This window comes from Mesorhizobium sp. P2_C7 (assembly GCF_056404515.1).
In genome coordinates, this window is sequence record NZ_JBFUDW010000013.1 from 110,015 (window position 1) to 222,893 (window position 112,879).

The 112,879-nt window shown below is 62.7% G+C and carries 108 protein-coding genes and 1 pseudogene (1 of these 109 only partly in view); 67 read left to right on the forward strand and 42 right to left on the reverse strand.

The features are described from left to right. The 7 genes from AC1D2G_RS24880 to phoB all read left to right on the forward strand — a co-directional run. Positions 1-746: the 3' portion of a PAS domain-containing protein gene (locus AC1D2G_RS24880; RefSeq protein ID WP_477417290.1), read on the forward strand. 3,811 nt of this gene lie to the left of the window's left edge; the window shows 746 of its 4,557 coding nt (coding positions 3,812-4,557); its start codon lies beyond the left edge, outside the window; it ends in the stop codon at positions 744-746. Between the two features lie 506 nt (positions 747-1,252). Continuing rightward, positions 1,253-2,308 carry a phosphate ABC transporter substrate-binding protein PstS gene (gene pstS / locus AC1D2G_RS24885; RefSeq protein ID WP_095089324.1) on the forward strand — a complete coding sequence of 352 codons (1,056 nt, stop codon included), beginning with the start codon at positions 1,253-1,255 and terminating at the stop codon, positions 2,306-2,308. Positions 2,309-2,375: 67 nt separating this feature from the next. Further along, on the forward strand, positions 2,376-3,359 hold the full coding sequence (pstC, locus tag AC1D2G_RS24890; RefSeq protein ID WP_477227749.1) for a phosphate ABC transporter permease subunit PstC: 984 nt from the start codon (positions 2,376-2,378) through the stop codon (positions 3,357-3,359). Positions 3,360-3,362: 3 nt separating this feature from the next. Beyond that, on the forward strand, positions 3,363-4,214 hold the full coding sequence (gene pstA / locus AC1D2G_RS24895) for a phosphate ABC transporter permease PstA (protein ID WP_477227750.1): 852 nt from the start codon (positions 3,363-3,365) through the stop codon (positions 4,212-4,214). After that, the gene (pstB, locus tag AC1D2G_RS24900) at positions 4,211-5,017 is read left to right on the forward strand and encodes a phosphate ABC transporter ATP-binding protein PstB (RefSeq protein WP_095089320.1); all 807 of its coding nucleotides are present in this window, start codon (positions 4,211-4,213) and stop codon (positions 5,015-5,017) included. Before pstA ends, pstB begins: the two co-directional genes overlap by 4 nt. 25 nt (positions 5,018-5,042) lie before the next feature. Then, positions 5,043-5,750: a phosphate signaling complex protein PhoU gene (gene phoU / locus AC1D2G_RS24905; RefSeq protein WP_095089319.1), complete on the forward strand. Its 708-nt coding sequence runs from the start codon at positions 5,043-5,045 to the stop codon at positions 5,748-5,750. 19 nt (positions 5,751-5,769) lie between these two features. Beyond that, positions 5,770-6,459, forward strand: coding sequence for a phosphate regulon transcriptional regulator PhoB (phoB, locus tag AC1D2G_RS24910; protein ID WP_010911896.1), 690 nt, complete (start codon positions 5,770-5,772; stop codon positions 6,457-6,459). Positions 6,460-6,613: 154 nt separating this feature from the next. On the opposite strand, the gene AC1D2G_RS24915 is transcribed toward phoB, so the two are convergent. Further along, positions 6,614-7,861: an ROK family protein gene (locus AC1D2G_RS24915; protein ID WP_477417292.1), complete on the reverse strand. Its 1,248-nt coding sequence runs from the start codon at positions 7,859-7,861 to the stop codon at positions 6,614-6,616. A 354-nt stretch (positions 7,862-8,215) separates the two neighbouring features. Here AC1D2G_RS24915 and xylF point away from each other — a divergent pair, with 354 nt between their 5' ends. The 7 genes from xylF to AC1D2G_RS24950 all read left to right on the forward strand — a co-directional run bounded on the left by xylF (position 8,216) and on the right by AC1D2G_RS24950 (position 15,029). Continuing rightward, positions 8,216-9,256 (forward strand): D-xylose ABC transporter substrate-binding protein, encoded by a 1,041-nt coding sequence (xylF, locus tag AC1D2G_RS24920; RefSeq protein WP_477299922.1) that lies wholly within the window; start codon positions 8,216-8,218, stop codon positions 9,254-9,256. 149 nt (positions 9,257-9,405) lie between these two features. After that, positions 9,406-10,737 carry a sugar ABC transporter permease gene (locus tag AC1D2G_RS24925; RefSeq protein WP_477417294.1) on the forward strand — a complete coding sequence of 444 codons (1,332 nt, stop codon included), beginning with the start codon at positions 9,406-9,408 and terminating at the stop codon, positions 10,735-10,737. Between the two features lie 15 nt (positions 10,738-10,752). Beyond that, complete coding sequence (locus AC1D2G_RS24930) at positions 10,753-11,553, forward strand: ATP-binding cassette domain-containing protein (protein WP_457151628.1); 801 nt, start codon at positions 10,753-10,755, stop codon at positions 11,551-11,553. 96 nt (positions 11,554-11,649) lie between these two features. Continuing rightward, positions 11,650-11,958, forward strand: a complete 309-nt coding sequence (locus AC1D2G_RS24935; RefSeq protein WP_477417296.1) for a putative quinol monooxygenase — start codon at positions 11,650-11,652, stop codon at positions 11,956-11,958. Positions 11,959-11,992: 34 nt separating this feature from the next. Then, entirely contained in the window at positions 11,993-12,307 is a 315-nt protein-coding gene (locus AC1D2G_RS24940; RefSeq protein ID WP_457151626.1) for an EthD family reductase, read from the forward strand. A gap of 69 nt (positions 12,308-12,376) precedes the next feature. Further along, positions 12,377-13,234 carry a sigma-70 family RNA polymerase sigma factor gene (locus AC1D2G_RS24945; protein WP_477417298.1) on the forward strand — a complete coding sequence of 286 codons (858 nt, stop codon included), beginning with the start codon at positions 12,377-12,379 and terminating at the stop codon, positions 13,232-13,234. Positions 13,235-13,388: 154 nt separating this feature from the next. Beyond that, positions 13,389-15,029 (forward strand): CHASE domain-containing protein, encoded by a 1,641-nt coding sequence (locus AC1D2G_RS24950; protein ID WP_477417300.1) that lies wholly within the window; start codon positions 13,389-13,391, stop codon positions 15,027-15,029. A 162-nt stretch (positions 15,030-15,191) separates the two neighbouring features. Here the strand turns inward: AC1D2G_RS24950 and AC1D2G_RS24955 are convergent, their stop codons facing one another. From AC1D2G_RS24955 to AC1D2G_RS24975, 5 genes are all read right to left on the reverse strand, one after another. Continuing rightward, positions 15,192-15,437 (reverse strand): YMGG-like glycine zipper-containing protein, encoded by a 246-nt coding sequence (locus tag AC1D2G_RS24955; RefSeq protein ID WP_457151623.1) that lies wholly within the window; start codon positions 15,435-15,437, stop codon positions 15,192-15,194. An 83-nt stretch (positions 15,438-15,520) separates the two neighbouring features. Next, positions 15,521-15,847: a hypothetical protein gene (locus AC1D2G_RS24960; protein WP_477417302.1), complete on the reverse strand. Its 327-nt coding sequence runs from the start codon at positions 15,845-15,847 to the stop codon at positions 15,521-15,523. Positions 15,848-16,111: 264 nt separating this feature from the next. Beyond that, complete coding sequence (locus tag AC1D2G_RS24965; protein ID WP_477417304.1) at positions 16,112-17,143, reverse strand: sensor histidine kinase; 1,032 nt, start codon at positions 17,141-17,143, stop codon at positions 16,112-16,114. A 186-nt stretch (positions 17,144-17,329) separates the two neighbouring features. After that, positions 17,330-17,494, reverse strand: coding sequence for a DUF1328 domain-containing protein (locus AC1D2G_RS24970; protein WP_027031438.1), 165 nt, complete (start codon positions 17,492-17,494; stop codon positions 17,330-17,332). 204 nt (positions 17,495-17,698) lie between these two features. After that, entirely contained in the window at positions 17,699-18,493 is a 795-nt protein-coding gene (locus tag AC1D2G_RS24975) for a response regulator (RefSeq protein WP_457154515.1), read from the reverse strand. 224 nt (positions 18,494-18,717) lie between these two features. On the opposite strand from AC1D2G_RS24975, the gene AC1D2G_RS24980 reads away from it, so the two are divergent. Continuing rightward, positions 18,718-18,921 carry a NepR family anti-sigma factor gene (locus AC1D2G_RS24980; RefSeq protein ID WP_095089301.1) on the forward strand — a complete coding sequence of 68 codons (204 nt, stop codon included), beginning with the start codon at positions 18,718-18,720 and terminating at the stop codon, positions 18,919-18,921. A gap of 3 nt (positions 18,922-18,924) precedes the next feature. Continuing rightward, positions 18,925-19,476: a sigma-70 family RNA polymerase sigma factor gene (locus tag AC1D2G_RS24985; RefSeq protein WP_095089299.1), complete on the forward strand. Its 552-nt coding sequence runs from the start codon at positions 18,925-18,927 to the stop codon at positions 19,474-19,476. A 42-nt stretch (positions 19,477-19,518) separates the two neighbouring features. Here the strand turns inward: AC1D2G_RS24985 and AC1D2G_RS24990 are convergent, their stop codons facing one another. Next, positions 19,519-20,073, reverse strand: coding sequence for a response regulator (locus AC1D2G_RS24990; RefSeq protein ID WP_477227759.1), 555 nt, complete (start codon positions 20,071-20,073; stop codon positions 19,519-19,521). Here AC1D2G_RS24990 and AC1D2G_RS24995 point away from each other — a divergent pair. The 3 genes from AC1D2G_RS24995 to AC1D2G_RS25005 all read left to right on the forward strand — a co-directional run bounded on the left by AC1D2G_RS24995 (position 20,043) and on the right by AC1D2G_RS25005 (position 21,730). Beyond that, positions 20,043-20,804, forward strand: a complete 762-nt coding sequence (locus AC1D2G_RS24995; RefSeq protein WP_095089297.1) for a Crp/Fnr family transcriptional regulator — start codon at positions 20,043-20,045, stop codon at positions 20,802-20,804. The genes AC1D2G_RS24990 and AC1D2G_RS24995 overlap by 31 nt on opposite strands. Before the next feature lie 129 nt (positions 20,805-20,933). Beyond that, on the forward strand, positions 20,934-21,260 hold the full coding sequence (locus AC1D2G_RS25000) for an ElaB/YgaM/YqjD family protein (RefSeq protein WP_095089295.1): 327 nt from the start codon (positions 20,934-20,936) through the stop codon (positions 21,258-21,260). Positions 21,261-21,271: 11 nt separating this feature from the next. After that, positions 21,272-21,730, forward strand: coding sequence for a hypothetical protein (locus AC1D2G_RS25005; protein WP_477417306.1), 459 nt, complete (start codon positions 21,272-21,274; stop codon positions 21,728-21,730). 51 nt (positions 21,731-21,781) lie between these two features. Here AC1D2G_RS25005 and AC1D2G_RS25010 read toward each other — a convergent pair whose 3' ends face one another. Continuing rightward, entirely contained in the window at positions 21,782-23,323 is a 1,542-nt protein-coding gene (locus AC1D2G_RS25010) for a sensor histidine kinase (protein WP_477417308.1), read from the reverse strand. 155 nt (positions 23,324-23,478) lie between these two features. Between AC1D2G_RS25010 and AC1D2G_RS25015 the strand changes: the two genes are divergently transcribed. Beyond that, positions 23,479-23,652 carry a hypothetical protein gene (locus tag AC1D2G_RS25015; protein WP_477417310.1) on the forward strand — a complete coding sequence of 58 codons (174 nt, stop codon included), beginning with the start codon at positions 23,479-23,481 and terminating at the stop codon, positions 23,650-23,652. A gap of 29 nt (positions 23,653-23,681) precedes the next feature. Here AC1D2G_RS25015 and AC1D2G_RS25020 read toward each other — a convergent pair whose 3' ends face one another. After that, entirely contained in the window at positions 23,682-24,602 is a 921-nt protein-coding gene (locus tag AC1D2G_RS25020) for a diacylglycerol/lipid kinase family protein (protein ID WP_477417312.1), read from the reverse strand. Between the two features lie 255 nt (positions 24,603-24,857). Between AC1D2G_RS25020 and AC1D2G_RS25025 the strand changes: the two genes are divergently transcribed. Next, on the forward strand, positions 24,858-26,195 hold the full coding sequence (locus tag AC1D2G_RS25025) for a PRC-barrel domain-containing protein (protein WP_477417314.1): 1,338 nt from the start codon (positions 24,858-24,860) through the stop codon (positions 26,193-26,195). A gap of 67 nt (positions 26,196-26,262) precedes the next feature. Here AC1D2G_RS25025 and AC1D2G_RS25030 read toward each other — a convergent pair whose 3' ends face one another. Next, positions 26,263-27,831 (reverse strand): alkaline phosphatase family protein, encoded by a 1,569-nt coding sequence (locus tag AC1D2G_RS25030; RefSeq protein WP_477417316.1) that lies wholly within the window; start codon positions 27,829-27,831, stop codon positions 26,263-26,265. A gap of 226 nt (positions 27,832-28,057) precedes the next feature. On the opposite strand from AC1D2G_RS25030, the gene AC1D2G_RS25035 reads away from it, so the two are divergent. The 4 genes from AC1D2G_RS25035 (at position 28,058) to AC1D2G_RS25050 (ending at position 31,129) form a co-directional block, all read left to right on the forward strand. Further along, positions 28,058-28,990, forward strand: a complete 933-nt coding sequence (locus AC1D2G_RS25035; RefSeq protein ID WP_477417318.1) for a VOC family protein — start codon at positions 28,058-28,060, stop codon at positions 28,988-28,990. 4 nt (positions 28,991-28,994) lie between these two features. Then, the gene (locus AC1D2G_RS25040) at positions 28,995-29,615 is read left to right on the forward strand and encodes an alpha/beta hydrolase (RefSeq protein ID WP_477396399.1); all 621 of its coding nucleotides are present in this window, start codon (positions 28,995-28,997) and stop codon (positions 29,613-29,615) included. 2 nt (positions 29,616-29,617) lie between these two features. Further along, on the forward strand, positions 29,618-29,917 hold the full coding sequence (locus AC1D2G_RS25045; RefSeq protein WP_095089283.1) for a GNAT family N-acetyltransferase: 300 nt from the start codon (positions 29,618-29,620) through the stop codon (positions 29,915-29,917). A gap of 153 nt (positions 29,918-30,070) precedes the next feature. Then, on the forward strand, positions 30,071-31,129 hold the full coding sequence (locus tag AC1D2G_RS25050; RefSeq protein ID WP_095089282.1) for a dipeptidase: 1,059 nt from the start codon (positions 30,071-30,073) through the stop codon (positions 31,127-31,129). Positions 31,130-31,135: 6 nt separating this feature from the next. Here AC1D2G_RS25050 and AC1D2G_RS25055 read toward each other — a convergent pair whose 3' ends face one another. Genes AC1D2G_RS25055 through AC1D2G_RS25070 form a run of 4 tightly spaced genes read right to left on the reverse strand, consistent with a single transcriptional unit; the run spans position 31,136 to position 35,818 of the window. Beyond that, entirely contained in the window at positions 31,136-31,381 is a 246-nt protein-coding gene (locus AC1D2G_RS25055; RefSeq protein ID WP_457153546.1) for a hypothetical protein, read from the reverse strand. Positions 31,382-31,383: 2 nt separating this feature from the next. Continuing rightward, positions 31,384-32,643: an aminomethyl transferase family protein gene (locus tag AC1D2G_RS25060; protein WP_477417320.1), complete on the reverse strand. Its 1,260-nt coding sequence runs from the start codon at positions 32,641-32,643 to the stop codon at positions 31,384-31,386. 3 nt (positions 32,644-32,646) lie between these two features. Then, a complete protein-coding gene (locus AC1D2G_RS25065; protein WP_477417322.1) occupies positions 32,647-34,212 on the reverse strand; it encodes a phytoene desaturase family protein in 1,566 nt (521 codons plus the stop codon). After that, entirely contained in the window at positions 34,199-35,818 is a 1,620-nt protein-coding gene (locus AC1D2G_RS25070; RefSeq protein WP_477417324.1) for a phytoene desaturase family protein, read from the reverse strand. Before AC1D2G_RS25070 ends, AC1D2G_RS25065 begins: the two co-directional genes overlap by 14 nt. Before the next feature lie 201 nt (positions 35,819-36,019). Here AC1D2G_RS25070 and AC1D2G_RS25075 point away from each other — a divergent pair, with 201 nt between their 5' ends. From AC1D2G_RS25075 to AC1D2G_RS25095, 5 genes are all read left to right on the forward strand, one after another. Beyond that, positions 36,020-36,814, forward strand: coding sequence for a methyltransferase domain-containing protein (locus tag AC1D2G_RS25075; RefSeq protein WP_477417326.1), 795 nt, complete (start codon positions 36,020-36,022; stop codon positions 36,812-36,814). A 6-nt stretch (positions 36,815-36,820) separates the two neighbouring features. Then, complete coding sequence (gene betI, locus AC1D2G_RS25080) at positions 36,821-37,534, forward strand: transcriptional regulator BetI (protein ID WP_095089276.1); 714 nt, start codon at positions 36,821-36,823, stop codon at positions 37,532-37,534. Positions 37,535-37,559: 25 nt separating this feature from the next. Then, complete coding sequence (locus AC1D2G_RS25085; RefSeq protein ID WP_477299906.1) at positions 37,560-38,642, forward strand: ABC transporter substrate-binding protein; 1,083 nt, start codon at positions 37,560-37,562, stop codon at positions 38,640-38,642. Positions 38,643-38,756: 114 nt separating this feature from the next. Beyond that, positions 38,757-39,833 carry an extracellular solute-binding protein gene (locus AC1D2G_RS25090; RefSeq protein WP_477417328.1) on the forward strand — a complete coding sequence of 359 codons (1,077 nt, stop codon included), beginning with the start codon at positions 38,757-38,759 and terminating at the stop codon, positions 39,831-39,833. Then, entirely contained in the window at positions 39,830-41,140 is a 1,311-nt protein-coding gene (locus AC1D2G_RS25095; RefSeq protein WP_477417330.1) for a flavin monoamine oxidase family protein, read from the forward strand. The genes AC1D2G_RS25090 and AC1D2G_RS25095 overlap by 4 nt, the downstream gene beginning before the upstream one ends. Here the strand turns inward: AC1D2G_RS25095 and AC1D2G_RS25100 are convergent. Genes AC1D2G_RS25100 through AC1D2G_RS25110 form a run of 3 tightly spaced genes read right to left on the reverse strand, consistent with a single transcriptional unit; the run spans position 41,104 to position 43,953 of the window. Further along, positions 41,104-42,177: an ABC transporter ATP-binding protein gene (locus AC1D2G_RS25100; protein ID WP_477417427.1), complete on the reverse strand. Its 1,074-nt coding sequence runs from the start codon at positions 42,175-42,177 to the stop codon at positions 41,104-41,106. The genes AC1D2G_RS25095 and AC1D2G_RS25100 overlap by 37 nt on opposite strands. Positions 42,178-42,214: 37 nt before the next feature. Beyond that, entirely contained in the window at positions 42,215-43,039 is an 825-nt protein-coding gene (locus tag AC1D2G_RS25105) for an ABC transporter permease (protein WP_477299903.1), read from the reverse strand. Next, the gene (locus tag AC1D2G_RS25110) at positions 43,036-43,953 is read right to left on the reverse strand and encodes an ABC transporter permease (RefSeq protein WP_095089267.1); all 918 of its coding nucleotides are present in this window, start codon (positions 43,951-43,953) and stop codon (positions 43,036-43,038) included. The genes AC1D2G_RS25105 and AC1D2G_RS25110 overlap by 4 nt, the downstream gene beginning before the upstream one ends. Positions 43,954-44,223: 270 nt before the next feature. On the opposite strand from AC1D2G_RS25110, the gene AC1D2G_RS25115 reads away from it, so the two are divergent. Continuing rightward, entirely contained in the window at positions 44,224-45,642 is a 1,419-nt protein-coding gene (locus AC1D2G_RS25115; RefSeq protein WP_477417332.1) for an aminotransferase, read from the forward strand. Positions 45,643-45,693: 51 nt separating this feature from the next. On the opposite strand, the gene AC1D2G_RS25120 is transcribed toward AC1D2G_RS25115, so the two are convergent. After that, positions 45,694-46,896 (reverse strand): aromatic ring-hydroxylating oxygenase subunit alpha, encoded by a 1,203-nt coding sequence (locus tag AC1D2G_RS25120; RefSeq protein WP_477417334.1) that lies wholly within the window; start codon positions 46,894-46,896, stop codon positions 45,694-45,696. A gap of 499 nt (positions 46,897-47,395) precedes the next feature. On the opposite strand from AC1D2G_RS25120, the gene AC1D2G_RS25125 reads away from it, so the two are divergent. Next, positions 47,396-47,806 carry a hypothetical protein gene (locus AC1D2G_RS25125; protein ID WP_477299900.1) on the forward strand — a complete coding sequence of 137 codons (411 nt, stop codon included), beginning with the start codon at positions 47,396-47,398 and terminating at the stop codon, positions 47,804-47,806. Between the two features lie 125 nt (positions 47,807-47,931). On the opposite strand, the gene AC1D2G_RS25130 is transcribed toward AC1D2G_RS25125, so the two are convergent. After that, entirely contained in the window at positions 47,932-50,019 is a 2,088-nt protein-coding gene (locus tag AC1D2G_RS25130) for a PAS domain S-box protein (protein WP_477417336.1), read from the reverse strand. 75 nt (positions 50,020-50,094) lie between these two features. Further along, positions 50,095-50,868 carry a response regulator gene (locus AC1D2G_RS25135; RefSeq protein WP_477227782.1) on the reverse strand — a complete coding sequence of 258 codons (774 nt, stop codon included), beginning with the start codon at positions 50,866-50,868 and terminating at the stop codon, positions 50,095-50,097. Between the two features lie 45 nt (positions 50,869-50,913). On the opposite strand from AC1D2G_RS25135, the gene AC1D2G_RS25140 reads away from it, so the two are divergent. After that, entirely contained in the window at positions 50,914-51,600 is a 687-nt protein-coding gene (locus tag AC1D2G_RS25140; RefSeq protein WP_457151571.1) for a winged helix-turn-helix domain-containing protein, read from the forward strand. Positions 51,601-51,670: 70 nt separating this feature from the next. Here AC1D2G_RS25140 and AC1D2G_RS25145 read toward each other — a convergent pair whose 3' ends face one another. After that, positions 51,671-51,838, reverse strand: coding sequence for a hypothetical protein (locus tag AC1D2G_RS25145; protein ID WP_095089262.1), 168 nt, complete (start codon positions 51,836-51,838; stop codon positions 51,671-51,673). A gap of 35 nt (positions 51,839-51,873) precedes the next feature. Beyond that, positions 51,874-52,314, reverse strand: coding sequence for a hypothetical protein (locus AC1D2G_RS25150; RefSeq protein WP_477417338.1), 441 nt, complete (start codon positions 52,312-52,314; stop codon positions 51,874-51,876). Between the two features lie 245 nt (positions 52,315-52,559). Here AC1D2G_RS25150 and AC1D2G_RS25155 point away from each other — a divergent pair, with 245 nt between their 5' ends. Beyond that, positions 52,560-53,021 carry a L,D-transpeptidase gene (locus AC1D2G_RS25155; protein ID WP_095089260.1) on the forward strand — a complete coding sequence of 154 codons (462 nt, stop codon included), beginning with the start codon at positions 52,560-52,562 and terminating at the stop codon, positions 53,019-53,021. Between the two features lie 288 nt (positions 53,022-53,309). Here AC1D2G_RS25155 and AC1D2G_RS25160 read toward each other — a convergent pair whose 3' ends face one another. Next, positions 53,310-56,393, reverse strand: coding sequence for an efflux RND transporter permease subunit (locus AC1D2G_RS25160; RefSeq protein WP_477417340.1), 3,084 nt, complete (start codon positions 56,391-56,393; stop codon positions 53,310-53,312). Beyond that, positions 56,390-57,742 carry an efflux RND transporter periplasmic adaptor subunit gene (locus tag AC1D2G_RS25165; RefSeq protein WP_477417342.1) on the reverse strand — a complete coding sequence of 451 codons (1,353 nt, stop codon included), beginning with the start codon at positions 57,740-57,742 and terminating at the stop codon, positions 56,390-56,392. The genes AC1D2G_RS25160 and AC1D2G_RS25165 overlap by 4 nt, the downstream gene beginning before the upstream one ends. Positions 57,743-57,887: 145 nt before the next feature. Between AC1D2G_RS25165 and AC1D2G_RS25170 the strand changes: the two genes are divergently transcribed. Then, positions 57,888-58,454: a TetR/AcrR family transcriptional regulator gene (locus tag AC1D2G_RS25170; protein WP_095089256.1), complete on the forward strand. Its 567-nt coding sequence runs from the start codon at positions 57,888-57,890 to the stop codon at positions 58,452-58,454. Here AC1D2G_RS25170 and AC1D2G_RS25175 read toward each other — a convergent pair. From AC1D2G_RS25175 to AC1D2G_RS25200, 6 genes are all read right to left on the reverse strand, one after another. Then, complete coding sequence (locus AC1D2G_RS25175) at positions 58,445-59,533, reverse strand: ABC transporter ATP-binding protein (RefSeq protein ID WP_477417344.1); 1,089 nt, start codon at positions 59,531-59,533, stop codon at positions 58,445-58,447. The genes AC1D2G_RS25170 and AC1D2G_RS25175 overlap by 10 nt on opposite strands. Next, positions 59,520-60,458, reverse strand: a complete 939-nt coding sequence (locus AC1D2G_RS25180; RefSeq protein WP_477417346.1) for a PfkB family carbohydrate kinase — start codon at positions 60,456-60,458, stop codon at positions 59,520-59,522. The genes AC1D2G_RS25175 and AC1D2G_RS25180 overlap by 14 nt, the downstream gene beginning before the upstream one ends. After that, entirely contained in the window at positions 60,458-61,480 is a 1,023-nt protein-coding gene (locus AC1D2G_RS25185) for an SIS domain-containing protein (RefSeq protein ID WP_477417348.1), read from the reverse strand. Before AC1D2G_RS25185 ends, AC1D2G_RS25180 begins: the two co-directional genes overlap by 1 nt. Next, complete coding sequence (locus tag AC1D2G_RS25190; RefSeq protein ID WP_095089248.1) at positions 61,477-62,322, reverse strand: carbohydrate ABC transporter permease; 846 nt, start codon at positions 62,320-62,322, stop codon at positions 61,477-61,479. The genes AC1D2G_RS25185 and AC1D2G_RS25190 overlap by 4 nt, the downstream gene beginning before the upstream one ends. Next, complete coding sequence (locus AC1D2G_RS25195; RefSeq protein ID WP_477417350.1) at positions 62,322-63,206, reverse strand: carbohydrate ABC transporter permease; 885 nt, start codon at positions 63,204-63,206, stop codon at positions 62,322-62,324. Before AC1D2G_RS25195 ends, AC1D2G_RS25190 begins: the two co-directional genes overlap by 1 nt. A gap of 82 nt (positions 63,207-63,288) precedes the next feature. Then, positions 63,289-64,527, reverse strand: a complete 1,239-nt coding sequence (locus tag AC1D2G_RS25200) for an extracellular solute-binding protein (protein ID WP_095089244.1) — start codon at positions 64,525-64,527, stop codon at positions 63,289-63,291. A 208-nt stretch (positions 64,528-64,735) separates the two neighbouring features. Here AC1D2G_RS25200 and AC1D2G_RS25205 point away from each other — a divergent pair, with 208 nt between their 5' ends. After that, positions 64,736-65,950, forward strand: coding sequence for an ROK family protein (locus AC1D2G_RS25205; protein WP_477417352.1), 1,215 nt, complete (start codon positions 64,736-64,738; stop codon positions 65,948-65,950). Positions 65,951-66,077: 127 nt separating this feature from the next. Then, positions 66,078-67,679 (forward strand): inorganic phosphate transporter, encoded by a 1,602-nt coding sequence (locus AC1D2G_RS25210; RefSeq protein WP_477417354.1) that lies wholly within the window; start codon positions 66,078-66,080, stop codon positions 67,677-67,679. Between the two features lie 155 nt (positions 67,680-67,834). On the opposite strand, the gene AC1D2G_RS25215 is transcribed toward AC1D2G_RS25210, so the two are convergent. After that, complete coding sequence (locus tag AC1D2G_RS25215) at positions 67,835-68,995, reverse strand: patatin-like phospholipase family protein (RefSeq protein WP_477417356.1); 1,161 nt, start codon at positions 68,993-68,995, stop codon at positions 67,835-67,837. Next, positions 68,988-69,776: an acetoacetate decarboxylase gene (locus AC1D2G_RS25220; RefSeq protein WP_477417358.1), complete on the reverse strand. Its 789-nt coding sequence runs from the start codon at positions 69,774-69,776 to the stop codon at positions 68,988-68,990. Before AC1D2G_RS25220 ends, AC1D2G_RS25215 begins: the two co-directional genes overlap by 8 nt. Positions 69,777-70,023: 247 nt before the next feature. Between AC1D2G_RS25220 and AC1D2G_RS25225 the strand changes: the two genes are divergently transcribed. From AC1D2G_RS25225 to AC1D2G_RS25270, 10 genes are all read left to right on the forward strand, one after another. Beyond that, on the forward strand, positions 70,024-70,812 hold the full coding sequence (locus AC1D2G_RS25225) for a 3-hydroxybutyrate dehydrogenase (protein ID WP_477417360.1): 789 nt from the start codon (positions 70,024-70,026) through the stop codon (positions 70,810-70,812). Between the two features lie 86 nt (positions 70,813-70,898). Then, complete coding sequence (locus tag AC1D2G_RS25230) at positions 70,899-71,663, forward strand: phosphodiesterase (RefSeq protein ID WP_477417362.1); 765 nt, start codon at positions 70,899-70,901, stop codon at positions 71,661-71,663. A gap of 272 nt (positions 71,664-71,935) precedes the next feature. After that, on the forward strand, positions 71,936-73,264 hold the full coding sequence (locus AC1D2G_RS25235; RefSeq protein ID WP_477417363.1) for an NAD(P)H-dependent oxidoreductase: 1,329 nt from the start codon (positions 71,936-71,938) through the stop codon (positions 73,262-73,264). 2 nt (positions 73,265-73,266) lie between these two features. Then, a complete protein-coding gene (locus AC1D2G_RS25240; RefSeq protein ID WP_477417365.1) occupies positions 73,267-74,295 on the forward strand; it encodes a thiamine pyrophosphate-dependent dehydrogenase E1 component subunit alpha in 1,029 nt (342 codons plus the stop codon). Further along, on the forward strand, positions 74,295-75,293 hold the full coding sequence (locus AC1D2G_RS25245; protein WP_477417367.1) for an alpha-ketoacid dehydrogenase subunit beta: 999 nt from the start codon (positions 74,295-74,297) through the stop codon (positions 75,291-75,293). The genes AC1D2G_RS25240 and AC1D2G_RS25245 overlap by 1 nt, the downstream gene beginning before the upstream one ends. A gap of 3 nt (positions 75,294-75,296) precedes the next feature. Next, positions 75,297-76,655, forward strand: coding sequence for a pyruvate dehydrogenase complex dihydrolipoamide acetyltransferase (locus AC1D2G_RS25250; protein WP_477417369.1), 1,359 nt, complete (start codon positions 75,297-75,299; stop codon positions 76,653-76,655). 250 nt (positions 76,656-76,905) lie between these two features. Next, entirely contained in the window at positions 76,906-77,892 is a 987-nt protein-coding gene (locus AC1D2G_RS25255; RefSeq protein ID WP_477417371.1) for an ABC transporter substrate-binding protein, read from the forward strand. A gap of 72 nt (positions 77,893-77,964) precedes the next feature. After that, positions 77,965-79,668, forward strand: a complete 1,704-nt coding sequence (locus tag AC1D2G_RS25260) for an ABC transporter permease (RefSeq protein WP_477417373.1) — start codon at positions 77,965-77,967, stop codon at positions 79,666-79,668. Then, positions 79,656-80,735, forward strand: coding sequence for an ABC transporter ATP-binding protein (locus tag AC1D2G_RS25265; protein WP_477417375.1), 1,080 nt, complete (start codon positions 79,656-79,658; stop codon positions 80,733-80,735). The genes AC1D2G_RS25260 and AC1D2G_RS25265 overlap by 13 nt, the downstream gene beginning before the upstream one ends. Positions 80,736-80,893: 158 nt before the next feature. After that, the gene (locus AC1D2G_RS25270; RefSeq protein WP_477417377.1) at positions 80,894-82,111 is read left to right on the forward strand and encodes a DUF930 domain-containing protein; all 1,218 of its coding nucleotides are present in this window, start codon (positions 80,894-80,896) and stop codon (positions 82,109-82,111) included. On the opposite strand, the pseudogene AC1D2G_RS25275 reads toward AC1D2G_RS25270, so the two are convergent. Then, positions 82,108-82,284: pseudogene (locus AC1D2G_RS25275) on the reverse strand (HAD family hydrolase); the annotation flags it as partial. The gene AC1D2G_RS25270 and the pseudogene AC1D2G_RS25275 overlap by 4 nt on opposite strands. Positions 82,285-82,458: 174 nt before the next feature. Between AC1D2G_RS25275 and AC1D2G_RS25280 the strand changes: the two are divergent. Beyond that, positions 82,459-83,622 carry a DUF930 domain-containing protein gene (locus AC1D2G_RS25280; RefSeq protein WP_477417379.1) on the forward strand — a complete coding sequence of 388 codons (1,164 nt, stop codon included), beginning with the start codon at positions 82,459-82,461 and terminating at the stop codon, positions 83,620-83,622. A 4-nt stretch (positions 83,623-83,626) separates the two neighbouring features. On the opposite strand, the gene AC1D2G_RS25285 is transcribed toward AC1D2G_RS25280, so the two are convergent. After that, entirely contained in the window at positions 83,627-84,301 is a 675-nt protein-coding gene (locus AC1D2G_RS25285) for an HAD family hydrolase (RefSeq protein WP_457151137.1), read from the reverse strand. A 111-nt stretch (positions 84,302-84,412) separates the two neighbouring features. Further along, on the reverse strand, positions 84,413-85,054 hold the full coding sequence (locus AC1D2G_RS25290; protein WP_477299875.1) for a hypothetical protein: 642 nt from the start codon (positions 85,052-85,054) through the stop codon (positions 84,413-84,415). Positions 85,055-85,247: 193 nt separating this feature from the next. Here AC1D2G_RS25290 and AC1D2G_RS25295 point away from each other — a divergent pair, with 193 nt between their 5' ends. From AC1D2G_RS25295 to ptsP, 5 genes are all read left to right on the forward strand, one after another. Next, a complete protein-coding gene (locus AC1D2G_RS25295; RefSeq protein WP_184875950.1) occupies positions 85,248-85,685 on the forward strand; it encodes a transcriptional regulator GutM in 438 nt (145 codons plus the stop codon). Between the two features lie 56 nt (positions 85,686-85,741). Beyond that, on the forward strand, positions 85,742-86,503 hold the full coding sequence (srlA, locus tag AC1D2G_RS25300; protein ID WP_457151134.1) for a PTS glucitol/sorbitol transporter subunit IIC: 762 nt from the start codon (positions 85,742-85,744) through the stop codon (positions 86,501-86,503). A 16-nt stretch (positions 86,504-86,519) separates the two neighbouring features. Then, entirely contained in the window at positions 86,520-87,524 is a 1,005-nt protein-coding gene (gene srlE / locus AC1D2G_RS25305; protein WP_477417382.1) for a PTS glucitol/sorbitol transporter subunit IIB, read from the forward strand. 128 nt (positions 87,525-87,652) lie between these two features. Continuing rightward, positions 87,653-88,033, forward strand: coding sequence for a PTS glucitol/sorbitol transporter subunit IIA (locus AC1D2G_RS25310; protein WP_477417384.1), 381 nt, complete (start codon positions 87,653-87,655; stop codon positions 88,031-88,033). Positions 88,034-88,089: 56 nt separating this feature from the next. Beyond that, positions 88,090-90,069 (forward strand): phosphoenolpyruvate--protein phosphotransferase, encoded by a 1,980-nt coding sequence (gene ptsP, locus AC1D2G_RS25315; protein ID WP_477417385.1) that lies wholly within the window; start codon positions 88,090-88,092, stop codon positions 90,067-90,069. Between the two features lie 15 nt (positions 90,070-90,084). Here the strand turns inward: ptsP and AC1D2G_RS25320 are convergent, their stop codons facing one another. Further along, complete coding sequence (locus AC1D2G_RS25320) at positions 90,085-90,882, reverse strand: hypothetical protein (RefSeq protein WP_477417386.1); 798 nt, start codon at positions 90,880-90,882, stop codon at positions 90,085-90,087. A 156-nt stretch (positions 90,883-91,038) separates the two neighbouring features. On the opposite strand from AC1D2G_RS25320, the gene AC1D2G_RS25325 reads away from it, so the two are divergent. Together AC1D2G_RS25325 and AC1D2G_RS25330 are read left to right on the forward strand one after the other, a co-directional pair. Next, entirely contained in the window at positions 91,039-92,064 is a 1,026-nt protein-coding gene (locus tag AC1D2G_RS25325; RefSeq protein WP_477417388.1) for a sugar-binding transcriptional regulator, read from the forward strand. Between the two features lie 100 nt (positions 92,065-92,164). Further along, the gene (locus AC1D2G_RS25330; protein ID WP_477417390.1) at positions 92,165-92,518 is read left to right on the forward strand and encodes a cupin domain-containing protein; all 354 of its coding nucleotides are present in this window, start codon (positions 92,165-92,167) and stop codon (positions 92,516-92,518) included. A 97-nt stretch (positions 92,519-92,615) separates the two neighbouring features. Here AC1D2G_RS25330 and AC1D2G_RS25335 read toward each other — a convergent pair whose 3' ends face one another. Beyond that, complete coding sequence (locus tag AC1D2G_RS25335) at positions 92,616-95,765, reverse strand: efflux RND transporter permease subunit (protein WP_477417392.1); 3,150 nt, start codon at positions 95,763-95,765, stop codon at positions 92,616-92,618. Further along, entirely contained in the window at positions 95,762-96,925 is a 1,164-nt protein-coding gene (locus AC1D2G_RS25340) for an efflux RND transporter periplasmic adaptor subunit (RefSeq protein ID WP_477417394.1), read from the reverse strand. Before AC1D2G_RS25340 ends, AC1D2G_RS25335 begins: the two co-directional genes overlap by 4 nt. Positions 96,926-96,961: 36 nt before the next feature. On the opposite strand from AC1D2G_RS25340, the gene AC1D2G_RS25345 reads away from it, so the two are divergent. After that, on the forward strand, positions 96,962-97,204 hold the full coding sequence (locus AC1D2G_RS25345; RefSeq protein WP_342586876.1) for a cysteine rich repeat-containing protein: 243 nt from the start codon (positions 96,962-96,964) through the stop codon (positions 97,202-97,204). 188 nt (positions 97,205-97,392) lie between these two features. On the opposite strand, the gene AC1D2G_RS25350 is transcribed toward AC1D2G_RS25345, so the two are convergent. The 3 genes from AC1D2G_RS25350 to AC1D2G_RS25360 all read right to left on the reverse strand — a co-directional run bounded on the left by AC1D2G_RS25350 (position 97,393) and on the right by AC1D2G_RS25360 (position 100,696). Beyond that, the gene (locus AC1D2G_RS25350) at positions 97,393-98,322 is read right to left on the reverse strand and encodes a hypothetical protein (protein ID WP_477417396.1); all 930 of its coding nucleotides are present in this window, start codon (positions 98,320-98,322) and stop codon (positions 97,393-97,395) included. After that, positions 98,322-99,881 carry a polysaccharide biosynthesis/export family protein gene (locus tag AC1D2G_RS25355; RefSeq protein ID WP_477417398.1) on the reverse strand — a complete coding sequence of 520 codons (1,560 nt, stop codon included), beginning with the start codon at positions 99,879-99,881 and terminating at the stop codon, positions 98,322-98,324. Before AC1D2G_RS25355 ends, AC1D2G_RS25350 begins: the two co-directional genes overlap by 1 nt. 611 nt (positions 99,882-100,492) lie before the next feature. Then, positions 100,493-100,696, reverse strand: a complete 204-nt coding sequence (locus tag AC1D2G_RS25360; protein ID WP_095089588.1) for a hypothetical protein — start codon at positions 100,694-100,696, stop codon at positions 100,493-100,495. A gap of 497 nt (positions 100,697-101,193) precedes the next feature. On the opposite strand from AC1D2G_RS25360, the gene AC1D2G_RS25365 reads away from it, so the two are divergent. After that, entirely contained in the window at positions 101,194-101,361 is a 168-nt protein-coding gene (locus AC1D2G_RS25365) for a hypothetical protein (RefSeq protein WP_167392245.1), read from the forward strand. A 760-nt stretch (positions 101,362-102,121) separates the two neighbouring features. Here AC1D2G_RS25365 and AC1D2G_RS25370 read toward each other — a convergent pair. Beyond that, complete coding sequence (locus AC1D2G_RS25370) at positions 102,122-103,837, reverse strand: hypothetical protein (RefSeq protein WP_477417400.1); 1,716 nt, start codon at positions 103,835-103,837, stop codon at positions 102,122-102,124. A 125-nt stretch (positions 103,838-103,962) separates the two neighbouring features. Here AC1D2G_RS25370 and AC1D2G_RS25375 point away from each other — a divergent pair, with 125 nt between their 5' ends. The 10 genes from AC1D2G_RS25375 to AC1D2G_RS25420 all read left to right on the forward strand — a co-directional run bounded on the left by AC1D2G_RS25375 (position 103,963) and on the right by AC1D2G_RS25420 (position 112,622). Next, positions 103,963-104,271: a hypothetical protein gene (locus tag AC1D2G_RS25375; protein WP_095089195.1), complete on the forward strand. Its 309-nt coding sequence runs from the start codon at positions 103,963-103,965 to the stop codon at positions 104,269-104,271. 208 nt (positions 104,272-104,479) lie between these two features. Further along, complete coding sequence (locus AC1D2G_RS25380; protein WP_477417402.1) at positions 104,480-105,184, forward strand: hypothetical protein; 705 nt, start codon at positions 104,480-104,482, stop codon at positions 105,182-105,184. 37 nt (positions 105,185-105,221) lie between these two features. Next, positions 105,222-105,548 (forward strand): hypothetical protein, encoded by a 327-nt coding sequence (locus AC1D2G_RS25385; protein ID WP_477417404.1) that lies wholly within the window; start codon positions 105,222-105,224, stop codon positions 105,546-105,548. 147 nt (positions 105,549-105,695) lie between these two features. Continuing rightward, positions 105,696-106,094 (forward strand): hypothetical protein, encoded by a 399-nt coding sequence (locus tag AC1D2G_RS25390; protein ID WP_477417406.1) that lies wholly within the window; start codon positions 105,696-105,698, stop codon positions 106,092-106,094. A gap of 188 nt (positions 106,095-106,282) precedes the next feature. Continuing rightward, positions 106,283-107,158 carry a peptidyl-prolyl cis-trans isomerase gene (locus AC1D2G_RS25395; protein ID WP_477417408.1) on the forward strand — a complete coding sequence of 292 codons (876 nt, stop codon included), beginning with the start codon at positions 106,283-106,285 and terminating at the stop codon, positions 107,156-107,158. Then, complete coding sequence (locus AC1D2G_RS25400; RefSeq protein ID WP_477417410.1) at positions 107,155-108,198, forward strand: HupE/UreJ family protein; 1,044 nt, start codon at positions 107,155-107,157, stop codon at positions 108,196-108,198. The genes AC1D2G_RS25395 and AC1D2G_RS25400 overlap by 4 nt, the downstream gene beginning before the upstream one ends. Positions 108,199-108,297: 99 nt before the next feature. Beyond that, entirely contained in the window at positions 108,298-108,993 is a 696-nt protein-coding gene (locus tag AC1D2G_RS25405) for a hypothetical protein (protein ID WP_477417412.1), read from the forward strand. Beyond that, positions 108,990-110,924 carry a DUF3604 domain-containing protein gene (locus AC1D2G_RS25410; RefSeq protein WP_477417414.1) on the forward strand — a complete coding sequence of 645 codons (1,935 nt, stop codon included), beginning with the start codon at positions 108,990-108,992 and terminating at the stop codon, positions 110,922-110,924. Before AC1D2G_RS25405 ends, AC1D2G_RS25410 begins: the two co-directional genes overlap by 4 nt. Positions 110,925-111,238: 314 nt before the next feature. Then, positions 111,239-111,760 carry a hypothetical protein gene (locus AC1D2G_RS25415; protein WP_477399616.1) on the forward strand — a complete coding sequence of 174 codons (522 nt, stop codon included), beginning with the start codon at positions 111,239-111,241 and terminating at the stop codon, positions 111,758-111,760. 148 nt (positions 111,761-111,908) lie between these two features. Next, on the forward strand, positions 111,909-112,622 hold the full coding sequence (locus tag AC1D2G_RS25420) for a hypothetical protein (protein WP_477417415.1): 714 nt from the start codon (positions 111,909-111,911) through the stop codon (positions 112,620-112,622). The last annotated feature ends 257 nt before the right edge of the window (positions 112,623-112,879 follow it).

Here is a 112,879-nt window from a genome sequence, read left to right on the forward strand (position 1 = left end):
CGGGCATGAGCGGCGCCGAAATGGCGCGGATCGTGCGCAACACCGCCGGCCTTGCCGGCACGCCGATCATCATGCTGACCTCGGTCGACCAGTCGCTCGCCAACACCAGCTATCGCGATCTCGGCATCGATGCGCAGCTGATCAAGCCGGCGCGGTCATCGGTGCTGCTGGAAACGCTGGTTGCGACGATCCAGCGGCATCGCCACAACACGGCCGACACCCATCCGCCGGCAGCCGACATCCCTCCAGGCAAGGTTGTGCGGCCACCGCCGCCGGCGTCGGAACAACGGGCGCTGCTGCAACCGCCCTTGGTCCGCCCCCGGCCACCCGCGACGGCCGGCGGCGAAAGGCTGGATATACTGGTGGCCGAGGACAATGAGGTGAACCAGATGGTGTTCACCCAGATTCTCGGCGAGACCGGCTATGGTTTCGAGATCGTCGGCAACGGCCGCAAGGCGCTCGACGCCTTCGGCCGGCTCAATCCGTGCATGATCCTGATGGATGTCTCGATGCCGGAGATGAACGGGCTCGAAGCCACCGCCGCCATTCGCCGGTTGGAGGAAGAAACCGGCACGCATGTGCCGATCGTGGGCGTCACCGCGCATGCGCTGAAGGGCGATCGCGAACGCTGCCTGGAGGCCGGCATGGACGACTACCTGCCCAAGCCGATCAGCCCAAGGGCCCTGCTCGAGAAGGTCGAGCGCTGGGTCGGCGCCAGCCGCCAGGCTCAGCGCAACGTCGGGTAAAAGGGCGGCGCCGCACCCGGCTTGCCCGGGGAGGGAGATTCGCGACCCCTCGCTGAGGCAAGACTATGGCGCGATCGCACCATATCCAAGGCGACGCCCAGCCGAGACAATGACCACATTCGAATTCCGCTCTTCCAGTTACGGGCGGGAGCAGCGACCGCCGGCATGAGACAGCGTCAACCTACCCCAACGGACCTGTTTTCGGCGATGGCCCGGTCACGACATGTGGCCGAGAGCAACGCGTTCCCGTCCGGATTTTCTTTGCCGAGGCGTTGATCGCGAAACCGCAGGTCACTCTCGGCATGAAAAGGGGCAAGTGCCTGATTCCGGGCACAAAGCCGGGTTCCGCCGCAAGCGCCTGCCGGCCGGCATTTTCCCCGCCCCGATGACGCGTTACCGGGGTGACATGAAACTGTCATGCGACTGTTATAATCGAAGGCTATTGGCCTCAGCGGGCGCCGAGAGGATGGCGCCGAGAGACCATCTTCCGAACAGGAGCAGGCCACATGAGACATTTCATCCGCTCAGCGGTCGTTGCGATTGCAATGGCCACAGCGTCTACCGTCACCCTTTCTGCAGCCATGGCCGCGGACCTTTCCGGCGCCGGCTCGACCTTCATCTATCCGGTGTTCGCCAAGTGGGCCGACACCTACAAGAAAGACACCGGCGTCGGCCTCAACTACCAGTCGATCGGTTCGGGCGGCGGCATCAAGCAGGTCATCGCCAAGACAGTGACCTTCGGCGCCACCGACAAGCCGATGTCCGATGCCGATCTGGAAAAGAACGGCCTCGTGCAGTTCCCGATGGTGATGGGCGGCATCGTGCCGATCGTCAACCTGACGGGCGTCAAGCCGGGCGAACTCATCCTTGACGGCAAGACGATCGCGCAGATCTACCTTGGCGCCATCACCACCTGGGACGACGCCGCGATCAAGGCGCTGAACCCGACCCTGACCCTGCCGTCGACGGCGATCGCCGTCGTCCACCGTTCGGACGGCTCGGGCACGACCTTCAACTTCACCAACTATCTGGTCAAGCTGTCCCCCGACTGGAAGGACAAGGTTGGTTCGGACACCGCCGTCGAATGGCCGACCGGCGTCGGCGCAAAGGGCAGCGAAGGCGTTGCCAACACCGTCAAGCAGACCGACGGCGGCATCGGCTACGTCGAGTATGCCTACGCCAAGCAGAACAACCTGTCGTACTCCAAGATGTTGAACGCCGCGGGCAAGGTCGTCGAGCCGTCGCTCGAATCCTTCGGCTCGGCTGCTTCGAATGCCGACTTCAAGGGCGCGAAGAACTTCAACGTCATCATCACCAACGAACCCGGCGATACCACCTGGCCGATCGCTGCTTCGACCTGGGTGCTGATCCACAAGACCCCCGACGATGCTGCCGCGACCGGCGAAGCGCTGAAGTTCTTTGCCTGGGCCTACAAGGACGGCAAGGAAACCGCCAAGGGTCTCGACTACGTCTCGATCCCCGACAGCGTCGTCGACCTGATCAAGGCTTCGTGGAAGGCCGACATCCAGGCTGACGGCAAGCCCGTCTACGTCGGCGAATAACGTCCCTTGGAAGGAGCGCCGCGCCGCGGCGCTCCTTTTCCCTCAACTCAAAAAAGCCGAGCTTCACATGAGTGCTGTCCAGGAAGCCTTGCCAGCCATTCGAGGTTCGCGCGACGCGACTGTCAGACGTTTCGCGCTGACCGACGCGATCTTTCACGGAATGACCCGTGCCGCAGCCATACTGGTGCTGGTCTTGCTCGGCGGTGTTGCGATCTCGCTGTTTGCCGGCTCCTGGCAAGCCCTGTCGACCTTCGGCTTCTCCTTCCTGACCAGCGAAAGCTGGAATCCGGTGACCGAGAAATTCGGCGCGCTGGCGCCGATCTATGGCACCATCATCACGTCCGCCATCGCCATCCTGATTGCCGTGCCGCTCGGCATCGGCATCGCCATCTTCCTCACCGAGCTTTGCCCGCGCCCGCTGCGGCGCCCGATCGGCATGGCGGTTGAGCTGCTCGCCGGCATCCCTTCGATCATCTACGGCATCTGGGGCCTGTTCGTGCTGGCGCCCTTCCTGCAGACGACCGTGCAGCCCTTCATCATCAGCGTGTTCCACGGCATTCCCGGCCTCAACAGCCTGTTTGCCGGTCCGCCCTACGGCATCGGCCTTTTGACGTCGTCGCTGATCCTTGCCATCATGGTGCTGCCTTTCATCACCTCGATCACCAAGGACGTCTTCGACACGGTGCCGCCGGTGCTGAAAGAGTCCGCCTACGGCATCGGCTGCACGACCTGGGAAGTGACCCGCCGCGTGGTCATTCCCTACACAAGGATCGGCATCATGGGCGGCGTCATGCTCGGCCTCGGCCGCGCGCTCGGCGAAACCATGGCAGTGACCTTCGTCATCGGCAACGCGCATCGCATCAGCACCTCGCTGTTCGCGCCGGCAACGACGATCTCCGCAACCATCGCCAACGAATTCACCGAAGCCGTCGGCGATCTCTACACCTCTTCGCTGGTGGCGCTCGGCCTGATCCTGTTCGTCATCACCTTCCTGATCCTCGCCATCGCACGCTACATGCTGATGCGCATTGACGCCCGCACGGGAGCCTGACCGATGTCGACAGCCACATCGCTTCATCAGAGCCGCAAGAGGAAGAATTCCGTGATGATGACGCTGTGCGTCGCCGCCGCGGGCATCGGACTTGCCTGGCTGGCGCTCATCCTCGGCGCCCTGCTCTACAAGGGCCTGTCCGGCGTCAATCTTGCGGTGTTCACCGAAATGACGCCGCCGCCCGGCGATGCCGGTGGCCTGCTCAACGCCATCTACGGCAGCATCGTGATGACCATTATCGGCGTCGTCGTCGGTACACCAATCGGCGTGCTGGCCGGCACCTACATGGCCGAGTACGGACGCTTTTCGAAGCTCACCACCGTGGTGCGCTTCATCAACGACATCCTTTTGTCGGCGCCGTCGATCATCATCGGCCTGTTCGTCTACGAACTGATGGTCCGGCCGATGGGGCATTTCTCGGCGATCGCCGGCGCCGTCGCGCTTGCCATCCTGGTCATCCCGGTCGTCGTGCGCACCACCGAGGACATGCTCAACCTGGTGCCGAACGCGTTGCGCGAAGCCGGCACTGCGATCGGCGCGCCGCGCTGGGTGGTCATCAAGTCGGTCGCTTACCGCGCCGCCCTTTCCGGCATCGTCACCGGCATATTGCTGTCGATCGCCCGTATCTCCGGCGAGACGGCGCCACTGCTCTTTACAGCGCTCAACAACCAGTTCTGGTCGAGCAATCTCAACGCGCCGATGGCCAGCCTGCCTGTGACCATCTTCCAGTTTGCTCTCAGCCCTTACGAGGAATGGCAGCAACTGGCCTGGACCGGTGCACTCATCATCACATTGACGGTTCTCGCGCTCAGCATCTTTGCTCGCAGCCTGACCGGACGCAGAGAGGACAAATGAGCCAGATGTTGTCTCCAGACATGACGATCGCCGCCGAGGCAATTGCCGGCAAGGCCAAGATCGAGGTCAAGAACCTCAACTTCTACTACGGCCAGAGCAAGGCGCTGAAGGACATCACGCTGTCGCTGCCCGAGCGCAGCGTCACCGCCTTCATCGGACCTTCGGGCTGCGGGAAGTCGACGCTGCTGCGCGTCTTCAACCGCATCTACGAGCTCTATCCCAAGCAGACCGCCGAGGGCCAGGTGCTGCTCGACGGCCAGAACGTTCTCGACCGCTCGCAGGACCTCAATCTGCTGCGGACCAAGATCGGCATGGTGTTCCAGAAGCCGACGCCGTTCCCGATGTCGATCTATGAAAACATCGCCTTCGGCGTCAGGCTCTACGAGAAGATCAGCAAGTCCGAGATGGACGGCCGTGTCGAGCAGGCGCTGAAGCGCGCCGCACTGTGGACCGAAGTGAAGGACAAGCTCAACGCCAGCGGCCTCAGCCTCTCCGGCGGCCAGCAGCAGCGTCTCTGCATCGCCCGCACCGTGGCGGTGAAGCCGGAAGTCATCCTGCTCGACGAGCCGGCCTCGGCGCTTGACCCGCTGTCGACCGCCAAGATCGAAGAGCTGATCGACGAGTTGCAAGCCGACTACACGATCGTCATCGTCACCCACAACATGCAGCAGGCGGCGCGCGTGTCGAAGCAGACCGCCTTCATGTATCTGGGCGAACTGGTCGAGTTCGACCGCACCGAGAAGATCTTCACGTCGCCCCGCGAGAAGCGCACGCAGGACTACATCACCGGCCGCTTCGGCTGAGCTCAGGCATACGAGGACTAAGATCATGGGCGAACACACAGTCGCTTCTTTCGACGAGGATCTCGGACAGATCAGCAGGCTGATCCGCGACATGGGCGACCTCGCCGGCTCGATGGTCGGCGGCGCCACCAAGGCGCTGCTGAATTCCGACAACGCCCTGGCGCAGCGAGTCGTCTCCGACGATGCGATCATGGACGCGCGCCAGCGCGAGCTCGACGACCGCGCTATCACACTGATCGCTAAGCGTCAGCCGATGGCCGACGATCTGCGCCATGTTGTCGGTTCGATCCGCATGGCCGGCGACCTCGAGCGCATTGGCGACCTTGCCAAGAACATCGCCAAGCGCGTCGGCACCGTCGGCCTCAGCGTAACCCCGCGCGACCTGTCGCACTCCATCGACGCAATGGCGCAGCTGGTGCTGATCCAGGTGCAGGGCGTCATCGAGGAATATACGGCGCGCGACGCGGCGGCGCTGGCGAAGCTGCGCGCCGACGACGAGCGCATCGACGTCAAGTACACCTCCGTGTTCCGCGAACTCCTGACCTACATGATGGAAGACCCGCGCAACATCACCGCCTGCACGCATCTTTTGTTCTGCGCCAAGAACCTCGAACGCATCGGCGATCACGTCACCAACATCGCGGAAAATGCGTACTATGTTTTGACCGGCACGCAGCTGCCCGCCAATCGTCCGAAGCAGGACGAGACGGCAATGTCCGCGCCGGCGGCATGACGGCAGGGGTGACCAGTCGATGATCGCGCCACGCATCATGGTGGTGGAGGACGAGGAGCCGCTAGGTGTGCTGCTCCGTTACAATCTGGAGTCCGAGGGTTACCAGGTCGAGGTGGTGACGCGCGGCGACGAGGCCGAGATCCGCCTGCAGGAGAACGTCCCCGACCTTCTGGTGCTGGACTGGATGGTGCCGGCGGTTTCCGGAATCGAACTCTGCCGCCGGCTAAGGATGCGTCCCGAGACCGAGCGGCTGCCGATCATCATGCTGACCGCGCGTGGCGAGGAAAGCGATCGTGTGCGGGGCCTCTCGACAGGCGCCGACGATTATCTGGTCAAGCCGTTCTCGACGCCGGAGTTCATGGCCAGGGTCAAGGCGCTGCTGCGCCGCGCCAAGCCGGAAGTGCTGTCCAGCGTGCTCAAGGTCGGCGACATCGTGCTCGATCGTGAATCGCACAGGGTCTATCGCAAGAAGAGCGAGATCCGGCTCGGACCGACCGAATTCCGCCTGCTCGAATTCATGATGCGCCATCCCGGCCGTGTGTTCTCGCGCAGCCAACTGCTCGACAATGTCTGGGGCGAGACGATCTACATCGACGAACGCACGGTCGACGTGCATGTCGGCCGGCTGCGCAAGGCGGTCAACAATGGCCGCATGCCCGATGTCATCCGCACCATTCGTGGGGCGGGCTACGCAATCCGGGAAGATTAGGGATATGCTGATATTCAGGTGATGCCGGCCTGCGAACGGCAGTTTCCTGCGCTTCCGGCACTCACGGATCCAAATGTCCGCTCCGCTCCGGTTCTTGGAACCCGCCATTCTCGACTCGGCCTAACCTGAATCTCAACACATCCAGGCGCGCCATTCACGCGACGTTCTTGCCGCCGAGGCCGGACCTCGCCTGCGTGCCGGGCGCGAAAATCTCCTGGTCGACAAAGGTCAATGCCCGCGTGGCGCAGCCTTCGCGGATCAGTGGAAGTTCGTTCGGTTCGGTGTCGAAGGAAATCGATTGCGAATGCTGGCCGCCGGCGGTCTGGGCAATCGCCTCGCGCAATGCCGGCTCGATCAGGTCGAAGGCGGCGGCGCTGACGCCGACCATGGCGACGGGCGCCGGGTCGATCAGCGCGAACAGGCTGCCGAGACCGTAGCCGAGTGCCTCGCCGGCCTTGCGATAGGCCTCGCGCTCGGGTCCATCCCTCTCGCGGGCCGCGGTCGCCAGCGCGCGCATGTCGGCATCACTGACATCGGCGACCGGTTCCGCGTCCTCACTCATCTGCCTTGCGTTGCGCCAGATGGCGTAGTTGCCGGCATAGGCCTCGACGCAGCCGCGCCGCCCGCAGCGGCACAGCGCGCCGTGCGGCCGATGGATCATATGGCCGAACTCGCCGCCCGAGGAATGAGTGCCGGTGAACAGCTCGCCCTTCAGCACCAGGCCCATGCCGATGCCGTGCGACAACAGGATGGCGATGAAGTCGTCGCGGTAGCGCTCGGGGTCGCGCCAGCGCAACGCTATCGCCATCATATTGCAGTCGTTCTCCATGGTGGCGGGGATGCCGAACTCGTCCTCGAGTATGTCGGCGAAGGCGATGTCGGTGTGCGGCGTGATCGGCGACCACAGCATGGCGCGGGCACGCGTGTCGGTGATGCCCTGGATCGCCAACGCGATGCGGGCGACACTGCGGACGTCGAGGTCGGGGTCTTCGAGACGACGCCGTACGATGGCAACGCATTCACCGACCAGCGCGTCGCGCGACATGGTCAGCGTGTCCAGCCGGCGCTGTTCCTCGGCGATCACCTGGCCGGCATAGTCGATGACGGCGACCGAGAGGAAGTTCAGTGACAACACCACGGTCATCACCGCCGCCGCTTCCGGATTGAGGCCGAGGCCGACCTGGGGCCGGCCGCGTTTGAGCGAGCCGGCCTCGCTCGGCTTGCCCTCAGTCAGGATGCCTTCGCCGATGAGGTCGGAGGAGATCGCCGATATGGTCGAATGGCTGAGGCCCGTGGTCGCGGCGATCTCGGTGCGGGACGGCTGTCCGGCGCGGCGCACGGCCGCAATCACCATCGCCCGGTTGCGGCGGCGCAGATCGTCGTGGCGGATTCCGACCGACATGCTTTTTCACATCCTCCCGGTCGCTGCAGCCTTTCGTGCCTCCCGAAGGCCATCAGCGAAGCCTGAAAGCGCGACGCGCTTCAGGCACTTGTTTCTGCGCGTGTCGTTGCCCCAAAACCGCTGCGCACTTTTGGGCGACATGCGCCACGCCAAATTCTGGCAGAACCCCACCATCCTGTCATTATTTATTACGGAGCTCGAAAAAAACTCGGAGAGACGTCAAAATCCATCAGAATCGATGTTGACAGCGTTCGGGCGTTGGATCACTATTTTTTCGAGGCTCGAAAAAATAGAGCCTCTGTGCCGGCCTACGGGTCAGTTTGGTCGCGCCATACGCGGCGCAGGGAGGATATTATGAAAAAATTCACAGCCGCCATCCTGGCGGGTGTCGCCATGTCGCTGACGCTGGTGTCGGTCGCGCAGGCGAAGGACAAGGTCATCGGCGTTTCGTGGTCCAACTTCCAGGAAGAGCGCTGGAAGACCGACGAAGCGGCGATGAAGAAGGCCATCGAGGCGGCTGGTGACAAATACATTTCCGCTGATGCACAGTCCAATCCGGGCAAGCAGCTCACCGACGTCGAGAGCCTGATTTCGCAGGGCGCCAACGCGCTGATCATCCTGGCGCAGGATGCCTCGGCCATCGGCCCGGCGGTGCAGAAGGCATTGGACGAAGGCATTCCGGTCGTCGGCTATGACCGGCTGATCGAGAACAAGAACGTGTTCTACCTAACCTTCGACAACAAGGAAGTCGGCCGCATGCAGGCCCGCGAAGTGTTCAAGGTCAAGCCGGAAGGCAACTACGTCTTCATCAAGGGCTCGGGCGCCGATCCGAATGCCGATTTCCTGTTCGCCGGCTCCATGGAAGTGCTCAAGGCAGCCATCGACAGCGGCAAGATCAAGAATGTCGGCGAAGCCTATACGGATGGCTGGCTGCCCGCCAATGCCCAGAAGAACATGGAACAGTTCCTCACCGCCAACGACAACAAGGTCGATGCCGTGGTGGCAGCCAATGACGGCACCGCCGGCGGCGTCGTCGCCGCGCTGACGGCGCAAGGGCTGGCAGGATCGGTTCCGGTGTCCGGCCAGGACGGCGACCATGCCGCACTGAACCGCGTCGCACTCGGCACACAGACCGTGTCGGTGTGGAAGGACGCACGCGAACTCGGCAAGAACGCTGCCGAAATCGCCTCGCAGCTGGCCGCTGGCACTGCCCTGGACAAGATCCCGAACGCCGTGAAGTTCACCACGCCCGGCGGCAACGAGACCAACTCGCTGTTCCTGACCCCGATCGCGATCACCAAGGACAATCTCAACGTCGTCATCGACGCCGGCTGGATCAAGAAGGACGAAGTCTGTGCAGGCGTCGCCGCCGGCACCGTCGCGGCCTGCAACTAAAACCGAACGGGATCCCGGTTCGATCTCAGCGCCGCGGCCCCTGGGCCGCGGCGTTTCTCAAGGGGCATTCCGCTTCAAATGATCGCGGAAAGCAAATAGCATCGTGTTTCCGGCATCCGCGCCAGACGGCAAACCGGTGGGAGGACTTCATGACCGACACGACCTCTAACACGCCTGCTGCGAATACGCCCGTAGACCGGGCGCGTGCGTCTGAATTGAGCGCCGTCGGACGCTTCCTCAAGGCAACCGAACTCGATACGCGCATGCTTGGCATGGTCGGTGCGTTGCTGGTCATCTGGGTCGGCATTCATATCCTGTCGGGCGGACTTTTCCTGACGCCGCGCAATCTCTGGAACCTGTCGGTGCAGACTTCCTCGGTCGCGATCATGGCGACCGGCATGGTGCTGGTCATCGTCATGCGCAACATCGACCTTTCGGTTGGTTCCGTCGAAGGCGTGATCGGTATGATCATGGGTGTGGCGCAAGCCGAATTCCTCATTCGCGTCATCGGCTTCCAGCTTGGAAATCCCTGGCTCTGGATCATCGCACTGGCCGTCGGCGTGGTGCTCGGTCTTGTGATCGGCGCCTTCCAGGGCTTCATCATCGCCTATCTCGAAGTTCCTGCCTTCATCGTGACGCTGGGCGGCCTGTTGGTCTGGCGCGGCATGGCATGGCTGATCACCAACGGGCGCACGGTCGCGCCACTCGACGCTACATTCCAGTTGATGGGCGGCGGACCGCGAGGCTCGGTCGGCGCCACCGCCAGCTGGATCATCGGCATCGTTGCTTGCGTGGCTGTCGCTTTCGCGTTGCTCAACGGCCGGTCGCAGCGCAAACGGTTCAACTTTCCACTGCGCCCCGTGTGGGCGGAAACCTTTCTCGGTGTGGTCAGTTGCGCTGCCATCCTTGGGGCCGTCTGGATCGCCAATTCCTACCCGTGGCCAATCGGCATCGTGCGCCAGTATGCACAGCAGAACGGCATCACCATTCCCGAAGGCGGGCTGTTCATCGCCCACGGCATCGCCATACCGGTGCTGATGGCTGTCGCGGTCGGTATCGTCATGACCTTCATCACCAAGCGCACCCGTTTCGGCCGCTATGTCTTTGCCATCGGCGGCAATCCAGAGGCCGCCAATCTCGCCGGCATCAACACGCGCTGGGTGACCATGAAGGTGTTCATGATCATGGGTGTACTGGCCGCGATCAGCGCGGCGATCTCGTCGGCCCGCCTCAACGCGTCGACCAATGCGCTGGGCACGTTGGACGAGCTGCTGGTGATCGCCGCCGCCGTCATCGGCGGCACCTCGCTTGCCGGCGGCTCGGGAACGGTGCTCGGCGCCATGCTCGGCGCGTTGCTGATGCAGTCGCTGCAGTCCGGCATGGTGCTGCTCGGCATCGACTCGCCGCTGCAGAGCATCGTCGTCGGCGCCGTGCTGGTCGTCGCGGTCTGGCTCGATACCGTCTATCGCAAGCGCGTCTAGGGGAGGACAAGGATTATGGCAGACAAGACCGCTCCCACCAGCACTGCGCTGATCGATATGCGCAACATCTCGATCGCCTTTGGCGGCATCCGCGCCGTCGATGACGCCTCGATCGACCTTTTCCCCGGCGAGGTCGTGGCGCTGCTGGGCCACAACGGCGCCGGCAAGTCGACGCTGATCAAGATCCTGTCCGGCGCCTACAAGCGCGACGCGGGCCATATCTTCGTCAACGGCGAGGAGGCATCGATCTCCAACCCGCGCGACGCCAAGAAATACGGCATCGAAACGATCTACCAGACGCTGGCGTTGGCCGACAATGTCGATGCCGCCGCCAATTTGTTTCTCGGGCGTGAGCTGATGACCGCCTGGGGTACGCTCGACGACGTTGCGATGGAGGCCGAGGCGCGCAAGGTGATGGGCCGGCTCAATCCCCGCTTCCAGCGCTTCAAGGAGCCGGTGATCAAGCTGTCTGGCGGTCAGCGGCAGTCGGTGGCGATCGCGCGCGCGATCCTGTTCAATGCGCGCATCCTGATCATGGACGAGCCGACGGCGGCACTTGGTCCGCAGGAAACGGCGCAGGTCGGCGAACTGGTCAAGCAGCTCAAGTCCGACGGCATCGGCATCTTCCTGATCAGCCACGACATCCACGACGTGTTCGAGCTAGCCGATCGGGTCTGTGTCATGAAGAACGGCCAGGTCGTCGGCACGGCGCGCACCACCGATGTGACCCAGGACGAGGTGCTCGGCATGATCATTCTGGGCAAATGCCCGCCTGGCGCCATTCCCGGGCCAGGCGCCCTGAAGATCGCCGCCTAGAACTCCAGCGGATCTTCCAAAAAAATCTTGCTACGTCTCGATCCGTTTCTGCCCGTCGGATCGTCCTTGGTGTGTCCAAACAGAAGGAGACATGCCATGTCCGACGGAGCCGTCATCTTGATCAATCTGCTTAAGGTCGAACCCGGGAACCAGGATGCGCTGATCGCGCTCTTGAAGCAGAACACCGATACGGTGGTCCGCACGCTCCGGGGCTGGAAGACGACCCGGCTGATCGCGGCGCAAGACGGCGCCGGCGTCGTCATCTACTCCGAGTGGGAGACCCCTGCAGCCGTCGAGGCGATGCGCAGCGATCCGCGCATGAAAGCCTATTTCCCGAAGATATTGGAGCTGGCGAGCCTGGACTCGATCATGGGCTCGGCGGTGTTGAGCGAAACACACAAGTAAGAATGCCTCACACAAGCAACAAAGGAGAACCGCAATGGCTCGGATGGTTGTGATTTACCCGACACCGGAGAACGTCGAGGCGTTTGACCGGCATTACTTCGAAATCCACGTGCCTCTCGCCAAGAAGCTTCCGGGCCTCAGGAAATACGAAGTCAGCAATGGCCCTATCGCAACGCCGGTAGGACCCTCCAATGTTCACCGGATCGGAACGCTGTATTTCGACGACCTTGCGGCGATCGAAAAGGCGTTTGCAAGCCCGGAGGGGCAGGCGGCCGGGGCGGATCGCCGCCTTTTTGCGCCTGATGACTCGGGCGTTCAAATGTTCCTTTTCGACAACAGGGAAGTTTGAACCCTCTTCCTTGTTCGTCTCGGGTAAAATGACGACGAAAGAGCGCGCAGGCGCGGTAGGTCTCGATACATGAACGCGAATGAATTCGAGGATCGTCTGAAAGCGCTGCGGCCACGCCTTCACCGCTACTGCGCGCGCATGACGGGATCGGCGGTCGCTGGCGAGGATGTATTGCAGGACGCCCTCGTCAAGGCCCTTCACGCGCGAGCCCAGGGGGCCCAGGTGGACAATCTCGAGGGCTGGCTGTTTCGCATCGCCCACAATGCGAGCCTCGATTTCCTGCGCGCCAAATCCCGGAACACGGTCGTCCCGCTTACCGAAGACGTCGAAGCGGCGCCCATACCCGAGGCGGACATCGTCGCGATCAGCTTTCAGACGTTTCTGCGGCTGCCCGAACTTCAGCGCTGCGCGGTGATCCTCAAGGATGTTCTGGGTCATTCGGTCGACGAGATCGCAAGCATCGCAGGGTGCTCTCCGACAGCCGCAAAATCGGCGCTTCAGCGCGGGCGCGCTGCGCTGCGGCTTTTCGCACAGGCGCCCGAAGACACAACGCTGCCGCTGATGTCCGATTCGGACCGGCGCAACATCGCCGCTTATGTCCATCTGTTCCGGAGCGGCGATTTCGACGCAATCCGCGTCATGCTTGCCGACGACGTGAAGCTCGATCTGGTGAACCGGATCCAACTGGAGGGGCGCGACAAAATCGGCATCTATTTCACGCGCTATGCGCAAGAGACGAAATGGCGGTTCGCCCTCGGCGCTGTCGAAGGAAAGCCGGCTATGCTGGTCTTCGACAGCACTGGCCGGATGGAAAGGCCTGCGCATTTTGTCCTGATCGACTGGTCGGAAAGCCGGATCATCGAGATCTGCGATTTCTTGTTCGCTCCCTATGTGCTCGAAGCCACAGATTGGGTGCGGCTGGACTAGCGTCTACAGTACCACTTGGCCGGACGAGCCGTGCCCGGCCGCTGGTTGCCGGTCATGTGATGTGCCAGCTGTCATGATGGCTTGGCCTTGCCATTGTGTTGGCACATCGACTTGCCCATAAAGGTCCGACATTGCCCATGGACCGCATCATCCGTTGAAGAAGCTTTTTCCAATCGTCGCGTTCATCGCCGTTGCGCTGATCAGCATGACGATGGCGGGGTTTGCCTATTTCGCGACGCAGGAAGCTGCCCGTATCAAATTCGAAGCGACGGCCGACGACGCGCTCAACCGGATCGAGAGCCGCATCGACCTGCATCTGTCGCTGCTGCGGTCGACGCAGGCCCTGTTCGATGCCCGCAACGGCGATATCTCGCAGAACGAGTTCAAGGCCTTCTTCAACGCGCTCGATGTCGACAACAATTTCGCCGGCTTGCGCGGTATCGGCTTTCTCAGGCTGGTGAAGACGGGGGACGAGGCGGCGGTCGAACGCGACATGCTGCACGACCTTGGTGTCAGCCATCCGATCTATCCGGACACCACGCAACCCTGGCGCGCGCCCATCGTGATGTTCGAGCCGCTGGATCCATCCAACCAGGCCGCCATCGGCTACGACATGTTCAGCGAACCGGTGCGGCGCGTGGCCATCGAAAAGGCAATGTCCGACGATGAGCAGCACGCCAGCGCGCTGGTGCAACTCGGCCAGAGCACGGGTGCCGCGCAGACGTTCCCGGGCTTCCTGGTCTTCGTGCGGCTCAATGTCGAAACGGCTCCCGATGTCATCAATGCGTCCAGGTCCTCCACGGCCGGCTTTCTCTACGCGGCTTTTCGAGCACGGGACCTCTTCCAGATAGCGCTCAGCCGGTCGCCGCTGCTGCCGGTCAACACGGAAATCTATGACGGCGCTGTGAGTGGCGACAATCTCTTGTTCCGGTCGGAGACGCCGCCAGTGTCATCCTTCGGGGACAGGCTGCTGGTCACCCGCAAGATCACGGTGGCCGGCCAACCATGGACGGTCCTGTTTCGACCGACAAGCGCCTTCTCGCAGCCGTCGTCGCGGGCAATTCCGGTGATGCTGGGGCTGTTCGGCTTGCTGCTGGCGGGCGCCATCGCTCTGGTGGCGCGCTATCAGGAGCGAGCCTATGAGGCGGCGTCGCGTCTGCATGAGACGACGGAAAAGAGCCTGCTCGAAAAAGACCTGATGCTGCAGGAGATGAAGCACCGCATCAAGAATTCGATCACCCGAGTGCTGGCGATCGCGCGCCAGACCGCTTCGCGGGCCACTGACGTCAACGAATTTTCCTCGTCCTTCTCGGCCAGGCTGCAGGCGATGGCGGCGTCTCAGGACATGCTGACGCGTTCGCGCTGGCAGAAGGCAGACCTTGGCGATCTCCTGCGCATCGAGCTCGGTCAGGTGTTTGGCAAGGAGCTGCCGGAAGAGCTTCTGTCGGGGCCGGAGGTGCTGCTCGACGAAACCACGACGCAGGCGCTCGGCCTGACGTTCCACGAACTGGCGACGAATGCATTGAAATATGGCGAAACCGGCAATTCAGCCAATTCGCTCAAGGGAGATTGGGCGCTCAAGGTCGACTGGTCGCTCGAAGGACGCGGGCGCGACAGGGTGCTGGTTCTCAACTGGCGCGAAACCGGACAGAAGAAACTCGAAGCGCCGGCCAAGACAGGATTCGGCACCAAGCTGATCGATCTCAACGTCACGCGCGAATTGCGTGGCACGATCAACCGCGATTATCGCGATGATGGGTTGAATGTGGAGATCAGGATTCCGCTGACGGGCTAGATCAGTTTCACTGAAACGTAGAGCCGCTCTATCTTCTTGTTTTGACGCAAAATTCCGGACGGAAAACCGTTTCATCAAGCGAACAGAAATGGTGCGTCCAGACGTCGAAAATCCGGAGACCGGCGGACCGGTCTCCGGATCGACGTTTCGATTATCGCCGAACTAGTTGCAGCGAGCCGTGTAGATCCGGCCGCGATGATCGCGATACTGGCAATAGCCGTTGCGCAGGTTGCGCACCAGCAGGCCGGAACCGGCGCCCACAGCCGCGCCGATCAGCGCGCCCTTGCCGCCACCGACCAAGCCGCCGACGCCGGCGCCAATCAAGCCGCCGCCGACCACGTCCTTCTCGGTGCTGGTGCAGCCGCTGAGGGCAGCCACCGCAATCATGGCAATAATCATCTTCCGCATAGAGTCACTCCTCGCTTTGTGTCCACACTTTGGTAAGCTCCAGCAGCCATTTAGCATGAAATGGCCGCCTTTGCTGCTGCAATCTATTGTTGCCGAAGATAGTCTTTTTCTGGGCGCGCGGCGCTCGATGCCATGACGACGTTGGAGATTGCCAGGGAAGCGTCGAGCGTGCCGTCAGCGCGCACGTTCCAGACGATCTGGTCATAGTCGTCTTCCAGCGCCGGATCGACGGCAAGGCACTCGCCGACGATGTGCTGAGCCTGCCCCTGCACGTCGCCCAGCGCGAATGGCCGTTCGGCGACACATTGGTCGGCGGTTTCGAAAACGCTTACCGGCACCTGCAATTCATGGCAGTCGGCCATCGTGTTCGAGCAACCGATGACCAGCAACAATGCAGCAATGTGTTCCATGGCGACATGTCCTCTCGCCACAGTAACGGTCCATAGCCGCCAAAGTTCCTCGGCCGCAGGGCGACCAGCGAAATAACGCGGCGCAACGGGCAATTCCGGCGCCGACCGCGACAGCAGACGCAGTCGGCGGACGTCCGGAGACCAACTTCAACGCGGCAATGTTCGACGGTCCAGCAGGTTCCAGCGGTACCTGGGAAAAACAGAATCCGCTTTTATGGTGAATAGCCGGTTAAGGATGGATGATCAGACGAGAGGCGCGGCCGCTCACTCGGTCTCGAAATTGCCGTGCGGAACGACAAGGCGGTATTCAAGGCGACCGGGCATCAGCTCCAGCGTCGCCGTTCCGTTCAGGGAGGCGGGCACGACCCGCTCGAGCGCGACACTGCCGAAGCGCTTCTCACTGTGCTCGACGTCGCTCGCCGGTATCGCTTCGGACCATGTCAGCGACAGCGCCAGGCCGCCGGCAGCAGCATTGAGATCGGCCGTAACGTCAACGAAGCCATCTGGACGTGAGAGAGCGCCATAGCTGACCGAGTTGACGGCGAGTTCATGCATGGCAAGGCCGATGTGCAGCGCGGCGTTGGGATTGAGATAGGGATTTGCGCCGCGGAAGCGCAGGCCGTGCGACGGATTCACCCCGTTGCGACTGACCTGGCCCGACACCAGCTCGCGAAGTGCGGCGCCGCGCCAATTTGAGGAGGTCACCAGATCCTGGGACGAGGCCAGCGACTGCAGCCGGCCGCGAAAGCGCGTCAGGAAATCAGCGATGCCATCGGAATAGCGCCCGGTCTGGGTGGCTATGCTTTGAATGATCGCCAGGAGGTTCTTCGAGCGATGGCTGACTTCGCGCAACAGCGTCGTCAGGGTCTGCTCACGGCGCTTCTGATCGGTCGTTTCGACCATGGTGGTGACGACACCTTGCACCGTTCCACCCTCGCCATGGTCGGCGTCGACCCAGACCTGAAACCAGCGAAAGCCGTCCTCGGCGGGGACGCTGATTTCAAGGCGTTGCGGATTGCCGGATGCGATGACGTCGCGCTTTGCCGCGCCGATGCGGTCGATCTGCGCCGCGGGCAGGATGCCGTTGCCGTCCGCGGTGTCGGACACCCACGGCGCACGCATATTGCGCGCCCATACCGTTGTCAGCTCGCGATCCTGATAGAGAACGGAAATGCCGGCATTGTGCAGCGCGTGGAGAAGAGCCCGGCCAAGTTGCATGCCACTTTCGGCGGGATGCAGGGCGATGACTTCATCGCTTGGCACGTCGTCTTTCCTATCTCCGGCCCTGGAACGCATCGCCAATCTGTCCACCCAACTCAGGCTGAACGGCTCACCGCGGAATGGGTTCCAGAGGGCTTCCCGAAAACCCGCCTCCAAAAGCGGTCCGCCGAGCGGTATCCGTTGAAGGATGCCGCCCGGCGGTGGCTGGAAACCGTTTGAGGGGTGCGGCTTCCAGTGTTCGCTCGGATGATCGTTCGGTCCTCACGCCCGTTTGAACAGGCCGGCAAGAAGCGAAATGACCAGGAAAGCGAGAAAGATGAAAAACAATATCTGCGCTATGCCGGCAGACGTGCCGGCGATGCCGCCGAAACCAAGCGCGCCGGCTATGATTGCCACGACGAGAAATACGAGCGCCCAGTAAAGCATGATCCATCTCCTTCGAATGGTGTGATGAAAACGTGGGTAGATGCGGTTTGTTCCACCATTTGCCGAAAAAGACGATGCTTGCCAATCGTTCCAGACAAGGGTGGCGCCGGGAATTCGCTGATGACGGGGTCCCGGCATGTCAAAGGCCGCCTGATGCATCGCATCAGACGGCCTTTTGATATCGCGTCGTGCCTGCCGCTGCCCCTAGGCGGCGGCTTTCGCCTGGCGATCGAAGAACAGCGCCTGGCTGATCAGAGCCTTGACCATGTCGGGGTTGAACGGCTTGGTGACCAGGAATGCCGGCTCGGGGCGTTCGCCGGTCAAAAGACGCTCGGGGAAGGCGGTGATGAAGATGACCGGCACCGACGTCGACGACAGGATCTCGTTCACGGCCTCGATGCCCGAGCTGCCATCGGCAAGCTGGATGTCGGCAAGCACCATCTTGGGCCGCGTCTTGCCGAACATCGTCACCGCCTCGGCATGCGTGCGCGCCGTTCCGACGACGCGGTGACCGAGGCTCTCGACCATTTCCTCTATGTCCATAGCGATCAGCGGTTCATCCTCGATGATCAGCACGTCCGTTGCCACCTGGCGGGATATTTCGTTGCTTGCCTGGGCAAGCAGCTCTGAAAACTCCTGGTCGCCGGCATCGAGGATCTCGGCCGCCTCGTCTTCACTGAAACCTTCGACGGCGACCAGCAGGAAGGCCTGGCGGGGACGCGGCGCAATGGCGTTCAGATTGGCGGCGGCGCGCTGTTCCCATGGCGACTGCGCCTGCTCCTGCGGGACGCGGATAGCGACCGACGTGAACAGCTTGGCGAACACCTTGTAAAGCGCGATGCGGTCGCTCGAGGCCTCGGGAAAGATATCGATATCGGCGATGATGGCTTCCAGCATCGCGGCGACCAGCGCGTCGCCACTTTCCTGCGATCCGGAAACGGCCCGGGAGAAGCGGCGCAGGAACGGCAGATGTGGTGCGATGGTGGCTGATAAGCTCATGGTAAGACGTCTCCCTCAGAATGACGTGGTTGCATAGAGTGCAGGTCAAGCTGATTGCAAGCCCCGGTCAAACAACGCCGGTCTTGAGAAAAAGTTCCGACCTTGATGGAACTAACGCGCCGGGACGGCGTTTGAAGTTCGGACGGGCAACCAGACGAGGGGGCCGCTTGCGTTGTGTTGAGTAGTGTGATGAGCGGCTTGGGCGCTGGGAATACAAGGGCAAAATGAAGGATATGACGAAAGATATTCTGGCTGGCGTCGCGGGCAGGCGCCGGAACGGGTCCAGTGACGCACTCGGGCCGAATTCCGAAATCGGACGCAAACTCAAACAATATTACGATGAGCTGGTCTCTGACGATGTGCCGGATCGCTTTGCACAGTTGCTCAGTCAACTGGAGCAGGCCGAACCCGCACAGAAGAAGGACTGAAGCATGGCAGCGGTCTCCCAAGGCTTCAAGACCGATCTGCTTGGGGCAATCCCGAGCTTGCGCGCCTTTGCCGTGTCGCTGACGCAAAATGCCGACAAGGCGGACGATCTCGTCCAGGAAACACTGGTCAAGGCCTGGGACAAGCATGAGAGCTTCCAGCCCGGCACCAATCTCAAGGCGTGGCTGTTCACCATCCTGCGCAATGAATTCTATTCGCAGATGCGCAAGCGCGGACGCGAAGTGCAAGACAGCGACGGTATCATGACGGCCAGGCTTGCCGTTCATCCGGCCCAGCATGGCCAGCTCGACCTGAAGGATTTTCGCGGCGCCCTCGAGCAATTGCCGGAAGATCAGCGCGAAGCCATCATCCTCATCGGAGCGTCGGGCTTCTCCTACGAGGAGGCGGCCGAAATCTGCGGTTGCGCGGTCGGGACGATCAAGAGCCGGGTCAGCCGGGCCCGCACGCGCTTGCAGGAGATCCTGAAGATATCCGGCGAAGACGAGTATGGTCCGGATGCGATTTCTACTCAGGTCACGGGCTCGCCGGCCAACTGAGCTCCGATCGCAAGGCGCGATCCGCAGAAGTTGGATCGTGTCTCAGCCGGGAGAACCCCGCCCGCAGGCCGCCGCCACCGCTTGCATGAGGTCTTCACCCGAATAGGGCTTGCCGACCAGCCTGACGCCCGGAAACGATGTCTTGATTTCATCGGGATCCGAATAGCCCGAGGCAAACACGAACGGCACGCCCGCCGCGCGCAGCCCTGAGGCGAAATCGAGTGTCGAGGCGCCACCCAGCATAAGGTCGACAATGGCGGCGTCGAAGTGCGTGGCGATTTGTCGATCGTCGATCTCGGCCAGATCGCGGGCGATCACCACCTCGCCCGCACCATGATCGCGGCAAAGCTGCTCGACATCCATGGCGATGAGAAACTCATCCTCCAGGACCAGAATCCGCAATCCATCAAGCAAAGGGGACACAGGCAAGGGCTCCTTGTAACGGATGGAGTCATGATCGCTATTTGGCAAGCTGTCATTTAAAAAAGACATGTGCCCGTGCGGAACCTCGATCCGCGCGACGCGTTGGGACGCAGCCTTGTGCGGGCTTTCGAAGAGGGGTCGAAATGTCGGGCCAGAGCGGTCGTGCTTTCTCAAGTCGTCAGTATCCTTGCGAGAACTGCCCGTTGCGGCCGTTACCGGTCTTCCGCGACTTCGAAAAACAGGAGCTGGCCTTCATCAGCAAATTCAAGAAGGGCGAACTCGCCGTCGACAAGGGCGCCACGGTCCTGGTGGAGGGAAGCCACAGCGCCCATCTCTACACCGTGCTCTCCGGATGGGCGTTCCGCTACAAGCTGTTACAGGACGGCCGCCGCCAGATCCTCAACTACCTCATGCCCGGCGATCTGATCGGCCTGCAAGGCAGCGTGATGGGCGAAATGCAGCATTCCGTCGAGGCCCTGTCGCCAATGCTGCTGTGCGTTTTCGAACGCGAGTCTCTCCACGAACTCTACCGCAATCATCCCGGGCTGGCCTACGACATCACCTGGATCGCATCGCGCGAAGAGCGCATGCTGGACGAGAATCTGCTCAGCCTCGGGCGGCGCAGCGCCATCGAGCGTGCCGCCTATCTTATCGCCTTCATCGGCAGCCGGGCAAAGGTCGTTGGGCTGAACGGCAAGCAATCGGTTCAGATACCGATCACCCAACAGCACATCGCCGACACGCTCGGCTTGTCGCTGGTCCACACCAACAAGACGATCCGCAAGCTGATGGACCGCAAGCTGATTGTCTGGCGCGACGGCGGTTGCGAGGTCACCGACAATGAAGGGCTCAAGCAACTCGCCGGCTGGGAAGGGCTGGGCGAGGCGCGCCGGCCGCTGATCTGACGAAGTGCCTTTTTGTCAGCGCCAGCGGATCGGGTGCACACGCACGCGTTTTCGGCTACTTTGTCCCTGATGCCGGAACCTTGAGACATGCGGCGCGTTTGAAATCAAGCAATCACAAGGAGTTAAGCAATGGCAACTGCCGCAGGAAAGACCGCAACCGAAGGCCCGTCGAATTCAGATCTCGAAGCCGATATCAGGCAATTGAAGGCCGATATCGACAAGCTCACCAAGCAGTTGGCCAAGACCGGAGAGCATGGCTACGGCACCGCGCGCCGTGCGGCTACGGAAGGGGTCGAGCAATTGCGTGCGCAGGGCGAAGCAGCCTTTGACAGCCTGCGCGGCAATGCCAAGGATATCGAAGCGCAGTTGATGGCGAGCGTGCGCGAAAAGCCGGTGACGTCACTGGCGATCGCCGCCGGCGTCGGCTTCCTCTTCGCGCTCCTCGCGCGTCGCTAGTCGCATTCCAGATGGGAATGCTCGCATCCCTGATTGCAGGTCTGGCATCGGGCGAAACCGCCGCCGCCATACGTCGGGCGCGCACGGCGGCAATCGTCTATGGGCTCGCCATATCCGTGGCGCTCTGCGGCCTCGGCTTTCTGGTCGGGGCAGCCTATATCTGGACGGCAGGTCGCTACGGATCGCTTGCCGCCGCGCTGGGCTTTGGAACCGGTTTCCTGCTGCTTGCCGGGCTGATCCTGCTGATTTTCCAGATATCCGCAGGCTCACGTGCCCGGCGCCGGGCACAACAGCGCAATGCCGACATGAAGGCTATCGGCATCACCGCGGCGCTTGCCGTGCTGCCGGCGCTGCTCAAGGGCAAGGGCGGTCTCGGGGTCATTCTGGGTCCTGCCGTGGTGCTGGCCGCCTACGCCATCTACCGCGAAAACGTGAAACCAGACGATCCGGAAGAAGACGAGCGGAAATGATCTCTCCCGAAAACCGGCTTCAACTTTGCGTCGCGGCCTTTCGGTTCGGCATCATGGCTTGTCACTCGGCAGATCTTCCAGCGGCATCGATATTTCGGCAAACACGCCTTCCGGCCGGAACTCATGGGTCACTTCGCTTGAAATGACCTTGGCAAGGCTGCGTCGGATGAGGATCGAGCCGAAGCCGTGTCGCTCCGGCGGGGCGACTTGCGGGCCGCCGCTTTCGCGCCAGGTCAGCACGAGGCGTCGGGTCCCCTTTCTGCCTTTCGTCCTCCAGCCGAGATCAACCTTGCCTGACGCCACCGACAGCGAGCCATATTGCAGCGCATTGCTGGCCAGCTCATGCAGGATCAGGCCAAGCCCGACAGCCTGGTCTGGCGACAGCAACAAATCGTCGCCGGAGATCGTCATGCGCGGCTGGTCCGCGGTGTCGAAAGGCCTGACCTCGATCTGGACGAGTTCACGGATGCCGATGCCGCGCCACTCGCGGTCGGACAACAGATTGTGGGCGATGCCCAGGGCCTGAAGCCGGGCACCAAAGGCTTCGAGGAACTCGCTCGGCTGGCGGGCATGGCGCACAGTCTGCGTCGCCAGTGCCTGGACGGTCGCCAGCGTGTTCTTGACGCGGTGGTTGAGCTCGCGCAGCAGCAGCCGTTGCCGCTCGTCGCCAAGCTTGCGCTCGGAGATATCGTAGTTGACCCCGAAGATCAGGGTCGGCTTGCCGTCGCCGTCGCGCTCGATGACGCGGCCGCGCGTGGCGAGCCAGCGCGGCGGATGAAAGCCCTTCACCCGGTATTCGCCGAAATAGTCGTCGCTGCCGGTCAAGGCATCGCGAAAGCGGGTTTCGGTCTGGTAGACGTCGCGAGGATCGATGGCGGTGAGGATGTCGCGCGCCCGCAGCCGGTTCGAGCGCGGCAGGTTGAACAGCTCCGACAGCAATGTATCGCATTCGATGATGTCGGTGCGGATGTCCCACGCCCAGCTGGCGAGCGAAGCCGCGTCGAGCGCAATGGCGCGCCGCTTTTCCTCACGCACAAGTGCTGCCTCGGCGATAGCGCCGCTGCGGGTCGCATCCTTCAAAGTGAATAGGCTGCCGGCGAGCCCGGCGAGCGCCTTCAACTGCTCGAGCATGGCGCTAGACGGAAAGGCATGCGGCTTGCGGTCGAGCACGCACAGCGTGCCGATGCGGGCGCCAGCCACGATCATCGGCGCGCCGGCGTAGAAGCGGAGATGATGCTTGCCGGTGACCAGCGGGTTGGCCTTGAAACGTGGGTCCGTCGTGGCGTCCGCCACCACCATCGGCTCGTCGCCGGCGGCAATCGCATGGGCGCAGAAGGAGATGTCGGTCGCGGTTTCGGTCTCGTCCAGACCGACGCAGGATTTGAACCATTGGCGCTTGTGGTCGACGAGCGTCACCAAGGCGATCGGAACCTGCATAGCCGCCGCGGCAAGGCTGCTTATGCGGTCGAAATCCGGATCTGCCGCCGTATCCAACGCCTCCAGACCGTGCAGCACGGCCAGCCGGTCCTCGTCCTTGACCGCGCGCGCAACTTCGGCCGGCAGATTCGGCACTGTTTCCGCCTTGCTGTTCACCCAAGTCCCCAATGGCCCGTCCCGGCCTTCGCTGCTTCCCGCACCTGCCGGCTCATGACCAGCCGGCGTACCCGGAACCATCCTAGCGAGGAACCGTTACCCGACCGTGTTTTGCCGACCGCGCCAGTTGGCGAATAACGAAACAAGGACCGATCATGACCAAGATCATCCCCGAAAACAAAGCGCGTCAGGGGCGGTGGGGCTGGCACGGCTTGCGTATCCTGATTGCAGCGCTGCTTTTGGCCTTCGCGGCCTGGGGCATCGCCGAAATCTATAGTGAAATGGCCAAGACGCCGGCGACGGAGCAAGGAAGCGCGCCAAGCGGCTAGATTTTCGGCCTTCATCGTTGGAGATCGCATCAGGCAGCCTTCGCCTCTGCGATGCGGGCCGGTACCAGGACATTGAGTGCGCCAGGCCGGATTTCGATCGTCGTCTCACGGTCAAGCCTGACCAGTTCACCGTCGATGACGGCACGGAACTTTCTGCTGCCCGAATGGATTTTCAGGACCGTTCGGTCAGCTTGATGGATTTCCACGTGTTCGTTGTCGCGCCATTTTCCGCGCGCCATGTTGAAGAAGAATTTGACCAGTTCGGCACGTTGCTGCGCCACCGTGACATAGACGCCAAGCACGCCGCCCGCCGGGTTGTCGGCGTAGGGCAGGTGGCCTTCGCCGAACAGATTGTTGGTGATGCCGATGCCGGTGATGCGGGCTGCCATCTCGGCGTTGCCGATGCTGAGCGTCACGTTCATCGCCGGTGGATTGTTAATCGTCGCCCAAGCCGCCTTGGCCGAGGCGCCGATCTTTCCCAGACGTGAACCGAATTCCATTTTCTGGCGCAGCTGCACCATCTTGGCATGCATGCCGATCGAAAACTGATGAACGAAGGGCCGGCCGTTTGCCGTGGCTATGTCGACCGCGATGATTTCGCCATCGGCGAAGGATTTCAGCGCGGCTTCGAGGGATTGCGGAATACCCAGTCCGCGTGCGAACAGATTCATCGTGCCGGCCGGCAATATGGCAAGCGCCTTCCTGGTGCCCATCAGCCGAGCGGCGGCGGCGGAAATGGTTCCATCACCGCCGCCGGCCAGCACGACATCGACAGAGCGTCGCGATGCAGCGCCGTCAAGCGTCTCCACCACGTCCTTGCCGGCAACAACATCAATGCTGAGGGAGTGGCCTGCCGTCTCCAGGGTCTGGCGCATTCTGTCGGAAAAGACGGCAAGGTCCGTCGTGCGCAAGGTGCCGCCGTCCCGGTTCAGCACCGCAGCAAATTTCATGCCCCGCTCCGCCATTCCATCACGATAGGGCCGGGATAGACCCAGCCACGGGCTGAAACGCGACGAAGCGGGAAAGGTTCCGTTTTGAGAAACCGCCGGCGCTTCGCCGCTTCTTGGCTTCGGCACGACGCGAAGTGTTTTGTCGGAACAACAGCATGGTCACGACGTTGTGAAGAAGATGCCGCGTCCGAACCTCCTCAGCGACGGTTCAACCGAGCGCGGCGCGTACGAAATCACCCACGAGGAGAGATCATCATGACCCGCAACCTCTTAGCCACGACCGCACTCGCAGCGCTGGTCGCGACCGGGGCCTATGCGCAGAATGCGACATCCCCGGCGCCGGCCCAGACCCCGGCTGTTCAGGAGCCAGCCGCCACTCCGGTGCGCACCGAAGGCAGCATCGTCACCAACATCATCGGTGAAACCGTGTACAACGGCACCGGCGACGATGCCGAGAACATCGGCAAGGTCAGCGATGTCGTCTTCGACAAGGATGGCCAGGCCAAGTCCGTCGTCATCGGCGTTGGCGGTTTTCTGGGTGTCGGAGCGAAGAATGTCGCCTTCGATTACGACAAGCTGCAATGGGCCGAAAGGAACGGCGACCGCTGGCTGGTTGCCCAGGCGACCAAGGACGAACTGACGGCGCAGCCGGAGTTCGACAGCAAGCCCTATGCACCGGCTCCGGCACCGGCCGCATCGACGGACGCAAAGGCTCCGGCTGCATCCGCGCCGGCTGACACCGCGCAGACACCCGTCGACATGAATGCTGCGCCGGCCGAACCGGTGAAGCGCGCCGACGGCAATCTCGCCACCAACATCATTGGCGAAACCGTCTACAACGGCACCGGCGATGACGCGCAGAACATCGGCAGCGTCAACGACATTGTTCTGACAAATGAAGGCAAGGCCGAGTCGCTGGTCATCGGCGTCGGCGGCTTCCTCGGCCTTGGCGCCAAGAATGTCACCTATGATTTCGGCAAGGCCCAGTGGGCGGAGAAGAACGGCGACCGCTGGCTGGTGGCCCAGACCACCAAGGAGGAACTTCAGGCGCAGCCGGATTTCAACCGCAAGGCCTATGATCCGGCACCGGCAACGACGGCTTCCAATGAGCCGGCTGCAACCGCACCGGCTGCTGCACCGTCCGATGCCACGGCTCCTGCCGTTGCACCGGCTGACAAGACGGCTGAGGCTCCTGCTGCTTCGACACCCGATGCCTCGGCACCCGACCAGACCCAGACGGCGGCAATCGACAAGTCGACCTTGACCGAGATGCCTGTCGGCGAGATTCGCGCCGACGACCTGAAGGGCACGACCGTCTACGGCGCCAATGATGCCAAGGTCGGCGAAATCGGTGACGTCGTGCTGGCGCCCGACAGAAAGACCGACGCGGTGATCGTCGATGTCGGTGGCTTCCTCGGCATTGGCGAGAAGGAAGTCGCGGTCGGCATGGATAATCTCAAATTCATGACCGACAAGGATGGCAGGAAGTACCTGTACACGACCTTCACCAAGGAACAGCTCGAGGCTCAGACTGCTTACGACAAGGGCAGCTATACGGAGAAGCGTGACCAGCAGCGCATGATCGTGCAGTAGGATAGCAGGGCAGTAGGGCAGTAGGGCAGTAGGGCAGTAGGGTGCGGCGTAGTCCAAGCCTACCGCTCTACTGCCTTGATCCCCTGCTAACATGGCCGGCAACACCGTGCTCGGTCAGTTCGGCCAGTGCCAGCGACTGGTCGAGATGTTCGGCTCGCCAGGCAAGCAGTCTTTCGGCGAACTCCAGCCGCACGGGCAGGTGGGCCGGATCAGCGGCGAGGTTGTTCAACTCGCCCGGATCGCTTTCCAGGTCGAACAGCAGCGGCGGCAAGTTACCGCCGAAATGCACATATTTGAATTCTTCCGTGCGGATGACGGCGAGATTGCATTGGCGTGAGGCGACGCCGAAATGCCGTTCGGCTTCGCCCTCGGCAATCGAGCGGAAATCGAACTCCCAATGCGCGGCATCGCGCCACGCTGCAGGGCTCCCGCCGCTCAGGAACGGTTTCAGCGAGCATCCGTCGAGATGCGGTTGTGGGGCTTCGCCGAGCAGGTCGAGAAGCGTCGGCAAAATGTCCACCGCTTCGGTGAACCGATCGACACTACCGCCGGCAGCCTTGCCATGGCGCGGGTCGCGGATGATCAGCGGAATGTGGTAGCTGCCGTCGAAATAGCCGCCCTTGCCCAGCATGAAATGGTCGCCCATCATCTCGGCGTGGTCTGATGTCAGCACGATGATGGTGTCGTCCCACGCGCCTGCGGCCTTGACCGCTTGCCAGATACGGCCGAGCTGCGCGTCGACCTCCGAGATCATGCCGTAGTAGATCGCGCGGATGCGGCGAAAGTCGTCATCGCTCCAATCATGCACCTTGCCACTGGCCTCGGGACGGAACTTGGCCTGCTTCTGCCGGCCGAGATCATAGGCGAGATAGGGGTGGCTCTCCGCTTCTGCCTGCCAGCTTGCCGCACGGTGGAAGGCAGGACCGGCATCCGGATCATACAAATTGTTGTATGGCTCGGGCGCGATGAAGGGCGGGTGCGGGCTGATGAAGGAAAGATGGGCAAACCATGGCGCGTCGTCCTCCTGCTCGCCGAGCCAGCGCGTGAATTCGCCGGTCAGAAAGGAGGATGGGGTTTCGTCCTTCGAATAAACGGGCGGTGCGTTGCTGACGGCGGCCTCGGCCTTGCCGCTTTCGTTCACCGGGCGATGGATATCTGGCGATCCGGCGCCGGTATCGATGCCCCGCTGCTTGAGCCAGGACAGCCACTGCTTCTGATGCTCGGGCAGCAACTGACGCACCGCAAATCCAGGCAGCACACCTTCGTAGCTTTGCAGCCGCGGGTCACCCGGCGCCAGCAGGCGCGGGTCGAGCGATACGTCGGTGTAGCCGAACAGCGTCGGATCATAGCCGAGGCTGCGGGCGTGCAGCGCGATGTTGCCGTGACGGGCGTCGAGCGGCGTGCCGTTGCGGCAGACGCGGTTGTTCATCTGGTAGAGGCCGGTGTAGAGGCAGGCGCGGGCCGGCGAGCAAGGTGCCGCACCACCATAGTGCCGCTTGAACAGCACACCCTCGGAGGCCAGCGCGTCGGCATTCGGCGTCTTCACAACCGGATGGCCGGCAGCCGACAGGCAATCACCGCGCCACTGGTCGCATGTGATCAGAAGAACATTCGGGCGCCTGGCTTTTCCGGTCACTCGCGATACCCTTATCCTCTATGGTCGAACGCCGCCCATGGAACCGAATTCCGGGGACGGCGCAAGCCTGACATGTTCGTCAATTGGTGAACAAAGGCATTTTGGTTGTTCACTATTAAAGCACAGTCCATTCTGTGTTTGCCGCCTTTGCCGCAGGCGGTGGTGTCCTCATATAGGCGTGGACAGCGGCTAGGGCCGTACAAGCACCAAGGGAAGGAGCAAAACGATGCTCGATCAGATCAAGGGCCTGCATCACGTTACTTCGATGGCCAGGGATGCCCGCCAGAACAACGAGTTCTTCACCAGGAAACTCGGCCAGCGCCGGGTCAAGAAGACCGTCAATTTCGACGCGCCTGACGTTTACCATCTCTACTATGGCGACGAGGCCGGCACGCCGGGTTCGGTGATGACCTATTTTCCGTTTCCCAACATCGGCAAGGGCCGTCATGGCGTCGGCGAAGTCGGCACCACGGTCTACTCCGTGCCGGAAGGCACGCTCGCCTATTGGGAAAAGCGTTTTGCCGATGAAGGTGTCTCGGGCCTGTCGCGCGACGAGACATTCGGCGAGAAGCGCCTGGCCTTTGCCGGACCGGACGGCGATGGTTTCGCCCTGGTCGAGGACAAGGCCGACGCCAGAAAGCCATGGGCGAAAGGCGGCATCCCCACCGATGAGGCGATCCGCGGCTTTCACTCCGTGTCGCTCAGGCTGAAGGATGGCGGCGCCACCGAGGAGCTGCTGAAGTTCATGGGCTACGAGAAGATCGACAAGTCCGGAAATGTCAGGCGGCTGGCAGTGAAGAACGGCAATGGCGCCGACGTCGTCGACATCGAATCGCTGCCGGGTGCCCCTTTCGCCGATCTCGGCGCGGGCTCCGTCCACCATGTCGCCTTCGCCGTCGAGAACCGCGCCAAGCAGCTCGAAGTGCGCAAGGCGCTGATGGACACCGGCTATCAGGTGACGCCGGTGATCGACCGCGATTATTTCTGGGCGATCTATTTCCGCACGCCGGGTGGCGTGCTGTTCGAAGTCGCCACCAACGAACCGGGTTTCGATCGCGATGAGGATACCGCTCATCTCGGTGAGGCGCTGAAGCTGCCGACGCAGCACCAGCACCTGCGGCCCTATCTCGAACAGCATCTGCAGAAGCTGGAAGGCTGAGACCATGAGCAAGGACGCTTACACTTACAAGGTGCTGCCCGGTTCGCCGGGCGGTCCGCTGCTCTTCGTCTTCCACGGCACGGGGGGCGATGAGAACCAGCTTCTGTCGCTGGGGCGCGATCTCTTGCCCCAGGCAACCATCATCTCGCCACGCGGCGATGTGGCGGAACATGGTGCGGCGCGCTTCTTCCGCCGCACCGGCGAAGGCGTCTACGACATGGGCGATCTGGCGCGGGCGACGGACAAGATGGCCGGCTTCATCAAGGCCCATATCGAGGCGGCGAAGCCGTCAGCCGCGTTCGGCCTTGGCTATTCCAACGGCGCCAACATCCTGGCCTCGGTGGTGTTTGCGGCGCCGGCGATGTTCGATGCCACGGTGCTGATGCATCCGCTGATCCCGTTCGAACCCGAGATCAACGGCAGTCTCGCCGGCCGTCACATTCTCGTGACCGCCGGCAGGCGCGATCCGATCTGTCCGCCGAACCTGACCACGCGGCTCGAAGCCTATTTGCGTGCCGATGGCGCCGATGTCACAGTGGCGTGGCATGACGGCGGGCACGAGGTGCGGCCAAACGAAATCGAGGCGGCACGGCATGTCTTTGCCGGCGCCACCCAGGGAGTATAGCGATGCCGGACCAACTGCCTGAAATCGAACTGGAAGATCGCGGTTCCAAGGGTCGCTACGTCCTGCGCGGGCCAGACGGCGCCGAGGCGGAGATGACCTTCACCAAGATCGGCGAGCACCAGATCATCATCGACCATACGGAAGTGCCGGACGTCTTCCGCGGTCAGGGTGCCGGGCTTCGGCTCGTCACCCGCGCCGTCGAGGATGCGCGCGCGGCGGGCAAGAAGATCATCCCGCTTTGCCCGTTCGCGAACGCCCAGTTCCGCCGCCACCACGAGTGGGCAGACGTGCTGAAGCAGTAGGATCGGCCGGCATTTCGTCGATCGGAACGGGCGCGACATCAGGCTGTCGTCCCGCTTCGATGGCTTTGGCATTTGCACGGGTAGCGCATCTTGCCTAAGTGGATATGATCTATCGCAGCCACCGCGCCGACAAACGAACCGAATGATCCCCCAATGACCGAAACCGACCTCGTTCCCGTCTTCGACGGCCACAACGACACGTTGCTCAGACTCTACCAGTCAAAGGACACGGACGTCGAAAAGCTGTTCATCGAGGGGAAATCGGGCGGTCATATCGACCTGCCGCGCGCGAAAGCCGGTGGCTTTGCCGGCGGCATGTTCGCCATCTTTCCGCCGCCTGTCGAGAAAACCAGGCGCAGCGCCGTGCCGCTGGCGCCGAGCGATGCTGAGCCACTGCCACCCGAGGTCCCGCGGGCCGATGCGTTGACCTCGACGATCGCGATGGCCTCGATCCTGTTCAGGCTGGAACGAGCCGGAGGGCTCACCGTCTGCCGCAGTGCCGGCGATGTCCGCAACGCCATGGCGCAAGGCTCGATCGCGGCGGTGTTCCACATCGAAGGGGTCGAGGCGATCGATCCCGAGCTTACAATGCTCGACGTGTTGCATGCCGCCGGCCTGCGCTCGCTCGGCATCGTCTGGAGCCGGCCGAACGCCTTCGGTCACGGCGTGCCGTTCCGGTTTCCGTCCTCGCCCGACACCGGCCCCGGGCTGACCGATGCCGGCAAGGCGCTGGTCAAGGCCTGCAACCAGCTGAAGATCATGATCGACCTGTCGCATCTCAACGAGAAGGGCTTTCGCGATGTCGCCGCGCTCAGCGACGCACCGCTGGTCGCCACTCATTCCAACGTCCACGCGATCTGCGGCCATTCGCGCAACCTCACTGACTGGCAGCTCGGCGCGATCCGCGAATCCGGTGGCATGGTCGGGCTGAACTTCGCCACCGGATTCCTGCGTGAGGACGGCCGCATGAACGCCGACACCAGCCTCGACATCATGGTGCGCCACGTCGATTCGCTGCTGCAGGCACTGGGCGAGGACGGTGTCGGCCTTGGCTCGGATTTCGATGGCGCCATGATCCCAGCCGTCATCGGCGATGTCGCCGGCCTGCCGAAGCTGATCGATGCATTGGCGGCGCGCGGTTTCGGCCGCGCGCTGATCGAAAAGATCGCCTATCGCAACTGGCTCAGCATGCTGGAGAGAACCATCGGGTAGAAAGACCTATTCGAAGCCCATGCGCTTGAGCCAGTCCTTGCCGACACCGCGATCGCGGATGATCGGCAGCGGATCTTCCGAATCGAGCCGTGCGCAGATGCGGTAGACTTCGAGCGTCTCGGCGCTCATCTCGCCGCCCTTGTAGAAGAACATGGCGGCGGCATAGCGCGTGCGGCCCGACCATTTCTCGCCGAGCGGCGTGTTGACCAGCTCCCATTGCTCGGCGGCTTCGAGTTCGGCTTCGTCGGTCATGGTCAGAAATCCGCCGGCGGATTGGCAGTGCGGCGGTCGAGCTTGATGAAGGGCCGCGCTACCACCTTGGCCCGCTTCATCAGCTTCTGATACTGCAGCTCGCGCATGGCGTAGATCTCGACCCAGAGGTCCTCGACCATGGTGTCACCATACGGCCGCGCCAGCGAGGCGATGGCGATGTTGCGCTTGGCCATTGGCGACCACATGGCGGCGCTGACCAGGCCGACCTCCTGGCTTTTCTTGTGGTAGACGATGGCGTGTTCGGCGGGGATGTTGCCTTCGATCTCCAGCCCGACCAGCACATGGCGCAGCTTGCGTCTGGCGCGAGCCTCGAGGATGGCGCGGCGCCCGTTGAAATGACCTTTCTCCAGATCGATCATGAAGCCGAGGCCGATCTCGTCCGGCATGCGCAGGCGATCGGCGCGGATGGCGTGCTCGGCGGTGGTGAAATCCGCATTGGCGACGATCAACCCGGCTTCGAGCCGGGCGCGATTGAGCGCGGTGTAGCCGATGGCGCGGATACCGCGCAGTTGGCCGGCCGTCATCAAACGGTCCCACAGGCTCAGCGCCCTGTCGGCGGAGACGAACAGTTCGTAGCCGAGATCGCCGGTGAAGCCGGTGCGAGAAATGCCGACGGTGCCGCCATCATGCTGGAAATCGGCGAGGTCGAATATTTTCAGCTTCTCGACGCCGGTGAAGCCGGCATCACGCAGCACCGCAAACGAGGTCGGCCCTTGCAGCGCGAGCCCGGCGACAGCCTCGGTTTCCTCCGCGACGGTGACATCGAAGCCAATCGCGCTGTCGAGCAGCCATGGCAGATGCCGCTCCTGCGAACACAGCCGGAAGCGTGTCGGCGACAACCGGAACAGCGTGCCGTCATCGAGGACGAAGCCCTCGTCGTCGCACCACGCCGTGTAGTGGACACGGCCGGGTTTCAGTTTGGTGACATCGCGCAAGGTGACGCGGTCGAGGAAGGCTTCGGCGTCCGGTCCCTCGATCCGGTACTTGGTCATCGGCGAAATGTCGAACAGGCCGGCCTGGCTGCGGATGGCGAAGTATTCGAGTTCCTCGTCCCACAGCGAATGTGGCGCGCGGTAGCCGGCCCAATTGTACCAGTCCTGGGTCTTGGCCAGCGCGTCGATGCGCGGCTGGAACGGCGTGCCAAGTCGCAGTGTGCGGAAATGGTCCTGCGCGGCGATGCGGGCGGAAACAGCCGCGTTGATTGTCCTCGAGACGGGCTTCTTCCTGGTTGCCTGGGCCATGGCTTACCCCTTCATCGCAATGATGCGCCGCGCGGCGTTGAGGCCGGGAGCGCCGGAGACGCCGCCGCCTGGATGCGAGCCGGCACCGGCCAGGAACAGCCCTTCGAACGGTGTGTCATAGCCCGACCAGCCGGACACTGGTCGCGAGATCAGCATCTGGTCGGCCTGCAATTCGCCGTGGTGCCAGTGGCCGCCCGGCATGCGGTAGCGCGTTTCGATGTCGGCCGGCGTCAAAAGCTCGGCGTGGACCACGCTTTTGCCGATGCCAGGCGCATAGGCTTCGAGCTGGGCCATGATCGCCTTGAGGAATTTCGGCTTGCCGGCATCCCAACCCTCTTTCAGTGCGTAGGGCGCGTATTGCACGACCGCCGACAGCACGCAGGCGCCGCTCGGCGCGAGCGACGGGTCGGCGAGGCTTGGCAGCGTGATCTCCATCACCGGCTCGGGTGAGAACTCGCCATATTTGGATGGGTTGAAGGCGCGCTCGACATGGTCGGGCGAGGGCGCGATCACCAGGCGGCCCTTGTGGCCGGCGGCATCGACGCCTGTGAATTGTGGTGGCCGGTCGAGCGCCAGATTGAGCTTGGCCGCATCGCTTTTCATGCGAATGTTCTTCACCTTGCGCAGAAAGCCGGTATCGATCTGGCGTGGCCCGACAAGGTCGAGGAAGGTGGTCGCGGGATTGATGGCCGAGACGATCGTCCTGGCACGCAGCACCTCGCCAGTGTCGAGCGCGACACCGACGGCGCGGCCGTTCTCGACGATGATCTTCGCCACCGGCGTCGACGTGCGGATGGTGACGCCGGCCTTTTCCGCCGCGGCTTGGATGGCAGCGACAACCGCGCCCATGCCGCCTTGCGGCAGTATCTGCGCGCCGGCCTTGCCGCCGGTCTCGCCGGCCAGCCGGTAGTAGAGGCCGAGCAATGAGGTCGGCGAGCGGGGGCCGAGATGGCTGCCCAGCGTCGCATCGAAAGCGAGCAGGCCTTTTAGCCTGATATCAGCCAACTGCTCGTCGAGCAGGTCGGCAACATTCATCAGCAGCACGCGCAGGAAGTCGCGCATGTCTTCCTTGCCGAGCTTCTTCAGCGCCAGCGCGGTCTGGCCGAGCGAGGCGGTCTCGAGCAGCGACATGCCGGCGAGATCGGGCGGGCGGCGGGAGAGGAACGGCTTCAATATGCCGGCATAGCGCAAAAGCTGCGCGCGCAATTCCTTCCAGGCCGACTGCTCGGACGAACTGACGCCGGTCAACACCTCGCCATAGGCGCCATGCAAGACCAGCGGCGGGCCGTCCCTCGACAGCGCAACCGACGGCATGAAGTCGGCGCGCGCGAATTGCAGCCCGTGCTTGTCCAGGTCCAGCGCCCTGACCACATCGGGATGCAGCCGGTTCAGCAGATGGGCGATTGACGAGACACGAAAGCCCGGCGCGAATTCCTCGGTGCGCGCGGCGCCGCCGACTTCGCTTCCGGCTTCCAGCACCAGCACCTTGCGGCCGGCTTTCGCCAGCGCGGCCGCGGCGACGAGGCCGTTGTGGCCGCCGCCAATGACGATTGTCTCAGATGACGTCATGGGCAGCGCTCATATGCGAGGTGGATTTGGCGAGGTCGCGCAGGATTTCGGCCGCGGCGTTGCGTCCGGGCGCTCCCATGACGCCGCCGCCGGGATGGGTCGAGGAGCCGCACATATAGAGGCCGCCGACCGGCGAGCGGTACTGCGCGTAACCCGGCACGGGCCGGTTGAACAAAAGCTGGTCGAAGGTCAGTTCGCCCTGGAAGATGTTGCCTTCGGTGAGGCCGACCTCGGCTTCGATCTCGCGCGGGGTGCGCACCTCCATGTGGACGATGCGGTCGCGAAAGCCCGGCGAGTATTCCGCGATCTGCGAAATCACGCTCTCGGCAAAGCCGTCGCGGTCGGCATCGGTCCATTCGGCTCCCACAATCTTGGGCGGCGCGTATTGCACGAAGCAGCTCATGAAGTGCTTGCCGGCCGGCGCCATGGTCGGGTCGAGGGTCGTTGGAATGACCATGTCGAGGAACGGATCGGCCGACCAGCGTCCGGCCTTCCAGTCGTCATAGGCGCGCTCCATGCGCTCCATCGAATCGGTGAAATGCATGTCGCCGCGATAGACCGGCGAATCCTTCGGCAGCGCCGGGAATTCCGGCAGCGAGTCGAGGGCGATGTTGACCTTGCCGGACGAGCCGCGGATCTTGAAGTTCCTGACCCGGCGCAGGAAGACATCGGGCAGTTCCTTTTCCTCGACCAGCTTCAGGAAGGTGCGCTTCACGTCGGCATTGGAGACGACGAGCTTGCCATAAATCTCCTCGCCGCCGGCCAGCACAACGCCCTTGGCCTTGCCCCTGCCGACCAGCACATGGTCGACCTCGGCGCCGGTGCGGATGGTGCCGCCCGACGCCTTGAACGACGCGGCCAGCGCCTTGGTGACCGCGCCCATGCCGCCGCGCGCATAACCCCAGGCGCCGACCGAGCCATCGACCTCGCCCATATAGTGGTGCAGCAGCACGTAGGCGGTGCCGGGCGACATCGGCCCGAGCGCGGTGCCGATGATGCCGGACAAAGCCAAGTTCGCCTTGATGACATCGGTCTCGAAATATTCGTCGAGGAACTCCGAGATCGACATAGTCCAGAAGCGCAGCGTCAGCGCCATTTCCTGCGCCGAAAGGCCAGCGAATTTCTTGCCGAGATAGAGCAGTTCACCGAGGTCGCGCGGCCGCAGGCTGGTCGGATCGGGTGCGGTGCGCATCAGAAGCGGCTGGATGAAACGGCACTGCCGCGTCACGTCGCGGGCGTAGCGGTCATAGGCTTCGGCATCGCGCTTCGAGAAGCGGGCGAACTCGCGCCGGTGGGCATCGTGGTCGCGGTAGTTGGCGAGGTAGTCACCGTCGCGCATGAACACCGCGCCGCCCTCATAGGAGATGACCTGCAGGCCGAAGCGCGGCAATTCGAGGTCGCGCATGATCTCGGGGCGAAAAAGCGAGCAGACATAGGAGCAGTTGGAATAGAGGAAGCCCGGCGTCAATTCCCGGCTGGTGGCGGCACCGCCGATCCAGTCGTTCTTCTCGACCACCAGCACGTCTAGGCCGGCGCGCTGCAGATAGCAGGCGTTGACCAGGCCGTTGTGTCCGCCGCCGATGATGATCGCATCCCAAGCTTTCATTTTGGCCCAGTCTTCCCGTGCGACCCGCTCTTCATTTTTGCGTGATCTGTTCCCGAATGAACGGAATTTGGCATGGCAACCGTCATTTTGTCCAGCCATATTGAATGAATGTTCAACAAATGGTGTTGCGTTTTACCCTGTATGCGCTACGCTTTGCCGGCAATCGAAAGTGCTCAAATCGGCTGACGGGGCCGAGGTGCGATGATCGAAACGGCAGCTGCCGAGCCTGAGTATGACGACACCGCCATCCGCTTCCTCGAAGCGCTGTGGGGCGACGGCTACCTGTCGCCGGGCGGGCCGGACGAGGTCGATCGGGTGGTCGAAGGGCTTTCGCTCAAAGGCAAGACGATCCTCGACATCGGCTGCGGCTCGGGCGGCATCACGTTTCATCTGGTCGAGCGCCATGGCGCCGCCCACGCTACCGGCTTCGATGTCGAACAGCCGGTGATCGAGACAGCTCGGCGCCGCGCGGCCGCGCGTGGGCTCGCGGATCGTGTCAGCTTCATCCAGGCGCCACCGGGCTCGCTGCCTTTCGCCGACCATTCCTTCGATGTCGTCTTCTCCAAGGATGCGCTGCTGCATGTGCCCGACAAGGATGGCCTGTTCGCCGAAATCTTCCGCGTACTGAAGCCGGGCGGTGTCTTTGCCGCCTCCAACTGGATGATCTCGCATGACGGCGAACCGTCGCCGGAGATGAAGGCCTACGTCGCCGCCGAAGGCCTGTCCTTCGCCATGGCATCGCCCTCCCGCTATGCGCAGGCAATGCGGCGTGCCGGCTTTGCCGATGTCACCGTCAGGGACCGCAATCCCTGGTACCGCGACGTCGCGCGTGGCGAGTTGGAAAGGCTGAAAGGACCGCTCTATCCGACTGTGGCCGCGGTGGTCGGCGCCGCCTATGTCGACAAGAACATCCGAACCTGGGAAGCCATGCAGAAGGTGCTTGACAGTGGCGAACACCGTCCCACTCATCTTCGCGGTCGGAAGCCGGTTGGATAGCCGGCGATGCTGGAGACCATCAGACCCATGAAGACGGCAGACGCCAGGGACGCCCTCCTTGAACCAATGCGGAAAGCTGAATCCGAGAAGCGCGGACGCAAGGCCTCGAAGGAGGTCAGGCAGCTTCAGCTCATCGAGGCGACGATCGATTCACTGGCCAAGCGCGGCTATTCGGAGACGACGATGGCCGATGTCGCCGATGGCGCGGGTCTGTCGCGCGGCATCGTCAATTTCCATTTCGAGAGCAAGGAAAAGCTGCTCATCGCGACCTTGCAGCATATGTATGACGAGTACTCGGCGCATTGGCGCAATGCCCTGCAGAAGGCCGGCGATGATCCCGCCCGGCAACTCCAGGCGCTGGTCGCGGCCGATTTCGATCGCTCGATCTGCAACAAGCGCAAGCTCGCCGCCTGGTGCGCCTTCTGGGGCGAGGCCAAGTCGCGGCCGACCTATCAGGCGCTGAGCAGTGCCCGCGATGCCGTCTACCAAAACATCTTCATCGACCTTTGCGCGGCGCTGAAGCAGAGCGGCGACTATGCCTATGAGCCGCAGGTCATGGCGCTGGCACTCAGTGCCATGACCGAAGGGTTGTGGCTGCGGTTGATGATGGGCACCGAGGACACCACCCGTGAAACCGCCTTGCAGGCGGCCAATGAATTCCTGTCGGCGGCATTCCCCAAACACTATCCGTGGAAGGCGGCCGGCGCGGCGAAACCATAAGAAAACCACAGAGGATGGAACGGCAATGAAGACACTGACAAGACGCCTGACACTGACCTTGGCGCTGGCCGGAACGCTGGCGGCGTCGGCAGCCGCACTTGCGGTCGCCGCCGACAAGGACTTGATCGTGTTCGACTGGTCCGGCTACGAAGACCCCAGCTTCCACCCGAAATATGTCGAGAAGAACGGCGACTCGCCGACCTTCGCCTTCTTCGGCGACGAAGACGAGGCGTTCGAGAAGGTTCGCTCCGGCTTCAAGGCCGACCTCGGCCATCCCTGCTCGCAGAGCGTGGTGAAATGGCGCGAGGCGGGCCTGCTGCAGCCGCTCGACACCTCGAAGATCACGGGCTGGAAGGACCTCAATCCCGGCATCATGGCGATGAAGGATCTTGCCACCACGCCGGACGGCAAGGCGTGGTTCATGCCTTGGGATTGGGGCAACACCCAACTCACCTACAACACCTCCAAGATCGACGCCAAGGACGTGCAGTCGCTAAAGGCGTTCGCCGATCCCAAGTTCAAAGGCAGGGTGTCGATCGGCGACAATGTCGACGACGCCTATGCGCTTGCCAGTCTGGCCATCGGCCTCAAGGACTGGACCAAGATGACCGACGACCAGTTCAAGCAGGCTTCGGATTTCCTGCGCCAGGTGCACAAGAACGTGCGCTCCTACTGGACCGACACCACCGACGTGGTGCAGCTGCTGAGCGGTGGCGAGGTCGACCTCGCCTGGGCATGGAATGACGCGACCGTACAATCGGTGGCCGCCGGTGTGCCGATCATGTCCAAGAAGGACACCGACGAAGGCATTTCGACCTGGGTTTGCGGCTACGTGCTGTTCAAGGACGCACCCGGCAATATCGACAAGGCCTATGACTATCTGAACGCCGTCAACGATCCGGAGACCGCCAAGGTGCTGGTCAAGGACTGGGGCTATGGCCAGGCCAATGCCAAGGGCATGGCTGGCGTCGATCAGGCGGTGCTGAAGGAAAAGGGCTATGACGACGTGCAGAAATTCGTCGACAAGACGCTGTTCCAGTCGCCGGTTCCTTCCGACCTCAAGCTCAAGATGATCGCCGAATTCGAGAAGATCAAAGCCGGCTATTGAGCCTGTCTCGAGTGCCCGTCCGCCCGCCAACTGAGCGGGCGGACGGGCTCGCCAAAGCCGCCGAATTCTCCTAACGTCACAGCCTCTTTTTCGCGATTGGGGGAGTTTCGCGCCATGAAATCAGTGCTACGCCGCCTTGCCCTTGCCGCCGCGTGTTTGATCGGCGCAGGCTCCGTCCATGCCTTGGCGGAAGGCGGCGGCGACCTCGTGGTGTTCGACTGGTCGGGCTATGAAGATCCGCTGCTGCACCCCACTTACGCTGCCAAATACGGCGCCGAGCCGACCTTCGCTTTCTTTGGCGATGAGGACGAAGCCTTCGAGAAGATGCGGGCGGGCTTCAAGGCCGATGTTGCCCACCCTTGTTCGCAAAGCGTGGTCAAGTGGCGCGAGGCCGGCATGCTGCAGCCGCTCGACACCTCCAGGATCCCCGGCTGGAAGGACCTCAATTCCGGCATCATGGCGATGAAGGATCTCGCCACCACCGCCGACGGCAAGGCCTGGTTCATGCCCTTCGACTGGGGCAACACCTCGCTGCTCTACCGCACCGACAAGGTGACGGCCGAACAGGCGCAGTCGCTCAGGATTTTTGCCGATCCCAAGTATAGGGGCCGCGTCACCATCGGCGACAATGTCGACGACGCCTATGCGCTGGCGAGCCTCGTCATCGGCCTCAAGGACTGGACCAAGATGACCGATGCACAGTTCCAGGATGCATCCGCCTTCCTGCGCGACGTGCACAAGAACATCCGCTTCTACTGGACCGACGACACCGACCTCAACCAGGCCTTTATCGGCAACGAGGTCGACCTCGTCTGGGGCTGGAATGAGACCTTCGTGACGCTGAAGGGGCAAGGCATGCCGATCGCCATGAACCGCGACACCAAGGAAGGCATTTCGACCTGGGTTTGCGGCTATGTGCTGATGAAGGATGCGCCGGGCAAGCTCGACGAAGCCTATGATTTCTTGAACTCCGTCAATGCACCCGCCGTGTCGGACTACTTGGTCAAGACCTTCGGCTATGGCCATGGCAATGGCGCCGGCATGGCGGCGATCGACCACAAGGTGCTGGTCGACCGCGGCTTCGACAATCTCGACAAATTCCTCGACAAGACGCTGTTCCAACAGCCGGTGGCGCCGGAGCTCAAGCAGCGCATGGTCGCCGAGTTTGAGAAGATCAAGGCCGGCTATTGACGAACGAACCGGAAAGAACCGACGTCGTCATCGTTGGCGCCGGCTTCACCGGCCTGTCGGCAGCGCTCGAGCTGAAGGCAGCCGGCATCGACTTCCGGCTGCTCGAAGCGCGTGACCGCGTCGGCGGGCGTGTCGAGTCCAGGCAGAATGGGCTTGGCGAGCGCGTCGACAGCGGCGGTCAGTTCCTGTGCGAGGACATGCCGGAGCTGATGGCCCTCGTCGCGGCGCGCGGCAAGACGCTGGTCGAGACTTATCTGGATGGCGACTTCGTCGCCCAACCGGCGATGTCTGCGAGGGAGGCGGAACGAACTTATGCCGGCGCGATGGCGATCCGCGACCGCATGAATGCGATCTCGCCTGATGATCCGGCAATTGCCGGCCTGACCGTAGCCACATGGCTCGCTGGCCAGAGCGATCCTGACGACGCCAAGGCGGTGTTCCGCTCGATGATCGAAGGCCTGTGGTGTCAGGCTCTGGAAAAGCTGCCGTTGTGGCACCTGATCGACAATGACCGGCGCATCACCAACGAGGTGACGGAGCTGCAGTATTTCGTGCGCGAAACCATGCATTCGCTGGCCGACGACCTGGCCCGCGATCTCGGCGATCGGCTGCGGTTGAGCACAGCGGTCACGGGGATCGAACATGGGCCGGGAAGGGTCCGTCTTGCATCGGCGGCGGGCATCATCGAGGCACGGACGGTGTTGATCGCCGTGCCGCCGACGATGGCCGCGAGACTGGATTTTGCGCCGCCGCTGCCGGCTGGCCTGCAAAGAGCTCTGGCGGTCTGGCAAAGCGGGGCGGTGATCAAGGTGCTGGTGCGCTTTCCGACCGCCTTCTGGCGCGACCGCGGCCTGAGCGGCATGGTGATGTGGCGCGACCTGCCTGGGCTTTTTGCCTGTGATGTCAGYAAGGACGACGATGACGCCGCGCTGGTGGTCTTCGTCGGCGGGCCGCTCGCCTTGCGCTGGCGCGAATTCGGCGACGCGACACTGCGCGCCGAAATAGCGAAAAAGCTGGTGGAGGCCTTGGGGCCCGAGGCGGCCGGCATCCTCGATCTCAGCTATCGCGACTGGACGGATGACCGCTGGAGCGGCGGCGCCTACGGCGATCTCATCATCGATGCGACGGCAACCGACGCCGAGCGCACAATCCTGGCCGGCGCTGCGCCGGTGTATTTCGCCAGTTCAGAACTGTCACCGTCATTTCCGGGCTATGTCGAAGGCGCCATCGTTGCCGGGCGCATCGCGGCGGGCAAGATCATGGCCGATCTTCAATCGGCCATCGCCACCAGCGCCTCGGGATCGTAGGCGAGGCGGATCGAGGTGCCGACGGGGATGTCGTCGGCGCCGAAATCGTTGGTCTCGGTCACCGACAGCGGCTTTTCCAGGCCCGGTATCTCGACGATCAAATGGGTGATCTCGCCGAAATAGTGGCGTTCGACGACTTTGCCTGCGACCTCGAACTTGGCCGTCGCATCGTCCCACAGCACGCGCAGGCGTTCCGGCCTGATGCCGAGCGTGGCTGCGCCACCATTGCGCACGAAGGCCTTGGGCTTGTCGGTCTTGACGCGGCCGAAGCCCAGCGTGTCGACAACCAATGAGGCGCCATTCTCCTCGACGATCTCAGCCTTGACGAAGTTCATGCCGCCGAGGAAGTCGGCGACCTGGCGATTGACCGGCCGCTGGTAGATTTCCTTGGGCGAGGCGACCTGCGCGATTTTGCCGCCGAACATCACGGCGATGCGGTCGGACATGGCGAGCGCCTCATACTGGTCGTGGGTGACCAGCACGAAGGTGATGYCGACGGCCTGCTGCAGACGACGCAGCTCGACCTGCATCTGCTCGCGCAGTTTCTTGTCGAGCGCCGACAGCGGCTCGTCGAGCAGCAGCACCTTGGGCCGCATCACCAGCGCACGGGCGAGCGCCACGCGCTGGCGCTGGCCGCCGGAAAGCTCGGTTGCCAGGCGCTTGCCGAGGCCGGTCAGCGACACCTGCGCCAGCGCTTCCTCGACGCGGCGTTTCTCTTCGCCGCCCTGCAGCTTGAGCCGTTTCAGCCCATAGGCAACGTTTTGCTCGACATTGAGATGCGGGAAGATCGCATAGCTCTGGAAGACCATATTGGTCGGCCGGCGATTGGCCGGGATGCCTTCCATCGGCTGGCCGCCGACCGAGATCGAGCCGCTGGTCGGATTGTCGAAGCCGGCGATCATGCGCAGCAGCGTGGTCTTGCCGCAGCCGGATGGACCGAGCAGCGAAAAGAATTCGCCCTCTTTGATGGTCAAGGAGGCGTCGTCGAGCGCCTTGAACGCGCCATAGCTGCGGGTGACGTTGCGGATCTCGATCATTGGCCTATCGGACTGGGAGCGCTCGACTTGCGGCTGCTCAGGCATAGAGGCCTCCCTCGTTCTGGGTGCGTCTGGCGGCGCGGCGACGCAGGATTTCGGCAACTGTCATCAGCAGGAAGGAGGCAACCAGCAACAACGTGCCGAGTGCCAGCACACCGGGCAATTTCGCCGCGAAACGCAACTGGCCCCAGATGTAGATCGGCAGCGTCGCCTCTGTCCCGGTGAGGAAGAAGGCGATGATGAACTCATCCAATGAGATGGTGAAGCAGACCAGCAGGCTGGAGATGATGGCCGGCGCCACCATCGGCAGCGTCACCCGCCGGAACGTTCCGAACGCGCTTTCGCCGAGATCGGCGGAGGCTTCCTCCAGGCTACGGTCGAAGCCTTCGAAGCCGGAGGTCAGCACCGTCATCGAATAGGGGATGCAGACCAGGACATGGCCGAGCACGACGGTGAACAGCGACAGGCTCAAGCCGAGCTGCAGCATCACCAGCAACATCGAGATGGCGACGATGACTTCCGGCAGAACCAGCGGCGCCATGATCAGGCCGTTGATGGTGCGGCGGCCGGGATAGCGGTAGCGGGTGATCGAACGGGCGGCGAGGATGCCAAGCACCGTGGAGAGAACCGCGGCCGACACGCCGACGATCAGGCTGTTCCAGGCGGCGTCGAGCAAAGCCGGGGTGCGGGGCAGGTCCTCGTACCAATGCAAGGTGAAGCCGGAGAGCGGGAACTTCGGCGTCGCCGCCGTGTTGATCGAGAAGATCGGCAGGAAGATGACCGGCAGGTAGAGAAACACGACGTAGAGAAACGCGTAGGCCGGCAGCCAGCCGCCGGACAAGAAACGCCGCACCGCCGTCATCGCGCCAGCCTCTGCAGAGCGCGGATGATGAGCACCGTGGCGCCCGCCATCAGCGTCACGATCAGCATGGTGGTGACGGACAGGGCCGCGCCCAGCGGCCAGTTGGAGGCCTTGCCGAACTGCGCCTGGATGGCATTGGCGATCATGACGCCGTCCTTGCCGCCGACCAGCTTCGGCGTGACATAGTCGCCGACGGTCGGGATCATGACGATCAAGGCCGCAGAAATCACGCCTGGCGCCGACAGCGGCAAGGTCACGCGCAAGAATGAGCGCAGTGGGCCGTCGCCGAGATCGGTGGCTGCTTCGACCAGCGTGCGGTCGACCTTTTCCAGCGAGACGAAGATCGGCAGGATGGCGAAGGCCGCCCAGGCATGGGTGAGCGTGATGATGACGGCGCTTGAATTGTAGAGCAGGGCGGTCGACGGTTCGTCGATGATGCCGAGACCCATCAAGCCGGAATTCAGGACGCCGTTGTAGCCGAGGATGACCTTCCACGACATGACGCGCAGGAGATAGCTGGTCCAGAACGGGATGGTGATGAGGAACAGCCACAGACTCTTGTGGCGACCGCCGTGGAACGAAATGAAGTAGGCGATCGGATAGGCCAGGATGACGGTGAACAGGCTGACCGTCAGCGAGATGTAGAGAGAGCGCCACAACAGATCGCGGTAGATCGGCTCGGTCAGCGCGATGCGGTAGTTTTCCAGCGTGAAGGTGCGGTCGATTGTCAGGTAGTTCTGCGTCCAGAAGGAGTGCGCAATGACCACCAGGATCGGCAGGACAAGAAGGATGAGCGCGTAGAGAAAGGTTGGGCTGATCAGGGCAAGGCCCTGTACGGGTTCGGATTGCAGAAGGGCATTTCGTCTGGCCCGCGTCATGCGCCACGGGGGCGACCCTTCCGCCGCCGCCGTCATTGCAGGGCTCCGGGTGTGATCTCGGTTGCTGGCCTGGACTGTCCCGCCATACGGCATCCCACTGTGCCGGCGCTGCGCCTGTTCCCAATTTTGTTTTGGCTTGCCGGCTTTCTTTGATCATGCGCGCATCGGCGGATTGAAATCAAGCGCTATTTCTGTAATATTGATTGAACGGACATTCAAAATGAAGTGAAGGAAGCCACCATTTCCGGCATTTGACGCTGAATTTCATGCCCGAGAAAAATTGGACGAGATGATGTGGAGGCTATTGTGGCTGCTGTGAGAGATTTGAGGGCGAGCGAAACGGCTGATGTCGGCGACGACGATGCCGTCGAGTTGGCCAAGCGCCATCTCATCCAGCCCTGGCCCTATGCCGGTTCGGTCGGTGCCGAAGCGCGCACGCTGATAGGCGAAGGCGACGGCATCTACATCACCGACAGCACCGGAAAGCGGCTGATCGACGGGCCTGCGGGCATGTGGTGCGTCAATGTCGGCCACCGCCGCGAGGAACTCGCCAGGGTGATGTACGACCAGGCGATGGCACTGTCCTACAACACGCCTTGGTACACGATGAACGCGCCGTCGGCGGAACTTGCCCAGCGCATCGCCGGCCATGCGCCAGGCGATCTCAGCCATGTCTTCTATACCACCGGCGGCTCTTCGGCCGTCGAGACGGCGCTGCGCTTCATGCAGTTCTACAACAATGTGCGCGGCCGGCCGGAAAAGAAGCTGATCCTGAGCCGGGGCGGCGCCTACCATGGCTCGACCTATCTGTCGGCCTCGCTCAATGGCCGACCGCGCGACCACGACTGGATGGACGGCGCCGACGAGCTTGTGATCAAGCTGTCTTCACCCGACCCGTTCCGCCGCCCGCACGGTATGAGCCTTGCCGCCTTCACCGATTTCCTGGTCGATCAGTTCCGCGACACGGTCGCCCGAGTCGGCGTTGAAAAGATCGGTGCCTTCGTCGGCGAGCCGGTGCAGGCGTCCGGCGGCGTCGTCGTGCCGCCCGACGGCTACCTTAAGCGCATCCGCGAGATCTGCCGCGACAACGACATCCTCTATGTCTCCGACGAGGTGGTGACGGCCTTCGGCCGGCTTGGCCATGTCTTTGCCTCGGGCGACATGTTCGGCATCGATCCCGACATGATCACCTTCGCCAAGGGCGTCACCTCGGGCTATTTCCCGCTCGGCGGTGTCATCATCTCGGAGCGGCTGCTGGAAGAATTGCGCCGGTCGAACCATCCCGACGCGATCTTCGGCCATGGCCTGACTTACACCAGCCATCCCGTCGGTTGCGCCGTCGCGCTGAAAAACCTCGACCTGCTGGAAGAGGGCGTGCTTGCCCATACGCAGGACGTCGCGCCCTATTTCCAGGCGCAGTTGAAGAAACTGGAAGAGCTGCCGCTGGTCGGCGAGGTGCGTGGCCTCGGGCTGATGGGCTGTGTCGAATGCGTGGCCGACCGCGAAAGCAAGGACCCGCTGCAGCTCGACAAGAATGTCGGCAAGCGCATCGACGCGCACTGCCATGAGCTCGGCCTGCTGGTCCGTCCGCTGATCAATATGTGCGTGATGTCGCCGCCATTGGTCATCACGCGCGAGCAGATCGACGACATGGTCGGCATCTTGCGCGAGGGCATTTCGCGCACGATGGATGATCTGACGAAAGAAGGCGTGTGGCGGGGGTGAATTCTCCCTTCTCCCTTTAGCACGGGGAGGGCCTCTGATCGCCGTCTGCCCTTAAGACCGCGACCTGAGCGCGTCGTTCAGATTCCACATGTCCTTCTCCTCGGGCGCGGTTTCGAGGCCGAGCACCGGCAGCATCTTGCGCAGGTGATCGTGATGGGTGCGCACGCCATATTCGAGGTCGGAGAGATAAAAGCCTTCGAAGGCCTCGGACAGCATGGATTCGTTCGACCACACCGAAAGCTGGACGTCCTCCGACATGGTGTCGCGATCGATGCGGAAAGAGAGGTAGCGGGCGGCGGCCTGCTCGCGGCTCTCGTCGCGGTAGCGGTAGATGGCGCCGCGCAGCAGGGTCTGCCCGGTCGACAGCGGAAACTCCTGATAGAACTGCACCGATTCCGGCATCACCGAAATGACCGCATTGGGGAAGATGCCGTAATAGACCCAGGCCTTCTTCAGATAGTCGGGCAGATGCGTCGGCTCGGGCGCGATCTTGACATAGTTCTTGACGCTCCAGCGGCGGCCGGCATGCGGGTTGTATGTGGCAAAGGAGCGTGACACGCCGTTGATGAACGGCTCGTCGAAATAGGTGGCGCCATAGAGATCCTGCAGCGCGGGATGCGCCATGGCGACGTGATAGCCCTCATTGTCGACATCGCGAACCGACTTCCAGTTGACCGGCGTCTTCTGGGTCCAGATGCCCCAGGAGGGCACCATGTCGGCGGCGTTGTAATGCGCGAATTCCGGCTCGATCGGCTTCATCAACTCGGCGACCGAAGGCTGCGGCCCACCATTGCGGAAACGGATGAAGATGAAACCCATCCAGATTTCCAGATCGAGCGGCATCAAGCCGAATTCGGTCTTGTCGAGATCGGGAAAGGAGCGCGGGCGCGCGGCACCGCGCAGCGTGCCGTCGAGATTGTAGACCCAGCCATGGAACGGGCACACCAGCGCATTCTTGCAATTGCCCTGGCTGTCGGCGACGACGCGGCTGCCGCGGTGGCGGCACATGTTGTTGAAGCCGCGCACGACGTCGTCCTTGCCGCGCACGATCAAGGCGCGCTCGCCGACCACATCCATGGTCAGGTAGTCGCCGGCATTCGGGATGTCCGAGACATGACCGACGATCTGCCAGTGGTTGCGGAAGACGTGCTCCTTCTCAAGTTCCAGAAGGGCATCGGAATGGTAACTCCAGCCCGGCAGTCCCCGCCGGTCCCAATCGTTGGGGATCGCCACGTCGCGGAGGTGCGGGTTCATAAAACGTCTCTTCTTTTTGTTGAATGCTCATTCAATAAAAGCATATTTTTCATTGAAATGCAATGGTTTGTAGGAATCTGGCAATTTCTGGGACGGAATCCTCATGTCGTCTGGAGCCAAAATCTCCGCGGCTGTCGGCCCGGAAAATCCCGGAGAATCCGGGTGTTAGTCACGATTTCAAGGGCGCTGTCCCGGCACAATTTTGCGAGGCGAACGGGCGAAGGACGAAGCGCCTCTGCGCGGGCGGGGAAGGGCTTGCCGGTCGCCGCTTTGGGCCGCGCCGCGGCTGCGCTTTGGCCAGAGCAAATTGGGGTCGGAATCGGGCGAAGCCCCATTCTTCGAGAGGATGTGGATACCGCTGTGACCGGTTTTGCCCGATTTTGCCCGAAACACTGTTTCAGGCCGGTTACATTGTCAGACTTGCGCCACCCTAGCCCGGTTACAAAGTGCGGCTAAGTTCGTTTCATCACCAAAAAGAAACTCAGCGAAGGGAACGGCGATGTATGCGAAAATCAACACGACCCGTGGCGAGCACCTCCTCCAGGCTCCAGAGCGCGATGACCGCCGTCCGAAACTGGCGCTGCGCCAGCAGGCCAGCGACCATCCCATGGCGATGTTCATTCTGCTGGCTGCTTGCGCCTTCATCGGCATGGCGTTCGCGCCGACAGTCGGGCCGGCCTTCGCCTCGTTGAATCCGCCAGCCAACCTCGTCGACGGCGCGCAGACGACGACCAGGACCGCGCGCCTGCCGATGCCGACGATCGACTTCGCCTGCAAGGGTCAGGCCTGGGGCGCCGAGAGCATGGATTGCCTGCGCGCCATCGCCGAGCAGTCAGGAGCGCACAAGATCCGCGCGATCCGCATGATCGCCAATGCTGCGCCGTTGACCAGCACGCCGAACGTTTTCTGATTTTTGTCAAAGCCTGATCCCGAAACCGGTTCCCTCGTTGGGATCATGCTCTGACTTCCCCCGAGCGCTCCCTCCAGCGCGCTCTTCTTCGGCCCCCTGCCACGAGCCCGGCTGGGGGCCTCTTTTTATCCTTTCAATGCCGCCTGTTCGGCAATGGCGGACAGCACGCTGCGTACATCCAAAGTGCTGAACGGCTTTTCCAGTATCTGCGGCCGCTGCTGCGCCGGCAAGGCCTCGATTTCGGCTTTCGCGCCGATAAGGTCGCCGGTGACCAGCACGAAACGCTGCGCCAGGTCGGGCCTTTCGACAAGCAGCTCGCGATAGATCGATATGCCACTGATGCCGGGCATTCGCAGGTCCGAAAAGACGATATCGGGCGGCATGTGGCCGCCCAAGGTTCTGGTGCCTGATTCCCAGACGGGTGCAATCCGCGACTTGATGCCCATCAATTCGAGGATGTCGGAGAGCGAGCCGGCGACATCCGGCTCGTCGTCGATAATCAGGGCATGACGCAAGCCGCTCGAGCGCGGCTGGTTCTCGCCGGCGCTGGCGGCGCCGGCCGCAATGGCGGGCAGCTGGACCACGAAGCGTGCTCCCCTCGGTATCACTTCCTCGAACCAGACATTGCCATTGTGCCGCTCGATGATCGATTTCGAGATCGACAGGCCGATGCCGGTGCCGACGCCGACCGGCTTGGTGGTAAAATAGGATTCGAAGATGCGGCCGCGGATCGCTTCCGGCACGCCGGGGCCATTGTCCTCGACCGAGAAGCCAGGGTTGCCCCGGTCGCCGCGGAACGTCCGCACCTTGATCAGCCGGTCGCCGGCAATGCCGGCCAACGCATGCTGGCTGTTGATGAGGAAGTTGGCCGCCACCTGCGTCACGTGGTCGGCGTCGGCCATGGCCAGCAGCGGGCCGGCGGCAAAATCGGTGTCGATGATGATGCCGCTCGACCGCGCGCCATAGGCGGTCACCTCGAGGGCCGCGCGGATCACCTGGTTGAGATCGGTCTCGGCTTGGGCGGCGGGGTGAAGGCGGACCATCGACAGGAAGCTCTTGACGATGCGGCCGCAACGCTCGGCGGCGGCGCGCACCTTCTCGGCACGTACCTTGGTCTGCGGATCGGAGGCGAATTCGTGCAGCAGCGTCGATTGCGCGACCACCACGGCCAGCGGGTTGTTGAGTTCGTGAGAGACGCCGGCCAGCAACGAACCCATCGCCGCCATCTTCTCGTTCTGGTGTAGCTTCTCGCGCTGGCGACCGATCTCCTCCTCGGCGCGTAGCCTGTCGCGCAAATCGCGGATCGAACCGAAGATCAGTCGGCGATCGGCGACCCGCATCTCGGTCGCCGTCAGCTCGATCGGAAACACCTCGCCGGCCGCATTCTGCGTCACGGTCTCTAGCCGCTGGCCAACCATAGGCGCGCCGCGGCCGGACATATAGTCGGCGCCCGAAGAATAGCCCTTGCGGTAGTATTCGGGCACGACGGTGTCGAGCAGGTCCTTGCCGAGGATGTCGCTGCGCTGGAAGCCGAACATCTTTTCGGCGGCAGGGTTGAATTCGATGATCGATCCGGCCTCGTCGATGACGATGATGGCGTCGAGCGAGGCCTGCAGCATGGTGCGGCGAATGACCTCGCTGGCATGGGCGTCGGAGGGCGATCGTTCGATGGCGTCGCCAATGGCGAGCGCGATGATGTGCAGCGTCGCCTCCTCCTCGTCGGTCCAGTCGCGCTCGTCGACGCAGTCATTGACCGCCAGCGTGCCCCACAGATGGCCATGCGCGAAGACCGACACCGACAGGAACGACTTGATGTTCTGCTTTTCGAAGTCGGTTCTCAGGAAGCCTTCGAGATCGCGCGTGTGACCGGCGAAGATCTTGCCTTGCCGTTCATCCTCGGCCACCCGCTCCAGCAGCGGATCCGAGTTGACGACCGACTGCATGATGACGGTTGGCGATGCCAGTTCTCCGCCGAAGTCGGGGTCGATCCAATAGGCGGCGACCGACTGGGCGAAGCCCTGGCCGGGCAGCTCGCGCAAGCGAAACAGGATACCGCGCTGGCATTCTATGGCCCGGCAGAGCGTTTCCAGGATGCCCTCCATCTCGCGCTGCCAGTCGCCGGCCTCGCGCAGCCGGCGAACGACGCGCACGGCCGCCATCGCCGCGCCCTGCCTGAGCCCTTGCATATCCGTGTTTGCTGTTTCAGCGGTCATCTTCTGCCGTCATTCCAGGGCCAGTTCGATCGGCGGGCGACGGCTGCGAGCCTGACCCCTCTTTGGGCTCGATGCTCAGTTGCCGTCGCCGGTCGGCAGCGAAAAGATATAGCCTTCGCCGCGCACCGTGCGCAGAAATTTCGGATTGGCCGGATCCGTCTCGATCTTCTTGCGCAGCCGCATGATGCGAATGTCGACAGCGCGCGACGAGTCCGGGTCTTCGGTGAAGCCGATCGCCTCGGAGATCGCGGCGCGGGTCAGCAGCCGGTTGGCGCGGGTCAGAAAAACCTCCAGCACGTCGAACTCGCTCTTGGCCATGTCGATCACCGAGCCATTGGCGCCGGTGACCAGCCTGCCGTCGAGATCGGCCTGGAAAGGGCCAAAGGCAACGGAACGGCGATCTGTCGCGGCCTTCTTGCCTTGAAGCTCCTGCGGCTGAGGAACCCGGCGCAGCACGCTACGGACCCTTGCCAGCACTTCGCGCAATTCGTAGGGCTTGACGATGTAGTCGTCGGCGCCGAGTTCCAGCCCGACGATGCGGTCGAGCGCGGTGCCGGCGGCGGTCGCGTAGATGATACCGATCGGCAGCCGCGAACGCAGCCAGCGACCGAGCGAGAGGCCATCCTCGCCCGGCATGGCGATGTCGAGGATGGCGAGATGGAACGACTGCGTTTCAACAAGGCTGCGCGCGGCGGCCGCACTTTCGGCGGTGACCACGTCATAGCCGGCGGCGCCCAGATATTCGGCAACCGCGTCCCTCAGATCGGGCTCATCCTCGACGATGACAATTCTTGCCCGCACGATGCTCTCGCTCCCACTTTCAGTGGAAAGTAGATTGGGTATAAACATGATGTCCAGCACTCATATCTAGTTGCCAGGGAACGGTTGAAAAATATGGCCGCACGATCCGTCATTGCGCTCGTTTCGGTCGCCGAAGTGGTCGCCACCGAACTCGCCGACCATCTCGAGCGGCGTGGCCACGACGTGCATCAGGCGCGGCAGCCATGGGAGGCTGAGTCGCTGCTGTCGGGAAAGGGCATCGACGTCGTCGTCATCGGCGACAGCGTCAGCCAGGCGGAGGGGCGGGACCTGCTCAAGCGCCATGGTGGCGAGGGCGGACCGGATTTCATCCTGATCTGCCGGCCGGCAGATCTCGTCGACAAGGTGCTGGCGCTCGAGCTTGGTGCGGCCGACGTCGTCGAGAGCCCACTCAATGTCAGGGAACTCGCCGCCCGTGTCGGCGGCCTGCTTTCGCGGCGCGGCAGGGGCACGCAGGAACTGATCGTGCTGGAGAACGCGACCGTCGATCTGAGATCGGCCATGGTCATGCATCGGTCCGGCACGGAAGAGCAGCTTTCGCCCGGTCAGGTGGCGCTGCTCAGGCTGTTCCTGGCCAGTCCGCGCAAGGTGCTGACGCGTGACGATATCATTGCCGCGGCACCTGCCGAAAACGCCGACGCCTTCGATCGCTCGATCGATTCGCGCATCGTGCGGCTGCGCCGCAAGCTCGACACCGACACCATCACCACCATACGCGGCGCCGGCTATCGGTTCGATCCGCCGCAGCAATTCGTCGACTGACGGCTGGGCACTGACACCATCTCTTCGTTCGAGCATCGGAGTTTCCACCTGGGTCCGATGCTCCTGACGCTCAGCGCACCACCAGCAGCGAGGGACCCGCCGGCATGTCATTGCCCATGGTGAGCTCGCTCGCATGGGCGCGGTCCCTGAGCAGCACGGTGGCAACAGCGGCAAAGCCCAGCAGGCCCTGCGCGTAAAGCAGTGCAGAAAGCACCGAAGCGGCGAATTTCGTGTTCATCGTATCAGTTCCCCATATGTGTGTTGCAGGTCACTTCAGGATACTCCCGAAGTGCCCGCGCCGCTCACGGAGCCCCCCGCTGCGGCGCGGGCCTTCGGTCCTCTCGGCAGCAAGTTGCCGGAGGGGCCGCGCATTCCCGTCAGCTTAAGACCGACCCGCCAGAGGGCCTTAAGCCGAACGATGCGCAGGCTGGAAACAATCCAGACCGTGGCAAAAAACAGTGCGGCATGCAGGGTCGAAATCTCGCCTGACGTCATCGCGCCGAGACTTGTCAACGAGTTGCCGGCAACCGTGCCGACGCCGCCGATGACCACTGCCGCGATGCTGATCCTGAGAACCCAGGACAGTGCGTTCGATTTCGTTTCCATTTTCGTACCGGCTGTTTTCGTTACGTCAACTTTGCTTGCGGCCCGTATCCGGATCATGCCGCTTGGAGTCGCGCTTTGTTGCCGCTTGGTTTCGAGATCGAAGATCATTGTTTCATATACAGAAATTCGCACCTTCGTTTAGAGGCAAATACCCATGTTTGTGATCTGGGCCCCGCCAGCAAGCAGTGTCTGTCCCCCATTCTCGGCTGCGTCAGCGGCGTTTCTTGTTAACCAGAGGAAACAGATTCGAAACATAAACGAGCATTTCACGAAATCTCCCCGAAACATGACATTGGGATAAGCAGCCATCGAATTGGAGCCGGCCAAGTCCGGCAGAGAGAGGGGATTCCATCATGCACACCGCCATTTCCGCCAAGCTGATCAACGTCGCCGCCGCCGCCCTGACCGGTGCGGCACTGCTGTTCGGCGCCGGCTCGGGCGCAGCGCACGCCGCCAACAAGATCGTGGCGCGCGTCTCGCTTTCACAGCAGGTCATGGAAGTCTCGGTCGACGGCCGGCCAGCCTTCGCCTGGAAGGTTTCCACCGGCGACGGAGCCCATGTGACGCCGACCGGCTCGTTCAAGCCGACGCGCATGCATGAGATGTGGTATTCGAAGAAGTACGACAACGCGCCGATGCCGCACTCGGTCTTCTTCAGCGGCGGCTATGCGGTGCATGCCACCAACGCGATCAAGCGCCTCGGCCAGCCGGCTTCGCATGGCTGCGTGCGGCTGCATCCCGACAACGCCGCCGATTTCTATCAGCTCGTCGAAATGTTCGGGCCCACCAACACCAGCATTGTCATCGTCAAGTAGCAGGCTGTGAAACGGGCAGGCCAACTGCCGCGTCCTCGTTCAAGGCTCCCGCAGGAAGGTTTGCGCGGTATCGAGTACAGCTCAAACCGGCGGTATCGAGCCCAGCCAAAAAAAGAGGCCGGAATTTTCCGGCCTCTTTTTTGTTGTCATCCTGTTTTGCTTTAGAGCAGTTCACCGTTTCTCTGAAACGGCCAACTGCTCTAACTCTTTGTTTTGACGCAATTCCCTAAGGGAAAGCGCTACGCGCTTTTCCCGGGAAAACCGTTTCACACTTTTCCTGGAATTGCTTTAGTTCGGCAGTGCCGGCATCAGCTTGGGATCCGGCTTCTCGGCCAGATGCGGCAGGTCCTTGCTGGCGATGAAAGTGTAGAACATGGGCACGACGAAGAGCGTGAACATGGTGCCGACCAGGATGCCGGTGAAGATGACCAGGCCCATCGAATAGCGCGCCGCGGCGCCCGCACCGCTGGACATGATCAGCGGCACCACGCCAAGCGCCATCGCCGCCGTCGTCATCAGGATCGGGCGCAGGCGGACCTTGGCCGAGGCGATGATGGCGTCGCGCCGCCGCATGCCATGGATTTCACGCTGCTGGTTGGCGAACTCGACCAGAAGGATGCCGTGCTTGGTGATCAGGCCGATCAGCGTGATCAGGCCGACCTGCGTATAGATGTTGAGCGTGCCGAGACCCAGATTGAGCGGCACGATGGCGCCGAAGATCGACAGCGGCACCGCCATCATGATGATCAGCGGGTCGCGGAAGCTTTCGAACTGCGCCGCCAGCACCAGATAGATGACGATGACGGCCGCCGCAAAGGCGATCAGGATGGTGTTGCCCTGTTCCTTCTCCTGCCTGGACTGGCCGGAGTAATCGATGAAGAAACTATCGGGCAGGTTCTCCCTGGCGATGTCCTCCAGTGCCTTCAGCCCGTCGCCGGTGGTGACGCCGGGCAGCGGAAGCGCGGAAATCGTCGCTGAATTCAGCTGGTTGAACTGCTCGATGGCCGCTGGCGCGGCATTGTTGGAGATATTCACCACGGCCGACAGCGGCACCATCTCGCCCGTCACGCTGCGCACGAAGTATTGGCCGAGCTTTTCGGGGTTGTCGCGGAACTCCTGCGGCACCTGCGGGATGATGTCGTAGCTGTTGGAGTCGCGATCGAATTGCGCCACTTCGGCACCGCCGACCAGCAGCGTCAACGTCCGGCCGATATCGGCGATCGGCAGGTTGAGGGCCGCGGCGCGGTCGCGATCGATGGTCACCGTCACCTGCGGCGCGTCATAGGCCATCGAATTCTGCACGACGATGAAGCGACCGGAGGCCTGCGCCTTGTTCTTGATCTTCTCCGCCACATCGTACACTTCCGAGGAATCGCCGGTCGATCGCACCACCATGGCGATGGGCAGGCCGCCGCCGGAGCCCGGCAGCGTCGGTGGCGCAAAGACGAAGGCCTGGACACCCGCCACCTTGGCGAGACGGGCCGTAATGTCGGCCTGCAATTCCTTGGAATTGCGTTTGCGTTCAGCCCAGTCCTTGAAGGCAAAGCCGACGAAGGCGCTGTTTGTCTCACCGCCGAAGGCGACGGCGGAGAACTGCGCCCGCGTCTCGGGAATATCCCTCACAAGGCCGAGCATCTGGTTGACGTATGTCTCGGTGTAGTCGGACGTAGCATAGCGTGGCGCTGTCACAATCGAGAGCAGAAAGCCCTGGTCCTCTTCCGGCGCCAGTTCGCTCGAGGTCTTGGTGAACATGAAACCGGTGACGCCGACAAGCGCCAGCACGATGATCAGCGTCAGCGGGCGATAGTTCAGCGAACCGGTGACGGCCCTCTCGTAGACGTGCTCGACCCGCGCGAAGGTGCCGTCGACAATACGCTGGAAACGGCCCGGTGTGCCGGACTTCAAGAGGCGCGCCGACATCATCGGGGTGATGGTGACGGCGATGACACCTGACAGCACGACCGAGCCGGCGAGCGTGACCGCGAATTCGCGGAACAGCGCGCCGGTCAGGCCGCCGGTGAAGGCCAGCGGTGCGAACACGGCTGCCAGCGTCATCGTCATGGCGACAATGGCCGAGGCGATCTCGCGCATGCCGCTGAACGCCGCCTGCATCGGCGACATATGGTCTTCCTCCATGTGGCGATGGATGTTTTCCACCACCACGATGGCGTCATCGACGACGAGGCCGATGGCCAGCACCATGGCCAGCAGGGAGAGAAGATTGATCGAATAGCCCACCGCAAACAAAAGGAAGCAGACGCCGATCAGCGACAGCGGGATGGTGACGATCGGCATCATCACCGAACGGAAAGAGCCAAGGAACAAAAGGATGACGACGACGACGATGGCAACCGCCTCGGCGATGGTCTTGAACACCTCTTCGATCGAGGCGCTGATCTGCCCGGTCGCATCGTAGACGACCTCGATGGTCATGCCTTTCGGCAGTGTTTCCTGAATCTGCGGTACCAGCTTGGTAAGCGCCGCCGCCGTGGTCAGTGGGTTGGCCGCGGGTGTCGGGAAGATGGCGAGGAAGGTGCCGGGCTTGCCGTTGAAGCTGACCCTGGTGTCGGTGTTCTCGGCGCCGAGTTCGACGCGAGCCACGTCGCGCAGCCGCACCACATTGCCGTCCGTCGAGCGCAACGGCAGCGCGGCGAATGCTTCGGGCGTCTGCAGCGTCGAGCGCACTGTGATCGACGAGACCACATACTCGTTCTGCGTATTGCCCGGCGCCGACAGGAAGTTGGAATTATCGATCGCCTCCAGAACTTCGGCGGCAGTCACGCCGCGCGCGGCAAGCTTGACCGGGTCGATCCAGACGCGCATCGAGTATTCCTGGGCGCCGAAGATCTGCACGTCGGCGACGCCTTCGACCGTCGACATGCGTGGCCGGATGACGCGCTCGATGTACTCCGTCAGCTGCTCCTTCGTCATGTTCGGATTCTGCATCGAGATGTACATCATCGCGAACTGCTGGCCCGTGCCCTTGACGATGACGGGATCCTTGGAAGCGTCCGGCAAGGTGCCCCGCACGCCCTGGACCTTGGACAGCACTTCGGTCAGTGCCACGTCGGGGTTGGAGCCAAGCTTCATCTGCACCGTCACGGTGCTGGAGGACGGACGGCTCGACGAGGTGACGTAGTCGATGTTCTCGGTCGAGGCGACGGCGCGGGCGATCGGAGCGGAAATGAAGCCCTGGATCAGGTCGGCGCTGGCGCCTGGATAGGCCGTCGTGATGGTGATCGCCGTCTCGTCGACCTTCGGATATTGCCGGATTGACAGGTTGAAGATGCCCTGGAAACCCAGCAGCAGGATCATGCAGGCAAGGACCGTCGAAAGGACAGGCCGGCGAATGAAGATATCGGAAAAGCTCATTGCTGGTCGGCCTGCTTGTTCGCCGATTTGGTCGGGTCGATGGTGTTGTCGACCGCGACGGACATGCCATTGAAAAGCCGGTTCTGACCGGCGGTGACGACTTCGTCGCCAGCCTTCAGCCCCTCGACGATCTCGACCATGCCCTCGTTGCGACGACCGGGCTTGACGAAGACCTGCGACAGCACCAGCGCGGGCTTGTCGGCTTCCGCCGCCGGCTTGGCCGGATCGGCAGCCTTGTCTGCCGGCTTTGCCGCATCGGCGGCAGGCTTGGTTGCATCAGCCGCCGGCTTCATCGCGTCAGCCGGTTTGGTATCCGCGGGCTTTTTGCCTGCGAGTTGGGCGTCCGCCGGTTTGTCGGTTGCCGACGCGGCGGGCTTTTCTTCCGGCTTGGCTGCCTGCGTGGAGGGCGCTTCGGCGGGCTTCGCTGGCTGCACCACGAATATGTAGTCGCCATAGAGGCTGGTGGTCAGCGCCGTCTGCGGCAGCGCCAGCACATTCTGCTCTTCGGGCAGTTCGACACGCACCTGCACGAACTGGCCCGGGGTCAGCTTGCCTTCAGGATTGGCGACTTCCGCCCTGATATTCACCAACCGGCTGGATGGGTCGATTTTCGGGTCGATGCCGCGAATGGTACCGGCATAGGGCATCTCGCCGCCGCCGATGCCCAGCCGCACCGTCTGGCCGATCTTGAGCAGCGGGAGCTGTTGTTCGGGAACCGAGAAATCGACCCGCATCGTGTCCAGATCCTGCAACGTCACCACTACGGTGCCAGGCGCCAGGTACTGGCCGAGGTCGATTCTCGGAATGCCCACCGTGCCGCTGAAAGGCGCCGTCAGCTGCTTTTGGTCGAGCACCGCCTGCAGTTTGTTCACTTGCGCGGCGGTTGCCGATGCGGTTGCCCGCGCCGTGTCGAGCGTAGCGTCCGCATTGACGCCGCGCCTCTGCAGTTCAATGGCGCGCGTCAGCGCCATCTGGACGACCGCGACTTGCGCCTTCGTCGCTTCCAGATCGGCGCGCTCGACCGCACCGTCGAGTTGCAGCAGGACCGCGCCTTCCGCAACCTTCTGGTTGGCGTGAAACAGGATCTCCTTGACGATGCCGGTGGTTTCAACCGTCAGATCGACACCGCGCACAGCCCTGACCGTACCGATAGCCTCGACGCCCGGCGTCCAGGTCGACGGCTTGGCGATGGTCGTCGACACTGTCGCCGCCGGCGGCTTCATCGTAGCGAAATACTGCTTGATGCCGTTGTCGCGCAGGAAGTTGAAGCCGACAATGCCACCGACCACGACGAAGAGGACGAGCAGAACCAGGGCGATGATGACGATACGAAGGATGCGCTTGAACAAGGAAGTCCCCTCAGCCGAAATCCGGCGCGAAGCGCGGACATCGGGACACATATCGACTGCGGGTCCCGATTTCAAATAACGGCGGTCTTACTGTACCGTCTGGACGGTCTTGTCAATTGGGCCTAAGCTTGCGATGGGAGGGGCCATGAAAGCTCCAAGATCGAATTCGCGCGAGAAGATTCTTGCTGCGGCGGCGGACGTCGCACGAGAATCCGGGCCCGGCAGCCTGTCGCTGGAAGCGGTCGCCAGCCGCGCCGGCGTATCGAAAGGCGGGTTGCTCTACAATTTCCCGACCAAGGCCAAGTTGATGCAGGGACTGGTCGAGGGCTATTTGCGTGACTTCGGGCAAGCGCTCGAAACCGCAAATAGTGCCGACAAAGGCAAAAACCCACTCGCAGTCTACATCACGCTGTCGGCAAGCGATTGCGAGGAGAAGCGGCCATCGGCATCCTGGATCTTTTCGGCGATCGCCGAGGATCCCGACTTCATGACGCCGATAAAGACGTTCAAGCAGCAGCTTTTCGAGCGGCTGAAGGGCGAGACGCCGGATCTGAAGTCGCTGCTGGTCTGCTACTTGGCCATAGAAGGGCTGCGCAGCATGAGCCTCTTCGATGCGGATGTCCTTTCGAAAGACGAACGGCAGTTGCTGGTGTCGTCCCTGCTTGAGATTGCGGGGTCACCGCATACCCGCGAGGACATCGATCAGGGCTGATCCAGGAAGGCCTTGCCGGTTGCCGGGTCAAACAAGCGAAGCGCTGTCTCATCGAAGGCGAAGCTGCATGTTTGGCCCTTGGCAAGCCGGGTCCGTGGCGGCAGGCAAGCCGTCAGCCGCTGTGGACCGATGCGAGCCGTGGTGACCAGTTCGGGTCCGGTCAGTTCGATGACCTCGATCTCAACGGGCAATGACAAGTCCGTCGCAGCACCGGACGTCACGCGAAGCGCTTCGGGCCTGATGCCGACGACGACCCGTGCGCCGTTGCGAGCCGAGTTTCGATAGCGTGCAGGCACGGGTATGCGGACGTCGGTATCGGCTATGGCCAGCTTTCCGTCGGCGACGACCGCCTGCAGCATGTTCATCGACGGCGCGCCGACAAAGCCCGCGACATAGAGTGTCGCCGGCTGGTCGTAGATATCTTCGGGCGTGCCGAGCTGCTCGATCCGGCCGTCGCGCATCACCGCGATGCGGGTCGCCAGCGTCATTGCCTCGATCTGGTCGTGGGTGACATAGACGATCGTGGTCTGCAGCATCTGGTGCAGGCGCTTCAGTTCGGTGCGCATTTCCAGGCGCAGCTTGGCGTCGAGATTGGACAGCGGCTCGTCGAACAGGAAGACCTGCGGCTTGCGCACCAGCGCCCGGCCAATGGCGACGCGCTGGCGCTGGCCGCCAGAAAGCTGGCTCGGCTTGCGGTCGAGCAAGGTCTCTATCTGCAGGAGCTTCGCCGCTTCGTGTACCGCCCTGTTGCGCTCGTCGGCGGCAACCCCTCGCATCTCCAATCCGAAGCCGATGTTGCGGTGAACAGTCAGGTTCGGATAGAGCGCATAGGACTGGAAGACCATGGCGATATCGCGATTCTTGGGATGAACGCCAAGGATCGAGCGACCGCCGATCAGCACATCGCCGCTGGTCGCCTCGGCCAGCCCGGCGATGATGTTGAGCAGCGTCGATTTTCCGCAGCCCGAGGAGCCGAGCAGCACCAGGAATTCGCCGCTCTGCAGCGCGATGTCGATGCCTTTCAGCGTCTCGACACTGCCGTAGCTCTTGCGGATGTCGCGGATTTCAAGCGCGCTCATGTGTGGATTCCCTGAACTGCATCGGCCCACCATAGTTGCGGGGCAAGGTGGAAATCGCGCGCGACGCCACATGCGTCGCGGCGGAGAGACAGGCCGACAGCGGCTGCTCCTGCGCCAGTGCAGCGAGGAAGGCGGCGTTGAAGACATCGCCGGCGCCGATCGTGTCGACCACCCGGACATCGGGCGCGACGGCTTCGACAAGTGCGCCGTCCGGGCCGATGGCGATGGCGCCCAGCGGGCCGCGCTTGACGACGAAGGTCGCGCCTTCCCTCATGCTTGACCGGATCGCGCGGGCTGCCTCCACAGGGCTCTGCATTCCGGCCAGGGTCACGGTCTCGACCTCGTTGAACAGCGCCAGTTCGCAGCGCGACAGCCATGCGCGGGTGGCCGTGCAATTGGCCTCGGTCCAGCCATCGATCGGCCAGCCGGTGTCGAGCGCGACGGCAATGCCGTTGCTGTCCGCCCAGTCGAAAAACGCCTCGTAATGGCGTGTGAGATCGTCGGTCAGGAAAGAGCCGCACAACAGCGCGTAGCCGCCCGAGAGCGCCCTGCCGTCGAGCACGGAAAGCACATCGCCGAGGCCGAAGCGCGGCAGATGTCCGCGTGTGGTGAAGAAGGTCCGCTCGCCGTCCGGGTGGGTCATGCCGACGGACAGGGTCGTGCCTTCAGGACGGACCGGCCATTTCTCGGCACGGCGGCCAAACGCCTCGCGAAGCCAACGGCCGAACTGGTCGTCGCCGACATTGGCGGCAACGGCGAAATCGACGCCCAGCGCCTCCCAGGCCAGCGCGCTGTTGCCTGCCTGGCCGCCGACGCGCAATTCGTCGTGGTCGACGACGGTCTCCGTTCCGGCGACAGGCCACGGCGCTACCGGGCCGACAATCAGGTCGACATTGACGTTGCCGATCACCGCAAGCGGCCGCATCACTCGCTCCTGGTGATCTTGGTCGAGCGAACCGGCGTGCCGGCATTGTCGACGCGGGCATCGGCGAAAGCGATCATCAGGCGTTGCGCTGGAGGCAGCATGGCGAAGATCGCGGCCATACCGGAAGCCGGTTTGAAGGAAAGCGTCACGGCTCCTGCGACAGGCCTTTGCCCGGACGAATCGAAGACGACGAGCGGTGCGCCGGCCTCGATCACGGACATGGCCATGGCGGTCACCAGATCCGATGTCGGGTCGTTGCCGCGAAACAGGATGACGCCGACGTGCGGGCCGAGCATTTCCATCGGCCCGTGACGCAACTGGCCACCCTCGAGCGAAAAGCACGGCAGGCGCGACAGTTCGGTAAGGCCGAGTGCCAGCGCTTCGCCGAGACCTTGCAACCGCCGGCCCGAGGTGACGACGGCCGTCACTCCAGCCAGTGCTGCGAGCGCCAACGTGATGTCATTGTCTTGTGGCTGATCCAGGGCGCCAAGCGCGGCACTCGGATCCTCGCCGAGTGCCGCGAGGATCGCCAGATGCAAGGCGAAGGTCACGGTCAGGCTGCGGGTTGCGGCAAACGCCAGTTCGGTGCCGCCGGCGCCGACCAGGCAAGGCACCGTGCGAGCCAGGAACGAATCGCCTTCAAGCGTCAAGCCGAAAACATCGGCGGTGCCGCCAGCCTCTGAGAACCATCTGACGACCTCCGCGCTCTCACCTGACTGCGAGGTGACGAGCACCGTCCTGCCGGCCCGTGGCAACGGTTGGCCGAGTTGCTCGGAAAGCGGCAGTGCCAGCGCATCGATGCCAAGCGCGCGGTAGAGCGGCTCGACGGCGCGGCCGACGGCATGCGAGCCGCCCATGCCGAGCAACAAAAGGCGCCCGCTCCGCCGGATCGAGGCGGCGATCTTTGCCGCCATGGCCGCGTTGTGTTCGAACGACGCGATCGCATCGGCATGCTGGCGCGCCATTTCGCGGTCGATCGCCATGAGCCCGGCGGGGCGGCTCTTGCCAGTGGTCATCGTCATCCTTTCACACCGCCGCTGGTCAGGCCCGAAATCAGCGCCCGCTGCATGACCAGGCCGATCAGCACCGGCGGCAAGGCTGCCAGCACGCCGGCCGTGGCGATCAATCCGTAGTCGGAAACCCGGCCGCCGGCCAAATCGGCGATGGCGACGGTCAGGGTCTTGGCGCGCTGGTCCGAGGTGAACAGCAGCGCATAGAAGAATTCGTCCCAGGCGAGCAGCACGGCAAACAGCGCCGATGTCGCCATTACCGGTGCGGCCAGCGGCAGCGTGATGATGCGCAGCGTCTGGAACAGTCCGGCGCCGTCGATCATCGCCGCCGCCTCGATTTCGCGCGGGATCGAGTCGAAACCCGACTTCATCAGCCAGGTGGTGAAGGGCGCCAGTATGGTCAGGTAGACCAGCGCCAGGCCGAAGACATTGTTGAGCAGGCCGAGATACGACAGGCCCATATAGAGCGGCACGGCCAGCGCCACCGGCGGCAGCATGTAGGTGGCGATGACCATCGAGAGCGACCAGCCGATCGATGGCGTGCGCGAGACGGCCCAGCCGGCCGGGATCGCCAGCGCGAGCGCCGCGATGGTCGCCATGCCGGCAATCTCGAGGCTGTTGCGCAGCGATGAGGTGAAGGCAGCGCCGGCACTGTTTTCGGCGGTCGACAGCAATTGCCCGTAGCGCGAGAAGTCAGCACTTTGCGGCCACCAGCGCAGCGGCTTGGCGGCAAGGTCGGCGGCTGGCGAGATGCTCATGATAAACAGCCAGGCAAGGGGCGCCAGGATGACGGCTGCGAGCAGCAAAGCGCAGGCATGGATGAAGATGGTGAAGGCCGGGCTCTGGCGTTCCATCAGGCGGCACTCCCGGCGGTCTTGCGCACCAGCGCCGCATAGGCGACGGCCAGCACGGTGACGAGCAAGGTGACGATCAGCGCCAGCGACGCGCCGGAGCCGGCGCGCTGGAAGGAGAAGGCCTCCTGGTAGACGAGGATCGACAGCGTGCGCGTGCTGTTGGCCGGGCCGCCGCGGGTCATTACCCAGATGATGTCGAAGACCTTGAAAGCCTCGATGGTGCGCAGCACCAGCGCCACCATCAGCGGGCCGGCGAGATAGGGCAGGATGACGAAGCGGAAGCGGTTGAAAGCCCCGGCGCCGTCGACGAGCGAGGCAGCGGTAATGTCGCGCGGCACCGCCTGCAGCGCGGCCAGCGCGATCAGCGCCACCAGCGGAAAATTCTTCCAGCAGTCGGCGACGATCAGCGCCGCCAGGGCGGTGCCCGGCTCGCCGAGCCAGGAACGGTAGGCATCGATGAGGTGCATTTGTGTGAGGGCAGCGTTGAGCGCGCCATATTCGGGATTGTAGATCAGCCGCCACAGGGTGGCGTTGACCACGGTCGGCAGCGCCCAGGGCAGGATCATCAAGGCGCGCAGGATGGCGCGGCCATGAAACTGCTGATTGAGCAGCAGTGCTGCGAGAACGCCGATCACCATTTCGGCGGCGACCGAAATCACCGCGAAGAGTGTCGTGGTGACCAGCGTGCGCGAAAAATTCGAGCTGGACAGCATGTTCGCATAATTGTCGAAGCCGACGAAATTGCCGCCCGTGCCGACAAGCTTGGCGTCGGTGAAGGAAAGCCCGACAGTATCGACTAATGGCCATCCGATGACGGCGACCATGACCACGAGCAGCGGCAGCATCAGCAACCATGCACGGGTTGTCATCCAGGTGCCCGACATCGGAGCAGCCTTTCTTCGTTCATCTTTGATCTGGACATAACATGGGCGGCACAAGGCCGCCCATGTTGAACGACAACAGTGCTCAGAGGCCGCTGTTTTGCGCGGCGGTCTTCAAGGCGTCTTCCGGCGAAGACTGGCCGAGAAGCGATTCTTGGATCGCCTGTTGCAAGGCAGTCGACAGCTCCTGGTATTTCGGCGTGGTCGGGCGCGGATACATCGCAGCCAGGCCGAGCTTGGCGGCGGCGATCAGCTCTTCCTGGCCCTTGGTCACCGCCGGGTCGTCATAGGACGACGCCCAGATCGGCAGCGAGAGCTTGGCATACTGGTTTTGCGTCGCCTGCGAGGTCATGAATTCAATGTATTTCCAGGCTTCGTCCGGATGCTTGGAGACCGCTGTGACGCCAAGGCCCATCGAGCCGTTGACGGCCGACACCTCGCTGGTGCCACTGACACCTGGCGCCGGCACAACGCCGACTTTGCCCGCGACCTTGCTGTCCTTCGGATCGTTGGCCATGTTGTACATGTAGGTCCAGTTCAGCGCGAAGGCGGCGTCACCGTTTTCGAAGACCTTGCGCACGTCCTCTTCCAGGAATTCCTTGGAATTGGGATTGGTGAGGCCCGACTTGTAGCTGTCGACCATGTATTTCAGCGCCGCGACGCCGGGGCCATTCTGGAAGTCCGGCTTGCCGTCCTTGAGGAAGTCGCCGCCATAGGCGCTGACCAGCGTGGCGTAGTCGCAGATCGCGGCCTCGGCCTGCGACCAGCTCCAGGCGATCGGTGTCTTCAGCAGGCCCTTGTCCTTGATGATCTTGGCCTGTTCGCCGAGTTCTTCCCAGGTCTTCGGCGGCGCCTTGATGCCGGCCTTCTCCAGGATATCCTTGTTGTAGAACAGGTATTTGGTGTCGAGGATCCACGGCATGCCGTAGTACTTGCCTTCATACAGGACCGTGGTCCAGGCGCCGGGCAGCACGCCCTTCTTCATGTCGCCGGTGATCTTCGACGACTCATCGACCAGCACCTTGTTGGTGGCGTATTCGGCCGGCCAGATGACGTCGAACAGCACGACGTCGTAGCCACCGCCCGAGCCCTGCGCGAGCACGGTCTTGTCGTGCAGGCCCTCATAGGGGACGAATTCGAGATTGACCTTGATGTCGGGATTGGCCTTCGTGAAAGCGTCCGTCATGGCGCGTACGTCAGCCTCGCTGTAGGCGGCCTGCGCCATGAAAAGCGCATTGATGGACGTTTCGGCGAAAGCATGGGGAACGAGCAATCCTCCGACAAAGACTGCGCCCAAGAGTGTCTTACCGATCGATTTCAGCATCTTCTTCTCCCATTTCCGATGTTGGCGGGCCGGCGATATGCGTTGCCTTCCCGGATTGATGTCACGTGACCCAATGGTCCCCCGACCGTGGGCGGCGCCCGGCTTAAAGCCCTGGCCGTCTTGTTCTGCGGTCGGTTTCGCTATTAAGTCAATTCGCTTGACTTAATTAGTCGATCAATACCCTAATGGAGTCAAGAGGGAAACGCCGGTGGACGATATCAGCCCGATCCGCGCCAAGAGCGGCACCAACCAGGAAGGCACGAGCGCGCACAACCGTCGTGTCATGATCGAGGCGCTGCGCCTCAATGGCGCCCTGTCGCGCGCCGACCTGGCGCGGGCGACCCAACTCACCAAGCAGGCGGTCTCCAACATCATCGAGGATCTCGAAAGCGACGGCCTGGTCGTTGCCCTCGAGGCGGTGCGCAAGGGCAGGGGCCAGCCATCGACCCCTTACAGGCTGGTTCCCGAAGGCGCCTTCGCCATCGGGCTGCAGATCGATCGCCACCTGACGCGGGCGGTCGCCGTCGACCTGGTCGGCAGCGTGCTGGCGCGAGCCGAGGCCAACCTGCCGTTCGATGAGCCATCGAAGGGCGTCGAGGTGATCCTTGGCCTGGTCGGCGGCGTCCGGCGTGAGCTATCCCAGATGTCCGCCCAATCCGAAGAGAGGCTTGTCGGCCTCGGCGTCGCGATGCCGGGTCCTTTCGGGCTGAAGAATTCGGACGATAAATGGATGATGCCGGCCTGGCAGAAATTTCCGCTTCTGGACACGCTGGCGAGAGGCACAGGCCTGAATGTCAGCTTGCAGAACGACGCCGCCGCCTGTGCGACGGCGGAGCGCATCGTCGGCGCGGCGCATGGCGTCGATCACGCGGTCTGCCTCTACGTCGGTTACGGCATCGGCGCCGGACTGATCCTGAACGGCGAGCTCTACAGCGGCGGCTATGGCAATGCCGGCGAGATCGGCATGGCGCTGCTGTCGCCGGCCGGCCCCAGCTCGACGCCGCTCGAACATCGCGCGTCGCTGGCCTCGCTTTACCAGCATCTCGGCCTCAATCCGGCCGACGACGACATCTACCAACAGATGGACGGCCTGGTCGCGGCCGAGGATCCCAAGATCATTGCCTGGATCGATGGTGCGGCGCATGATCTGCGCTGGAGCGTGCATCTCATCGAAACGATCTTCGATCCCCAGACTGTCATCCTGACCAGCGGAGCGCCGGAAGCGCTGGCCCGCCGGCTGGTCGAGGCGATGCATCCGCTGCTGCCGTCGATCGCCGACCGGCCGGAGCGGAATTTGCCGCGCCTGCAGCTCGGCACCACCGATCCCTGGTCGATCGCGCTCGGTGCCGCCGCGGCGCCGATCAGCCGGGCCTTCGATCCGCTGTTTTCGGCGATCCTGAAGACGCGGTCCAGGGGCGCCTGACAGCGTCGACGCCAGGCTTTTCGCCTGAAATATCCTCGGAAGTTGTGTCCGATATCGTCACACAGGGTTCATTGTGCGGACATAGCGTTCGTCCCGGTTCTTTGCTGCAATGCAATAGGAGTGGGACATGGTGGACATAGTTTCTAGTGAGGCGGGCATTCCGAGACCGGATCATCCGCTGCACAATTCGGGTAGCGCGAAGTGGTTCCTGCCGGCTTTCGGCGTGCTGGTGCTCGTTGGCGTCGTCTATGTCGGCTATGCGCTCAGCCAGGATCTGGCCGAGGCCAAGACCGTGCCGTGGATCCTGCTCGGCATTGCCTTGCTGATCGCGCTCGGCTTCGAGTTCGTCAACGGCTTTCATGATACCGCCAATGCGGTGGCGACGGTCATCTACACACGCTCCATGCCGGCCGAGTTCGCGGTCATGTGGTCGGGCGCCTTCAATTTCCTCGGGGTTCTCACCTCCAGCGGTGCGGTCGCTTTCGGCATCCTGTCGCTGCTGCCGGTCGAGCTGATCCTGCAGGTCGGCTCATCCTCCGGCTTTGCCATGGTGTTCGCACTGCTCGTCGCCGCGATCCTGTGGAACCTCGGCACCTGGTTCCTCGGCCTGCCGGCGTCGAGCTCGCACACGATGGTCGGCTCGATCATCGGCGTCGGCCTCGCTAACCAGTTCATGGCACCTGCCGGCAGTGCCACCAGCGGTGTCGACTGGTCGCAGGCGACCAATGTCGGCATCACCTTGCTGGTGTCGCCGATCATCGGCTTCTTCGCCGCGGCGATCCTGCTCTATGCGATGAAGCTTATGGTGCGCAATCCGGCCCTCTACGAAGCACCGAAAGGCAACACGCCGCCGCCGTGGTGGATCCGCGGGCCGCTGATCTTCACCTGCACCGGCGTCAGCTTCGCGCACGGCTCCAATGATGGACAGAAAGGCATGGGCCTTATCATGCTGATCCTGATCGGTGTCGTGCCGACGGCCTTTGCGCTGAACCGGACGCCCGACATCAACTATCTAGAGGCCTACAAGTCGGCTTCGGTCAACGTCGAGCAGGCGCTGGGCAAATATGTCAAGCCGGGCGTCACCGTCACCGACGCCAAGGCCGCCGTCCAGGATGCCGTGCGCACCCGGACCTGGAGCGACCAGACGACGGTCGCGCTGCAGACCTACATCCACAACACGACAGCGGGCCTGCAGCCCTATGCCACTGTCGACAACGTGCCGACCGATCTGGTCAGCAACGCCCGCAACGACATCTACCTGATCGGCGAGGCACTCAAGCTGATCGACAAGAAGAAGTTGCTGCCGATGGAGGCCGCCGATCTGAAAGCGGTCACCGACTATCACAAGGCCGTCGACAACGCGACGAAGTTCATCCCGATCTGGGTGAAGGTCGCCGTTGCCCTGGCGCTCGGCCTCGGCACCATGGTCGGCTGGAAGCGCATCGTCGTCACGGTCGGCGAGAAGATCGGCAAGAGCCATTTGACCTATGGCCAGGGTGCCGCCGCGGAGCTTGTCGCGATGGTGACCATCGGCATGGCCGACCGGCTAGGACTGCCGGTGTCGACAACGCACGTGCTGTCGTCGGGCGTTGCCGGAACGATGGCCGCCAACGGTTCGGGGCTGCAATGGTCGACGGTGCGCAACCTGCTGCTTGCCTGGGTACTGACCTTGCCGTGCTCGATCACGCTCGCCTTCGTGCTGTTCATCATCTTCCGCCAGGTGTTCTAGAGCGGACAATCAGATGTTGAAATGAAAACGGCGCCGGTTTCGGCGCCGTTTTTCGTTTGGGGTAGTCTGGCTTGTTTCAACGCGGCTGAAGGCCTTGGTCCGCAAAACTGTGTAATTTGGCGTGCGCCTCGTCAGAGGAAGGCGCAGCAATGACCTCAGGTCGGGTCCTCGCGGTGCAGATCGTGGATGGCGACGCCCTCGACATTGGTCGGCAGGGTCAGCCACTGGCGATGGCGCAGCGTGCGCTGCGTGTCCTCCAGCCCCATCTCCCAGTGCTCACGCATCGAGGTGCCGGAGAATTCGTAGTCCTTGGCGTGACCCTCATAGCCTTTGTGCTGGTAGATCAGGTGGACGATGTTGACGACGCCTGCCTGCGAATAGTCCTCGATAAGCTCTTTTTCGCCATCCTTCAACAGTTCGGCGGGCACGCGCTTCAGCGCCTCGAGCAGCTTCATCTTCAGCGCATGGATGCGCTGGAAATTGTCGGTGTTCTGGCGCGTGCGGCTGGAATACATGATGTCCTTGTGCCGCGACAGCACGTCGGCCATGCCGCGTGGCAAGGTGCCGCGCGCGCTGAACAGGTCGACCTGGAACACCAGCGATGAGCGGTCTTCCTCCTGGTCGAGCAGGTATTGCAGCGGCGTGTTGGAGACGATGCCACCGTCCCAGTAGTATTCGCCCTCGATGCGGATCGACGGGAAGGCCGGCGGCAGCGCGCCGCTGGCCATGATGTGCTCCGGTTCGATGCGCACTTTCTCGGTGTCGAAATAGACGAAGTTGCCGGTCCTGACATTGACCGCGCCGACGCTCAGCCGCTTCTTGCCGTCGTTGAGGATATCGAAGTCGATCAGGCTTTCCAGCGTCTCCTTCAATTCGGCCGTGTCATAGAAGCTGGTGGCGCCTTCGGCTCCCGGCTGTTCGAACCAGGGATTGGGATTGCGCGGCTTGAAGAAGCCGGGCTGGCCCATGGTCATCGTCATCCACGAACTGGTGCGGTTGCGGATGTCGCGGTAGATGTCGCCTTCCGGCGTATAGGCCCAGATCTTCCGGCCCGAGATCGTCTGCCAGAATTGCTCGAGCCGCTGCAGGCGGCGGCTTGATTCATTGCCGGCGATGATCGCCGCATTGATGGCGCCGATCGATACGCCGGAAAGCCAACTCGGTTCGCAGCCGGCGTCGGCCAGTGCCTGATAGACCCCGGCCTGATAGGCGCCGAGCGCGCCGCCACCCTGAAACACCAGCGCGATGCGGTCATACTGCGCCGAGATTTCCTCGATGGTGGCGGTGGCCTCCTTCTTGCGATTGCGTTCAAGCACGAATTTTCTCCGGCTGGGTTGCGCTAATCTCGGAGGGGTCGCGATCAGCAAGGTAGTCGTAAACCACCTCGCCCAGCCCGAGCGTCAGATCGGCGGTGAAATGAACAGCGGATACGATGTCGAGCACTGGCAACTTCGCCACGTCGGCCATGACATGGGGCCGCAGATCGAGCGCCGCGGGCGCCGTCCATGCCTCCTTCAGCGTGATATCGGTAAGATAGTAGCGGACCAGCTCGCAGATGCGCGGCGTGCCGTCGACATGTGGGATGATCTTGACCAGGAAGTTGGGAGCAGCCAGCGAGGCAAGCACGGAATCGTGATCGGCCTCCCGGTGCTTGTAACCCATGGTGCCGGTGGCGCACAGAACGCTGCCATAGTGCAGCGTGCCGACCACCACTTCGCCCTCATGCACGATCTTGGGGCTGGCCAGCTTCTTGGGAAATCCCCACAGTTCACGCCCGCCGGCGATCGGCGCGTCGTCGTCGAGATACATCGAATGAACGTAGCCGCCGTGCTGGCCTTTGTAGCGCACCGGGATCACCTGGCCGGTCTCGGTATAGTCGCCGAAGCCAGTTGAATCAGGCATGCGGATGAATTCGTACTTGACCAGCGGCTCATCGATCTCCAGCGGCGCCGGCACGACGGCCTCGAGCGCCTCGCGCGTCGTGCGGTAGGTGATGATGACGTATTCGCGATCGAAGAAACGATACGGCCCCGGAGGGAAGGACGGATTGGTCAGCGGCATCGCATAGGCGCGCTTCACGACATCGGCGATTTCCAAGCTGCACCCCCAAAGGTCTTTTACAGGCAAAATTTCGTCAGGAATGACCGCGCGAATGCGCAACCGATTATGTTGCACGGCACCATGACAGTGCCGTGTCATCCCGGCGACAACGGTTTCGAAGGGACAGGAGCCATGCTCCGGCGTTGTCGCAAGGTTGTAATCGCATCGACACATGGCTCTGCCATTGTCATGCTGCGATGCACAATTATATGTCATGTTCCCTCCCACCTCGCGCGAGATCACCATGGGTTCCCTGTCTTCGAAGAATGCCCTCGTCACCGGCTCGACCAGCGGTATCGGCCTGGCAATAGCCCGCGCCTTTGCCGCCGAAGGCGCAAACGTCACCATCAACGGGCTGGGGGATGCCGCGGCAATCGAACAGGAGCGCGCCGGCATCGAGAAGGATTTCGGCGTCAAGTGCCGCTACTCCGATGCCAACATGATGGACGGCGCGGCGGTGAGCGCCATGGTGCATGAGGCCGAGGCCGCGTTCGGCAGTCTCGATATCCTGGTCAACAATGCCGGCATCCAGCATGTCGCGCCGATCGAGGACTTCCCGGACGACAAATGGGAAGCCATCATCCGCATCAACCTGCTCGCCGCCTTCTACGCGATCAAGGCGGCGGTGCCCGGCATGAAGGCGCGCAAATGGGGCCGCATCATCAACACGGCCTCCGCGCATGCGCTGGTCGCTTCGCCGTTCAAGTCGGCCTATGTGTCGGCCAAGCACGGCATTGCGGGCCTGACCAAGACGGTGGCTCTCGAGACAGCGCTTGACGGCATCACGGTCAATGCGATCGCGCCGGGCTATGTCTGGACGCCGCTGGTCGAAAAGCAGATTCCCGATACGATGAAAGCGCGCGGCATGACCGAGGAACACGTCAAGCACGACGTGTTGCTGGCGGCGCAGCCGACCAAGGAATTTGTGACCGTCGACGAGCTTGCGGCATTGACGCTGTTCCTGTGCTCGGACTCAGCCAAGCAGATCACCGGCACGACCCTGCCGATGGACGGCGGCTGGACTGCGCAGTAGAGGATGGTCAAGGCGTTTCGTTTGCCGGCTGGTGCCGCCAGGATTCAACCGGAAAGCCGCCAGCACGAGGCATCCCGGTTAGGCCCATGAAAGTCATCCAGATATCCGATCCGCATCTGATGACGCCGGGCGGTCTTCTGTACGGCTCCAATCCGCTCTCCAGGTTGCAAGCCTGCCTTACCGACATCGGCGCCAACCATGCCGACGCTGATCTGGTGGTGATTTCCGGCGACCTGACCAATGACGGCGAGCGCCCCGCCTATGCCGCGCTGAGTGAGAGTCTGACAAAATTCGGTCCGCCCTGCCGGCTGATGCTTGGCAACCATGACGACCGGGCGCTGTTTCTCGAGATGTTCCCGCAAGCCACCGCCGAGCCCGGCTTCGTCCAAAGCGTCGTCGACAGCAGCGAAGGCCGCCTGATCCTGCTCGATACGTTGGATAGCGGCCATGTCGAAGGCAAACTGTGTGCAGCGCGTCTCGACTGGCTCGATGAGCAACTGCAAGAGGCCCGAGATCGGCCGGTCTTCCTGTTCATGCACCATCCGCCGTTCCGGATACACATCCCCGAGCTCGACCGTGTCATGCTCGCCGATGCCGATGCCTTGCATGAGGTACTGCTGCGCCACGGCAATGTCCGCCACATCTTTGCCGGACACGTCCACCGGCTGATCGCCGGCAGCTGGCGCGGCATTCCCGTCAGCACGCTGCGCAGCACCAATCATCAGACCGCGCTGGATTTCTCGCAGAGCTGGAGCCTCGGCCACGAGCCGCCAGCCTATGCCGTGATCTTGATCGATGCGGATGGGGTGATCGTGCATTTCCACGATTTCCCGGTGCCGCCGGCTCTATAGCCTGAACCGTCGAGAGGCCTGGCGCAGCGATCGCCACGACCAGTGGACGAGCTACCCAGAATCCGTGTGCCGGGAAGCACGCAGCCGTGCCAGTGTGTGGTCTGCGCAACCGCTGCGCGACCCTCGCGTTGGTGGGCTGTTTTGGGTCACGCGGAGCCTCCACAATGGTGCGCCACAAAGCAACTGATGTGCACATTAGTCTTGACAGAAATACATATGTTCAATACCGGTCAGGCGATTGAATAACCTGCATTATGGGAGGAACGAGCGGTATGGCTTCCAATGTTTCGTTGACGGGCCTTGCCCGCGATCTCGAGGAACGCGCCAGGTCGGGCAAGCCCATCCGTATCGGCCTGATCGGCTCCGGCGAGATGGGAACCGATATCGTCACCCGCGTCGCCCATATGTCCGGCATCGAGATCGGCGCCATTTCCGAACTGAACCTGCCCGCCGCCAGCAAGGCGGTGGATATCGCCTTCCAGCAAACCGGCCATGCGCGCGAAGTGTCGAACGCGTCAGCGATGACGGCGGCGATGGAGGCCGGCAAGGTCGCGGTCACCAACGATGCCAGCCTGGTCATCGACAATGACCTGATCGATGTCGTCATCGACGCCACCGGCGTTCCGGCGGTCGGCGCCGAAATCGGCCTGCGCGCCATGGAGCATGGCAAGCATCTGGTGATGATGAATGTCGAGGCCGACGTCACCATCGGCGCCTATCTGAAAAGCGAGGCCGACAGGCTTGGCGTCACCTATTCGCTGGGTGCCGGCGACGAGCCGTCGTCCTGCATGGAGCTGATCGAGTTCGTCTCGGCGATGGGCCATCCGATCGTCGCCGCCGGCAAAGGCAAGAACAATCCGCTCAACATCGACGCCACGCCCCCCGACTATGAGGAGGAGGCCGAGCGCCGGCATATGAATGTGCGCATGCTGGTCGAATTCGTCGATGGCTCCAAGACCATGGTCGAGATGGCGGCGATCGCCAATGCCACTGGGCTGGTTCCCGACAAGCCCGGCATGCACGGCCCGGCGGCGACGCTTGGCGAGCTGTCCAAGGTCCTGGTGCCGCAAAAGGACGGCGGCGTGCTGTCGAAGGTCGGCGTCGTCGACTACTCGATCGGCAAAGGTGTCGCGCCTGGCGTCTTCGTCGTCGCCGACATGTCGCACCCGCGCATTTCGGAGCGCATGGAAGATCTGAAGATGGGCAAGGGCCCGTATTTCACCTTCCACCGCCCCTATCATTTGACCTCGCTCGAAGTGCCGCTGACCTGCGCCCGCGTCGTGCTCTACGGCAAGGCGGACATGGTCCCGCTGGCCAAGCCGACGGCCGAAGTCTGCGCGGTGGCCAAGAAGGATATGAAGCCGGGTGAGAAGCTCGATGCGATCGGCGAATATTGCTACCGCGCCTGGATCATGATGGCGCCGGAGGCGCGCGCCGCCAAGGCCATTCCCTGCGGCCTGCTGCAAGGCGGCTCGGTGACCCACCCGATCAAGAAGGGCGAGCTCATCACCTATGCGAATGCCGCTCCCGCGCCGGGCTCCAAGATCGCCGAATTGCGTGCCCGCCAGGACAAGCTCGTCTACGGGTCCGTGGGAGCCTGACCATGGCCGGAGCCAGCAAAGCCGTCGCCGACAGTCGCGCCAACCTGCCCTTCGTCTATCGACAGTACAGCGCCGAGCAGCTCAGAAATGTGCTCTACAAGATGTACCTCATCCGGCGCTTCGAAGAGGGCGCGGAGGACTGCTACACGCGCGGCCTCATCCACGGCACAATGCATTTGTCGATCGGCCAGGAAGCCAGCGCCATGGGCATCTGCATGCCGCTTGCCGAGGATGACCAGATAACGTCGACGCATCGCGGCCACGGCCACTGCATCGCCAAGGGCGCCGAGGTCAAGCGCATGTTCGCCGAGTTCTTCGGCAAGACCACCGGCTACTGCAAGGGCCGTGGCGGCTCGATGCACATCGCCGATGTCGGAAAGGGCAATCTCGGCGCCAATGGCATCGTCGGCGGCGGCATTCCGATCGCCGTTGGGGCAGCACTTTCCGCCAAGATGATGAAGACCGGAAAGGTCGTGGTGTCGTTCTTCGGCGATGGCGCCAACAATGAAGGCGCATTCCACGAGGCGTTGAACATGGCCTCGGTCTGGAAGCTGCCGGTGATCTTCGTCTGCGAGAACAACGGCTACGGCATGTCGACTTCGACGGCGCGCTCGACCGCCGTCAAGAACATCGCCGAGCGCGCCGCCGCGTATTCGATGCCGGGTGTCATCGTCAACGGCAACATTTTTTCGGAGGTCGCCGAGGCGTCCTGCAAGGCTGTCGAGCGTGCACGCGCCGGCGAGGGGCCGACGCTGATCGAATCCAAGACCTATCGCCATCGCGGCCATTCCAAGAGCGACCGCAACCGCTATCGAAGCAAGGAGGAGATCGAGGACTGGATGTCGAACCGCGATCCGATCACCCTGTTCGAAAGCGAGCTGCGCGAATTCGGCTTCATCGACGACAAGGGCATCGAGGCCATTCGCGGCGCGGTGGCACAGGAGATCGCCGACGGCATCGAGTTCGCCAAGGCGAGCCCGTCGCCGAATGTGCGCGACACCGGCAATTATGTCTATACGGAGCAGGCGTGATGGACGCGATGGCGCGTGAACTGAGCTACGCCCAGGCGATCCAGGAAGCCATGGCGATCGCCATGGGCATGGACGAACGCGTCTTCCTGATGGGCGAGGATATCGGCGTCTATGGCGGCGCCTTCCAGGTGACCGGCGATCTGGTCGATCGGTTCGGCACCGAGCGGGTGATCGACACGCCGATTTCGGAACTGGGTGGCGCGGGCGTGGCGGTCGGCGCCGCCCTCACCGGCATGCGGCCGATCTTCGAGTTCCAGTTTTCCGATTTCGCCACGCTCGCCATGGAGCAGATCGTCAACCAGGCGGCCAAGATGCGCTTCATGCTCGGCGGCGAGGTATCGGTTCCGGTGGTGATGCGCTTTCCCGCCGGCTCCGGCACAGGTGCCGCAGCCCAGCACAGCCAGAGCCTCGAGGCCTGGCTCGGCCATGTGCCGGGCCTCAAGGTCATCCAGCCGGCGACGCCATACGATGCCAAGGGCATGCTGCTGGCCGCAGTCGCCGATCCCGATCCGGTGATGATCTTCGAGCACAAGCTGCTCTACAAGATGAAGGGCCCGGTGCCCGAAGGCTACTACACAGTGCCGATAGGCAAGGCCGACGTCCGCCGCGAGGGACGCGACCTGACCATCGTCGCCACCTCGATCATGGTGCACAAGGCGCTTGACGCCGCGGCGGCGCTGGAAGCCGAAGGCATCGACATCGAAGTCATCGATCTCCGGACCATCCGGCCGATGGACAAGCAGACCGTCATCGACAGCGTCAAGAAGACGTCGCGGTTGATGTGCGTCTACGAAGCGGTCAAGACGCTGGGCATCGGCGCCGAGGTCAGCGCGATGATCGCCGAGAGCGAGGCGTTCGATTACCTCGATGCGCCGATCGTGCGGCTGGGCGGGGCGGAGACGCCGATCCCCTACAATCCTGAGCTGGAAAAGGCTGTTGTGCCGCAAGTTCCCGACATCATCGCGGCTGCGCGCGACCTCGTGAGAGGGGTTCGCTGATCGATGCCGACCGAAGTCATTCTTCCCAAGGTCGACATGGACATGGCGACCGGACAGATCTCGCGCTGGTTCGCCGAGGAAGGCGCCAGCGTCAAGAAGGGCGATGTGCTATTCGAGATCGAGACCGATAAGGCGGCGATGGAGATCGATGCGCCGGCCAGCGGCACCTTGCGCGATGTCACTGGCAAGGAGGGGATCGACATTCCTGTCGGCGCGGCTGTCGCCTGGATCTATGCCGATGGCGAAGCCTACGGCGACAAGGCGCCGATCTCCCTCCTTGAGGGAGAGATATCGACGAAGCCGACAGAGGGAGGCGATGTCCCGCCTGCGTCTCAACCTGTCGCGCCCCCCTCTGTCCTGCCGGGCATCTCCTCCCCAAAGGGGGAGATCGGCAAATCGCCTTCGGTTGCGCGCGCAACACCCTTGGCTCGTCGTCTTGCCCGTGAGGCGGGTCTTGCACTCTCCACCATTGCAGGCACCGGCCCGCATGGCCGCGTGGTGAAAGCCGACGTCGATGCGGCGATTGCCGGTGGCGGCGCCAAGCCTGCTGCCAAGGCAGCGCCCGCAGGGGTACCAGCGGCTCCGGCTGCTGCCGCCGCGCCGGTGAAGGCGATGTCGGACGAGCAGGTGCTGAAACTGTTCGAGCAAGGCTCCTACGAACTCGTCCCGCATGACAATATGCGCAAGACCATCGCGCGCCGCCTGGTCGAGGCCAAGACCACCATCCCGCATTTCTACCTGACGCTCGACTGCGAACTCGATGCGCTGCTGGCGCTGCGCACGCAGATCAATGCGGCAGCGCCAGTCAAGAAGACCGAGAAGGGTGACGTGCCGGCCTACAAGCTGTCGGTCAACGACATGGTGATCAAGGCAATGGCGCTGGCGCTGAAGGCGGTGCCGGATGCCAATGCGTCRTGGACCGAAAGCGCCATGGTCAAGCACAAGYATGCCGATGTCGGCGTTGCGGTGTCGATCCCSGGCGGCCTGATCACGCCGATCATCCGCAAGGCGGACGAAAAGACGCTGTCCACCATCTCCAACGAGATGAAGGACCTAGCCAGCCGGGCGCGCAGCCGCAAGTTGAAGCCGGAAGAGTATCAGGGCGGCACCACGGCTGTATCGAACCTCGGCATGTTCGGCATCAAGGACTTTGCCGCCGTCATCAACCCACCGCATGCGACGATCCTGGCGGTCGGCGCCGGCGAGGAGCGGGCGGTTGTCAAGAATGGCGAGATCAAAATCGCTACCGTCATGTCGGTGACGCTGTCGACCGACCATCGCGCCGTCGACGGTGCGCTGGGGGCCGAATTGCTGGTTGCCTTCAAACACCTGATCGAGAACCCGATGGGCATGCTGGTCTAGGCCGGTCGACGCACGAAAGCTTCGGTGCCCCGAAGGATCGCAGCCGCCCCAGGGGCGGCCATGAGGCTCGTGGAACACTGGTTCCGCGGGCCGGTGTTGTTGTGCTGTGAGAGCATTCCGCGCGAAGCCGTTGCCTGATCGGGCCGGGCATGCGCACTGTCATCCACCAGTCATATGCGCCGTGCAGGGAGGGGAGACGGGAACCGGCCAAGGCGCCGGACCGCTCATGCACAGACAGACAGGAGGTCTCATGAAGACGCTATTCATCAAGCTGCTGGCCAGCCAGCTTGCACTCGCGGCAACTTTGTTTGCCGGCGTGGCCGGTGCTGAAACGCTGACGCTCTACACATCCCAACCGGAAGCCGATGCGGCCAAGACCGTGGATGCCTTCAAAAAGGCGCAGCCCGGTATCGACGTGACCATCTATCGTTCGGGAACGAGTGACATCCTGACCAAGATGGCAGCCGAATTCGCCGCTGGCAGCCCGCAGCCCGACGTGCTTTTGATCGCCGACGCGGTCAGCATGGAGCTGTTGAAGAAGGACGACCGGCTGCTCCCCTATCCCGAGGCAAAGCTGGATGGCATCGAGGCTGATGCCTATGACGCCGGCAAGACCTATTTCGGCAGCAAGCTGATCACCACCGGCATTGTCTACAACACCGCGGCGGCTGAAAAGCCCGCGCATTGGGCCGATCTCGCCAAGCCGGCCTATGCCGACGGCCTGGTCATGCCGAGCCCGCTCTATTCGGGTGCGGCCGCCTACCTGCTCTCCGGCTTCGTCGGTGACACCAATTATGGCTGGGATTTCTTCCAGAAGCTGAAGACCAACAACACCGTCAGCGTCCGTGGCAACGGCGCTGTGCTGAAGTCGGTGGCGAGCGGCGAGAAGCCCTATGGCATCCTGGTCGACTTCATGGCGATGAACGCCAAGAGGAAGGGTTCGCCGGTCGAATTCGTGTTCCCTAGCGAAGGCGTGCCGGCGGTGACCGAACCGGTCGCGATCATGAAGACCGCCAAGAATGTTGACGGCGCCAAGAAGTTCGTCGACTTCATTCTTTCCGACGAAGGCCAGAAGCTGGCGCTGTCGATGGGGTATCTGCCGGCACGCGCCTCGGTCGGCCGTCCCGAATGGATGCCGGATGGCGTCAACGTCAAGGTAATGCCGTTCGACACCAAGGCCATCGTGGCCACCACCGACGCCGACAAGGCGAAGTTCTCGGAACTGTTCGGCGGCTGAGCCCGACAATCGCGGCGGGATGCCGTTGAAAGCGGCATCCCGGACCGCTGACAGATCCCAGGAAACGCAATCATGTCCACACGGATCAGGGAAAGCCGGGGCCAGGAAATGGCCCTGACGGCGGCGGTAGCTGTCGTGATCGCCCTGCTTTCCTTGCTGCCGGTGCTGCGTCTCTTCAAGGAGATCGTCGCACCCGGCGGCACCTGGTCCGGCATGGCGATAGAGGCCGGATTGAGAAGCCCGGCGACCTGGATCGCGACCTGGCACACGCTGGTCGTCGGTATTGGCGGCACCTTGCTTGCGGTGCTGTCGGGAACGCTGGTGGCTCTCCTCATCACGCTGACCGACATACGCGGCCGCAGTGCGCTGGTGCTCTGCTACGTCATGCCATTGATAATCGCGCCGCAGGTGACCGCGCTCGCCTGGCTGCAACTGTTCGGTCCGGCAAGTCCGTTCCTCAAGCTGTTCGGTGCGGCACCGCCGCTCGGCACCAGAAATCCGCTCTATTCCACCTCGGGCATCATCCTGCTGCTCGGCGTGCAATACGGCCCGCTGGTCTTCCTGCTGGTGCGCGCCGGCCTGCGCAAACTGCCGCGCGAACTGGTCGAGGCGGCGCGCGCCGGCGGCGCCGGCTGGTTCACCGTGCTGGTCACCATCGTGCTGCCTTTGATGACGCCGTCGATCATGGCGGCCGCGGCACTTGCCTTCGTGTCCTGTGTCGGCAATTTCGGCATCCCTGCCTTTCTCGGCATTCCCGCCAATTATCTCGTGCTGCCGACGCTGATCTATCAGCGCCTGGCCGGCGGCGGCCCTGCGGTGCTCGGCGAAACCGCGTTCCTGTCAGTGTTGATCGGTATCATCGCCATGGCTGGCATTCTCGCGCAGGAGGTCGTGAGCCGCCGCCGCGATTATCGCATCAGCTCGACGTCGCTGCCGGCCGAGCCCTACGAGCTCGGCCGCTGGCGACCTGGCGTCCAGGCCGGCATGTGGCTGCTGATCGTGGCGGTGCTGTCCCTGCCATTGTTCGGGCTGCTGCTGACGTCGCTGGTGCCGGGCTACGGCATTGCTCTCACCGCCAGGACGGCAACGCTCGACAATTATCGCTTCGTGCTGTTCGAGCATGACGCGGCCAGCCGCGCCTTCTTCAACAGCTTCTGGCTGTCGATCGCGGCGGCCTTCTTCGCGGTCGTCGTCGCCGTGCCGATCGGCTACCTCATTGCCTGGAGCAAGCAGCGCTGGGTGCGGCTGCTCAACCTGTCGGTCGAACTGCCTTATGCCTTGCCCGGCGTGGTGCTGGCGATCGCCTCGCTGCTCCTGTTCCTGCGGCCGATCCCACTCACCGGTATCCAGCTCTACAACACCGTCTGGATCATCCTCTATGCCTACCTCGCCCGCTTCCTGGTGCTGGCGCTGCGGCCGACCATCAGCGGCTATCACCAGATCGACCGGGCGCTGGAGGAAGCGGCCCAGGTGGCAGGTGCCGGGCTGTTCCTGCGCATGCGCACGATCATCTTTCCGCTGGTGGCGCCTGCGGCGATCGCCGGCGGCCTGCTGATATTCATGACGGCGCTCAGCGAGCTCACCGTGTCAGTGCTGCTGTGGTCGTCGGGCTCGGAGACGATCGGCGTGGTGATGTTTTCCTTCGAGCAGGGTGGCGATTCCAACTACGCGGCGGCGATGTCCGTCATCACCGTGGCGGTGACCTTCGTGCTGATGCTAGCGACCAATCTGCTTGCCACACACCTTCCAGGCGGAGTGCTGCCATGGCGCGATTGACCCTGGACCATGTGACCAAGAGTTTTGCCGACTTCGACGCGGTCAAGGACGTATCGATCGATGTCGGCGACGGCGAATTCCTGGCCGTGCTCGGCCCCTCCGGCTGCGGCAAGACGACGTTACTGCGCCTCGTCGCCGGGTTCGAGAAGGTGACGTCAGGCGAGATCCGCATCGGCAATGAGGTCATGTCGGGCACGGGCGGCAGCGTTGCGCCGGAAAAGCGGCGCGTCGGCATCGTCTTCCAGAACTATGCGCTGTGGCCGCACATGACGGTCGCCGAGAACATCGGCTATTCGCTCAAGGTGGCAAAGCTCAACAAGGCTGCTGCGCGCCAGAAGGTCGAGGACGCGCTTGCTTTGGTCAATCTGCAGGGGCTGGGCGACCGCAGGCCGGCCAATCTCTCCGGTGGCCAGCGTCAGCGGGTGGCGCTGGCGCGCTGCCTTGTCGCCGCGCCGTCGCTGGTGCTGTTCGACGAGCCGCTCGCCAATCTGGACGTGCATCTGAGAGCCTCGATGGAGGATGAGTTCGCCGCCTTTCACAAGCGCACGGGCACCACCATCGTCTACATCACCCATGACCAGGCCGAAGCGATGGCGCTGGCCGACCGCATCGCGGTGATGGATCATGGACGCCTGGTGCAGTTGGCGACGCCGCGCCAACTGTATCATGAGCCGGCAAATGAAATGATGGCATCCTTCATTTCGCAAGGTATCTTGCTTCCCGCCGATGTGCTCAGCTCAGAGCAGGCCAGGCACTGCAAGGTCAGGGTTCTCGGCACCGAGCTGGTCGTTCGCTGCCGGACCGGCGAGCGGCCGCGCGCCGGCGCAAAGATCTGCTGCCGGGCAGCCGATCTCGAGGTGGTGCCGGACGGTCCCGGCTTCGATGGCCTCGTCAAGCGGGTGATCTACCAAGGCGGCTCGGCGCGCATCGAATTTGCGCCTTCCGCCAACCCCGACCTGACCTTGCATTTCGAACAGCCCGATCCGGTGGTGCTGGAGCGCGGCTCGCAGTCGCGTCTGCGGATACGATCTGGATGGCTCATCCCGGCGACGGGGGCGGCATCATGATGATGCTCGACCTGCTCGGCGGGTTGGGAAAAGGCCGCACCGGTCTCGCCGCCAGCTGTTGCGCCGGTCATCGAGATCACCAACCTGTCAGCGGCTAAATTGCGCCAATACAGTGCCTGTGCTTGAAGCCGCCGCTTTTTCATTCCACATCGGGCGCAATGAACGGCAAGATACGAGAGTGGTTTCGCAATTGGCGATGGGCCTTGGCGGCATCGCTGATCCTGCATGCCTTGATCGCAGCGTTCTTGTTCTTTGGCGTGCCGAGATCCGAGCAGCAGCCGGATCAGCAGGAACAGCCCGTCAATGTCGCGATTGTGCCGCCGCCCGAGAAGCCTAAGCAGAAACCTGCTCCAAAGCCACCGGAGCCGACACCTGAAAAGAAGGCTGAAAAGCCGCCTGAACAAAAGCCGCCTCCGGAGCCCCCGAAACCGCCAGACGAGCATGTTCTGAAGCGCGTTTTCCAGTACGGCCAGAAAGATACGGGACCGGAGAAATCGCTCGACGGAAGCAGCGCTAAACCCAACACGCCATCACCGGCCAAGGATGAGGCGGCGAAGCCGCCCATAACACCGACACCCGCGCCGACACAGCCCGCCCCGGCTGCAACGCCACAGCAGAAGGCAGAGCCCAGCAAGCCTGACGAGAAGCCGGCCACCGTTGCGCCGGACGAAAAGCCCGCGCAAGGCGAGGAAAAGCAGGAGGCCGCCGCGCCGGACGCCAAACCTGCGCAAAACGAGGAGAAGCAGGCGACCGAGGACGCTGACAGACAGCAGCCGGACAAACAGGAGCTCGCACCGCAACCCGCCGAAAAGCAAGCGGTTGTGACGCCAAAGCCATTGGCGGCTGAGACTGGTGGTAAGCCAGCCCCTCCAGCCTTAAATGGAAAGGCAAGGCCCAAACCTGCCAAGACGTTGACGTTCAAACCCGCAAGAGCCTTCAAAGCGCCGATCGGGAATGCTGGAAGGTCAAATCCCACCAACAACGATGTTGCAGGATCGCCAATCTATTCCGGCCTTCCGGGCGTCAGAAAGCTTTACTCGCAGGGGGCAACCGGCAATGCCTTCGCCACAAGCTCCATGGAGAATGTGCCGCGCGGTCAGCGCGTGGCCACCCTTTGCGGCAATGTTCTGAGCCAGGAACTGCAAAGTGCCGACTATTCGGTCAAATGGGTGCCAACCATCACGCTGGACAAAGGTAATGTTCTCAACCCTACTCAAGCGGCCTTCAGCACCAGAAGCACTTGGTACGATCTAAACTTCCGATGTGAAGTCGACGCCGATGCGACGAGGGTCCTATCTTTCAACTTCCGTGTGGGGTCATTAGTCCCGCCTGGCGAATGGGCCAGCCGTGGATTCACTAAGTATCCGCTAAATTAGGCCGGTACGCCAAAAGGACAATTGCCGGCCATTTCTTGCCAGTCCGCGCAGACGAAATCGGCACCAGCCGCCGTCAGGCCGGCGGCAACCGCGCCCTGGCTGCCGAAGGACGAATCCTCGATGACGATGCAGTCGGCCGGATCGGCACCCATCCTGGCGGCGGCGAACTGGCTGATCTCCGGTCTTGATGGATCGGATCGTGGGTAGCCGCTCATTGAGCCGCCCCAGCGCCTTGGCCGGGCTGCCCTGGGTGTGGTGATCCAAATCGACAAGCTATCAGGGGCTAAACGGCGCCAATACAGTGCCTGTGCTTGAAGCCGCCGCTTTTTCATTCCACATCGGAAGGAATGAAGGACGAGACACGAGACCGGCGCCGGAGTTTGTTGTGGGCCTTGCCCGCATCGCTGATCCTGCACGCGCTCGTCGCAGCGCTCGTGGTCTACAACGTGCCTAGGCCTCCCCAACAGCCGCAAGAGGAGCAGGCGGTCAATGTCGCGCTCGTGCCTCCGCCCGAGCAACCAAAACCGAAACCTGCTCCGGTGCCGCCTCCGAAGCCACCGGAACCGAAGGTTGAAAAACCGCCGGAACCGAAAGCAGAAAAACCACCTGCGCCGGAAAGGCCCTCGAAAGTCGAGGTCCTGAAGCCGGTTTTCCAGTTTGGCGACAAGGACACCGGTCCCAGGAAATCCCTGGATGGTGCCAGCGCTCAAGACACCTCGCCGTCGCCGGCCAAGGAGGACGATTCGAAGCCGCTTGTCGTGCCGAAGCCTGCAGAGAACCAATCCACCACGCCGGCGGTCGCCGAGGGGCGGCCAGATTCAACCAAGGTCGGCGAAAAGCCGGTGGACGCTGCGAAGGACGCCGAGCCCGAACAGGAGAAACAGGCAGCTCCAACCCAGGATATGGATAAACAGCAGGCGGACAAACAGGAGGCGGGAGCGAACGAACCCGACAAGCAGACAGAAGCGGCGCCACCACCTTTGGCTGCCGACGGCGACGGCGAGATCGAGCTTCCCACGTCAACCGAAGCGCCGAAGCCCAAACCCGCAAATGCGCCGAAGCCTGGCCCTGCGAAGGTCTCCAAGTCCCGAAGCGAGAGCGCCGGGAGGCCAAATTCCACGGATACCGCCGCTAGTGCTTCGCGGGCTTATTCGGGTCTTCCGGGGGTTCACAGGCTCTACTCGCAGGGCGCTACCGGCGATGCGCTGGCTACAAGCGCAATGGGCGGGGTGCCTCGCGAGAAGCGTATTGCCCAACTTTGCGCCAGCGCGTTGCAGCAGCAACTGGTGGATGCCTCTTATTTCCCCGACCTGATCCCAAGTGTTCCGCTGAAGGTGGGCAATGTCCTCGACGCCCCGGATGTCGCTTTCCGCGCAACGACGAAATGGTACCATCTGGGCTTCCGGTGCCAGGTCGACACCGATGCGACGAGGGTCTTGTCCTTCACCTTCCGCGTCGGGCCGGCGATCCCGCCCAGCGAATGGGTTCGCCTCGGACTGCCTGTGCGCTGATAGATTAGGCCGGCACACCGAGCCCGGCCAGTTGCCGGCTAACTTCTTGCCAATCGCTGCAGATGAAATCGGCACCTGCCGCTGTCAGTCGCGCGCCGTGCTCCGCATAGGTATGGCCGCCACCGGTGTAGCCGATAGCCGTCATGCCTGCGGCGACCGCGCCCTCTATCCCGAAGGGCGAATCCTCGATGACGATGCAGTCTGCCGGCTCGGCGCTCATCTTGTCGGCGGCGAACAGGAAGATATCAGGCGCGGGCTTGCCGCGTTTGACCATCGAGGAACTGTAGATCGCATCGCCGAAAAACCGCGCCAGTTCGGTCACAGTCAGGCTGTGGTTTATGCGCTCGACGGAGGATGACGAGGCGACACAGCGGTCGCCCGAAAGCGTCTCCAGAAACGCGGTGATGCCGGGGGTCGGCTTCAACTCCTGCGAAAACAGGATCTTGGTCTCGGCCCAGATGTCGCCGTCCGCAGCCGCCGGAAACTGGTGACCGGTCAAATCCCTGATCTTGGCGATGATGTCGGACTGCTTCATACCGATGCATTGGGCGATGATACCGCCGTGAACCCCAGGCATGCCATGCTTGTCATAGACGCGTTCATAAGCGCGGGCGGCCAGAGGCTCGCTGTCGACAAGAACGCCGTCGCAATCGAAAATGATAGGCCTTGATCGCGCCACGCGCTTTTCTCCCGAGTCGATTTCGCACATCGCTATCGGCAAAAAGTCAGATGTTCAATAGTGCGCTTGCTTTGACAGCCGCATGCCTGGAGGCTCGAAACCGAGGGGCAATCAAAGCCGGCGGATGGCATCGCTGGCACGCGCGGATCCGAGTGCCCGTTGCATGGCCTGCCGGGACTGCGCGCGATCGGGCGTGATCCAGTTCGGTTCGGCGCCGAGAAAGCGGTCGAGGAAAGCCACTGCGTAGGCTGGCATCTCGGTCACGTTCTCGCGATAGGACCACCATGTGCGCAGGTCGTCGGCGCATTTGTCGATGCTTGGCGCATTGCCGAATTCCTGCTCGTGGATCGCCGAGATCACCGAGACGCAGTAGTTGGTGTAGAGGAACCCTTCCGGCCAGAAACGGATGATTTCCAGCGTGCCGGCATTCGAATCCGTTTCAATCAACTGGCTGAGGCCGGAGATTTCCCGTGCCGGCGCCTGCCTGATCAGTTCGCGCAAAACGAGGCCGGCGGCAAAGACGATGAAGTCGGCGCGGTCGACCGCGGCGAAGCCTTTCTGCGCCTCCATGACCTCGACCCAGTCGAGAAAGGCCCTAGTGAGCTTCGCTTCATCGATTTCAAAGCGCACGCCGAACGTGTCCGACACCACCTTGGCGCTGCCGCGGAAGGTGGCGCGGAACCAGCGCAACTGCCGCAACCGGTGGCGAAGGTCGGGCATCAGCGCCAATTCGTCCCTGAAGGGCAGATCCATGTTTCTCGTATCCTGTTCCCAGCCAGGCTAGCACAACGGCGCCGCCGCCGAAATCGGTTGACGGCCTGTGGATGACCGAGGTCACGCCCAATATCATACATATTGACATTCGCGGAAACAAATGTTCTCACTTTGCTGTTGTCACGTGTCGGTCCAAGGTGCGGTTCAACACAGGCTTCGGGAGGAGAACCGAATGGCGATTTGGCAGTGGGGACTGCTTCTGCTGGTTATTGTCTGGGCGCTGCAGTCGCTCGGCGTCTGGCTGCAGATGCGGCACTATTCGGATGTCTTCAGGGGTGTCACCGACCAGTACAAGGATGGCTTCGTCGGAGCCGGCAATTTTCGCGGTCGATTGGCCAAGGGCACCATCGCGCTGGTCGTGGTGACGCCTGACCTGGTCGTGCGCCGCCTGATGGTGATGAGCGGCCGTTCCGTGTTCACCAAGTTCAAGAGACATGAAGAATTCGAGGGCGTTCCCCTCGATCGAGTCCGGTCCAACCCTGCAATCATGGGGGAGGGGGAACCCGGTGTGGCCGAGGCCGTGAAGCGGGCGATCGAACAGATCGACAAGACACGGTCGGAGCCGGGGAAGAAGCCGGGCCTGTCCGGTTTGAACGTAGCAAGGGCTTAGAGAGAGGACGCCGCGCACCGACTGGGATCAACCGGCGGGCGGCATAAGGAGGAGAAATGTCTGTATTTTCGTTGTTGGCGCAGCATGCCGACATGGCCGTGAACAATCTGCATGTCGCAGGTGCCATGGTCTCGGATGCTGCATTGCATGGCAAGCTCGCGGTAGAGCATGCCTCCGACCATCTCGTTGTCCTCGCACAGGCGGACAGCGGACCGATCACCGTCGATCAGTTCAAGGAAAAGCTGAAGGAAGTCCAGCAGGAAGAGCAGCTCGGCTGGCTGACCGCCATCGGCAAGTATTTCATCGGTATTTTCCAGAAGGGCGGCGAGGTCTTCGCCGGCTTCGTCACCGGCATCATTCCGACGCTGGTGGTGCTGATGACGGCCTTCTACGCAGTCACCGAACTGGTCGGCGAAGAGCGCGTGCACGGCCTGGCGCGCGGCGCCGGCAGGATCGCGCTGACCCGCTACACGCTGCTGCCGCTGCTGGCGGTGTTCTTCCTCACCAATCCGATGGCCTATACGTTCGGATCGTTCCTGGAAGAGAAGCACAAGCCCGCCTTCTATGACGCGGCCGTGTCCTATGTGCACCCGCCGCTCGGCCTGTTCCCGCACATCAATCCCGGCGAGTATTTCGTCTGGGGTGGCATTCTGGTCGCGCTGCTGGAACTGGAGAAGAAGGGCGCCGTCGTCGCCGGCTATCACGTCAAGGTGGCGATCTGGTATGCCATCGTCGGCCTCGTCGTCATCCTGCTCAAGGGCATGCTGACCGAACGCATCACTGCCATCATGGCACGCCGCCAGGGCGTCGAGCTGTAAGGGCGGGGAGGACATCATGGCCAAGACATACAAAGCCGTACAAATCTCCCGGGGCAAAACCGGTTGGGGCGGTCCGCTGGTGATCGAGCCGACCGAACAGCGCAGCAAGGTTGTTTCCGTCACCGGTGGCGGGATTCATCCGGTGGCGCAGCTCATTGCCGATATGACGGGCGCCGAAGCCGTCGACGGCTTCAAGGCGCCGCCGATCGAAAGCGAGATGGCGGTTGTCGTCGTCGACTGCGGTGGCACCGCACGGTGCGGCGTCTATCCGCGCAAGCGTATCCCGACCGTCAATCTGACGCCGGTCGGCCAGTCTGGGCCGCTCGCCCAGTTCATCACCGAGGACATCTACGTTTCGGGCGTGAAGCCGGCCAACATCACGATGGCGGACGGATCCGAAGCGGTCACCACTGCAGGGGGAGCAGGATCGATGAATCCAGGCAATAACAACGCGGCGGCGGCGCCGCAACCGCTGCCGAGCGAGGGCGGCGTGATCAGCCTGATCAGCTCGATCGGCCGCGTCATGGGCCGTGTCGTCGGCATCTTCTTCAATGCCGGGCGCCGTACCATCGACCAGGTCGTGCGCAACGTGCTGCCGTTCATGGCCTTCGTGACCATGCTCATCGGTCTGATCCTCTACACCGGCATCGGTGATGTGCTGGCGCAGCCGATGGGTCCGCTGGCCAACAACATCGTCGGCCTGCTGATCATCTCGGCGATCTGCGGCCTGCCGTTCCTGTCGCCCATCCTCGGGCCAGGCGCGGTCATTGCACAGGTCATCGGCGTTGCCATCATCGGTCCGCAGATCGCCAACGGCACGATTTCGCCGGCAATGGCACTGCCGGCGCTGTTTGCCTACAATACCCAGGTGGGCTGCGACTTCGTTCCCGTCGGCCTGGCGCTCGGTGAGGCCAAACCGAAGACGATCGAGATCGGTGTTCCGGCAGTACTCATCAGCCGCCAGATCATGGGCCCGGTCTCGGTGCTGATCGCCTGGATCGTCAGCCTGATCGTATTCTGAAACAGTTCCAGGAAAAGTGTGAGACGGTTTTCCGTCCGGAATTCCGCCAAACAAAGGGATAGAGCGGTTCGCCGTTTTCGTGAAACAGTGAATCGCTCTTAGAGAAGTTAGGAAATGAGGTTCGCCATATGACGGTTCTGTTGAGAACACGGGTCACTGCCATCGGACCCGAAGTGGCGGATCTTGCCGAAGGGGGCGTGGTCATCCTGTTTGCGGATGGCTCGCCGCCGGAGCTTGCCGAGGTTTCCGTGCTCCACAAGACGGAGCACGGACCCAGCGACGGCGCGCCGCAAAAGGGCGCGTCGATCACCCTTGGCCCGGTTGCCGCGACTATTACCGCGGTCGGTTCCAGCGCCTGGAGCAAGGTGCTGGAAATGGGCCATGTCGTCATCTCGTTCAACGGCGCTGACGAGGCCGAGCGGCCGGGCGAGATCTGCGCCTCGCAGGTCGATGCGCAAGCGCTCGTGGCCGCGCTCAAGACCGGCGCGATCATCACCATCGCCGCCTGACAGCATTCGCGTCGCCGCCGATGTCGGCGGTGGTGCCCAGGACCAGAGTATTTGCCATGGAACGCTCGACCATCGTCAGAGTGCATGAAGGTTTGCACGCCCGTCCCGCGACGCGGCTCGTCAAGCTCGCCAAGGGTTTCGAATCCGACGTCGAACTGGTCAAGGACGGCAAGGCGGTCAGCGCCAAGAGCTCGGTCAAGCTGATGCTGCTGGCGGTCAAGGAAAACCAGGAAGTCACCGTGCGGGCGAACGGCGCCGACGCCATCGAGGCCATCGAGGCGCTGATCGGCTATCTCGAAAATCCAAAGGCCGGCCTTGACGACGAGGATTCACCGCCGGCCGGCAATACGGCTCAGGACGCCGCTGCCGCCTTGGGCTCTGTGCCTGCTGTTGCCGGCGCAACCACCGGTTTGCGCGGCGTGGCCGCAAGCGAAGGTTTTGCCATCGGGCCGGCCTTCGCGCATTTCCCGCCTGATATCGCCGGACAAGGTCGCAGGTTGCAGGCCGAGGAGATCGCCGGCGAGATCGACAGGTTCCGCGCCGCCGTCGCTGCCGTCCAGGCGCGCATGGACCGGGCACTGGCGCAGGGCAGTCTGTCGGCCGGCGACCGGGGCATCATCGCTGCGCTCAGGGACATCGCTGCCGACGACAGCCTGACCGGCGAGGCGGAGGGCCTGATCAAGGGCGGCAACGACGCGGTTTCAGCCGTCATCACCGCCGCCTCCTCCATCGCCGCCGATTTCAGCGCGGTCGATGATCACTATCTCAACGCGCGGGCGGATGATGTCCATGCGGTCGGGCGGCAGATCTGCCTCGTGCTGCTCGGGCAGGACGACATCAGCCTCGAAAACATCGCCGAAGGCGCCATCCTCATCGCCGACGACATTGGCGCCTGGGACCTGGCGCGCGCGCCGCTGAAGCGCATCGGCGGGGTGGTGTGCGGCCATGGCGGCGCCACCTCGCACATCGCCATCATCGCCCGCTCGCACGGCATTCCCGCGGTGCTCGGTCTCGGCGACCAGATCAATGCCTTGCGCACGGCGCACGAAGTGGCCCTCGACGGCAACAGCGGCCGCGTGATCGTCGATCCCGATGCGGCGACCCGCGCCGAATTCGCAGGTCGTGTCGAAGCGGCGGCAAAGGAACGCGCCGGGCTGACCATCTTCAAGACAGTGACGCCGAAGCTGGCCGATGGCAAGGTGATCGAGGTCGCGGCCAATATCGGCTCGCTGGAGGAAATCGAAGCGGCGCAGGAGGCCGGCGCGATGGGCGTCGGCCTGTTCCGCACCGAGCTTCTGTTCATGCGCCATATGCACCTCCCCTCGGAAGATATGCAGGCCGAGACCTATGCGGCGCTGGCCAAGGCCTTCGCGCCGTACCCGGTTATCGTGCGCACGCTCGACATCGGCGGCGACAAGCCGATCGCCGGCATCGAATTTCCCGACGAGGAAAACCCCTTTCTCGGCTGGCGCGGCATCCGTATGTGCCTCGACCGGCCCGACATCTTCAAGCGCCAGCTCAGGGCGCTGCTGCGGGCGGCCGTGCATGGCAACGTCAAGGTGATGCTGCCGATGGTGGCCGACATCGGCGAGGTCAGGCAGACGCGGGTTCTGGTCGCGGAATGCGCGGCTGAGCTGAAAGCCGAAGGCGTGCCGCATGCGGCGTTCGATCTTGGCGTGATGATCGAGACCCCGGCCGCCGTGCTGATTGCCCCGGCGCTGGCCAAGGAGGTGGCGTTCTTCTCGATCGGCACCAATGACCTGACCCAGTACATCATGGCCGCCGACCGGCTGAACCCGACAGTGGCCAAGCTCAACGATGTCACCAATCCGGCCGTCATGTCGGCGATCGAAATGACGGCCAAAGCCGGCGTCGCCGCCGGCATCATGGTCGGCATGTGCGGCGAAGCGGCCGGCCGCCCCGATCTCATTGCAACATTCGTCAAAATGGGGCTGACCGAGCTGTCGATGAGCCCGGCCTCGATCCAGCGCGCTAAGAAGGCGATCATGGCCATGGCGGCCGAAGGTGCCGCCTAGCCGAGTTCTGGGCCGTTACGGCAAATGGGCAAGCAAGGTGGCGAAGACGGGTGTCAGTTCGTCGACCGGGCTCGCCTTGGCGCAGGCCTGAACAATGCGGTCATGGCGGATATCGGCTGCCAGGATCGCAATCTCCAGCATATCCGGCTCCGGCAGGCCGTCCCTGCCGGTGGTTGCCAGGCCACAGGCCAGAACGAGCGGCGCCAGGCAGCTGATGTCGAGCGTCCGGTCACCGATCGCCGGCGTTTCCGGCGTTTCGGCAAAGTGGACGGGGCGCTGGTTGAGACACTCGACCAGCAGCGCCGAACAGGTGGCCGCGATCGCCGGAAGCCCAGCACTTGGCGCGACCAAGGCGGCCAGCAGATCGCCATGCCGCTTGCGCATCGTGGCATGGACGGCGGCAAAATCGGCTTCGTGGATGCGGGCATTGTCGATGTTCAGGCCGGCCAGCACCGCCTTGGTCAGATAATACATGTCGCGCCGGAACAGGCGCTCCGCGCTCAACTGGCGATCTTCGTTCCCGGCCGGGAAATAGGTGGCGAGGCCTTTTACGGTGGTGCCGTCGACCTTGATCGGGCGCTCATGCGGGACAAAGGATTCGGCAATCGACAGCGCTTCGTCGAAGGCACTTGCGGCATGGCTGAGCAGGCCTTCGATGCCTTTGCCTGGAAATGGCGGCAGATGGCTGGTTGCTTCGCGCACGACACTGGCGTCGCCGCTGCCGTCATGGCGGCTTTGGCGAATGATTTCACGAACTTCCCGCAACCGGTCTTTCAGATTGACGCGGACATCTTCGGAGATTTGTCGGAGCATTGCCAATCGCCTCGAATTGCTGCGGATGGCCGCCAACGGGAGGCAGCCGCCACTTCTAGATTGTTCCTATCGATTGGTAGATCAATAGGCGATACTAGACCAGCATGCAGAATCGGCGACGGCGCGCTCGTCCATCGCCGTGGGGGAGGGACGAATTTGGGCAGGCGACGACAGAGCGAAACCGACGATCGTCGAGGTGGAAGCGAGACGCCCGAGCAGGTCGCCAGCGAAAGCCGGACGGATCGTCTCAGGATTCGCGCCGCCTGGATGTATTTCGTCGAGCAGATGACGCAGAACGAGATCGCCGACGTGCTTGGCGTCGGCCGCGTCACCATCGTGCGCATGCTGGCGGACGCCCGCTCGCGCAACGAGGTGAAGATCAGCATCGAAAGCGAATTGTCGGAAATCGTGCGGCTGGAGCGGGCGCTGGAAAAGACCTTCGGGCTGCAACAGGCGCTGGTGGCGCCGCTTTCCGCCCCCAATGCCGACCCGACCCCGGCGATCAGCGCCAAGACCGGCAGCTTCCTGTCCGACACGATGAAGTCCGGCATGCGCGTCGGCGTCGGCTGGGGCAGGACGCTGTTCTCAAGCCTGCCCTTCATCAGCGCCAAGTCGCTGACCGACTTCAAGGTCATTTCGCTGCTCGGCGGTGTCGGCGTCGTGCGTCGATTCAACCCGGCCGAGTTCGCCTGGCGCTTCGCCCAAATCTTCCAGGGCGACGGCTATCTGATCCCGACGCCGGCCGTCGTCGACAGCGTCGAGACCAAGATCGCGCTGGTCGAGCGCTGCGGCCTGCAGGAGGTTTTTGAAATGGCCAACGTGCTCGATGCCGTTCTGCTGAGCGTCGGCGGCATCGCCTCGGCCACCACCTTCTCTCGCGGCGGCTTTCTCAAGGAAGCGGATCGGGAGGCCCTGCTTGCGCGTGGCGCCGTTGGCGACCTTCTGTTCCATTTTTTCGACCGCAATGGCGATCTGGTCGACCATCCCGTCAACAGCCACGTGATGTCGGTGGATGTCGACCGTCTGCGCAAGGCGCCGATCCGCATCCTGACCTCCGGCGGCGAGGAGAAGATCGAAGCCTTGCTTGGCGCCATGACCCTGATCGCACCGACGATCCTGATCACCGACGAGGAAAGCGCGCGGCGCATGCTCGAGGCGCATGCGGCGCAAGCTGCATCGTGATGTCGGCCGGATGTTGCCGGCCGGTTGCCGGCGTCAGGAGCATCCGCTATCTGACCGTCCAGGCAACTGACGCCTGAGCCAATCAAACGGAGCCTGAGCCATGACACGCGAGACAATCCTCAAATTCGGCACCGTCGAAAAGGCCGACGCTGGCGATCTGGCCGGATGGATCGTGGTCGAAGGCAAGCCGACCATGCAAACCGCCGTCCAGCACACGACCGAGGACGGCAAGGTGATCTCGGGTACATGGCGGGCGACGCCAGGCACCTATCACGCGACCTACACCGACTACGAGTTCGTGCACATGATCGCCGGCCGCATCATCATCACCCCCGATGGCGGCGCAGCGGTCGAGGTGGGCCCCGGCGACGCCTTCGTGGTGGAAGCCGATTTCAAGGGAACCTGGAAGATCATCGAAACGGTGACGAAGCATTTTGTCGTCAGGGTCGGCTGAGCCTGTTCGCATGGGCCGTTGATTGTTGACGCCCCTCGCATATCCAGTGCGAGCGACGACAGGCATGCCGGCGCGCCATCCAGCTTTGATTGTATCGTTACTTGACGAGCGTTGGGGTGGCCTCGCTCTTCTTCGTGCGTCCGGAGCGGCGTTCCTCCAATCGTTGCAGGATGACGAAAAAGGATGGCACAAAAAGAATAGCCAGGCAGGTCGAAGCGAGCATGCCGGAAAAGACCGTGATGCCGATCGACTTTCGCGCGCTCGCGCCGGCTCCGGTTGCAAACACCAGCGGCGCCACGCCGAGGATGAAGGCAAACGATGTCATCAGAATGGGCCGGAAGCGCGCACGTGCGGCTTCGATCGCCGATTCGACGATAGGCGTGCCGGCGGCACGCAGTTCGCGTGCGACCTCGACGATCAGAATCGCGTTCTTGGCTGACAGTGCAATGAGCAGGATAAGGCCGATCTGGACATAGAGGTTGTTGTCGATGCCAAGGCTATTGAGCACCAGGACCGGCCCCACCAGAGACAGTGGCGCGGCGAGCAGGATTGAGATCGGAGCGAGCCAGCTCTCATATTGGCCGGCAAGGACCAGGTAGACAAGCAGGAGCGCCATTCCGAACACCAGGTAAACCTGATTGGTAACGAGCTTCTCTTGGAAAGACAGCGCAGTCCAATCGAAGCCAGTGCCGGGCGGAAGGGTATCCGCGGCAATCTCCTCCATCAGCTTGATTGAGTCACCTGACGAAAAGCCTGCAGCGGGCACGCCTACGATCGACGCGGCAGGATAGAGATTATACAGGCTGATCAGCGATGGACCGACGCTGGGTTCAATCGTCAACACGGTTCCGAGCGGGATCATGTCTCCGTTGTTGTTGCGGACGGTAAGGCGGCCGATTTCCTCCGGCGTCAACCGGAACTGGGCGTCAGCCTGCACATAGATCTGGAAGACACGCCCGAACTTGTTGAACTGGCTGACGTAGCTGGAGCCGAGATAACCGGCGAGCGTCTGGAATACCTGGTCTGTGGTCAGGCCGAGGGCCTGCACCTTGTCGCGGTCGATCTCGGCCTTGTACTGCGGGACGTTGGCGCGGAACGATGATGAGACGCGCTGGATGCCCGACTGTGTCTCGGCCTTGTTGACGATCGCACTGACGGAGCCTTGCAGCTTCGAGAGGTCGAAACTGCCGTCGCGGAGTTCGACTTGCAGCGTGAAGCCGGCGGCGTTGCCGATGCCCTGGATTGGTGGCGGAGGAAGCACCAGAACAATGCCGTCGGCCATGGCCGACAGATTCTTGTTGAGAGTGGCGTAGAGCGAAGCCAGGTTTTCGCTCTTGCCGCGCAGATCCCAGTCCTTGAGAATGATGTAAGCGACGCCTGCGTTGGCTAGCGTCGAATTGTTGTCGAGGGCCGAAAGCCCGGCGATGGTGACCACCGTCTCCACCCCAGGTGTAGCCTTGGCGATCTTCGAAACCTGCTGCAGCGTTTCCTGGGTGCGACCAAGCGAGGCGCCGTCAGGCAGCTGAACCGCCGCGAGCAGATAGCCCTGGTCTTCGATTGGGATGAAACCGGTGGCGACGCGCGACATGCCGTAGCCGGCCGCGCCGATGATCATGAGTGCGACCACACCCGTTACGGCGCTATGACGCACCATCCCTCCGATCAACCGGACGTAGGCATTCTCGGCACGCTGGTAGACCGCATTGAAGCCGCGCGCGAAGACATTGCGCTGGTCCGGTGGCACGGGACGCCTGAGCCATGTCGCGCATTGCGTTGGCTTCAATGTCGCGGCGTTGACGGCGCTGATCAGCGCGGTCGCCGCGATCACCAGCGCGAATTGCGCGTACATCCGGCCCGTTAGGCCGGGAAGGAAGGCCGCCGGCAGGAACACCGCCAGCAGCACCAGCGTGATGCCGATGATCGGCGCAAACAATGTCTTCATGGCGGCAATGGCGGCGTCGTGGCTCGACATGCCACGTTCCATGTTGTGGGCGGCCCCCTCGACCACGACTATGGCGTCATCGACGACGATGCCGATGGCGAGCACGATGGCGAACAAGGTGGAAAGGTTGACTGAGAAGCCAAGCGCCGCCATCGCCGCGAACGCGCCAATGATGGTGACCGGTACGGTTGTGGCCGGCACCAGCATCGCCCGCCAATCCTGCAGGAAGACGAGGATGACGATCAGAACCAGCACCGCCGCCTCAAACAGCGTCTTGTAGACCTCGTTGATCGCCTGGCTGACGAAATTCGTCGTGTTGAACGGTATCGCGTAGACTATGCCTTGCGGGAAGGCACTCGCCAGTTCCTCCATCCTGGACGCGACCCTCTTGGCCACATCGAGCGCGTTCGCGCCGGGTGCCAGGAAGATGGCCATGCCGGCGGCCTGCTGACCGTCGAGGTTGAAGAACTGTCCGTAGGTCTGCGCACCGAGTTCAACCCGCCCGACATCGCGAACACGCGTCATATCGCCATTGGCGCCTGTCTTGACCACAACGGCCCCGAACTGGTCGGGATCGTCAAGGCGGCTGGACACTTCGATCGAATATTGGAAGGACTGGTCGTCCGGCGCCGGCGGGGCGCCGATCTGACCTGCTGTGACCTGTTCGCTCTGCTGTTGAAGTGCCTGAACGACATCTTGCGTGGTCAAGCCGCGCGCCAGCATCTTTTCGGGATCAAGCCAGACCCGCATGGAATATTGACCAGCGCCGAACACGCTGACATTGCCGACGCCAGGCAACCGCGAGATTTCGTCCTTAAGGCTGATAGTCGCGTAGTTGCTGAGATAGAGGCTGTCGTACTTTCCGTCAGGCGAAGTCAAGGTCACGATCTCGAGGATGGAGGTCGACTTCTTCTGCACGTTGACGCCCTGCACCTGCACTGATTGAGGCAGCCCGGCCATGGCGGCAGAGACCCGGTTCTGAACAAGCACCTGGGCCAGGTCCAGATCTGTACCAATGGCAAAAGTGACGGTCAGGTTGTAGCTGCCGTCCGAGGCAGCGAAGGACTGCATGTAGAGCATGTTCTCGACGCCATTGACTTGCTGCTCGATCGGCAGGGCGACGGTGTCGATGACGGTGCGCGCGCTGGCGCCCGGATAGCGGGTGGTTACCGAAACGGTCGGTGGAACCACGTCGGGATACTGCGCTACCGGCAACGCAAAGAGCGAGACGATGCCAACGACGACGATAAGGACGGCAATGACATTCGCCAAAACGGGTCGTTCGATGAAGAATTTGGAGATCATTGGCCAGCACCATTGGCCGGAGTTTGCTGGAGGGTCTTCACCGTGGGTTCGATCTTCTGGCCGGGCAGGGCCGTCAGCAAGCCGGATATGACGACGCGGTCTTCCGCTGTCAGGCCGGAGGTAATGACGCGCAACTCGCCGACCAATTGGCCAATCTCGACGCCGCGTTGCTCGATTGTGTCGTCCTTTCCGGCGACAAGCACATAGCGGCCGCTCTGGTCGCTGCTGATTGCACGATCCGGTACGAGCAGCATGTCCGGCTGCTCGCCGAGCGGGATGCGCAGTCGGACGAAATATCCGGGCAGCAGCGCATTGTCCTTGTTTTCCAAAACGGCGCGAACCAGAAGCGTGCCCGTCGAGGAAGATACCGCCGGCGCTGCATAGTCGAGCGTTCCTTTGTGCGGATATCCAGTCTCGGTCTGCAGGCCGACATCCACCGGTATCTTCTTGAGATTCTGCATTGTCAGACCACGCTTGGCCATTTCAGCCCGGATCCGCTGCACATCCTGCTCACTGACACTGAAATTGACGTATATCGGATCCATCTGGACGATCGTTGCGAGGTCGGAAGTGCTGCCAGTGCCTACGAACTCGCCGACCGATACCTGGCGGGCGGTGACGATGCCGTCGAATGGCGCCTTGACTTCGGTGTAGCTCAGGTTGAGTTGCGCCTGCTTGACGTCAACGGCGTTCTGCTGCTGCTTGGCCACGTCGACCGCAGCGGCAGCGGCAGACTGGTCCAACGTGGACGCCGAAATTACCTTCTGCGCGAGCAAATCCTGTTGCCGCTTCAGGTCGGCGCTGGACTGTTTGACGGAGGCATCGGCCGACGTCTGGCCAGCCTGGGCCTGTTCAAGCGCCAACTGGTAAGGTTCAGGCTCGATAAGGAACAGTCGGGTGCCTGCTTTGACGCGGTCGCCGTCCTTGTAGTCTATTTCCTGTATGAAGCCCGCCACCCGGGCAACCAATGGCGTCGAATTGATGGCGGCCGTATTCCCCGTCTCGTTGAGATAGGGCGTTACCGTCTGCTTGAGTGGCAGCGCCACGTCAACCTTGGGCGGGGGCGGCGGAACATAGGCATTTTGCTTGTTGCAAGCTGAAAGCAATGACGTCGCCGTAAGCAAGGTTACGGCCAGCGCAATGCGCGATACCAAAAGCATTTGACCCCCCTCAAAACTTCACGGTATTTTGATTGAATGTTAGCCATTTTGGAGGGGTTTGTCATGCGAATTGCCTTGAGCGTGGTTTTCCTAGCCGTTCAGATGCTTGCGGCTCAGGCGCAGACAGCGGCCGAACGTGAGGCTTGCCAGGCGAACTTCGAAAAGTTCTGCAAAGGTGTGGAGCCAGGCGGCGGCCGCGTCATTCAATGTCTGACGGAGCATTTCAGCGAGCTGACGCCGGAATGCCAGAAGGTCGTCAAGGCGAATACACCTGGTTAGGATCGGGCGGTGCGCTCCGCCGAGCTGTCAGGGTCGGCTGGGGCCGGAGCCGCGGATGTATCAATGCCACTCCTGAGCGCTACGAGCAGGCAAGCCGAATGTTCGGACGCTTTGGCGAATGGACGCGGCCCTATTGTCTGGCAGTGAGACGTCGGACACCCGCCAGGTTCGTCAAACCTATGTCACCCCTATGTCACCGCGACGACCTGTCCCGCCGCGTCGAGGCGACATCCGACCCGCGCCTGCCGAACTTCGATGCCGCCTTGTCTTGCATAGTCTATGCGCACCTCGATCGGTGCGGTGAGGGCACCGCGACGGTGCCGGCGCAGGGTACCTGCGCTGGCTGCGTGCACACGCACGGCACCAAGTGGCTTTGCAGCCGACATGATCGCCTGACGGCAGACGCGAACCACGGCGGGCGGGGTGCCAGGTATCGCCTTTAACGGCACCGGGAGCGGCCGCGTGGGATAACCTGTGGTGTTCGACCAGAACGTGTCGCGACCACCTTTGGAAGGCCAGAGGCTGCGTGGCAGGGCGACTGCGTGTCGCACGCCCTTGGTCACGACTATGGCGGCCTTCTTCTTGCCGACACCGACACTCACTGGCCCTGTGGTAGCCCCCGACGCCGCGCTCGCTCGACTGTTTGCCGTACTGCCCGGAGCGGCGCCAGCACCGGCGGATTCGTCTCCCGCACTGGGGCTTGCCGAAAGGCCGCCTACGCCGCCGAGGTTGGTACCGGCTCCAACGTTGGCGCCAAGCGATCCCTTGCTCGTGCCGACCGAGCCTCCAACATTTGCTCCTCCGATTCCGTCGACGCTTGCGTCGACACCGACGGAGGCTCCGTTCGAACCGACGCCTACACCGGCGCCGACACCAATGCCACCGACGTTGCCTCCAACGCCCGCCGATCCCTTGCTCGGGCCGACCGACCCTCCAACGTTTGCTCCTCCGACACCGTCGACGCTCGCGCCAACACCGACGGAGGTGCCGTTCGAGCCAACGCCCACACTGGCGCCGACCCCGATACCACCGACTTTGCCTCCAAGGCCACCAGCAAGAGCCGAAGCAGGCCCGATCGCAACTGCGATCGCCAATACGGCAACTGGATACTTGCGCATCACCATAATCCTTGTGCCGTGCGCAATGGCGCCCGCGTCGGGAGCAACGCGGCGGGAAGGCCAATCGTCGTCAGCCGAACAGGTTGCGGCGACTTGCGGACCGCCACTTTGCGGATTTCTCGCCCCTCGGGCTCATGGGCTGATCTAGCCCGTTTCCCCGCGAGTGCACTGGTGCGTTGGCCTGCGCGATCACCGGCAGGCGCTTTGGGAGCAGGCTCGATGCGCTGATCGCGAGGCGCATTGCGAGCTTTCAGGATGTCGGTTTCGTTGCGCGCCGCAATGAGGTCGCGGGTCAGGCCAACGGCCCTTTCGCGCTGTTGCTCCAAAGCAGCAGAGAGCCGGGCGACTTCCTCTTTTGCCGCGTCGCGATCCTGGCGGGCAGCATCGAGATCGCGCCCGAGAGCATCTGCTCTCCCACGTTCCAATGCCAGCGCTTCGCCGGCTCGCTTTGCAGCGGCCTCAGCAGCCTGGCGGTCCTGAATATCTGCCATTTGTGCAGCGGCAGCCAGTTTTCCGTTGGCCTCAAGAGCGTCGAGAGATTGTTGCGTCGCGGCAAGATCGCGTTCGAGGCGTTCGATCGTCTCCCGCCCCTCGTCAAGCGCGCGTCTCGCTCCATACAGGGAAGCTTCCGCAGCCTGGTGCGCGCCGAGTGCTGCGGCCTTTTCGCGGATCGCGAGGGCGGCTTTGACTTGCAAGCTTTCGACTTCGCGCTGCGCCACAGCCAGACCCTGCGCGAGCCGTTCGGCTCTTTGCTTCTGGTCTTCAAGGGCTTGTCCTTGAAGAGTCGTCGCCTCGGCGACCGCACGCTCACGCACGCCTGCGTCGGCTGTGACGCGCCGCATGTCATCAAGTTCGTCTCGCGCCGCGTCCAGTTCGCTGCGAAGAACCCGCTCGACCCTGTCTGCAGACTGACGATCTGCAGACGCCTGCTGGCGAGCGGCCTCAAGCTCCTCGCGAACGGCCGATAGTTCATGCAGTGACGCATCCGTCTTGGATACTTCCCGTCCTGGCCCGGTCGCGGCAGCCTCCACCAATGGGCGAGAACCGCTCACGTCTGGCGGCGCCCCAGCCGGGTGCCCCTCGGCTTTGGCGCCGCCCGAAGACGCTGCCGACTGCGTGCGCTGCACGGTCATGACGGGACGGGTGTCGAAACCACTTCTGGCCTGTAAGCGATCGGTAATCAGCCTTGCCAATTCACTCTCACGCAGACCCGCAGCCGGAACGTGCCCAATCCCCGGAAGATCCAGCGTCCCGCTTGCACCGATCGTAAAAGCACCGTTGAGCTCTACGCCCTCCGTGATGCCGCCACGCAAGGCATCCCACCCCGAGACCTTTAGCTCGACAGTGTCTTGAGGGGCGAGCCTGTCGTCAGTCTCCGATTGACTCTTTGCTGGGGCGCCAAATAGCAGGATCAGGCAGAACGGGATAAGGCTTATCGCAGCGCCGCGTGACCTCTTCCGGGAGTCATGAAACAACGCCGCCACGGCCGAGAATCTTCGGATACCACCGGAGAGTGCAGGGCTGTGGCAATCCGCGTTGGATGTCTGGACATGATCCATGACTGGACCTCCATGACTCTCACCGACCACGCGCTGCGCAAAGCTCGCGACGCGCAGACAAAGCTCACGGCGTGAGCCTACCAAAGTCGATCAGCAGTGGTGAGTACCAAATAGAGCGTAAGCTGCATCGCCCAATTGAGTAAGGGGCGCATCTGTACCAGGTTCGGCAGCCAGCTGCTCTGCGCTCCGACCTTCGATATCGCGTTAAACGACCGTTGCATTCGCAAAAGACACCAGGGAAGGCCCCCTCTATTTGCTCGTCACGGTATTTCGGCGGCCGATTCCGTCGGCGTAGGCGCGGCCCGAGGATGTTGCCATCATCGAGACGGCACTGAAATGGCTCGCGCGAAACCCACGAATGAACTCAGCTGCTGCGCGAGCCACTCCCTGTGAGTTGCGCCAGAATACGCACGCTCTGTCTCGGCTCCTTGAGAGCGCCAATCAGTCTACCGGTTGGTTGGCCTTATGCGGATTTGTAGGTTCTTGTCGCAGAGATAGCTGCGACTCGCGGCGTCGCCTTGGTGATGGACGGGACGTCTGGCCAATTCGCGCCCTGGTGGACGCCAACCCCGCTTTCGGCCCGAGGCGGTCGTGTCGCAGTGCTGGCAGGCCTATTGAGCCCTCTGTTTCTTGGCTTGTGCGGCGATAGCGCAGAGGAAGGCCAATGCGGCAGCGTCGCATGCCGTCCGCGACGGCCCTTTGGCGAAAAGCATGGCATCCGCAATTGGGATCGTCAGGCCGTACTTTTGGGCGAAAGAGGTGATTTCGTACGGCTGATCGTCAGATGGATGGCGGATGTCGAATTCGAAACCCATGCCTACTTCCTCCCAGTTCGCGACCTTCCACTCCTTGGCTGGATGCAAAAATTAAACTACCGATGCATCGCGCGAGTCCAGCAATTGGAAATTGTGTAAAACGATACATTTTGCGGTCGCGCCAACATCTCGTTGTGGCCGTCCGCCGGCCGCTCCCGCTTTCGCTCCGTTCGCAGTCTTCCCGGCTTGCCAGCGCAATCGAGATCAGGGTGCGCCAGCACCGGGATCATTGCGCTCGAGCACCCCGCTCCGTGACGATGTCGTGGCTGCATTTTCGCCGTCATCCGCCGGGAAGCCGGTCGTTTTTTTKCGCGAAGCCCGTACACCGCGAGAGCGGGCCTTTAGGGCCGGCGAAACAAGGACTTCAGTCTTAATTGCTCGACATCTAATATAATATAGACTTATCAGCGCGGGGGATTTTCCCGCTATTGCAGTGGCCGGTGCGGCGCGCTTCACCCAAGCATCCACCGCACCGGCCATTTCCGAAGGCCGGAAGGATGACCGACAAGCCGGTGCCGACCTATGTTGTGAGCGTGTTCGAGAAACCTCACTGGCGCACAGTCCTGTCAACGAAGGACAAGGAGAAGGCCTTCGCTTTGGCCAAGGAAATCGGGGACAAGGTGCGAATTGAAGAGATTGCGCCGAAGGTCAAGAAGGGACGCTGACGGTCGACTGTGCCGTTCCCCGTGGCTATCCCCTACGGCTGGGCAGCGGCCTGGTTTCCAGCCTTTTTGTGATGCCACCCAAGGCCATCCTGATGGAAGCCCGAAAAGCTAGTCCCGATCGATGAAAAGCCCGCCACGGGAGCGACCCGCGGCGGGCTTTCGGAGTGGCTACATCCCGGAGGAATCGACCGCTTGTAGTTGTATTGTGAACTGCATCATCGCGTTAGCCTATGGTGTGATCGCGGAAGCCTTGGGCTTAAGCGTTGCCGCGTCGGATGTCGCGCGGACGTCAATAGAGGCATGTCTGGGAGGAACACGCCTGCGCTTGGCTGCAGGGCCATGAGGCAATCCCATCGCGGGTGCGGCAAGCCGCAGAACTGGCTTGACGGAACATTAGAGGTCGCTAACAGTTGGTGGTTGCGGCAGGTGATGTCTCACCCACATCCTGCCGAAGATCGGGACTCCATCGCCTGGTCGGCCCGCGCTCTCCGCCAGAGGCGTGGGTTTTGACTGATCAGGGGGAGAGATGACTTATGAGCCGGCCACAAGCTACATCGCGAGCCAGGCGTGGCAGGTGTTGATCTAAGGCCGCATTGCGCCACTAGAGCAGTTCACCGTCTCACGGAAACGGCGAACTGCTCCAACTCTTTGTTTTGACGCAATTCCGGACGGAAAACCGTTTCACACTTTTCCTGGAATTGCTCTAGCGGGCATTCCGACTGCATGAGTGCCGTACTTGCCAACATCACAGAATTTGCCCTCAATCCGCCACGTTGAAGCCGGCCTTCCTCAGTGAACGGATGAAGATTTCGACGTCTTGCGAACGGGCCAAGCGCATCGCAACCACGTGGCGCATGTTCTTCGTCCAAGCCGGTTGATTTTGCTCCAGCCAGCCACGCTCGCGATCAGCCTCGATCTTGTAGCCTCCTTCGCTCAGAACGGCAGCCGCAACAATATGATAGATCGGGTTCGATCGGACGGGCGATTTCTTGATCCACATAACCGCCTGCGAATAATCGCCGCTGAAATAAGAGCAAAGAGCCAAATCCACCTCATAGTAGCCCAACGAGCGTGGATTTTTTTGGCGCGCCTCTGTTATCAACGCGCAGCCGTCATGCCAATTTCCGGAGACCGCCAGGCGCTGTCCGTATTCGCCCATGAACTCGGTATCGTTGGGATTGATCGCCAAACCCCGTTTGCCCACTCCCAATGCCAAGTTTATTTCCTTGCTGAAATAGAGCGCAAGCATTTCTCCCTGAAGCCCTCGTAAGTTGAGGGGGTCGACTTCCACCGCCTGCCTTGCGGCTGCCAGGGCGCGCTCCAGCACGGCGGCGGACGATGTGGCGTCGGTGGGAAACTCGAATCGATAGTCATCGATGTAGACAAGCGAAAGAAGACCCCAGGCGGTGGCGTAATTCGGGAAGCGCCGTACGGCCTTCTCGAGGCATGCACGCACGGATGCACGGGTGTCGGGGCTGAGCTCGACCCGATATGCATAGAAAGACAGCGTGCAGGAATATGCGGCCCAATCTTCGGGCGGATTGTCGACGTGGAGATTGGCGTCCGCCTGGAAGATGACGCCATAGGTTTGAGCCAAGCTCGTCGACACATTCCGCGCGATGTCTGCCTGAGCTCCGACAAGGTCCGCGACTTTCATCCGCCCATTATAACTGTCTGCCCACAGAACCGAACCGTCGGGTCGGTTGATCAATCTCACTCGAAGCAGAAAGGTATCGACCGACAGGCTGACACTTCCGGCGAGGACAAATCGTGGTGGCGAGGTCGACGCATCGCCGTCGTTAGGCGCCGACTCCATGACCACAATATCCTTGAACTTCGAAAGCTGGCTGACAATCTCCTGCTTCAATCCGCTCGCAATGGCTGCCGCCGCGGCGGTACCGGTCAGATCTTCAAACGGCTCAACAAGCACGCGGGGCGTTTCCGGCGCGCTTGACCTGACAGACACCCACGACCACGCCAATACCGATGCTCCAGCCGCAAGAATGGCTGCAAGCACTGCCGGCAGCAGGAACGCAATCCGCCCGACCGGAGAGTGGGTGATTGATCGAGAAACTATGGGCACCCGCGGCTGCGCCAACGAAGCCGGCGAACGAAGCGAGAAGATAGGAACATAACCACCCTTGGGAATCGTGATCAGGATTGGGTCTGTATGTCCGGCTGTCAGATAGTATCGCTCGAGAGCACGCCTGAGGTGGCCAGCCTCGATGCGAACGATCGGATCCGTCTGCGGGTCGAACGCCTCGCCGCGACCAAACACTTCCACGGCGATTGAATAGGCCTTGATACGGTCGCCTCGTCCCGACAAAGCCTCTTCCACCACATGGCTGAGGAAGCGGCGCTCGCGGCTGGTGGCATCGAAGTCCGCACTGTCGAGGATAAGGGCAAGTTGGGCGCGACAAGCCTCTACAGGGGGCTCGTGCTCCCTTGGTGCCGGCGTTTCCGCCTGGATCGCCATGTCCTCACTTGATCCCTTGCAACCGCCGGTTTTTGTTGTCGCTCGGTTACATGCTTATCCACGTAACTTACCTCCCGCGGCCCTTTCTTTGCAATACGATCGCGTCAGGTCGATGAACTGGCGTCATGAGCACAAGAGACGGATCGTCTGACAGGCACCGAGCGGTCTCGGCGGCAGTGCGCCGATACCCCCAGTTTGAATTGACGATCCATCGGCTGATGGACCGAAGCGAGAGTTTTCGCGATATTTGCGAGGAACTCGCGGATGCAGAGTTAGCGCTTTCGAAGGTCGACCAGGCCCCGCCGGCATTGCGCGAGGCCAGACGAGCCGAATGGCAAGAATTGATAGATCGCCTGGTTGGAGAGGTGGGAGCAGCAGTGCTGAATACCGATGCGGCCCGCAAATCGGGTATCAACCCGTGGCCGGCACGGTGAACAGCCATGAATCGCCATGCATGACGATGGACGGTTTTCGCACGGTAGGGCACTCTCGTTCTCCCAAGAAACAAATCCGCAAACGACGGACACCTCAGGAGGGGACCCTGACATGATGACCTTCTATCGGACACAAGCCCTAGGTTGGGCTGTCCTTTCCTTCCTTTGGCTCGCCCATCCTGCCGGCGCCGCAGATGCGGTCTCACCCATGACGCCGGAGCTAAAGCCAGTCGTGACCGAGCAGGGCTGGACGTTCTCCGTTGCGCCGTATTTCTGGGCGGCCGGGATCTCGGGGGACGTTGCGCAGTTTGGCCTGCCCACTGTCGAGGTCGACTCAAGTTTTGGCGACATCCTGAAGAATCTCGACTTCGCGGCCATGGCCGTCGCCGAGGCTCGCTACGACCGCTACAGCATTTTCGGCGACCTCATGTATGTGAAACTATCGGGAGAAAGCGGCACGCCGAGAGGCGTCGTCGCCAACAGTGTCGAGGTCTCGTCACAGACATTTTCAGGGCTGGTCGGCGCTGGTTATTCGATCCTCCAGAGTGACGCCGGACGTCTCGATTTCGTCGGCGCCATGAGGGTCTGGTCCGTTGACACCGACCTCGACTTCCATGGCGGTATCCTGGACGGCGTATCCGGCAGCGACGGAGCGACCTGGGTGGACGGGCTGGTTGGCGTTCGCGCGAACTACTCGCTCACGCCTGAAGTCTATCTGACGGGCTGGGGCATGGTTGGTGCAGGCGGCGCCAATGTCGACTGGGATGTCGCCGCCGCACTGGGCTACCGGTTCAACGAGCGCTTTTCGGCGGTCGCCGGCTACCGCGCGCTCGGCGTCAACTACCGCAATGACGGCTTCGTCTTCGATGTCGTCCAGCAAGGACCCATCATGGGACTCATCATGCGTTTCTAGATTCGGGATCTGCATCAACGACAACAGGCAGGAAGTGATGACAACGAAATTTACATTCCGCAACTGCGCCGTCCTGGCCTTGGCTTTGGCCACTTTCGTACAGGTTGATGCGGTCTCCGTGGTCACACAGGGATCGATTTCATCTCAAGCGCTGGCCCGCGTTGGCCATCCTCTTACGCCCGGCAGTGCGGCGGGCGTCGCGCGGCGCACAACCCGGCGAACCATCCGCAGAACCAGCGTCTACGTAGCCAGTCTACCGGCCGGTTGCGTCAAGACTTCGGTCAACGGGACGACAATCTGGCATTGCGGCGCGAAGTATTATCAGCACACGGGGTCGAAGTACGTGGTCGTCCATATCAACTGATTGGGGCGCGGATGGCCGCTAGCCAGACCTGCCCGACAGCAGGTCGGCCTGGGCGACACGATCGTCCAAGCAACGACCGGTCGCGGGTCGTGCGCTCGGATACTGCCAGCATCAATCGGCGGGCCTAGTTATGGACAAGGTCAACAAATGAGCGCGACACGAAATTTATTCTTGATTGTAATCGCGGCGGTCGAAGCGGCGACAGGTCTCGGTCTTCTTTTGCTGCCCTCCGTTCCGTTCGCACTCCTGCTTGGATTGGAAAGCTACAGCGTTGACGCGTTTTTTGTCGGCCGCATTGCGGGCGCGGCGTTGCTTGCCATAGGGGTCGCAAGGTGGATGGCGAGGAAAGACGAGTCAAATCCTTCACTATTGGGATTGCTCATTGGCATTCTGATTTACAACACTGCCGTATCAATTCTCCTCGTCTACGCGGCCGCAGTCCTAGAGATGACCGGCGTCATGCTGTGGCCCACGGTTGCATTTCACGCACTTCTTGCCGTCTGGGGTGGTCTGCTTCTGCGGGGCTTCCGAGCGAAACTCCGCTAGGTCCGCAAGATGCCGCGCTCGCCCGGCACATCTACGCTTTCGCGTCCGGCAACGACGACGGCCCAGTAGCGCGATTACATGCTTACCCCACGTAACTTACATTCCGGCGCCAGCTCTTTGGGGCCTACTATCCATGAACAAATGCTCGCAAGCGAGATGGCTGCCGTAGCCGGGGCGGAGGAAAGCGCATGACGTTGCTCAGGGAGCCTCTGCTGCATTTTGCCGTCGTCGGCGCGATCCTGTTTGGCGGCTATTCCTGGCTGAATAACAGGCATGTCGAAACAACGGCCGCGGAGCCGGTCCGTATCGGCGAAGGCGACGTGCGGTGGCTCAAGCAGACCTGGTCGAGCCAATGGCTGCGCGAGCCAACCGCCGATGAACTCAAGGGTCTTGTCGACGATCTGCTGAATGAGAAGGTGATGGCCCGCGAAGCGCAGGAGATGGGCCTCGAGAAGGACGACACCATCATCCGCCGCCGCTTGGCGCAAAAGCTCAAATTCCTTGTCGAGGACACGGCCCAGCTTGCCGAGCCAACCGAAGCGGAACTGCGGCAGTTCTATGCCGCCAACCCCGCACACTTCGAGACGCCCGGAAAACTGTCGTTCCGACAGGTCTACTTCAACCCGGAACATCGCAAGGACGCCGCGGCGGACGCGGCCGCCGCGCTGGGTGCGCTGACAACGAATGTCGAGGACGGCTCGATCGAGGGCGACCGGCTGCTGTTCGGCGACAGCTTTGCCGATACTGACGAACAGGCGCTGTCCGGAATGTTCGGTGCCGATTTTGCGCGCGAGGTGTTTGCAGTTGAACCGGGCGGGTGGCGCGGTCCGGTGAAATCCGGCTATGGCCTTCATCTGGTCCTCGTCACGCAGCGCACGGCGACCGCGCCGAAGCCCTTCGAGACCGTGAAAGATGCCGTGCTAGCCGAGTGGCGCTCCGCGAAGCAGACCGAACTGAGCAAAGAGTATCTGGTCGAGCTGCGCAACAAGTACGGCGTAGAGCTTGACGACAGTACGAAAGCGGCACTGGGGTCAGGGCCTGCAACGAATGTGGCCGCACAATGAGACGGCTGGCCAAGTGGCCTGAGTTCGTGCGGGGGGCCCGCTCCGCGTTGGAGTGCGTTCGACTGGTCCTGCTGACGGCAGCCATTGCTGCGCTGTCCTGCGAAGCTGCCTACTCCCACGAGGTGCGCCCCGCCTATCTCAGCTTGAAGGAGGAGGCGCCGAACGAGTTCAGCGTCCTGTTCAAAACGCCGATGCAGGGCAATGCGCGACTGGCGCTGTCGGCACTCTTTTCCGGCAAGATCGAGACGGTGACGCCGATCATCTCGCATCCGACCGGGGATGCCATGGTGCAGACCTGGCGCATGCGCACGCTGGAGCCGCTCCCAGGCCAGAACGTTGTGATCGACGGGTTGCAGAACAGCATGACCGACGCGCTGGTCCACGTGGTGTTCGCTAACGGCAACAGCTGGACGGCGCGACTTACCCCTAGCGAGCCGTCGGCAGTCATCCCGGCGTCGCAGAGCGCCTGGGCGGTGTTCGTCGCCTACGTCCGTCACGGCATCGAGCACATCGCCTTCGGCTTCGACCATCTGCTGTTCGTCACCGGGCTGATGCTGATCGTGCGAGACTGGCGCAAGCTGGTGAAAGCGATCACCGCCTTCACCGCTGCTCACTCAATCACCTTGAGCTGCGCCACCCTTGGATGGCTGACGCTGCCGTCGCGGCTGGTGGAGGCGATGATCGCCATCAGCATAGTCATGGTCGCTGCCGAGGTTGTGCGGATGGAACGCGGGCAGCTCAGCCTGGCCATTGTGAAGCCGTGGATGGTGGCCTTCGTTTTCGGCCTGCTGCACGGCTTCGGCTTTGCCGGCGCGCTGGTCGAGCTCGGCCTGCCGCAGGGCGACATTCCGCTGGCGCTGCTTGCCTTCAATGTCGGCGTCGAGCTCGGGCAACTGGCCTTCATCGCCGTCTTGCTGACCGCGGTTTATTCGGTGATGCGGTTCGTCCTGATCCCGCGGCAGGCGATCGTCGCGTCGGCCTATGCCATCGGGATCATCGCGGCATTCTGGAGCGTCCAGCGGCTGGACGCGATGTTGTAGGAGGAGCAAATGGGACCCGCCGCAAGACTGCCGCGCCGACCTTGCCTGAGGGGCCGGAAACCTGCACGCGCAACCACTGTGGCGCTTGCCGCGTCTTTGATGGCTGCTGCTCCGGTCTCCGAAGGACGCACGTGCGGCTATGATAGTCCGCAGACGGTGTCGCAGGGCTTCCTGAATTGGCTCTATCCGAATTCACTCTACGTCGTCGGCGCGATATCGAGGGAAGTGGCGGCGGGACGGCTGCCGCTCGCGAACTTCGATCAGACCGGACCAGATCTGTTCGGACACAGATTTAAGCTGACGGCAACGGCGCTGGAGCAATTCGGCGACATGCTCCGCTCGGCGTCGCCGGTCCCCTCCCAGGCTTCGGTCTCTCTGGTCGTCGTTGAGCCGATGCTGTGGACGCGGTTCGATCAGGGTCCTGACGGCTTGCGCACAACGGTTCATGTCTCGGGGGCGCAGCCCGGGGATCTGGTCATCGTTGCCGGCGAAGCCGTGATCGCCGAAATCGCCGCGCGGCGGTTGACCTTCGGCCAGGCTGTCGAGCGCGGCGTGGCGCGTCTCTATGGGCCGGCGTCGCAGATCGCCCAATTCCTGCTCAGTTATTCGGATGTCGGCGCAACCGACGGTGCTGTCGAATTATCTCAGAAGCCGGTCGTTCCGCCAGTACGCACGGCGGCCGGCTCACCCCATTTCGCTCCGGTGCAATCGCACCCGGTTGGCATCGCGCCGGCCGAACTCAGACGCACACCTGACCACACCGAGATTTCATTCCATGAGGGGGGGAGACAATGATCCGGAGACCGCTGACAATTACAAGTCTTGTATTGCTTGCCGTCTGCGCAGGCTCCGTGGCGTGGGCTCAGGATGCCGGCACCTATACCGTCGAGGAAGGGGGGCAAGCCATCAAGCCCCGGCCCTACTCGCCTTATGCCGGACGCAATTTCCCGACGCGGCCGCTGTTTGGCGACACGCATTTGCACACGGCCCTGTCCTTCGACGCTGGAGCGGCCGGCGCCAGGCTGGGACCGCGCGAGGCCTACAAATTTGCGAAGGGCGAGGAGGTCATTTCCTCGACAGGTCAGCCGGCCAGACTGTCGCGTCCGCTCGACTTCCTGGTCGTCGCGGATCACTCGGACAATATGGGATGGTTCACCGATTTCATGGCCGGAAAGCCGGAGATCCTGCAGAACGCGCAGGCCCGCGAGTGGTATGACATGATACAGTCGGGGCACGCCGGGGAGGCGGCGTGGTCCATCGTCATGACCTTTTCGCAAGGTAAATTTCCGCCTGACATCATCTACCAGCCGGGCAACCCCGCCTATCGGTCGGTGTGGCAGAGCATCATCTCGGCAGCCGAGGAAGCCAACGATCCGGGGCGCTTTACCGCTTTCATCGGATTTGAATGGACGTCGCTGTCCAAGGGCAACAATCTCCACCGCAACGTCATCTTCCGCGATGGTGCCGAAAAGGCCGGTCTCGTCGAGCCATACACGACGCAACCGCCCGTCGGCAGCAACAACCCGCGCGACCTGTGGAAATGGCTGCGGAACTATCAGGACAAGACCGGCGGCGATGTGCTTGCCATCGCCCACAATGGCAATCTGAGCAATGGCGAGATGTTCCCGATCATCGAGCCGGTCACGGGCAGGGAGATCGATCGCGAATACGCCGAGCAGCGCGCCCAGTGGGAGGTGCTTTACGAGACCACCCAGATGAAGGGCGACGGCGAAAGCCACCCCTTCCTTTCTCCCAATGACGAATTCGCCAATTTCGAGAAATGGGACAAGGGCAATCTTGACCTCAGCGTCAAGAAGACACCGGACATGCTGGAGTTCGAGTATACGCGCTCGGCGCTCAAGAACGGGCTGAAGCTGGAAGCCAAGCTCGGGGTCAATCCCTACAAATTCGGCCTCGTCGGCAGCACGGATTCGCACACGGGTCTCTCCACCGCCGACGACGACAATTTCTTCGGGAAGATATCGACCGGCGAGCCGAACCCGGAACGCTGGTCGCACCCGTTCATGGCAAACCCCAAGCTCGGGCTCAAGATCCTGGGCTGGGAGACGACTGCATCGGGCTATGCCGCAGTCTGGGCGCAGGAGAACACACGCGCATCGATCTTCGACGCCATGAAACGGCGCGAGACGTATGCCACGACCGGGCCGCGGATGGCAGTTAGGTTCTTCGGCGGCTTTGATTTCGTCGAAGCCGACGCCAATACCCGTAGCCCGGCCATCGCCGGTTACACCAAGGGCGTGCCGATGGGCGGTGACCTCAAGCAGGCGCCCGCGGGCAAGGTGCCGACCTTCCTGGTTGCCGCATTGAAGGATCCGATCGGCGCCAATCTCGACCGCTATCAGATCGTCAAAGGTTGGCTGGACGCCGCCGGCGAGGTGCATGAACAGGTCTACGATGTCGCCTGGTCTGGCGACCGCAAGCCGGGCACCGACGGCAAGCTGCCGCCGGTTGGCGACACGGTCGACGTAGCCAATGCCACATGGACCAACACGATCGGAGCGCCAGAGCTCAGTGCCGTATGGAAGGACCCCAATTTCGATCCGTCCCAGCGGGCTTTCTACTATGGCCGCGTGATTGAGATCCCGACGCCGCGCTGGCCCGCCTATGACGCGAAATACTTTGGCATCAAGATGTCGCCGGATGTGACCATGACCACGCAGGAACGAGCCTACACATCGCCGATCTGGTACACGCCAGCCGGCTAACCAGCCTCCGCGCGAGTGGAGGCACAAGGGGCTCGGCGTCCCCTTTCAGTGCGGCGAGCGCGTCGCCAGACGGGAGAACGCGAGCGACCAAACGGTGCGAGGTGGCGGACTGGGGTTGAGACCATCACCCGGCAAAGGTTGGAAGCCGATGCTGCGCGTCTACGGCGCGACCCGTGGTTCGAAGCGAGGGGGTGGCCGAGGGGAGATCGAACTGGTGAAATGACCTCCGAGCAACGCCCAGGATGAGCAGGCAGTGACGATCCACAAAAACGGACATTCATGAGCAAGAACGGCAAACAAGGGAAGGCAAGACCATGCGAATCTTCACGACACTTATCGCGGCAGTAGCACTTTCGTCTGCGACGGCGGCATACGCACAAACACAAAATCCGCTTCCCAAGGCCAGCGATGTGCTTGTCCGATACGGGGACGACGTCGAGGGCTGGACGATCTATACAAATCAAACGCGCGGAGATTGCTTGATCGTGCGCCAAGATGGGCCAAGTTCAGTACAAATGGGCGTTACCGCAAATCAGGAGGTCGGGTATCTTGGCGTGTTCACGAAGGTGGATATCGGTCTTAAGAACGGTACCAAGTCGGACATCTTTGTCTCCATCGACGGCCATCTCTATAAGGGTGTGGCCACCAGCACGAGCGGCGAACTCAAGGGCGGATATTCTGGCGGCTACATCTTGACCGACGATCCGAAGTTCAAGCGCGACGTGGCGAAGAAATATAAGATGACCGTATTTCCGGAAACCAAGGGGGCCTTTGTCGTCGATCTGAAGGGGACGTTCAAAGCAATGGCAGTGGGCCGGAAATGCCTGAAGCACTGACCGCCCGCCAGGCAAAATTCCCACCCATCTCGGCCATTGGCTGCTGCCAGCAGACACAGTCTTAACGCAGAACGCCAGGTTTCGAGATCGCCGCGGCCGGGGGCGGCCGCTCCCCGGTCCATCGGCTGGCGGGGGTGGGGATCGCCTTGTGGGCCCCTTTCAGGCGCGCCCGAACGACACCCCCTCGTTCGCAGTTCGGGACCACTATGGAAACGTCCGGGACATCGAGAGATCGAGCGACCACTGCCGTCCCGATGGAATTCCGGAATTAGCCGGCGGTCAAACGTTCGGAGCCGCTTCAGGCAATTTGCAGGTGTCTGGAACAAATTTGCATCGACGACGTTTCGTTTCGGCTAATGACGACGTTTCGCACACGGTAAACATTGCCACCAGCGAGGACGCGATCATGAGAGTCCCGTCAGGCATAGCGACCTCCCTCGTCGCAACTTTTGTACTTGCGAGTTCTGTTCCAGTTGATGCCGCGCCGGTCTTCGTGCCCAGGGCACAAAGCGCTCAGTCAGATGTCATCCAAATTCGGGACGGCTGGTACAGGGGTTATCGCGGCTACCGCCACTACCACCGGCACAACGACTTCTGGGCCCCGGGCGGCGCATTTGTCGCCGGCGCGCTGCTCGGCAGCATGATTGCCAACAGCAACGGCTACTACGGCGGGTACTACGGAGGCGGTGACTATTACGGGGGTCCGTACTACGGCGATCCGTATTATGTCGATCGGTATGATGTCGATCCGTACTATGGCGATCCGTATTACCACGACCGATACTACGGCGATGGGTATCACTCAGACAGATACTATCGCCGATGTTCGCCCAGGGAAGCCGATTCCGGTAATTGTTACTAGCGATCGATCGTCATGGGCAGGGCGCCGCCCTTCGACTGATTTCCATGTGATCGGCACAGTTTAAGATTAAGCCGCCGATGCGAGCCGTTTGAACGGCCTCGTAGTCAAAAAGTTACCCCGCCCTCCACGTAACTTACGTTCCGCTCCCGGCTCCATCCGGTAGTCTCGGGAGAAGACGAACCAATCAACGGGATGGAAAGCCGGCTGGCAGACAAAAGCGGTTCCGGCGGTGGTGTGCCGGTTGCGTGGCGGATCGG

Excerpts from the sequence above, each read along its gene's own strand:
- AC1D2G_RS25170 (WP_095089256.1), top strand. The coding sequence starts at position 57,888 with ATGAAAGCTCCAAGATCGAATTCGCGCGAGAAGATTCTTGCTGCGGCG.
- phoB (WP_010911896.1), top strand. The coding sequence starts at position 5,770 with ATGATCGCGCCACGCATCATGGTGGTGGAGGACGAGGAGCCGCTAGGT.
- AC1D2G_RS25040 (WP_477396399.1), top strand. The coding sequence starts at position 28,995 with ATGAGCAAGGACGCTTACACTTACAAGGTGCTGCCCGGTTCGCCGGGC.
- AC1D2G_RS25130 (WP_477417336.1), bottom strand. The coding sequence starts at position 50,019 with ATGACCGCTGAAACAGCAAACACGGATATGCAAGGGCTCAGGCAGGGC.
- AC1D2G_RS25405 (WP_477417412.1), top strand. The coding sequence starts at position 108,298 with ATGGCTGCTGCTCCGGTCTCCGAAGGACGCACGTGCGGCTATGATAGT.
- AC1D2G_RS24975 (WP_457154515.1), bottom strand. The coding sequence starts at position 18,493 with ATGAGCTTATCAGCCACCATCGCACCACATCTGCCGTTCCTGCGCCGC.
- AC1D2G_RS25185 (WP_477417348.1), bottom strand. The coding sequence starts at position 61,480 with ATGACGATGACCACTGGCAAGAGCCGCCCCGCCGGGCTCATGGCGATC.
- AC1D2G_RS25230 (WP_477417362.1), top strand. The coding sequence starts at position 70,899 with ATGAAAGTCATCCAGATATCCGATCCGCATCTGATGACGCCGGGCGGT.
- AC1D2G_RS25195 (WP_477417350.1), bottom strand. The coding sequence starts at position 63,206 with ATGTCGGGCACCTGGATGACAACCCGTGCATGGTTGCTGATGCTGCCG.
- AC1D2G_RS25105 (WP_477299903.1), bottom strand. The coding sequence starts at position 43,039 with ATGACGGCGGTGCGGCGTTTCTTGTCCGGCGGCTGGCTGCCGGCCTAC.
- AC1D2G_RS25240 (WP_477417365.1), top strand. The coding sequence starts at position 73,267 with ATGGCCGGAGCCAGCAAAGCCGTCGCCGACAGTCGCGCCAACCTGCCC.
- AC1D2G_RS25355 (WP_477417398.1), bottom strand. The coding sequence starts at position 99,881 with ATGGATCATGTCCAGACATCCAACGCGGATTGCCACAGCCCTGCACTC.
- AC1D2G_RS25025 (WP_477417314.1), top strand. The coding sequence starts at position 24,858 with ATGACCCGCAACCTCTTAGCCACGACCGCACTCGCAGCGCTGGTCGCG.
- AC1D2G_RS25075 (WP_477417326.1), top strand. The coding sequence starts at position 36,020 with ATGATCGAAACGGCAGCTGCCGAGCCTGAGTATGACGACACCGCCATC.
- AC1D2G_RS25085 (WP_477299906.1), top strand. The coding sequence starts at position 37,560 with ATGAAGACACTGACAAGACGCCTGACACTGACCTTGGCGCTGGCCGGA.
- AC1D2G_RS25135 (WP_477227782.1), bottom strand. The coding sequence starts at position 50,868 with ATGTTTATACCCAATCTACTTTCCACTGAAAGTGGGAGCGAGAGCATC.
- AC1D2G_RS25320 (WP_477417386.1), bottom strand. The coding sequence starts at position 90,882 with ATGCTCCGACAAATCTCCGAAGATGTCCGCGTCAATCTGAAAGACCGG.
- AC1D2G_RS24995 (WP_095089297.1), top strand. The coding sequence starts at position 20,043 with ATGTCGGGCCAGAGCGGTCGTGCTTTCTCAAGTCGTCAGTATCCTTGC.
- AC1D2G_RS25390 (WP_477417406.1), top strand. The coding sequence starts at position 105,696 with ATGAGCGCGACACGAAATTTATTCTTGATTGTAATCGCGGCGGTCGAA.
- AC1D2G_RS25295 (WP_184875950.1), top strand. The coding sequence starts at position 85,248 with ATGGCGATTTGGCAGTGGGGACTGCTTCTGCTGGTTATTGTCTGGGCG.
- srlE (WP_477417382.1), top strand. The coding sequence starts at position 86,520 with ATGGCCAAGACATACAAAGCCGTACAAATCTCCCGGGGCAAAACCGGT.
- AC1D2G_RS25260 (WP_477417373.1), top strand. The coding sequence starts at position 77,965 with ATGTCCACACGGATCAGGGAAAGCCGGGGCCAGGAAATGGCCCTGACG.
- AC1D2G_RS25395 (WP_477417408.1), top strand. The coding sequence starts at position 106,283 with ATGACGTTGCTCAGGGAGCCTCTGCTGCATTTTGCCGTCGTCGGCGCG.
- AC1D2G_RS25280 (WP_477417379.1), top strand. The coding sequence starts at position 82,459 with ATGAAGGACGAGACACGAGACCGGCGCCGGAGTTTGTTGTGGGCCTTG.
- AC1D2G_RS25310 (WP_477417384.1), top strand. The coding sequence starts at position 87,653 with ATGACGGTTCTGTTGAGAACACGGGTCACTGCCATCGGACCCGAAGTG.
- AC1D2G_RS25360 (WP_095089588.1), bottom strand. The coding sequence starts at position 100,696 with ATGGGTTTCGAATTCGACATCCGCCATCCATCTGACGATCAGCCGTAC.
- pstA (WP_477227750.1), top strand. The coding sequence starts at position 3,363 with ATGTCGACAGCCACATCGCTTCATCAGAGCCGCAAGAGGAAGAATTCC.
- AC1D2G_RS24970 (WP_027031438.1), bottom strand. The coding sequence starts at position 17,494 with ATGCTTTACTGGGCGCTCGTATTTCTCGTCGTGGCAATCATAGCCGGC.
- AC1D2G_RS25200 (WP_095089244.1), bottom strand. The coding sequence starts at position 64,527 with ATGCTGAAATCGATCGGTAAGACACTCTTGGGCGCAGTCTTTGTCGGA.
- AC1D2G_RS25385 (WP_477417404.1), top strand. The coding sequence starts at position 105,222 with ATGACAACGAAATTTACATTCCGCAACTGCGCCGTCCTGGCCTTGGCT.
- betI (WP_095089276.1), top strand. The coding sequence starts at position 36,821 with ATGCTGGAGACCATCAGACCCATGAAGACGGCAGACGCCAGGGACGCC.
- AC1D2G_RS24955 (WP_457151623.1), bottom strand. The coding sequence starts at position 15,437 with ATGCGGAAGATGATTATTGCCATGATTGCGGTGGCTGCCCTCAGCGGC.
- srlA (WP_457151134.1), top strand. The coding sequence starts at position 85,742 with ATGTCTGTATTTTCGTTGTTGGCGCAGCATGCCGACATGGCCGTGAAC.
- AC1D2G_RS25055 (WP_457153546.1), bottom strand. The coding sequence starts at position 31,381 with ATGACCGACGAAGCCGAACTCGAAGCCGCCGAGCAATGGGAGCTGGTC.
- AC1D2G_RS25145 (WP_095089262.1), bottom strand. The coding sequence starts at position 51,838 with ATGAACACGAAATTCGCCGCTTCGGTGCTTTCTGCACTGCTTTACGCG.
- AC1D2G_RS25415 (WP_477399616.1), top strand. The coding sequence starts at position 111,239 with ATGCGAATCTTCACGACACTTATCGCGGCAGTAGCACTTTCGTCTGCG.
- ptsP (WP_477417385.1), top strand. The coding sequence starts at position 88,090 with ATGGAACGCTCGACCATCGTCAGAGTGCATGAAGGTTTGCACGCCCGT.
- AC1D2G_RS24925 (WP_477417294.1), top strand. The coding sequence starts at position 9,406 with ATGACCGACACGACCTCTAACACGCCTGCTGCGAATACGCCCGTAGAC.
- AC1D2G_RS25125 (WP_477299900.1), top strand. The coding sequence starts at position 47,396 with ATGTATGCGAAAATCAACACGACCCGTGGCGAGCACCTCCTCCAGGCT.
- AC1D2G_RS25380 (WP_477417402.1), top strand. The coding sequence starts at position 104,480 with ATGACGCCGGAGCTAAAGCCAGTCGTGACCGAGCAGGGCTGGACGTTC.
- AC1D2G_RS25050 (WP_095089282.1), top strand. The coding sequence starts at position 30,071 with ATGACCGAAACCGACCTCGTTCCCGTCTTCGACGGCCACAACGACACG.
- AC1D2G_RS25375 (WP_095089195.1), top strand. The coding sequence starts at position 103,963 with ATGAGCACAAGAGACGGATCGTCTGACAGGCACCGAGCGGTCTCGGCG.
- AC1D2G_RS24985 (WP_095089299.1), top strand. The coding sequence starts at position 18,925 with ATGGCAGCGGTCTCCCAAGGCTTCAAGACCGATCTGCTTGGGGCAATC.
- AC1D2G_RS25120 (WP_477417334.1), bottom strand. The coding sequence starts at position 46,896 with ATGAACCCGCACCTCCGCGACGTGGCGATCCCCAACGATTGGGACCGG.
- AC1D2G_RS25160 (WP_477417340.1), bottom strand. The coding sequence starts at position 56,393 with ATGAGCTTTTCCGATATCTTCATTCGCCGGCCTGTCCTTTCGACGGTC.
- AC1D2G_RS25410 (WP_477417414.1), top strand. The coding sequence starts at position 108,990 with ATGATCCGGAGACCGCTGACAATTACAAGTCTTGTATTGCTTGCCGTC.
- AC1D2G_RS24940 (WP_457151626.1), top strand. The coding sequence starts at position 11,993 with ATGGCTCGGATGGTTGTGATTTACCCGACACCGGAGAACGTCGAGGCG.
- AC1D2G_RS24965 (WP_477417304.1), bottom strand. The coding sequence starts at position 17,143 with ATGCGTTCCAGGGCCGGAGATAGGAAAGACGACGTGCCAAGCGATGAA.
- AC1D2G_RS25155 (WP_095089260.1), top strand. The coding sequence starts at position 52,560 with ATGCACACCGCCATTTCCGCCAAGCTGATCAACGTCGCCGCCGCCGCC.
- AC1D2G_RS25210 (WP_477417354.1), top strand. The coding sequence starts at position 66,078 with ATGGTGGACATAGTTTCTAGTGAGGCGGGCATTCCGAGACCGGATCAT.
- AC1D2G_RS25265 (WP_477417375.1), top strand. The coding sequence starts at position 79,656 with ATGGCGCGATTGACCCTGGACCATGTGACCAAGAGTTTTGCCGACTTC.
- AC1D2G_RS24980 (WP_095089301.1), top strand. The coding sequence starts at position 18,718 with ATGAAGGATATGACGAAAGATATTCTGGCTGGCGTCGCGGGCAGGCGC.
- pstC (WP_477227749.1), top strand. The coding sequence starts at position 2,376 with ATGAGTGCTGTCCAGGAAGCCTTGCCAGCCATTCGAGGTTCGCGCGAC.
- AC1D2G_RS25065 (WP_477417322.1), bottom strand. The coding sequence starts at position 34,212 with ATGACGTCATCTGAGACAATCGTCATTGGCGGCGGCCACAACGGCCTC.
- pstS (WP_095089324.1), top strand. The coding sequence starts at position 1,253 with ATGAGACATTTCATCCGCTCAGCGGTCGTTGCGATTGCAATGGCCACA.
- AC1D2G_RS25150 (WP_477417338.1), bottom strand. The coding sequence starts at position 52,314 with ATGATCTTCGATCTCGAAACCAAGCGGCAACAAAGCGCGACTCCAAGC.
- AC1D2G_RS25070 (WP_477417324.1), bottom strand. The coding sequence starts at position 35,818 with ATGAAAGCTTGGGATGCGATCATCATCGGCGGCGGACACAACGGCCTG.
- AC1D2G_RS24930 (WP_457151628.1), top strand. The coding sequence starts at position 10,753 with ATGGCAGACAAGACCGCTCCCACCAGCACTGCGCTGATCGATATGCGC.
- AC1D2G_RS25110 (WP_095089267.1), bottom strand. The coding sequence starts at position 43,953 with ATGACGGCGGCGGCGGAAGGGTCGCCCCCGTGGCGCATGACGCGGGCC.
- AC1D2G_RS25340 (WP_477417394.1), bottom strand. The coding sequence starts at position 96,925 with ATGCTTTTGGTATCGCGCATTGCGCTGGCCGTAACCTTGCTTACGGCG.
- AC1D2G_RS25005 (WP_477417306.1), top strand. The coding sequence starts at position 21,272 with ATGGGAATGCTCGCATCCCTGATTGCAGGTCTGGCATCGGGCGAAACC.
- AC1D2G_RS25235 (WP_477417363.1), top strand. The coding sequence starts at position 71,936 with ATGGCTTCCAATGTTTCGTTGACGGGCCTTGCCCGCGATCTCGAGGAA.
- AC1D2G_RS25290 (WP_477299875.1), bottom strand. The coding sequence starts at position 85,054 with ATGGATCTGCCCTTCAGGGACGAATTGGCGCTGATGCCCGACCTTCGC.
- AC1D2G_RS24960 (WP_477417302.1), bottom strand. The coding sequence starts at position 15,847 with ATGGAACACATTGCTGCATTGTTGCTGGTCATCGGTTGCTCGAACACG.
- AC1D2G_RS25335 (WP_477417392.1), bottom strand. The coding sequence starts at position 95,765 with ATGATCTCCAAATTCTTCATCGAACGACCCGTTTTGGCGAATGTCATT.
- AC1D2G_RS25225 (WP_477417360.1), top strand. The coding sequence starts at position 70,024 with ATGGGTTCCCTGTCTTCGAAGAATGCCCTCGTCACCGGCTCGACCAGC.
- AC1D2G_RS25270 (WP_477417377.1), top strand. The coding sequence starts at position 80,894 with ATGAACGGCAAGATACGAGAGTGGTTTCGCAATTGGCGATGGGCCTTG.
- AC1D2G_RS25140 (WP_457151571.1), top strand. The coding sequence starts at position 50,914 with ATGGCCGCACGATCCGTCATTGCGCTCGTTTCGGTCGCCGAAGTGGTC.
- AC1D2G_RS25045 (WP_095089283.1), top strand. The coding sequence starts at position 29,618 with ATGCCGGACCAACTGCCTGAAATCGAACTGGAAGATCGCGGTTCCAAG.
- AC1D2G_RS25400 (WP_477417410.1), top strand. The coding sequence starts at position 107,155 with ATGAGACGGCTGGCCAAGTGGCCTGAGTTCGTGCGGGGGGCCCGCTCC.
- AC1D2G_RS25345 (WP_342586876.1), top strand. The coding sequence starts at position 96,962 with ATGTTAGCCATTTTGGAGGGGTTTGTCATGCGAATTGCCTTGAGCGTG.
- pstB (WP_095089320.1), top strand. The coding sequence starts at position 4,211 with ATGAGCCAGATGTTGTCTCCAGACATGACGATCGCCGCCGAGGCAATT.
- AC1D2G_RS25060 (WP_477417320.1), bottom strand. The coding sequence starts at position 32,643 with ATGGCCCAGGCAACCAGGAAGAAGCCCGTCTCGAGGACAATCAACGCG.
- AC1D2G_RS25020 (WP_477417312.1), bottom strand. The coding sequence starts at position 24,602 with ATGAAATTTGCTGCGGTGCTGAACCGGGACGGCGGCACCTTGCGCACG.
- AC1D2G_RS25370 (WP_477417400.1), bottom strand. The coding sequence starts at position 103,837 with ATGGCGATCCAGGCGGAAACGCCGGCACCAAGGGAGCACGAGCCCCCT.
- AC1D2G_RS25365 (WP_167392245.1), top strand. The coding sequence starts at position 101,194 with ATGACCGACAAGCCGGTGCCGACCTATGTTGTGAGCGTGTTCGAGAAA.
- xylF (WP_477299922.1), top strand. The coding sequence starts at position 8,216 with ATGAAAAAATTCACAGCCGCCATCCTGGCGGGTGTCGCCATGTCGCTG.
- AC1D2G_RS25035 (WP_477417318.1), top strand. The coding sequence starts at position 28,058 with ATGCTCGATCAGATCAAGGGCCTGCATCACGTTACTTCGATGGCCAGG.
- AC1D2G_RS25255 (WP_477417371.1), top strand. The coding sequence starts at position 76,906 with ATGAAGACGCTATTCATCAAGCTGCTGGCCAGCCAGCTTGCACTCGCG.
- phoU (WP_095089319.1), top strand. The coding sequence starts at position 5,043 with ATGGGCGAACACACAGTCGCTTCTTTCGACGAGGATCTCGGACAGATC.
- AC1D2G_RS25090 (WP_477417328.1), top strand. The coding sequence starts at position 38,757 with ATGAAATCAGTGCTACGCCGCCTTGCCCTTGCCGCCGCGTGTTTGATC.
- AC1D2G_RS25330 (WP_477417390.1), top strand. The coding sequence starts at position 92,165 with ATGACACGCGAGACAATCCTCAAATTCGGCACCGTCGAAAAGGCCGAC.
- AC1D2G_RS24915 (WP_477417292.1), bottom strand. The coding sequence starts at position 7,861 with ATGTCGGTCGGAATCCGCCACGACGATCTGCGCCGCCGCAACCGGGCG.
- AC1D2G_RS25350 (WP_477417396.1), bottom strand. The coding sequence starts at position 98,322 with ATGCGCAAGTATCCAGTTGCCGTATTGGCGATCGCAGTTGCGATCGGG.
- AC1D2G_RS25190 (WP_095089248.1), bottom strand. The coding sequence starts at position 62,322 with ATGGAACGCCAGAGCCCGGCCTTCACCATCTTCATCCATGCCTGCGCT.
- AC1D2G_RS25180 (WP_477417346.1), bottom strand. The coding sequence starts at position 60,458 with ATGCGGCCGCTTGCGGTGATCGGCAACGTCAATGTCGACCTGATTGTC.
- AC1D2G_RS25245 (WP_477417367.1), top strand. The coding sequence starts at position 74,295 with ATGGACGCGATGGCGCGTGAACTGAGCTACGCCCAGGCGATCCAGGAA.
- AC1D2G_RS24945 (WP_477417298.1), top strand. The coding sequence starts at position 12,377 with ATGAACGCGAATGAATTCGAGGATCGTCTGAAAGCGCTGCGGCCACGC.
- AC1D2G_RS25000 (WP_095089295.1), top strand. The coding sequence starts at position 20,934 with ATGGCAACTGCCGCAGGAAAGACCGCAACCGAAGGCCCGTCGAATTCA.
- AC1D2G_RS25015 (WP_477417310.1), top strand. The coding sequence starts at position 23,479 with ATGACCAAGATCATCCCCGAAAACAAAGCGCGTCAGGGGCGGTGGGGC.
- AC1D2G_RS24935 (WP_477417296.1), top strand. The coding sequence starts at position 11,650 with ATGTCCGACGGAGCCGTCATCTTGATCAATCTGCTTAAGGTCGAACCC.
- AC1D2G_RS25175 (WP_477417344.1), bottom strand. The coding sequence starts at position 59,533 with ATGAGCGCGCTTGAAATCCGCGACATCCGCAAGAGCTACGGCAGTGTC.